Here is a 107632-nt window from a genome sequence, read left to right on the forward strand (position 1 = left end):
CGACATTCAGTGCAGACTGCCACACTTCGATCGCTCGCAGGTTGGGGAGTATATGAAAAAGCACCTGGCTTATGCAGGTGCCGATCGGGATATCTTTTCGGATGGGGCTATTGATGAAATTTACCGTTTCTCAAGCGGAGCCGCCCGTCTTGTCAACAAGGCATGTACACATTGCCTACTCTATGGTTCGCAAAACGGACGCAGGATTATTGACGACCATATGGTTAAACTGGTGATTCAGGGAGAACTAGTTTAATTGGCAGTTTCATTTGCTGCCGGGACTGTTGGTCAGCATTTCCGGCAGCATTTGGACAACTAACACAGTCTATTTCTGGACACTATGCGCCAGCAACAACAGTATTGGAAGTACTTCTGGTAGGATGGGGTAGCGGTTTTTATTGTTCCTTATGATAGTTTTTGGGTTATCAATATGACTCAGGGAGCATTAATATCACATAAAATTAGCCTCACATATTCTGATAAACTCATTTATTATTGTACCTTTCCATTTATTTTTATGCATAAGTAACTGTAGAAGCAGCTTCTCTTCATTTTCCTTATCCTTCAAATGTAGGCGCCTTATCTTTTGATTTTCATTTACTACTAGTTCAGGCAGATATGTTATTCCGAGCCCGTTCGCCACGATTTTGATAATTGCCTCTGTTGAGGCGCTCTCCATTAATATATCGGGTTCAATTCCATTTTTTTTTAAAAACGCTTCTACTTTTTGCCGATATTGACAATTTGGTTCTGTTAAAACGAATTTCTGTTTCTTTAAATCTTCTAGGCATACATCTGTAGATTTGAGTGCCGCATTTTCTGCTATGTAAAAGTTAAGTTTGACTGTCTGTTCTAGTAATAAACACAATTCAGTCAATGGTTTATTAAAATCCAATACAAATGCAATGTCAGCCCGTCCGCTTGCGAGATAATATTTTAATTTGTCAGCAACACCTGATACGATTTTAATATTTACTTTAGGATATTTTTGAATAAACTGATTTAAAATATTCGGCAGAACTGTCATACAGACAGAATCTACTGCTGCAATACTTAGTGAACCTGATATTTCCTTTTCTTCATGCATAGCATCCAAAAATTTATCTGTAATTCTAAAAATTTCATTACTATACTCTAATAATTTTTCTCCTGCAACTGTAATACGAAGCGTATTTCCATATCGTTCAAATAATTTTACGCCAAGTTCATTCTCTAATAGCTTAATTTGTGTAGTAACTGTTGACTGCGCATATCCAAGCTGCTCCGCAGCTTTTGTAATACTATTCAATTCACATACCCTTTTAAACGTATGAAGATTTCTATTTTCCATGTACACCTCATCATAATTTTTGATGTCCTATTTCAAATATATCAATTTTTAAAATACCAATTAACATGGTAACATGTAATTCATAAAACAACAATATGAGGTGATTTATCATGAAAAAAATATTAGTTCTCTGCGGAAGCGGACGTAGACATGGAAATTCTGAAAAGCTTGCTGATGCTTTTATCGAAGGAGCAGCACTACATAATGAAATTACCAAAATTACATTAGTTAATAAGAAAATTGCTCCATGCAGCAACTGCAACTACTGTCAAGATCACAATGGTGAATGCGCTATTCAGGATGATATGCAGAAAATTATTACCGCATTACAAAATCATGAGATCCTTGTGTTTTGTTCACCAGTCTATTATTTAGGCTTCAGTGCACAGCTCAAGACTGTCATTGACCGGACTTATGCCGAAAGCGCAATAGGAAGAAAGATTCAAAGTACCATTCTCTTATCTGTTGCCGGAAAAAAAGACTCATTTGTTTCAGACTGTATGATTAATGCTTATCAACAATTATGTAATTATCTTGGTTTTAAAAATATTGGAATTATCTCTGCTAAAGGTTTCGAGAACCCTAATGATATAGAAAATTCCTCAATGTTGATTGATGCATTAGAACTTGGAAAATCTATCATTTAACTAAATGAAATAAAATAGTTTTAATTTTGTAAAGATGTAATGGGTAGCCTCCTATTCGATTGATTTTTTAGTTTTGCATGCTATTTGTATGTAATGGCGCTTTTTTGCAAGCGTAGAAGGAAGCAAGTAGTGATTTCTGGTAATCTGGTCACTTTGTTTAAGCAAAAGGTATTGGAAGTACTTCTGATGGGGTGTAGGTAGTGGTTTTGAAAAAATATAATTCAATTATGGTTATTATTTAGAAGGATATATTTATATTGTATGGAACTTACCACCAAAGAATTATTACCCGAAATTAGCACTTTAATTAAAGAGGTGAACAATTTGGCAGATAAGATAAAAATGACAATTGCTGCGTATGACAAAAATTGTGGAAAATTTGCTGATAAATTTATGCAATATGATCCATATGTTACCCACGTTATGGAATTTGCCGATTTTTTAGAGCATGGTTTTTCCATACTAGATATTGGTTGTGGTCCGGGAAATATTGCGAAGCAGTTATGTGAAGTAAAAGATTTGGAAATTACGGGAATTGATCTTTCAGCGGAAATGCTGGAATTGGCTAAAAGAAACGTTCCCCAGGGCATTTTTTATCTGCAAGATTCACGTAAAGCAAATTTTCCGCCGGAATCATTTGATGCAGTCATGTTATCTTTTAGTATTGTTCATTTGGAGGATGAAGAAGCCAAGTCGGTACTGCAGAATGCCGTTAAATGGGTAAGAAGCGGCGGCTATGTGTATTTGAGCTTTATGGAAGGAAAACCGCCTGGTTTTGAGACGACCAGCTTTTCTGAGCAACCGCTATATTTTAATTATTTTCAGGAAGTCGAAATTAGAGAACTTCTGGGACTACAAGGGATGGAATGCATTCGTAGTGTACGGCAGGATTATCCAGAACCAGATGGAAGTACTATCAAGGATGTTTTTCTTTTTTTGAAGAAGCGGTAAAAGGAAGTGGTGGGGCGGTTCTTTTGCTTCCAAACTAAACCGCGTCAGCCGGTGGTTCGAGTCCTCCCGGGCGCACCACTTAAAACTAGTAATGGCAAGGCCTCAGACACTCTGAGCCTTGCCATTTTTGTGTCTTTTTTGTAGTTTTGTATGCTATTTGTATGTTATGGCGCTTCTAGATAGAGTAAGAAGAGAAAATGAGTAGTTACATTGTTTTTGAAAAGTAGGTACTGGAAGTACTTCTGATACGTTTAAATGGAAGGCTATACGTTATTCTAACCATACAGCCTCTTTACGTGCCGTAAAAACTTTCCTAGCAACCCCAACAGCATTTAGAACTCGCGGAAATCCTGTATAAGGAATGCACTGCATAAAAATCTCGATAATTTTATTTGGTGTAATTCCTACGTTTAGCGCCCCATTGATATGTACCTCAAGCTGATTTTCACAGCCGCCTTGGGTTAATAAGCTCGATAAGGTAACCATTTCCCGTTCCTGTAGATTCAATTCTTCCCGACAGTATATATCACCAAAAGCAAATTCGACAATGTACCTGCCTAAATCGGGTGCAATATCTTTAAGAGCGTTAATGACATTTTCCCCAGCTGTACCATCTACCTCTGCCAGTTTTTGTAACCCTTGTTCAAATCGATTTAATTCCATTGTTGTGACCTCCTATATTTGGTATAATTGAATTGTAAAAGTTAAAGTATACTTTAAGTCAAGAGGACTTTTTCAGCATGAATTATTCAATAGGACAATTTTCAAAGCTAACCAATCTTAGCGCTCCTACACTTCGCTACTATGAGCAGGAACAATTAATTGTCGTCAGCCGAGATTCCGGCAGACGGCGGTATTATACTACCGAAGATATTGATTGGATTTTATTTATCAAAAAGCTAAAAGATACAGGCATGCCCATAAAGGCTATCAGAGAATACGCTGTACTGCGCTATCAGGGCGACTCGACCATTAAGCGAAGATTAGCAATACTCGAAAACCACAAATTGGTGGTCATGCAGGAAAAAGCCAAATGGGATAATAATCTGCAAAATCTGGAGGAAAAAATTAAGGTATATCAACACAAATTAAAAAAATAACTGGCCATAAAAGCAACATATATGGGGCCGGTTAATGTCCACAAATTAGTTGAGATTTAAAAAGACACCGTAAATTGCGGTGTCCTTCTGGTGAGAAATTCTTCGAATTATAAGAGCGCGTATTACTGATCTAGAACTAATCAAACAAGCTGCATTTTCATGGAAGTATATTTGGGGGATTCAGTAAATCCAAGCTTTTCATATAACGGCTTTCCTTCTTTGGTGGCAGAAAGGTTGATCGAAGAAACTCCTAATTGTTTTGCTTCATCAATTATTTTAGATATCACCCTGCTGGCGATTCCTATTCTACGATATTCAGGATATGTTAATACGTTGAGTAAAGTCCCGGTTTTACCTGTGATAAATGCTGGATTTGCCGGCTTTTCCGATATTGCAAGAAACGCTGTTGACAATATATTGTTGTCGGTTTCAGCCAGTATAGCGATGAAGTCATGATTAATATGCTTCGAAAAATATGTTGTTAATTGTGAACGAATCGCATTTTTTTCATCAGTGGTTAAATTACCATTATCAGCTAGTAGATAATCAATTCGAAGCTTAATAAGAATGTCGATATCATCAATGGTTGCTTTACGAATATTCATTTTCTCGTACCTCCCCAATTTAATGACGACCCTATTGTTTTTTTGTACAACATTCGTCAATAGGAAAGCAATTCCTGCTCAGCATGTTCTTAGTAAAATAAATTCGCCTATCATTTCAAATGACAGCGATTTTCCCGCCCTCACATCTCAATAATGAGCGGATTTTAAGGCAAAGCAGGTAGGTTTGGATTAACAAAAGATAAAAAAGCCGTATAGGTCAAATCACCATCCCTATGTCTTCCTCCACCACTTGACTATTAAAATGGCAAGGCTTCAGAATTTCTGAGCTTTGCCATTTTTATGTTCAAATTTCTGGTGCTATTCCATATATATCTAAAGCCTCATTGCATGTATTACTTACGTCAATTGCCAATATAACTGAAGTATCAAATTGATAGAGTGTCTTTTGTACATATACTTTTCATTATTAGATTTCCTCCTACATACGCATGTTTTATTAACTTAGGTATTACCACTGAGGTAAATTGATTGGACCAGCCGGTTTAGTGTATCGAGCGCTGAGGCTTTAACGGAATCAGAGTGTTTAGGCGTTAATTGGTAACATACCCTTGGGGGTGGTGGATCGGATAAGTGCTGGACTACGAATTTATCTATTTGAGCAAGTGCATTTGCAATCGATCTTGGTACTATAGCCCATTGCTGGGGATCCCACATAAGAGAAAAAATCAGTGCTGCTGCATCGATCTGTAAGTTGGGTGGGCTATAGGTATCCCACCATCGGTCATGCCACATTTGGTATGATGGCCCCCAATTGAAATAGAGTTGATTCCGACAGTCTAATTCCAGCGGCGATATAACATCGGTCGGCGTTCTCTCCTCCGTCCGGAGGCGAACTAATACCATTTCATCTACATAAAACGGCTTCACTATAATGCTAGACACCACTCTCTCAAGTTTTACAAATGCCACGTCGATTTCTTTCCGCTCAATGCTTTCATAAGACTCCAGCGTATGCTGTGTACGAATCTGCAAACGCATAGCAGGATATTGTTGGCTTATCGCTCGATAAAGCGGTGGCAATACATATACATTCAGGCTGTCTGCTGCCCCGATTGTTAAGCTGATTTGTGGGCCCCTTGATTGTAAAATTTCCACCTCTCTTTTTAGCATACTCCATCGTTGAGCTAAGGCAACAAAGCTTTCTCCAATGGGAGTCAAATTAATGGTTTGAACACCTTTACGGCGTTCGATTAGAGTTGCACCCATCTCACGCTCCAGTACCTGTAACCGATAACTTACAGTTGACTGAGACAGATGAAGCAATTCAGCCGCCTTTGTCAAGCTTCGAGTTTGTACAATCGCCAGAAATGCCTCCATACCCATTAAATCCATACTTCCTCACCTTTAATATCGAAATTATAAATATTTTATAGCAATTTTATGCGTTTTACTTTCCGCTATTGGTATATTAAAATTAGCATGAAACAAACAGTCTGGCAACAATATTATGGGGCGAGGAGAAAAGATGAATAGTTTTGCACTTCTGCTGGTAGTAACAGCCGCATTCTGCCATGCAGCCTGGAACCTGCTGGCCAAAAGAGCGTGTGGTGGTACTGCGTTTATCTGGATTTTTGCCAGTCTGTCGGCATTGCTGTACTTCCCGCTGGCGTTATGGGTGCTGCTCATAGAGAAACCTAATATCAGCACCTACCAGATTGTGCTGATATTGGGCAGCGCCGTGTTGCATTCAGTATATTTTATTTTATTAGATAAGGGCTATAGATTTGGCGATCTTTCGGTTATATACCCACTGGCCAGGGGAACTGGACCATTACTCTCCATAGTGACGGCAATTCTTTTTTTAGGAGAGCAGCCTACGCCGATCGCTTTAGCTGGAGCTATTCTCATCGGGATAGGAATTCTCGTAATTACGGGAAACCCTTTTAGTCACGAAGAAACAAATGCCCGCAAGTCTATAGTTTACGCTCTGTTCTGTGGTGCCACAATTGCAGGATACACCGTCGTAGACAAAATTGCTGTCAGCACTTATTTAATTCCTCCGCTACTTATGGATTGGTCTACAAATTTAGGGCGAGTCATTTTGCTGACGCCCTATTCGCTAAAAAATTGGACTAAGGTCAAAGAACAATGGACTGCTCATAAAAAAGAAGCGATAGCGGTGGCTATACTGTCACCGTTGGCCTATATCCTTGTTCTAACGGCGATGGTATTTAGTCCTGTTAGTTATATAGCGCCAGCTAGGGAAGTCAGCATATTAATTGGCACTATTTTGGGAGCAAAGCTATTGTCGGAGAGCGATTTTAGAAGCAGACTAGTCGGTGCCGGGACGATGCTGATTGGCCTCGTTGCCTTATCGATCGGGTAGCAATAAAATGCAGGTGTGCATTCGGCATACTAGCGGGCAGGCTTCATAGATCATACATCGACCTTTCCGAGAGAGAAATTTACATTTGCCATCAGCATTTTGCAGCATAGCCCACTTCAGCCTGGTATCTTTTGCTTTTCAAGGGCTATTTAGCTGTTTAACTAATTCAGCAAAGATCCAGTACAGATAAAATAAACGGATACGTGTTATTACGCATCCGCTTATTTTGGGGGCCAACGAACAAAGCCTTAAGTCCGTACTTTTGCTACCTTTCCAATTCTGTTGCGGTAAAGGTAATTGGTCCAATAACAGTTGCGGCGCTGCCGGCATCTGGCAATTCAGCTGTAAGGAAATAGGTAGGTGATTTTGATGACCGTGAGCGATTATCAACATGAGCAAAACTGGTAACTTTCCTGTTGTCAGCGCCGCTTTCGCCGCTATCGTCGGCACTGAAAATCAAAGTGCCTGCTACTGGAGTGCCACGCCAAATTTTAAACAATACATTAACCTTTTCTAATCCGGTACCGTCAGTTACCGCCAGCCAGCCGACAGTTGCAGTTAATAATACGGTGCTATTGCAATCGGAATCAGAACGTAGGGAAAGAGAGGCCAAAGTAGTAGGGGTTGGCGACAATGTTAGCGGTATAGATACACTCCCAGTTGTATTATTTGGCAATACATAAAATCGGAATTGGTCAATTTCAACATCATGACTCATCCTAATTACCTCCATCAATATATTCTATTAACATAATATTCATTACTGCTGCAAGATGTTACAGGATAACCGTTGTTGGTGGCACTTCATTGTTGGAGTAAGCTGTAAAAACACAAAAAAACCGCTTAAAAATGAATTTTTAGGCGGTTTTCTCTATGCGGCAGTAGTTTCAAATATGCCAATGATTTAGCGAGTGCTGTCTGATTTAGACATATTTGAATAAAAGCCGGTTTTATTTCGTTGCGTTGCTATCGTGGGAGCAGTGTTGACAGCTGGGGGCACGTCTGCAGCATCTTTATCTTTTTCTTCTAGGGTATTTTTAGTAGCTCGCTCTATTAGATAGTCCATCGAATCATAGCTTTGCGCGATTGCGTAACCAATAGTCACTGTGACCTGAAAGTTCTCTTCGTTAATGGGAAAAATAGCTTCAGCAACTACCCGTTTAATTTTATCTGCCAGCATTAAGAGTAAACTTTTTTTGGAGCTGTCAGCAATGGCAATAAAGCTTGCTCCGTGCCATCGGCCAATAATCGCAGGGTAGGTAATACAAGAGGATAGCGTTTTTGCAAGCATTTTTAGTATTTTGTCGGCCCTTGAAACACCATATAACTCGTTAATGGCGCGAAAACTGACAATATTAATATATAAGATACCAAAGGACTCTCGTTTTTCGGGTATCTCATTAAGCATTGTTTGCAGTCTGCTTTCAATATATTGTTTACTGAATAACTCAGAAAGGGAATCCATGTAAGCCGCCTTTGTTAACGCTTTTACCTTATCATGGCCAATTTTTTTCTGAGAATTATCGGAAAACAGCTCGATGACTCCCAATAGGTGACCATACTTATTATAGACAGGAAAGGTTTTGACTGTGGCAAAAATCAGATGACCATCTTTGTGGGTAATAAACATGTCTTCTTTTTGTTGTCGGCCCTCTTGGAAGGCCTTTGTGATTGAGCAATGTTCTCCGCAGCGTTTTTCACCATTAATACTCATATGAGAAATGATTTGGCAGCACTTCTGCATAGTGGTTTCTTCTGCTCGATAGCCTAGGATATTCTCAGCGCCGCTATTCCAATAAATAATATTCTTGTTTATATCAGTAAAATAGACACCCTCATCTAAATAATCAAGTACATTGCTAGTAAAGGCATTAAAATAATCGATCATAATTGTGTGCCTCCATCATTTGAGATTTCAGGATAAATTCTGACAAGATGCAAACAATTCCTGCATAGTAGTCACTACTGATAATTTTTTTATTGAATACTGTACGATTGGAGAGGGAGTTTGAAAAAGCAAGGTGAAGGCTTGTAATTCGGTGCAGGTGCAATGAGCAGACGCTAGGGGTTAAAGCGATAGCCTGTCCCCCAGAGTGTTTCGATAAATTCTGGATTAGAAGGGTCTTTTTCAATCTTTTTGCGTATTTTCTGGATATGCACAGCGACTGTTGCTGTGTCACTGCAATACTCTTCTCCCCATATGGTGTCAAAGATATGCAATTTGGAAAAAACTATGTTTGGATTACTCGCCAAGAAAAACAAAAGGTCATATTCCTTTGTGTTAATGGGACATGCAAACCATTTACGGTAACCTTATGGGAAGCTGTATTGATTTCTAACCCTTTGTGTTGGATTGTCTCTGTAAGCGTATGACCTTTGAGCCGTTCATAGCGTTTGATATGAGATTTAATCCTAGCCACCAATTCAGCAGGGCTAAAAGGTTTGGTTAAATAATCATCTGCTCCGAAATCCAAGCCTCTGATTTTATCAATATCGTCGTTACGGGCGGTCACCACGATAACTGGTATCTCTAACTTTTTTCGAATTTCTTTAATGATTTCGAAGCCATCTTTATTTGGCAGCATTAAATCTACGACAATAAGATCATACATACCCGAAAGTGCTTTTTTTAGACCTGTGAGGCCATCTTGATTGATTTCTGCACGATAACCGTTTAGTTGAAGATAGTCACGTTCCAGCTCGGCGATATCGAGGTCGTCTTCAATAATTAGTATTTGCTTCATATATAATCAATCTCCGTTATTTTGTAAAATTGGGAGTATTATTGTAAAACAAGTGCCTGCACTTTCTATACTGGAAACAGTAATTTTTCCTCCATGAGCTTCGATCAGTTCCAGCGCAATAGCAAGTCCTAATCCTGTACACCCATAGTTTTTCTTTCGCTCTGTATCTATACGATAAAACCGGTTAAAGATATAGGGAAGTTTGTCTGAAGCAATTCCGGGGCCATTATCCTGAATATCAATACAGATAAAATTATCATGTTGATACATTTTAATTTTTATGGCTAAATTACTTTCCGGGCCATGCTTAACGGCATTACTGATGATATTGTTAAAAGCTTGATGGAACCTCCTGCCATCTAGTTTTACCAAATAGTCATGTTCAAGTTGAGTAATATATTGAAAGTGAGTATTTTTTTCCTCAAGGTCAAATTTATATTCTTCCATAAAATCATTCATAAAAGCACAAATCTGTATAGTCTCAAAAGAGAAATCCAACTTCTGCATGTCTAGTTTAGAGAAAAGGAACAGATCATCAATCAGCTTATTAATATAAGTGGTATTGTGATGGATGGTACGGAGGTACTTGCTTTTGTCATCTTCATCTACAATAGTCCCATCCTGTAATACCTCAATATAGCCTTGGATTGCTGTTATTGGTGTTTTTAGGTCATGGGAAATATTTGCAATCAATGCTTTTCTATCTTCTTCATACCCGGTTTGCATTTTTTCGGTCTCATACAGTTTTTGGGCCATCTCGTTAAAAGAAAAAATCAACAAGCCAAGATCATTAGGAGCAGAGTAGTCTACTTTTACATTATAGTTTCCCTTGGCAATTTCATCTACGCCTACCTTGAGTTTTTCAATGGGCGCAAGTATACGTTTTTCTAAGCGAAGCAGAAAAACAAACTGAAATATTTCTTTTATACTAATTAAAAATGCAAAAAAAATCCCAATTCCTTTAAATCCTACCCAACTAAATAATAGATATAAGGTTAAGATGTGGAATAATACAATCGCGGGGCGGAAGTAACGGAAATACTGATGATATTTATGAAATTCCTGATGATGATGCCGATGGATCATTTGAAACTTAGCGAAAATTGTATCTTTACATTGTTTATCTGTACTAGAGTAGGTATGAGGACGTCTGCACTTAAACACACCAGTTACACCACCTGTCTGCTAAACGTTAATGCGTTGTATATATGCCTTATTATAGTGCAAATAATGAAAAGGGCGCAAAATAAATTTCAATTTGCGCCCGGCAGTGGTTAGTTGAGTTGTAGTTCAGCTTTGATGTTCAGCACATGTTTTTCATTTTGTTCATTGTTTTGTGTTCCGTCAAAGGTAACCACGACTCTTTTAATTTCGTACTCTTTATTAACAGACATTGCGATTGATAAATTGCCTTTTTCTAGATAGCAGAATTCTTTCAGGAAGCAATGCTGACCTTCAGCGGGATCGGCTTTAGCATGATTCATTTTTTCCAGGATGTGTGCTTTGATATCTTCGGGTGTTTCGGTTATTTCGAGTGTAACAAGGGAAGTTTTATCGGCATGCTCTTCAATTTGGATGTTGTTTAATAGGCTTAATGCAAACCCAAGTTTCGCAAGTTTACTTTTAATCCCCCCGCATCTGCTGCCAGCATGATGAAAGTGTTTAAAAAATTTGTGGTGCATGCCTTGGCATGCGCATGGATTAGTAATCTCGGTGGTGCTTTGGTGTTTTACCTGCTTGCCTGCATAATCTACTTCGGTCGTGATATTTGCCGTAGTCTGCATGGTTAGTAGATTTTTTTCGAATGCGTTTCTCACATAAAAGATCTTTGCTTGATCTTTTTCCACTTCCGCGGTTACCATACCATTAAAAATATCTTTACCCTTCAGCGTTTTGACCACATCATACAGAAATTTAATTTTGTTCATCTTAATAATAACCTCCTTGATTTGCCTATGAGCTTATTATAAAAGATGTTGTTAAACTGGCTTTAAAGCATTTATAAAATTTCTATAAAAATACATAAAAGATGTATTAATAGAACATAGTGACTTCTTATGCTTTACTCTTTCTATGAACAGGATTTGCTATATAATAGTTAGCAGGAGGGGATAGAGGATGGCTGAGGCTTTGAAAGCTGTGTATAGTGAGGAATTTCTACGCCGCTTCAGCGAAAAGGTGCACGCAGCGTATGGCGCTTTCGATAGTAACGGATTTATTTCTGCGGTTATGGATGATACATGGGGCGAGCTTGCTCTGAAAGCCCGGATGCGGCGAATTTCCAAGACGCTTGGGCAGTATTTACCAAGTCGCTACGAAGACGCTCTGGATACACTATTTACCATTGATGACGAGTGCGTTGGCTTTCCGTACCTGTTTTTCCCGGATTTTGTGGCAGTGTATGGTCAGGCAGAGGAACATTGGGATCTTTCCATGAGAGCGCTGGAACGATTTACGGTGAAGTCGTCTGCGGAATTTGCGGTAAGGACGTTCCTGCTGCGCCAGCCAGAGCGGATGATGGATCAGATGGAGGCGTGGGCAAAACACCCGAATGAGCATGTCCGGCGACTGGCAAGCGAGGGCTGTCGCCCACGTTTACCATGGGGCGAGGCGCTTTCCCTGTTTAAGCGTGACCCCACTCCGGTTCTGCGTGTGCTGGAACTGCTAAAGGCAGATCTGTCGCCGTATGTGCGCAAGAGCGTTGCTAACAACCTTAATGACATCGCAAAGGATCATCCGGCGGTCGTGATTGAAACAACCTGCCGCTGGAAAGGCAAAGATTCGCACACAGACTGGATCGTGCGGCATGGTTGCCGCACTCTGATACGCAAGGCTGATCCAGCCGTTATGGAATTGTTCGGCTACGCAGAATCGGCAGGTGTTGGGGGACTTGTGACCTTGGCTTCATTGGCGGTAGAGCCACCTGTGCTGACGATCGGTGAGAGCTGCGAGCTGCGGTATGAGCTTTTCATTCAGGAAGGTGAGCCAGTACGTATACGTATTGAATATGGAATTGACTTCGTGAAGGCCAAGGGGCGAACATCACGCAAATTATTCTTGCTATCTGACAAAACAGTACCTGGAGGAGCACGCCTTGCTGGTACGCGGACGCACAGTTGGGCGGATCTGACGACTCGTCGTCATTATCCGGGTGAGCACCGGATTACGCTGTTGGTAAACGGGCGCGAAGTCGCTTATACAGTGCTGCAACTTGCTGTGGGCAAAAAGAAGATAACACCGTAAATAACCTAACCTTTCTTCGTGAGAGACAAAGGCGATATACCATATAGAGGTATTGTTTTCTCGGGCCGCCTCGATGCTTGCTGGGTTAGGCATAGGTCTTTTTCTTCCAGACCAGGTGGCCACTTGTAAGAAAGGTGCTAAGAAAAGATAGCTGTTAAAAACTTAAAGGTAAAATATTGACTCTATACTGTAAACTCGGTAAAATCAAATTGTAAATAAAAGACAAAGTTGATAACTTTCAATCCTAACAATGGTAGAATTTGTGGTGTGGAGGGTTAGTTTATGCAAAAAGGTAAATGTGTGAGAACCATTAGTGTAGCTATTCTTTGTTTATGGCTATTGGCGCTGCCGTTAATGGCAGGAGCCACATACGGGGCTAGCGAGGCGGGGCTGGTCATTGACAAAAAATCGTATGTGCCTGGTGAACAGATACAGGTGAAGTATCAAGCTCCTGCGAATTGGCCGAGTGATGCCTGGATTGGTATAATTCCGTCAAACATCAGGCATGGTAGTGAGGAAGTCAACGATCAACATGACATTACTTATCAGTATATTGAACAGCGTACTGGCGGAATTATGGTGTTTACAGCACCGGGGCCGGGTCAGTGGGACTTACGGATGCATGATACGGATAGCAATGGGCGTGAAGTTGCCAGTGTAAGCTTTACTGTCAGTAATATCATTCCCAACAGCACCGGCCAGAAATTATGGCTGAACAAGACAGTATTTGTGCCAGGGGAGAGAATTCAAGTAAGATTCCAAGCCATGGCGAATTGGCCGAGTGATGCCTGGATCGGCATAATTCCGTCAAATATCAGTCATGGTAGCGAGGAAGTCAACGATCAATACGACATTACGTATCAGTACATTGAGCAGCGTTCCAGCGGAATTATGGAGTTTACGGCACCGGAAGCGGGTCACTGGGACTTACGGATGCATGATACTGACAGTAATGGCAGGGAGATTTCTTACATATCATTCACCGTTAGGTAGCAGGCATTAAAAAACTGAAATTATAATAAAGAACCCAGAAAATTATTTATACATTTCGGGTTCTTTTTAGTAGAAGTAGATGGGGGTTAACCTCGTGAGAAACTATTCGACTGGAGGAAATATATGTTAAATGTCACCCCAAAGTCAGAAATTGAGACAAGAACTCATCGTTTTCAGAGAAGGTTAAGTGAACTGGGGCTTAATGGAGCCTTAATTCTGCTGAACAGTGATATGTTCTATTTTACAGGTACGGTGCAAAACTCAATTTTGTATATACCTGCTGACGGTGAACCGTTACTTATGGTGAAAAAAAGTTTAAGTCGTGCGCAGCAAGAGTCACCGCTGAAAAATATTATTGCCATTAAAAGTCCCAAAGAAATTGTAGGCATTATTGCGGAAGCCGGTTATGCTAGTCCTGCGAAAATCGGCCTGGAATTAGATGTGCTGCCAGTCAACCTGTATAATACTTACAAGAAAATGTTTCCTAATGCGGAATTTAGTGATGTTTCGCCGGCAATCAAAGAAACACGCGCAATCAAATCGCCGTACGAAGTAGAACTTATCCGCACTGCGTTAGGGGTAATTGATAAAGCATTTTTAGCAGTTCCGTCTTTTTTGCATGAGGGAATGTTAGAGATTGAATTGGCCGCATTGTTTGAGGCCGAAATGCGTAAACGTGGTTATTCAAATTGCTGCAAAATGCGGGCATTTAACCAGGATTTGTTTTTTGGCAATCTATGTACTGGCAACAGTGGCGCGTACCCCAGCTTTTTTGATGGACCGGTTGGCGGCATGGGGGTCAGCCTGTCCCAGCCTCAAGGGGCGGGATGGAAAAGGATAAACCGTAATGAAGTGATCTATATTGATTATACCTGTGTAATTCAAGGCTATACCGGTGATCAAACCAGAATCTTTTGTATCGGCGAACTTAGCCCTAAATTAGTAAAAGCATATGAAGCTGCGCTGCTGATTGAAGCGGAAATACTTAAAGCTATGAAACCAGGAATTCCGGCAGAGGAACCGCATCTATTGGCTGTTAAACTGGCAGAGGAACTGGGGTACAAAGATTATTTTATGGGTTACAAGGAAGACAGAGTCAAATTTATTGGTCATGGAATAGGCTTGGAGCTTGACGAATGGCCTATCTTGGCTAAAGGTCTCACTACTCCGATCTTACCAGGGATGACTTTTGCGCTAGAACCTAAGTTTGTCTTCCCTGAAGGGGCAATTGGGACTGAAAGCAGCTTTGTTATGACTGAAGCAGGACCTGAGTTATTAAGTGTTACACCTAATGATATTACATACATAAAGTAACAAAAGGTAAGACTTCAAGGGTATTTGGCCCTTGAAGTTTTTTTGCTTGTAGGCCGCTTAATCCCACTTAGATTTTGGCTAGGATCTGTTAGGGATAATTAGCATTAGCAGCGAAAATAAAGGATAAGTATCGAAGTTGGTAGAATATTAGCACACAACATATCACCTGTCCGAATGATCACCTTGATTCACCTCTTAGTTTCGGAATTCAGCACAAGGAGGACACTGTGGGGAATCGGATTTTGTTTGTAGATGATGAAAGAGCGATTTTGAAGGCTATCGAAAGGCTGTTTTTTGACACTGATTACGAAATCGTAACTGCTGACAGCGGTGAAGCAGGTCTGCGGATTCTAGCGGAAGAGCAGGTCGATGTTGTGGTATCCGACATTCGTATGCCAGGAATGGATGGGCACCAATTTTTACGAAAAGTTAAGACTTTATATCCTGCTACAACACGGCTGATACTGAGTGGCTACGCGGAAGAAAATGCAATTCTGAATAGCATTGTAGATGGTTCAAGTAATATGTATTTACTCAAACCGTGGGATGGACAGGAGTTAAAGAATAAAATTAAGCAGATCTTCGAGACAAGGGAGATTTTTAAAAGCTCAGCTTTTCTTGATATGGCTAATAAATTAGAAAATATAGCCGTAGCGCCTGGTATCTACAATTCAGTGGCTGGACTTATTGAACGAGGGTCAGAAATAGGGCAGATTGCTGCGATAGTCGAAACCGATCCCACCATATCAGCGGCGGTGCTGAGAGTTGCTAATAGCGCGTTTTATAACGTAAAAACAGGATCAGTTGCCAAAGCAATAACCTTTTTGGGGCTTAACGCAACTAAAGCTATTGTGCTATCCTGCAGCTTGTTTAAGTTTGCTAATATCAGAATACCGCCATTTAACGTCAAAAGGTTAGCGCTACATGCCAGTAGTTCTAATCGCTTACTTCACCTGATCTATTCACAGTTGCTTAAAAAGCAGCTACCGGAAAGTCACCAAGCTGCTGGGCTGCTTAGCAATGTGGGCTTCTTAATCTGTCTACATTATTTCCCGGATAAATATGATCAAATAGTTCGTGCCTATGTTAGTGGGAAGGACAAAAACGCAGTAAAGATAGAAAAAGAATATCTTGGAATAACGCACCAGGAAGTCGGCGGGTACTTGCTGAACTGGTGGGGTTTGCCATACCCAATTGTCGAAGCAGCCCTTTTTCATCATGAGCCTCTTAATAGCGCAATAGTTAACAAGGAAGTTGTAGCTGTTGTCAATATTACCAACCACTATGCCTGGAAGCAAATAAGCCCCGAATTGGCCCCGAATCTGGATCCAGAAGTTTTTGCTATGTTGGGCGTTAGTAAAGATGATTGCGAACGGTTGATAAAAGATGTAGGGCAGCAAATTTAGGAAAGAAGCTGTGAGGAGTGTATTGTATGAACAAAGTACTGTTCGTGGATGATGAGAGCAACGTTCTAAGTGCAATCCGGCGATGTGTTATTGATGAACCATATAAAGCCTTTTTTGCCAGTAGTGCTCAAGAGGCAATAGCGATTATGGAGAAAAATGAATTAAGCGTTCTTGTAACCGATATGCGTATGCCGGGTACGGACGGACTCACTTTGCTAAAATTTGCGAAAGAAAAATATCCAAGAACTGTACGCGTTGTCTTATCAGGATATACGCAATTATCACAAATGCTTGTTACAATTAATCAAGGAGAAATTTTTAGATTTATAACCAAGCCTTGGGATTCGGAACAAGAACTGCTGCCTGCGATAAGGCAAGCAATTGACTACTATAACCTGCAGGTTGAAAGAGATACTTTAAGGGATAATCTTGCCAAACGGAATCTCTCTTATCAGAATATCTTAAAATTAATGGAGAAAAGACTGGCTGACGAAAAACATGAATTAAACAACCTCAAGGAAGTTAGCAGCTGGATGTTTTCATTCTGGCGAAAGTACATTAAGGGAGTTAGCGATTCTATCGGAAATTCGACCAGTCTAGACCAATTTGTTGATGAAATAGAGGCCGTTTATTTAACGTTCTTAAGCCAGTTACCGGCCGTTGAGGATGTCAAAAACGTTTCTAGTCTGATTAATGATATTGTAAAAGACTGCAATAATCGTGTGAGAATTAACCATGATTCAAATGCTGACTATAATACACGGGGAAATCATAAATTTTTGATTATGGTGTTTAAAATTCTGGTCCATGATTTACCAGAGGACTATAAAGTGGTTACTTGTGACTTGACTGAGAATAAAGGCCGGGATAAGAAAATAGATCTGGTTTTTGATCTAAGCGTAAATTTAAAGAAGATTAATGCTAACGATAAAAACAGGTTGAAAATATCGTGCGCTTTGTTGAATAGAATGGGAAAAAGCTACAACGTCAGTATTTTACCAGATATTAAAGACGAAGAAGTAGGTCATATTCGTGTGCATTGGGAGACAACAGAAGACTAATTGCAGAAGATCATCCTAATTCTGGGATTCCATATACTTACTATTGCAGTCAGACTGGAGGAAAGCCGATGAAAAAGATAAGCATCATTGAGGCATTTACTGGTGATTCATCGACTTTGCGTAACATTAGCAGGATAATTGTACTTTTTGGTGTATGCCTATTTATCGCCATCTGGCTAGGCCTCTATTTTAAGATTGAGTATGAGCGGCAAAACGAAATTGACCATGCTATTCGGGATACTGCAAATTTTGCGCGGACTTTTGAGGAACATACTATCCGTACAATGAGAAGCGCAGATCAAATAGTATTATTTCTAAAATATCAATATGAAAGAGAAGGTTTGGCTATCGACATTCCCAAGTATATAAATGAAGGCAGGCTTGCAAATCAGCCGGTTGTACTGATGGGGATAATTGAAGAGAACGGGGATTTTGTGGCTAGCAGTCAGGTTCCGTTTGTACCATCCAATCTAAAAGATCGTGAACATTTCAAGGTACATAAGGAATCTGTAACCGGCCAATTGTATATCAGTAAGCCAGTATTGGGACGGTCTTCCGGCAAATGGTCAATTCAACTGACCCGCCGTATAAATAAGCCGAACGGCGAATTTGGGGGGGTAGCAGTTGTAGCTGTAGACCCATTTTACTTTACTGGATTCTATAAACAAATTGATTTGGGAAAAGATTCTGTAGTTACCCTAATTGGTCGTGATGGTATCACCCGGGCGCGTCAGTCTGATAGTAATAATGGCGTGGGGCTGGATGTGAGGGAATCTGTTCTGTGGCAAAAGCTGTCGGCTAATGATGTTGGTTATTATATTTCAACAAGCATGGTTGATGGTGTTAAACGGATTTATAGTTATCGGGCTATGCGTGAATACCCATTTGTGGTACTGGTAGGGGTTACTGAACAGGAAGTTTTTGAGAGTTTGAATCAGCGTATCAGGAGCTATTACCTGGTGGCTGGAATGGCCACTATTATGATCGTTATATTTATCGGGCTGCTGATGGGATTTATCACCAAGCAAAAGCGATATGAGGAAGAACTGGAAAAAGCTCGTGACAATCTGGAGGGCCAGGTCGAGCAACGGACGCAGGAGTTGTTTGCGATGAATGAGGAACTCACTGCCATGAACGAAGAGCATATTGCGATGAACGAGGAGCTCCACACCACCAACCAGGATCTCCAGTACGAGGTTGCCGAGCGCAAGCGAACCGAAGAACAATTACAACAAAAAAATGACGAACTTAGCAAAGCATATGTTGAGTTAAAAAATGCTCAGTCGCAAGTTCTTCAGCAGGAAAAAATGGCTTCAATCGGGCAACTAGCGGCAGGTGTTGCCCACGAAATCAATAATCCGTTAGGCTTTGTACTGAGTAACTTCGAGACTCTGCAAAATTATGTGGATAGACTGTTAGAAATGATGAATAGCTTTAGGGAACTGCACAGAAGGGCGTCTGAAGAAAAAATACCGTCTTTACAGGAAAATGTCGAGCAAATTGCTATTTTGGAAAAGAAGAAAAAACTGAATTATATTTTACAAGATCTTGAGCCTATCTTTAAGGAAACAAACGATGGATTGAGCCGCGTCGGTAATATTGTCAAGGCATTACGCTTATTTTCCCGGGTTGATCAGCAACATAACTTTGAAGAGTTTGATTTAAATGAAGGCGTTAAGAATACGCTAACCGTGGCTAGGAACGAGGTGAAATATGTTGCTGAGGTACAGGAGAACCTAAACGAAGTGCCGGCAGTCAGGGCTGTCGGTGGTCAAATTAATCAGGTGCTCCTCAATCTCATCATGAATGCCGCTCATGCAATTAAAGCCAAGGGCATAGATGGCCTCGGACTGATTACGGTGAGTACCTACACTGATGGTCAGTTTGTTTACTGTTCAATTGCCGATACTGGTACCGGTATCGCGGAAGAAATTAAGCAGGATGTTTTTAATCCGTTTTTTACGACAAAACCGGTCGGCCAGGGTACGGGATTAGGTCTGAGTATTTCCTATGATATCATTGTCAATAAACATCAGGGAGATATTTCGTTCAAAAGTGAAGCGGGGATAGGTACCACCTTCGTTATTAAACTGCCACTCATTCGAAAGACGGAAAAAACGGCTATCACATGACAGTTGCGATCATAACAGCCGCCATAACGGTGAGAATGAAACAGTAAAGATGGGGTAAACTTATGAGAATACTGGTTGTAGATGATGAAAAGTTCAATCTTGTAATCGCTAGGGATATCATTGAAGCCAACATAGCTAACAGTAAGCTAATATTATGCAATTCACCTGAAGCTGTAATGGATTTGTTGGCGCAGAATGATATAGATATTGTTCTTTTGGATATAATTATGCCCGGAATTGACGGAGTTGAGGTTCTCAAGAGAATCAGAAGCAATAATGAATATAAAGATATACAGGTCATTATGTTTACGGGGGTTACTGATAAAGAAAGTTTCAAGCTATGCTTTGAAAATGGAGCGAACGACTATATTAGTAAGCCTATCGATATCACTGAATTTATTGCAAGAATGCAGGCTGCGGCAAATACAAGAAAAAATACGCTTATGCTGAAAGAAATGTTTAACAAAATGGCTGATCAGTATAATGAGCTGCAAGAAGTAACGCAAAAACTTAAAAACACACAGTTTTACCTTATTCAAAAAGAAAAGCTGGCTTCTCTTGGTGAGATTGCAGCTGGAGTAGCGCATGAAATCAACAATCCGATCGGGTTTGTGCGCAGTAATCTTGAAACATTGGAAGCTTATCTTTCGAGAATTAAGATTTCGTTTTCGGCTTACCGGAATTTTATAGAGCTTGTCGCGGATCAGAATATCGTTCAGGATTTGTCCCATGAGAAGCTTCAGCTCGAAGAAACTGAGAAGCAGCAAAAGATAGATATTGTTCTTGAGGATCTTGAACCAATAATAAAAGAGACGCAAGACGGGGTCGATAGAGTAGCGAAGATTGTAAGGAGTTTGCGCAATTTTGCCAGAACTGGTACTGACGATGAAATGGTTATGAATGATTTAAATCAAATAGTTGAAGAAGCCCTGCTGATTACCCGGAACGAAGTAAAATATATTGCCAATATCGCTAAAAAGCTAGGGGAGATACCGACTGTAATATGCGATAAGGGGCAGATAGGACAGGTGCTGATTAACGTAGTTATTAACGCATCACAGGCGATAAAAGCCCAAAACCGAGAAGGCTTGGGCAATATAATAGTCGAAACATATCAGGACAACGATTATGTGGTGTGCAAAATAAGTGATGACGGTCCGGGAATAAAAGCAGAGTACTTAGGTCGGATATTCGACCCATTTTTTACAACAAAAGAAGTAGGAAGCGGAACAGGTCTAGGGCTTAGTATCGCTTATGGCATTTTAAAGGACCATGGTGGTGAACTTTTAGTTGAAAGCGAGTCTGGAAAAGGGACTTCTTTTATTATTAAGTTGAGGCATATATTAGTATCGGAGGAGAGATTGGAGGTCATAAGATGAATTTGGCACGTTTTCCGCGGCGGCGTTATACAGAAGGCAGGACGCCTTTGGAGCGGTTAACCCGTTTCTCTCAAGCTATTGGTGGTCCTAATATTTATATTAAGCGGGATGATCTGCTTGGTTTAACCGGGGGTGGGAATAAAACACGCAAGCTCGAGTTTTTGGTTGCCGACGCTCTGGCACAGGGGGCCGACACCGTGATTACCTGCGGCGGTGTGCAGTCCAACCACTGTCGTTTGACCTTGGCAGCAGCGGTGAAAGAAGGTTTAAAGTGTCGGCTTGTCTTGGATGAAATGGTTCCCGGAAGCTATAACCCAGAGGCAAACGGTAATGTATTTCTTTATCATCTACTAGGTGTGGAAAAGGTTAAGGTCGTTCCCCGGGGGACTGACCTAATGAGCGAGTTGCAAAGTACTGCTGCTGAAGCTGTGGCTGAGGGGCGCAAACCTTACATTATCCCAATGGGTGGATCTAATTATCTTGGTGCGCTTGGTTATATCGCCTGCGCGGAAGAGATCATGAGTCAAACCTTTGAAGCTGGTCTTGATATTCACCACATTGTGCTTCCCGGTGGTAGTGCCGGTACCCATAGCGGCTTGCTGCTTGGGTTATATGCTAATAGTTGCCATATACCAGTGACTGGGATTAGTGTGCTTAATCCGAAAGTTGTGCTGGAAAACCGAATAAGCGAGTTGATGCAGCAAACGGCAGCATACATGAAAATCAACGTAAAAGTCCCAAGTGATGCAATTGTTTGTGTTGACGAATATCTCGGGCCAGGGTATACACTGCCTACCGCAGAAATGATCGAGGCAGTAAAGCTGCTGGCTAGTACAGAGGGTATTTTGTTGGACCCAACGTATACCGGAAAAGCTATGGCTGGATTGATTGGTCTTGCTGAACAGGGGTTCTTTAAAAAGAATGATAATGTTCTTTTCTTACATACAGGGGGTACGCCTGGTTTATATGCAAACACACCATTGTTTATGTCCTGATCACTGCGTTTTTTTATGGTTTCCCGGTCACCAAGAATTCAACAATTCCTTGGTTGCCGTCGACTCGAATCAAATCTCCGTCTTTGATTAACTGTGTTGCATTATCAACTCCAACCACAGCCGGAATACCGTATTCACGGGCTACGACTGCACCGTGAGTCATTAACCCGCCTACCTCGGTAATTACCGCTTTGGCCGATTGAAATAATGGCGTCCAACCCGGATCGGTATGCGGAGCGACGAGAATCTCTCCTTCACTAAGGAAGGCATTCTCCGGTCTAAGGATGATGCGGGCCTTACCTTCAACGATTCCCGCTGAAACGGGAACTCCAACAAGCGCTCCTTCAGGAGAACGGCCTCTATTTTGAGGAACGATAACAATTTCGCCTTCGCTGGTCATTACTCTTGGAGGCTTTAGATTCTGTTGCCATTTATACCTGTCTTTTCGATCAGTAACCAATTTTGATACATCGTAGTTAAAATCACCTTGGAGTAAATGGATTAGTTCGTCCAAGGTCAGGAAATACACATCTTCTGCTTGCTGCAGTACACCCGTCGCCACAAGTTTTTCGGCTTCGGACATAATTGCTTGTTTGTATACGTCGATGATGACAATTAATAAATATTTGTGGTGCTCCCGCAGACCGCCCGAATAGCGGAATACTTTAATTAACCGCTGGGCGAGTTTGGATTTGAAATAGCTTTCTTCCAGATGATCCATAATGCACTGGGCGGCTTCTTCGGCTTCTTTTGCTCCTTCACTGAATTTTAGCCGATGTTCTCCTCGTTTTACACTCCGCATGTGACTAAATATGGCAGGGATTAATTGTGTCGGTGTCTCACGCCAACGCGGATTTGTCAGGTCGATTTCACCAGGACATCTCATACCGTATTTATCAATAAAACTTTCAAAGGCGCCTTTAAATTTGTTCCCGCCAGCCACTTGTACAAGTCCTGTATAGAAGGTATGATCTTTGGCGGTTTTAAGGTATTCTTGAACTTCGGGAAGCTCCCGCAGTATGTCTGCTAAGTCGCCAATTTGTAAGCCCATCTCACTGGTAACATTGCCGGGCAGCGATTTGTTTAACTTGGAAAGCTCAGTATCGTTGCCCAGCCAGCGAACGAGCATTCTTTGCAACAACCTGGAAGCGATTATACTGGGGGCAACGTAGGTTACGATATTTTGCATAACATCCAGCATCAAAGTATCCAACTGATGTTGGATTTCCTGTAGTAGTTTGGCACCTTGCAACCCGCATAAAGATTGCCTGGCTTTTAACAATCTTTCTTGCATATATGTTTCGACTTTGGCTTTAGCTAATTTCGGATCGCGGAGGTGGAAATTTTTCCATACTTCTTTTATAATAGGTGCTACTACTTTTCGCACAGAAGCAATAGCATCTGATTTCGGCTGTATTGCAAGAAACTCAGGACGTTTGACAACTTCGTCAAGGGCACGACTCATGGCTTCATCAGCGTTGGTTAATATTTTTGGCAAAATGATTCGGACAATTTTGGAATGCAGTAAATCCGAGAGATCGATGAAGAGCCTGCCGCCCGCTTCAACAAATACGCTAGCGGGAAATATCGTTCTTAATACGGAGATGCCTAATGGTTTCATGGCGTCGGTTGCCATCTGTACATGGCCAAAAGATAACAGCACACGTAATGGCTGGTAGGGAATGTCTGGTAAGGGATATAAGGAAGTAATGGGGCGGCTCTGGACAATAAAAAATTCTCCCTTTTCCACACAAAACTCAATATCTTGCGGAGCGCCAAAGTGTGCTTCAATTTTTTTCCCTAATGCAACTAAGCTTAAAATTTGTTTATCTGCCAGAGCGTGCTCTTGCTGTTTTTCTGCTGGTAACTCTTCGGTAACGGTACCGCCATTGGACAAAGCATAAATGGCGAGTTTCTTTTGAGCTATATTTTTTTGGATAATGGTATTGTCTTTTACTTTATATAAATCAGCAGATACCAGGCCGGATACAATGGCTTCTCCTAAGCCGAAACTGGCATCAATGGAAATGACAGTGCGATTGCCGCTTACAGGGTCAGCAGTAAACATAATACCGGCAATTTCCGGAATGACCATGCGTTGTATAACTACTGACAGATAGACTTCATGATGATTAAATCCATTCTTTGCCCGGTAGGCAATGGCGCGGTCAGTGAATAGAGAAGCCCAGCATTTTCGGACATGCCGTAACAATTCATGCTGGCCTCTGATGTTCAAATATGTATCTTGCTGACCGGCAAAGGAAGCGGTAGGCAAGTCCTCGGCAGTTGCACTTGAACGAATTGCATAAGAATAATCCTCACCAACCGAAGCCCAGGCATGAACTATTTCGTCTTTGATCTGGAGCGGTATTTTTAGTTGGGTTAAGTGTGTACGAATATGCTCTCCCAATTCCCGCAGGCGATTTAAGTCGGTGGGATCTATTACGTTAAGTGCATCTAACAGCGAGTTCATTTCCGGACTGGTCGCGATAAAGTTCTGATAAGCGTAAGTGGTAACACAAAATCCACCCGGCACAGGAAAGCCGGCTTTACTCAACTCACCCAGATTTGCACCTTTACCTCCGACAACAGGTAGACTGGAACGATCCAAATGTTCAAAAAAGAGTACAAAGGATTTTATGGTCAGCACTCCTTTTGCGTAGTTTTAGCCTAGTTTAGTCATTGGGTAAAATTATTGTTTACCTGACAATCACTTTTATACTATTAGGGGGATCGGTTTATGAGCTATACAATTAAGCAGGTAGCAGACAAGCTTGGAGTGACAACCTACCTCTTAGATACTAACAATATATAGTAATGGTAAGCACCACGGAGAATTGCCGATAGGCTATTGACTTATAGTTTGCTCTAAGGTGTAGAATAAATTACCGGGTTAGAATACAATTAATGTAAAAAAGGTTAGAGGAGGATATTATGGAGAAATCAAAGGTTTATTTTACTAATTTGCGGGCCACTCCCAAGATGAATTTGCTGCAGAAACTGGAGCGATTGGTTAAAGAAGCTGGAATTGAACAAATTGATTTTAAAAGTAAATTTACCGCAATTAAAATACATTTTGGTGAGCCTGGTAATCTGGCCTTTCTCAGACCGAATTACTCCAAAGTGATTGCCGATATAATAAAAGGCATGGGCGGAAAGGTGTTTCTTACAGATTGCAATACGTTATATGTAGGCAGACGTAAAGATGCTATTGAACATATGGATGCAGCTTATGAAAATGGCTATAATCCATTCACTACAGGCTGCCAGATCATTATTGGTGATGGGCTAAAAGGAACTGACGAGGCATATATTCCTGTGCCATGTGGTGAATATGTGAAAGAGGCTAAAATTGGACGTGCCGTAATGGATGCAGATATCGTTATCAGTCTAAACCATTTCAAAGGGCACGAGCTTACCGGTTTTGGCGGTGCATTAAAAAATATTGGTATGGGCTGTGGCTCAAGAGCTGGAAAAATGGAGATGCACAGTGACGGCAAACCTAGTGTTAGAAGTAAAGCCTGTGTTGGCTGTGGCGTATGTACCAAAATTTGTGCTCATGGTGCAATCAGTGTTACAGGTGAAAAGGCAATGATCGACCCTGCTAAATGTGTTGGCTGCGGAAGATGTATAGGTACTTGTCATTTTAATGCTATTGTTGCAGCCTGGGATGAGTCTAACGATATTCTCAATAAAAAAATCGCCGAATATTCTTGGGCTGTACTCAATAACCGGCCGCATTTTCATATAAGCTTAGTTGTTGATGTAGCACCATTCTGTGATTGTCATGCAGAAAATGATGTGCCAATTATCCCTGATATCGGTATGTTTGCATCTTTTGACCCGGTAGCTCTTGATATGGCTTGTGCTGATATGGCGAATCAAGCTCCAATCATTTCCGGCAGCTATTTGGAGGAGCAGGTGAAAAAACATGGCAGCAACTGTGATGACCATGATCATTTCCGTGCTACCCATCCGGAAACCAATTGGCTGGTCTGTCTTGATCATGCTGAAAAAATTGGTATCGGCACGAAAGAGTATGAGCTTATTGAAATCTAATCTGGCTTAAAAGGAAACCGTAGACATTTTTTGTCTGCGGTTTTGTCATTTTCGCAGAAGTAGACATTTTTTTATTAAAAAATTTAAAGTGTAAGTGTTGCTTATGCTTTTTTTGCTCATAATAAGGAGAGAATTCACCTGGTGCAGCAATAATTTAGCAGGGCATAGTTCAAAGCCCTAAATTAACTCTTCCGCATGTTGCCCATCATTGGAATTTCAAAATATTGGGAGATTGTCATTATGCCCTTTACGGAAAATGTTATTAGCATATCCGCATTCGTTATTGCTTTGCTTCTATTGATTTTTGTGGTTGACTGGAGATATTTCCGGGACTGGGTTGTCGTTTATCTATTTAAATGTAATCTTGACTTCATTTGGGGGAGTCCGGTAGTAAATTTGAAGTTGATCGAGTATCCCTATCACTGGTTGCCTTATTACTACGATACCAGCATCTTATTTGAGTTATGGGTATTCCCGATCTTGTGTGTACTCTATAATCAAGTGACCAAGAATCGAGGCATTGGGCCTATTATTTACTATGCTCTACTATTTAGTGCGGGGATAACGGCGATCGAATATCCATTAGAGCGCTATACGGGTCTTATCCACTATATTGACTGGAGCTGGTTTACTACTTTTTACACACTGACTATTACATTTTTACTGTCGAGAACTTTTATTGCCCTTTTTCGGCGCGGGTGTGATTATTTTGAGCGATGAATAACGCATCGCCAAATTTTCCTTAAATTATAATCCGTAGATGCTTGCGTCTACGGATTATTTGTGTCCTGTTAGAAAGTATAACTCTCCTCCTGGATAAGGGCAGCATCGGCTTCCGCTGTCGCCAGAGGCTCGGCGCAAGCTGTGCTTTCTTTATATTTAGAAGGAGAATGGAATATCGGTTGCATCGATATCAGAGGCTATACGACATTTATCATTTTTTTATATAAATGAAAAATGTTATTATATTTGCCATAAATTTATTAATAATACAAAATTTGTTCATTTATATAAATCTATCATTGACCAGGATAATATTACCATGTTAATATTAGGTAAACAAGGTAAATGATGGATAAAAATGGGCTTGGTAGTTAAAGAAGAGAGCTTCTTTTACTAATATTATATTAAACCGGAGGGGATTTGATGTTTAAAAAGGGTTTCTTACTACTGCTCACAATGATGTTACTCGTTGTATTTACGGGATGTGGTAAGTCAACGCCGGCCCAATCGGAAGCTCCCAAAAAGGTTAAAATTGGTATAATGACTACTACCGTCGCTCAAAATGAGGAAGAGTACCGTGCGGCAGAAAAAATGGTTAAGAAGTATGGTAAGGATGTAATCTTGTTTAAGACGACTCCTGACAACTTTATGAAAGAGCAAGAGACAACCATTTCAAATATGTTGGCTTTTGCTGCTGACCCTGATTGTAAAGCCATCATTATGTGTCCAGCCGTCCCGGGTTGTGCGGCTGCCTTTGAAAAAGTGAAAGAAGTCAGACCGGACATGCTTTTGATTGCCGGCGCTCCCAACGAAGACCCGGATATGGTTGCTAAAAAAGCAGATATCATTCTCAATGTTGATGAGCTGGCGATGGGAAGAACCATACCGGCTCAAGCTAAAAAATTAGGTGCAACGACATTAGTGCACTATTCTTTCCCTCGCCATATGTCTTATCCGTTACTTGCACAAAGACGAGATATTATGAAAGTCGAATCTGAAAAATTAGGGTTAAAGTTTATTGACGCAACGGCTCCCGACCCGTTAGGTGATGCCGGTGTGCCAGGAGCGCAACAATTTATCTTGGAAGATGTTCCGAGAAAAGTTAACGAATTTGGCAAAAACACCAACTTCTTCAATACCAACTGCGCTATGCAGGAGCCACTGATTAAGGCTACGCTGGATGCAGGTGGTATTGATGCGCAGCAATGCTGCCCCAGCCCGTTTCACGGCTATCCTGGAGCTCTCGGCATTCAGATTCCAGCTGAAAAAGCCGGTGATGTTTCCTATGTTATAGGACAAATCAAAGCAAAGATTGCCGAGAAAAATGGAACAGGCAGATTCTCCACTTGGCCGGTGCCTGTTAATATGTCATTCATTGAAGCCGGAGTGGAATACTCCAAAGACTGGGCTGAAGGTAAATTTAAAGAGAAAAACAACAAAGAAATTCTCATGAAGAAATTATCCGAAGCGACAGGTACCAAGATCGAAGCGCAAATCCTTAAGACTACTGACAAAACAGGCAAAGAGATTACTCTTGACAACTTCTACCTCATTCTTATTGATTACGTAACGTTATAAAGTAAGACTAAGCTTCAGGTGGGGTTTTAATCTCATCTGAAGCTTAGTAAAAAACCAAATGTTTTATGTATAGTAAGGTTGCTGCTTAGTAAGCAACCTTACTATACATGAGACAGAGCTGAATGTATATCCGCAGGGGGATGACAAATGGCTGCAGAGTATTTACTTGAGATGAATAATATTGTCAAAGACTACTTTGGCAATAAGGTGTTAAAAGGGGTAACAATTAAAGTAAGACCAGGAGAAATTCATGCGTTGGTAGGTGAAAATGGGGCGGGAAAATCCACGCTGATGAATATCCTGTTTGGTATGCCTGTTATCTATAGCACGGGCGGGATTAAGGGTGAGGTTGTTTTGGACGGAGAGCCTGTGGCAATAGAATCTCCCAAAACAGCTATGAATTTAGGAATTGGCATGGTGCATCAAGAATTTATGCTGCTGCCTGGATTTACGATTACTGAGAATATCAAACTCAACCGGGAGACTACCAAGCATAATCCGGTTAGTAAGGTCTTGGGAGACAGTCTCAAATCCCTTGACATGCCATCAATGCGAAAAGATGCGCAAAAGGCGCTTAAGACGTTAGGGATGAACGTGGATGACTGGCTGCCGGTTGCAGGACTGCCAGTTGGGTACATGCAATTTATTGAAATCGCCAGGGAAATAGACAAAGAGAATATCAAATTGCTGGTGTTTGACGAACCGACGGCTGTGCTTGCCGAAAGTGAAGCCGACAAGTTGCTGGATGCAATGAAAATACTTGCCGCCCAAGGCATCGCCATCTTATTTATTACGCATCGCTTGGATGAAGTCTTAGCGGTTGCCGATTCCATTACCGTCTTGCGTGATGGGGCAAATGTTGGCTTTATTACGCATGAGGAGGCAAACCTCGAAAATATAGCGGAAATGATGATTGGTAAAAACGTGGAGAGGATAGTGCAAACGGCCAAGGGGGTACAAAACCAGGAAATAGCACTTTCCATTAGAAATATGAGTGTGACTATGCCGGGGGAAATGGTAAAAAATATAAATTTGGATGTGAAAAGGGGCGAAATTCTGGGCTTGGCCGGATTGGCCGGCCAAGGCAAGATTGGAGTAGCCAACGGTGTGATGGGTCTGTATCCTGCCACCGGGGAGATTTACAAGGGCAAAAGTCTGCTGGCACTTAATAACCCCAAAAAAGCCATTCAAAGTAAACTTGCCTTTGTTTCTGAAGACAGAAGAGGCGTAGGCTTACTTTTGGATACTTCGATTGAAATGAATATTATGATGACAAATATGCAGATTCGCGGAGGATTTCTTAAACCGTTTCTGGGGATTAAAGCCATTCAGATGGCTGATGATAAAAAAATTCGCGAACATGCGCTCAGAATGATCAAAGATCTGGACATCCGCTGCACCGGGCCGACTCAAATTACCAGAAGGCTTAGTGGCGGAAATCAACAGAAAGTATGTGTGGCAAGAGCTTTGACATTAGAACCGGAAATCTTATTTGTTTCTGAGCCAACAAGGGGTATTGACATTGGGGCAAAAAAATTATTGCTGGATTTACTGGTCAAGTTGAACCGGGAATTGGGTATGACTATTGTCGTTACTTCCAGCGAACTCAGTGAGCTCAGATCAATCTGCGACCGGATTGCAGTTGTCTATGGTGGGACAATTGAAGCCATATTGAGCCCGACTGCGCCTGACGTAAACTACGGTTTAGCTATGGCTGGTAAATACAGTGACCGAGAGGCGGCTGTATAATCATGGAACTGTGGCAAAAGGTGACCAATAAATACGGCTATCCCAAGGTTTGTATTACTTTATTCTTGGTAGTTCTGATTACCCTGGCTTTTCTTCAAAAGCAGAACGTGGCAGCCATGTTTGGCGATTCGCTGGTGAGGACAGCTATGAATGGTATCCTGGTATTGGCAATGGTACCGAGTATTATGTCGGGAACTGGGCTAAATTTCGGTCTGTCTTTAGGTATTATTACCGGACTGCTGGCTGGCTGTATCAGCATTGAGATGGATATGCGCGGGATGTCGGCGTTTATGTGGGCTGTCATCATATCGATTCCGCTTTCGGCAGCTATGGGCTATGGCTATGGCTGGATACTGAATAAGGTAAAAGGCGATGAGATGACAGTAGGTACCTATATGGGCTTTGCTATGGTATCGCTCATGTCTATTGGCTGGCTGCTGATACCGTTTAAAAGTCCGGAGATGGTCTGGGCGATTGGCGGCAACGGCCTGCGGACTACCATTGCCCTCAGTGGCAGATTTGCTAAAGTATTGGACGACTTTATGGCTATTCCATTTTTTGGCTCGAAGATTCCGACAGGTGCGATACTGTTTTTTGCTATTTTCTGTTTGCTCATGTGGTTGTTTATGAGATCTAAAACCGGTATTGCCATGATGGCGGCAGGAGATAATCCCAGCTTTGCTGTGGCTTCAGGGATTGATGTTGACCGGCAGAGGATGATCGGAACAGTAATCTCAACAATACTCGGTGGTATTGGCATGCTTGTGTATGCCCAAAGTTTTGGTTTTCTGCAGCTTTACCAAGCGCCGCTCATGATGCCGTTTGCGGCAACTGCAGCCATCTTAATTGGTGGAGCGTCAGATAAAAAAGCAACAATTGCTCATGTTGTCGCTGGTACGATATTGTTTCAGACGCTATTGACCATATCCATGCCGGTTATAAACTCAGCGGTAAATGTCGGAAATCTATCCGAGGTAACCCGCATTATTGTCAGCAATGGGGTTATCCTCTACGCTTTGACAAAAGTGGGAGGGTATCACTAGTTATGAATACAGGCTTAGTAACTAATGACAAACAAGTATTTTCAATTGAGTGGCTGAAAAATTTTCTTAGAGCCAACACAGTGCCGTTGATTTTCCTGGCGCTCTGTATTGTTACAACGATTGCGTCGCAATTACCGTTGAAATTTGTATTAAACGAACTGGTAGTTCGTTTGTCCAGAAACCTGTTTTTGGTTATTTCGCTGATTATTCCAGTGCTGGCGGGTATGGGGCTTAATTTCGCGCTGGTTATCGGTGCGATGGCTGGGCAAATCGGGCTAATTGCGGTAAAGATCTGGGATGTCGGTGGATTAGCGGGTTTTGCCACATCTGTTTTGGTATCTACTCCGTTTGCCATTCTATTTGGCTATCTGACTGGTATTACTTTAAACAAGACCAAAGGCCGCGAGATGATTACCAGTATGATACTGGGTTTTTTCTCCAACGGACTTTGGCAATTGGTGTTCCTCCTGTTTATCGGTACCCTTATCCCTGTCTATAACCCGGAGATCGTTCTGAAAGGCGGTGTAGGGTTAAAGAACGCGATTGACCTCAAGTTCATCCAGTACTCGTTGGACAAACTGATCTATTTTAAAATAGGCGGTATTACCATTCCGGTAATGACTTTTATAGCGGTCATCGCCCTTGGGTGGTTTACTCGGTTTATTATTACCACGAAAATTGGTCAAGATTTTAGAGCATTGGGTCAAGACTTGCATATTGCTCAAGTGGCTGGGATTCCAACAGATAAAATACGCCTGATTGCTATCACAATATCGACGGTCTTAGCAGCATGGGGTCAGATCATATTTCTACAGAACATCGGCACATTAAACACCTATAACAGTCATGAGCAAGTGGGCATGTTCGCGATTGCTGCGCTTTTAATTGGCGGGGCCACTGTTGCTAAAGCAACAATTACTGACGCTGTCATCGGAACCTTGCTCTTTCATACGCTATTTATTGTGTCTCCCCAGGCTGGTAACAATTTGTTTGGCGATGCGCAGATCGGTGAATTTTTCCGGGTATTTATTGCGTATGGCATTATCGGTGTATCCTTGCTGCTGCATGCTTGGCATAAATATATGGAAAATAAAAGAAAGACCATGCTGGAATAGCTGAATAGGGAGGACGGTAGATGATGAAACAGGAACGAGTTAATAAAATTCTGGAAATAATGGCGGCTGAAGGCATTCCTCAATTGCTGATTTCTGATCCGGCCGCTATCTTTTATCTGACAGGTAAATGGATCCAGTCGGGAGAGCGAATGCTGGTATTATATCTTTCCAGTAAGGGGAATCACAAACTATTTATAAACGAGCTCTTTCCGGTATATGATGAACTGGGGGTTGATAAAGTCTGGTTCAATGACACTCAGGATGCAGTGGCCATACTATCCCAGTATATTGATAAGGGGAATCCTATTGGTGTTGATAAGAACTGGCCGGCTCACTTTTTGTTAAGGCTTATGGAACAGGCAGGCGATAGCCGGTTTGTAAACGGATCAGTCCTTTTGGATCAGATTAGGATGTGTAAAGATCAACAGGAGCGTGCCTTGATGCGGGAGGCCTCGCAGATCAATGATCTGGCCATGGGGCAGTTGATTCAGCTTATTCCGGGTGGATATTCAGAGCAAAAACTCGCTCAGCGTCTGGTCGCCATTTATGACGAGTTAGGAGTCAGTTGCTCGTTTGCGCCGATTATCGCCTATGGTGCCAATGCGACAGATCCCCACCATGAACCGAATGCTTCCACACTGCAGGCAGGAGAAAGTGTCATAATTGATATCGGCTGCAAAAAGAATGACTATTGTGCGGATATGACCCGGACGGTATTTTACAAATATGTACCTGATGCTGCGAGAAAAATATATGACGTAGTTTTTGAGGCCAATAAACGAGCCATTGATAAGATAAGGCCTGGCGTTAGGTTTTGTGATATTGATGCTGCCGCCAGAGAGCATATTGAAGCCGCTGGCTACGGCAAGTATTTTACCCATCGTACGGGGCACTCCATTGGCCTTGAGGTACATGAATTCGGCGATGTTTCCGCAGTGAATACCGCTCAAGTTCAACCAGGAATGACATTCTCAATTGAGCCAGGGATCTATCTGCCAGGCGAAGTCGGGGTGCGAATTGAAGACTTGGTGCTGGTGACAGAAGAAGGCTGCGAAGTGTTAAATAATTTTGAGAAGAAGATTATGATTGTAGGCTAGACGTAATTTTGCGATATGTGTTTATTAGGCCTATCAGACGAAGTGCTGATGGGCTTTTTTGATCCTGTTAGAAAGTATAACTTTCCGTCTGGATAAGGGCAACATCGACTTCCGCCGTCGCTAAAGGCTCGGCGCAAGCCATGTTTTCTTTATAACCACAACAGGTGTTCGCGTTCATTGTGGTAAAAAATATTCACTGATATGAATTTGGAGCTGGAATTTAATAGTGTTATATATTATTATTAAATTAACAATTAATTATAAGCCAAAATAACGGTTGAGACATGAGGGGTTTTTTTATGAGCAAAGATATTGGCGGTAAGGTTAAAGAACTTAGAACCAGGAAAAAGATGACACTAAAGGAGTTAGGCGAAAAGACCAGTCTGTCAACTGGTTTTCTATCGCAGCTGGAAAGAGGATTAACCTCGATTGCGACTGATTCGCTGGAGAAAATTGCTGAGGCGGTAGATGTTGATTTATCCTATTTTTTTGTCGGCTGCACTAAAAACCGTAATTCGATTATTCGTAGTTATGAAAAAGAAGTGTTTCAAATTATAAATGGACACTTTGTCCATTATCACTTGACGAATAATTCAGCAGAAAAGGCAATATTGCCAAGGTTGATTGAACTTTTACCAATCAACTGTAGTGAAGATATCTCCCCGTATGCCCACGAGGGAGAAGAGTTTGTGTATGTGTTAGAAGGTACATTGACTCTTTTTTTAAACAATGAGCAGTTTGAGCTTTTTCCCGGTGATTCGGCCCACTATAACTCTTCCATAGTTCATAATTGGGCCAATTATACCAATAAAATGGTTAGGCTGCTTGTCACAAGCGTCCCCAATCCCTTTAAAGAATAGAGTGTGATTGCTAGTGAAAACGGCTTTAATCTTCAATATACAAAAATTCTGTGTACATGATGGCCCGGGGATAAGGACTACGGTATTTTTCAAAGGATGCCCGCTAAAGTGCCAGTGGTGCCACAACCCCGAGAGTCAGAACTTTTCCAAGCAGGTGTTGTGGACACGGGAAAGATGCACCTTTTGCCAGCGATGCGAACAGGCCTGTCCACAAGGGGCTATTTCTGTTACACAAAGCTCGGTGCTTCATCATGCCAGCCGCTGCCTGGCCTGTGAGCAATGCATTGATGATTGTGTAAATAACGCTAGAGAAATAGCTGGAGTCGAGTATACAGTAAGCCAACTATTGTCTGAGATTGAAAAAGATCGGCCATTTTACGATCAATCCCAAGGCGGAGTCACCTTGTCGGGCGGTGAGGTCATGAGTCAGATTGAGTTTGCGGCAGAATTGGCTCAAGCCTGCAAGAACCGGGGGATAACGGTTGCCATTGATACCTGCGGGTATGCGCCCTTTAGCAGTTTTGAAAAAATCATGGATAGTGTGGATCTTTTTTTGTATGATATCAAGCTCATAGATTCCTCTTTGCACCAGCGGTATACAGGGGCGGATAACAAGCTTATTCTGGGGAATCTAAAAAAACTTGCCCAACATAAGGCGCGCATTAACCTGCGGCTGCCTCTGATCGAAGGGTTTAACGCTGATGACCGTAATATTAGGGACATTATTGATTTCGTTCAGGATTTCCAGTTGGTAGCGGTAAACCTTTTGCCATATCATGAGTTTGGTAAAACAAAATATAATAAAATGGACGAGAACTACCAGGGAGAGAAGCTGTTTCCTCCGTCTGAAACAAGGTTAAATGAAATTAAAACTATGTTTGAACAGGCGGAATTTAATGTGAGAATAGGGGGTTAATGTATGGAAGCCAAAGGAATGAATGAGAGAATACAAAAACTAAGAACGCAGAGTTTAACTGCCGAGCCTCATCTGTCGATCGAACGGGCCGTGTTAGTTACTGAGGCTTATCAAAAATACGCCGGCACTGTTGAAACCCCAATCTTGCGGGCACTGACTTTTAAATACATTATGGAAAACAAAACGTTATGTATCAATGAAGGCGAATTGATCATTGGCGAAAAGGGCGAAGGACCGCAATTCGCACCAAGTTTCCCAGAACTGTGCTGCCACACGATGGAGGACCTTGACGTGATGAACCGTCGGGAAAAAATCTATTTCCGGGTAAGCGATGAGGATAAAAAAGTTCAGGCGGAAAAGATCATACCTTACTGGCAAACCCGTTCTCTGCGCAAGCTCATTTTTGAGCGAATGAGCCCTGAATGGCTGGAATGCTATGAGAGTGGCATATTTACCGAGTTTATGGAGCAGAGAGGTCCTGGACACACAGTTGCCGACGGGAAATTCTATAAAAAGGGCTTTCTAGATTTCATCGTTGAAATTGAGCAAGCCATTGATTCGTTAGATTGCTACAATGACCAGCGTGCTTATGAGAAGAAGGTCCAGCTGGAAGCAATGAAAATTTGCTGTGATGCCATTATTGCCTATGGCAGGCGCTATGCTGAATATGCCAGGAGTTTAGCGGACAAAGAGACAAATGCGGCTAGAAAAAAAGAACTTTTGGAGATTGCCAATAACTGTGAGGTTGTGCCTGCTCACAAGCCCGAAACTTTTGCTCAAGCTATTCAGATGTATTGGTTTATTCATATTGGGGTGACTACTGAGCTCAATCCGTGGGATGCCTTAAGCCCGGGGCGGCTTGACCAACATCTTTGGCCTTTTTATCAGCAAGGCCTAGAGCAAGGGATACTCACCCGGGATACGGCTAAGGAGCTCTTGCAGTGCTTATGGGTTAAATTCAACAATCAGCCTGCGCCGCCGAAGGTTGGCATCACGCTGAAGGAAAGCAGCACGTACACCGATTTTGCCAATCTTAATACAGGCGGGGTCACGTCAGAGGGTGCAGATGGGGTTAATGATGTCTCCTATCTTATTCTGGAGACCATGGATGAAATGAAATTACTTCAGCCAAGTTCTAACGTCCAAGTGAGCAAAAAGACCCCCCAATACTTTCTGCGAAAAGCCTGTGAGGTGTCTCGCAAAGGGTGGGGGCAGCCGGCGTTCTACAATACCGATGCCATCATTCAGGAATTGCTCAGAGCAGGTAAAGAAATCACTGATGCCCGTGAAGGCGGGGCCAGCGGCTGTGTGGAGACAGGGGCTTTTGGTAAAGAGGCGTATATTTTGACCGGCTACTTCAATTTGCCTAAGATATTGGAAATTACCTTAAATAACGGTTTTGATAAAAATACCGGCAGACAACTGGGCTTAAAGACAGGCCATGCGGCTGATTATAATACCTATGAAGAACTCTTTGCTGCGTATAAGAAGCAACTCCATCACTTCACCAACATCAAAATACAGGGTAACAACGTCATTGAGCGGATTTATGCTACCCAGATGCCGGTACCGTTCTTGTCTATTATCATCAGCGATTGTATAAAAAAAGGAATGGACTATAACAACGGCGGTGCCAGATACAACACCAACTATATCCAGGGGGTTGGGATAGGTACGTTGACTGATTGCCTTGCGGCAATTAAATACAATGTGTATGACAAGCAGCGGTTTACCATGGCAGAATTGATGAAAGCCATTGACGAGAATTTTTCCGGACATGAACATATATATAATCTTGTACACAACAAGACGCCTAAATACGGTAATGACGATGAGTACGCTGACCAGGTTATGATGGAAGCTTTTGACGCCTTTTACAACGAAGTTACCGGCAGACAGAATATGAAAGGCGGGGTATACCGCATCGATATGCTCCCCACCACTTGCCACGTATATTTTGGTTCGGTAATGGGCGCTGGCTCTAATGGCAGACTAGCCGGCAAACCGTTGTCTGAAGGTATTTCGCCAGAGAAAGGTGCTGACCGGAAAGGGCCTACTGCAGTGATCAAATCGGCAGCGAAAATGGACCACCTGCGGACGGGGGGCACTTTGTTAAATCAAAAATTTACCCCATCAGTGGTGGCCGGTGAACAGGGATTAGAAAATATGGCCGCCTTAATACGAACCTATTTCAATCTGGATGGTCACCACATTCAATTTAACGTAATCGATCGTAAGACACTGATAGATGCCCAAAATAATCCTGAAGAATATAAAGATCTAATTGTACGGGTTGCGGGCTACAGTGACCATTTTCATAACCTGTCGAAAGAACTCCAAGATGAGATTATCGACCGGACGGAGCAAACTATATTCTAACTCTAAATAATAAAGCCGTTGTGAGTTTTTCTCGCAACGGTCTTTTGTAGTAAAAAAGTATACTAAATACATTCAATTTCAAGAAGGATAAGTGCAATCAATAAGGAATAGTTATAAATAGGAAAATATTACAAGGGGGAATTCCAATGGCAGATATCTTTTACAAATGTGAGAAATGTGGTTGGATTCTTGAGGCCCGGGAAGGAAAAAAAACAGAGACATGTGAAAAATGTGGCGGTAAAATTGTTGCAGTAGCTCAACAACCAGGACAATTTGGGTGTGTTAATAAATAAGAGTAGTATCCTCCGTAGAATGGCCCTTTGCTGATTGCAGAGGGTCATTTTACATATAATACTGTCATACTGGTTAGCTTCACTACCAAGGGGGGAAGTATGGTTACCGAAAAGTGCGTACTTGTATAGATCTGTTTTGTAAGATATATTATGTGCTAAGGAAAACATCCTGCACTAATGATGTGCAGAGAGAATTCAAGGAGGATAAGTATGAAAGTTATTGCTTTTAACGGTAGTCCACGCAAAGAGGGTAATACCTATTCGGCGCTAAGCGCAGTCGGTGAAGAACTAAAGCAGCAAGGAATTGAATTTGAAATTGTTCATATTGGCAACAAAGCCGTTCGCGGTTGCATTGCCTGTATGGGGTGCGTAAAAAATCAGAATGAACGCTGCGTAATCGATACTGACGAAGTGAATGATTGGATTCAAAAGATGAAAGAAGCCGACGGAATAGTACTGGGATCACCTGTGTATTATGCTGGCATTGCAGGAACAATGAAATCGTTCTTAGACAGAGCATTTTTTGTTACCTCTGTCAATAATTCCATGTTACGGAATAAGGTTGGTGCGACAGCAGTGGCCGTAAGACGCTCAGGCGGTGTGTCGACCTTCGATTCACTAAACCATTATATCATGTATTCTGAGATGCTTATGCCGACGTCGAATTACTGGAATGTAACTCATGGTCTCATGCCTGGAGAAGCGTTAAAAGATGAAGAAGGAAGCCAAATCATGCGTGTCTTAGGAAAGAATATGGCTTGGTTATTAAAGGTGTTGGCTGCAGGTAAATCTCAAGTAGAACCTGTTTTGCCTGAGAAGAAGAAAATGACAAACTTCATTAGATGAAGTCCCACTATGGATGATAGCGGCCATATAAAGTGACAAAGCGAATGTCGTCAGGTTTAGATCAAAGTGTCTCGGCAAAAATAGGCGAGGCACTTTGTTTTCCTGTAAGAAAGTATAACTTTCCGTCTGGATAAGGGCAGCATCGGCTTCCGCTTTCGCCAAGGCTCGGCGCAAGCCGTGTTTTCTTTATATTTTAATAACTATTGTTCTGACGCCTGGCAGCTATGTTTGCTGGTACTTGGTTCAAGCTGACTTATGTAGTTAAGTCCCCATTGACAGAGGGTGGCTAAGATCGGCAACAAACTTTTGCCTGCCTCGGTGAGAGAATACTCTACTTTGGGTGGTATCTGCGTATAGATGAAGCGTTTGACCAGGCCGCTTTCTTCCAATTCTCTGAGCTGTTGGGTCAGCATTTTTTGGGTGACCTTAGGCAATGCTTTCCTTAGTTCACTAAACCGCAGGGTATTTTCCCCTAAGTACCACAGAATAAGCGCTTTCCATTTCCCGCCGATGAGGTCTAAGGTTAACTCCATCGAACACTGGTACTCGGTATTCTTAAATTTGATCATGAAACCACTCCTCGTTTTGTGAATGAAACTTTTTCAGTCTATGGTATATAAAAGGGTACTATGATACAAATAAGTGCGTACTTGCTGATTGTTGCATTAGCAGATATTATTATAGCAGGAAACCATTTGTAAATACAGTAGAGATTTTTTTCTGTTGAAAGGAGGGTGAAATGATGATAACAAAAGAAATGGGTATTGGTGAGGTTGTTGAGCAATATCCAAAGACGATTGAGGTATTTCGTAACTATGGCATGGGTTGCTTTGGCTGTGCAGCAGCTCGCTTTGAAAATATTGATCAAGGTGCCCAAGCACATGGTATCAATATTGAGGCGTTGATTGCCGATCTAAACAAAGCGGTATAAATTTTCCGGAATATTTTTATGAAGAGGGCTGTAGTACCGGAAATCAGTGTGGTTGGAGGAATGTGTATGCAAAAGATCGTTGTTATCAATGGTAGCCCCCGTGAACAGGGGAGTACTGCTGCTTTGGTAGACGAGATTAGTAAGGGTGCTGGTAATCGCGGGGCTCAAGTCAAGGTATACAATTTAAATAGTATGAATATCAAAGGCTGTCAAAGCTGCTACGCCTGCAAAGCACAAGGTCGCTGTGTCCTGCAGGATGACATGCAAGAGTTATATGATGAGATCGCTAGTGCCAGCGGAGTTATCTTCGCAACCCCGGTGTACATGTGGCAGATGACGGCACAATTAAAACTGGCAGTCGATCGTTTGTATGCCTTTCTAAAACCCGACTATTCCAGCTATTTGACTCCAGGTAAGAAGGTGTTGCTCGCGGTTACGCAGGGGAGACCTGATACGTCTGCGTTTCACCACTATTTTGAGCACATGGGCAAGATGCTTTTGTTCCTCGGTTTCGGAGATTATAAAATACTTATCGCCGGGGGGACACGTAAGCCAGAAGATTTGCTCAGTCAAACTACAGTGGTAGAAGAAGCTAGACAGCTGGGCGGCTGGCTTGTCGAGTAACCCGGATCTATTAAAAGTATTGTTATGATGTGAGAACTATTACCGGATAGAAATGTTCCTATGTTTCACTTGTTTAATCTTGACAATGTAAGGAAATGGAGTATTCTATAAATAGACTTATTCTCAGGGCGGGGTGCGAGTCCCCACCGGCGGTATCCCAGGAATACTGGGGAGCCCGCGAGCGCTCCTAATATAGGAGGTCAGCAGATCTGGTGAGAGGCCAGAGCCGACGGTAATAGTCCGGATGAAAGAGGATAGGACAGTTACACCTATTATTTAAATACGATATTACTTATAGCTGTCTGTCCAAAAACGCCCTGATTCGGGTGAGTCGACTAAAAAATTGGAGGCGACTACTTTGAATCAGAACTTACTTACACAGTTTGGCAATTCCCAAGAGCGGGTTGAGCGGGCGCTTGACTCGCTGCGTAATGGTCGAGGAATCTTAGTTACTGATGATGAACTGCGGGAAAACGAAGGAGATATTTTCTTTGCAGCTCAATCATTGACGGAAAAACAGATGGCGATGCTAATACGCGAAGGCAGTGGCATTGTTTGCTTGTGCTTGCCAGAGGAGCGGGTAGAGGCATTAGCCTTAGCAATGATGGTTGAGGATAATACTAGCCATTTCCAGACTGCATTTACAGTTTCAATTGAGGCTGCAACCGGGGTTACTACCGGTGTTTCGGCGGCTGATCGGGTAGCAACCATAAAAGCGGCGATTGCGGATGATGCAGCTCCAGACCATCTCCGGCGTCCAGGGCACATATTTCCACTGAGGGCACGTGCTGACGGAGTCCTGGAACGCCCAGGACATACAGAAGCTAATGTTGATTTAATGCGGCTTGCTGGGCTAAAACCTTATGGTGTATTATGTGAGCTTACTAATACAGATGGTACAATGGCCCGGTTGCCTGAAATAGTAGCCTTTGCTAATAAAAATAATATGCCAGTTGTGACTGTAGAAGATATTGTTGCTTATCGTCGGCGCAAGAGTGACCATTAATATTTCTTATAAAAAGCTTCAGGAATATGTTATTCTTGAAGCTTTTTATTTTTTCTAGGAGCCACCTCGCTAGGTACTCAAGTGACACTCACTATGAATAAACAGTCTGTAGACATAAGTAATGACAGTAAATGCCGGAATTGGTATAATGGGTACTCTAAGGGCTTTAATTTATGGCGAAATATGAAAGGATAAGCAAATTGATGGCAAAGATATGGTCAATTATTGCCACGCTTCCTTTTGGAGTGTTGGTTGTTACGCTTATAGCTTATTTCCGGATAAGTATAGATAATTCTTTATCTGCGATTATATTCAATTTTTCATATGCGCTTTATGCTGTAGCTCTACTACTGAGCTGGTGGTTTAATCGCAGTCGGGTCTTTTTCATTACTATAGTGATTGCTCTTTCGCAGTATGCTCTGAGTGAGCTGGCTGCAGCCAATGTTGGCATGCCCGGTGTCCCAGCAGATATTTATCCTGTTATTTGTATCCTGCTGCCTATTAATATATTTGTTTTTTCCTTACTAAAAGAGCGTGGTATTTTCAATGCCTGGGGCTTAGGTCGTTTTTGCATTATTGGTTTTCAAGCATTTTATATTTCCCTGGCAACCATATCAAATGATGCCTCTTTGCTTAGCCTTTTTTCTACAGAGATTCTAACTGATACGTTTGCTGGCACCGCAATTCCGCAATCGGCAATTTTTGCCTATATTATGGCATTCTTGTTAATTGTAAGAAGGCAATTAAAGAATCGCTCACATCTGGATAATGCACTGTTAGCCGTATTAGTTGCTTCGATGATTGCGCTGCATTTGAAAAATCAGCCTTTAGCGATTCCTATTTTCTTTTGTGCTGCTGAAATTATGCTTATCATAGCTGTAGTACAGGATTCTTACTCAATGGCTTACCTGGATGAACTGACAGGCTTGCCTGCCCGCCGCGCCCTTAAAGAGGAACTAATGAAATTAAGAGGCGAATATACAATCGCGATGGTGGATATAGACTTTTTTAAAAAGTTTAATGATACTTACGGACATGATACCGGCGATGAAGTACTGCGCCTGGTGGCATCTGTGCTTAAAAAGGTGACGGGAGGCGGTAAAGCCTTCCGTTACGGCGGTGAAGAGTTCACAATAGTATTTCCTCACACAAAAATTGCGGATGCCTTACCCTACCTAGAGGAATTGCGCATTGCAGTAGAAAAAACTCCCTACGCGTACCGGGGTAGCAAAGAGAAAAAGACCAAGAAAAAGCCATCGCTCAAACAGCTCTTCGTAACTATCAGTGTGGGGGTAGCAGAACGCAGCGACAAGAATAAACAAACGCAGGAAGTAATCAAAGCCGCTGACAAGGCCCTCTATCGTGCCAAGAAAAAGGGACGGAACTGTGTGAGTAAGTAAAGAATGGCTGCTTGGTTCGTGTTTGGGAGAAGGCGGTGAGGGGAGTTGACTCCACACGCACAAGTGAATTCAATCGCTTGACAGAGGATATAATGTACATTAGAATAAAAGAAATGCATAATAACTAAACATAATACGTACCTTAGTCACTGCAGACTTTCTCGCAAAATTCGTGAGAAGGTCTTTTTTTTTGGTCGCTTGCCTGTAGTTCATTTCTTGGCTGGAAAAGGAATATGTGAAAATAATTGAGATGGAGTGTTGTTATGTCTGAATTACTTGAATGTTTGTTGCAAGCGCTGTTGCCAATAGCACGTATTACTGGTGGGTATGCCACTGTAACTGATAAGGACGGTGTCCGGATTAAGACTGTCGATTCACAGGGTCAAGAGGTTGAAACGTTAAAGGGCAAGATATTTAACTTAGCTAAGGAATCTGGCAGTACGGGGAATGTCAGTGTAGGCCCATCACAGCTTACTGAGGGGGCTGAAGCCTGGAGCTTACCTTTAGGAGAATATGTACTTGCTGCAAGCAATTTTGAACGGCTGAAATGTGAGCAGGAGTTAGAGGAATCATTGAAGCAGGCATTACCATTTATTGCCAGGGTTGCTGGCGGCGAGGCGGTGCTTTTTAATGAAGAGGGAAGACGGGTAGCCAGTGTCGGAGTTGATGGTCAAACCAATGTTAATTATATTGGAAAAGTGAGTGTTGCTGCCCAACAAGCCATCCAGAGCCAGCGGCCGGTGATTGGCGATTCTATGTCAGGGATGGGTGCTGTAGCGGTGCGGATCCCTATAACGAGAAAATTTGGATTCGGATTTAATAATGAACAGGGTGTACGCCGTCAGCAAAAATTAATGGAAGAGGTTAAAAAATTCCAATATGCCCGCTACAATTTTACCGATATTATCGGCTCAAGCGAAGCCATAGAGAAAATGAAAAGTAGGGCAGCTTTTGTTGCTAAGGGAATATCGTCGATCATTATTTCCGGTGAGACCGGCACAGGTAAAGAATTGTTTGCCCAGTCAATTCATAATGCCAGTGAACGTCGGAGTAAACCCTTTATCGCTATTAATTGTGGTGCTTTGCCTGAGTCACTGATCGAAAGTTGTTTTTTTGGTTATGAAGAGGGTGCATTTACCGGAGCGAAAAAAAGGGGGAGTCCTGGAGCGTTTGAGCAGGCCAATGGCGGGACAATATTCCTTGATGAAATAAGCGAAATGGACTTCAATTTACAGAGCAAGTTACTGCGTGTATTGCAAGAACGGGAGGTTACCCGCATCGGCGGTGGGAAGCCTTTCCGGGTTGATGTAAGGGTTATTTCCTCGACCAACCGGGATCTAGTTGAAATGATAAATAGCGGTACCTTCAGAAATGATTTATATTATCGTTTGAATGTTGTTGAACTTAAAGTTCCATCCTTGCGGGAGCGATCAGAAGATATTCCGGCGTTGGTCAGAATATTTATCAGTGAGTTTAATAATCTGTTAGGTAAATTTGTTACAGGAATCTCAGAACAAGCTGTATACCATTTATGCCGGTATCAGTGGCCAGGTAATATTCGTGAATTGAAAAATTGTATTGAATATATCATGAACATTGTGAGCATTAACGAAAGCACAATAGAAATAAGCCATTTACCTCATTATATACATAGCCCAATATCGCAGAAAAAGTACGAGCAACATATCGGTACTTTAGCTGAATCGGTGGCTGCTGTGGAAAGAGAATCAATCATTGGGGCTCTGAAGTATACGGGCGGGGCTAAGAGAGAAGCGGCCAAACTCCTGGGTGTTAGTACAACAACACTGTGGCGCAAGATGGTCGAATTAGGAATCATAACAAATGTAAGCATAAAGTGAAAGACCGTCGCGGTAATTGCGATTATGTAAGATGCATTGCAAAAATAAAATGCAATAAAAGCGGATAATGCCGCCTTTTGCGGTAACTATTCTGAAATGCATTTCACAATTGAAATGCATTTTTATTTATAGCCTTAATTCTATTTTAACAAGTGAGGGAAAGCGTAGGCAGATATCTAATAAGATGACGTTATTTTACCTGTTTTGCACATATATAAGTTTTTTCGACGATCTGGCATGATAATTGCAAATATAATTAGGCAAGTCCAAAATCAAGGGGGTGGAGCTATTCATGGAATTTTCTTACTATAATCCGAAAAGCATTCAAGCTCTGGTAGACACTCTAGGTGGGCTGCATAGCTATGCTTTACTTGCTGGTGGTACTGACCTATTAGTAAAAATGAAAGAAAAACTACTACGCCCAATGCCGGAAGCAGTGGTTGATATAAATGGTATTGACGCTTTGCATGAAATTACTGACGAAGACGATTATTTGTGGATTGGTGCGCTTGTCCGTCATACTGCTTTAACAGAGTCAGCACTAGTCAATAAAAAGGCGCTGATTTTGGCAGAAGCCGCCGGACAGGTTGGTTCACCACAAATTAGAAATAGAGGAACAGTCGGAGGTAATATTTGTAATGCATCGCCTGCTGCCGACACCGTGCCGGCCTTGTTAGCTCTTGATGCTAAAGTGAAAATCGCTAGTGAGGGCGGCTTTCAGGAAATGCCATTAGCTGATGTGTTTCAAGGGCCAGGGCGAACTTGCTTGTTACCAGGACAATTTATTTCACAGATTAAAGTTCAGCAGATTAAACCTGATGAAGGGGCGGCTTTCTTGAAGTTTGGTAAGCGGAAGGCGCTGGCTATTGCTATTATTAACTGTGCTGCTTGGGTGAAAATAGCTGACGGCATAATCAGTGATACTCGAATCGCCTTTGGTTCAGTAGCGCCTACCCCCATTCGTTTATATGAATTAGAAAAATGGCTAATTGGCAAACCGGCAAATGCTGAGGTCTTTGCTCAGGCTGGTGTAATCGCAGCACAGCTGATTAAGCCAATTGACGATGTGCGTAGTAAGGCGAGTTACCGCACCCGCTTGGCGCGGGTTATTGTATTCAGAAGTTTAGTGACAGCGCTGGAGCGTGTGCAAGTGGGGTGTAGCTTTGAGTAGGAAAAGCATATCGTTTACCTTAAACGGGGAAAAGACGGAAATTGAAGTAGAACCGACCCTGCTACTAGTCGATATGCTGCGCAATCGGTTGGGGTTGACAGGTACGAAGATTGGTTGTGGTGAAGGCGACTGCGGAGCCTGTACAGTACTTTTGGACGGTAAAACAGTCAATTCCTGTTTGATACTGGCTATGCAGGTAGAGGGGCATGAGGTGCTTACAGTAGAAGGGTTGGGTACTTATGATAAACTGCATCCGTTGCAGTCGGCATTTATTGCCGAAGGCGCTGTACAATGCGGTTTTTGTACTCCAGGCATGCTGCTTAGTGCAAAATCGCTGTTAGATGAGAATCCACAGCCAACGCGCCAGCAAATAGCCAAACATATTTCGGGGAATTTGTGCCGTTGCACCGGCTATGCCAAAATAATCAATGCCATTGAAAAGGTAGCAAACAGTTAATAGGTCTGGGGAGGTGAGTAAATTGAGCCAATATCGGATCGTGGGACAGTCGGTGAAAAAGTTGGATGCGGTTGATAAAGTATTAGGGAAAGCTCAATTTGCCGCTGATATTCATTTTGACGGAATGTTATATGCAAAGGTATTTCGTAGTAATGTGCCGCATGGAATATTACGCTCGCTTGATGTGTCGAAAGCTGAGGCGATGCCAGGCGTGGTGGTTATTCTGACAGGTAAGGATGTACCAGGGTCCAATAGTACAGGGATGATTGTTAAGGATGAGCCAGTACTTGTCAAAGACAATGGAAAAATCCGCAAAATAGGTGATCCGTTGGCCCTGGTTGCGGCCGAGACCGAGGTGCTGGCAGAAAAAGCACTGGAACTTATTGAAGCTGACATCGAATTGCTGCCGCCGGTCTTTGACCCTGTGGCAGCAATGACAGATAGCAGTCCAAAGCTATACGCAGATGGCAATATATTAGCAGTCCGTAAGATTCGTAAAGGTGATACTGGCGTGGTTTTTAGGCAGTGCGCGGTGGTTGTTGAACAAGAATACCGGACGCAAATGGTAGAACACGGCTATATTGAACCAGAAGCAGGGGTAGCCAAACTTGATGGTGACGTAGTGAACATATGGGTTTCTACACAAAACACACATTTTGATGCCAAAGAGGTAGCTCGGAATCTCGAAGTAGGCCTCGACAAGGTACGAGTGATTCAGGCTGCGACCGGCGGGGGTTTTGGTGGAAAATTAGATATCTCGGTGCAGGTTCATCTAGGACTGCTAGCGATGAAAACACGACGTCCTGTAAAGCTTGTCTATTCGCGGACTGAGTCGATTATTAACTCATCTAAACGCCATCCCTGTACTATAAAGATGAAGACAGGCACTGATAACAATGGCAAACTGCTGGCAATGGAGTGCACGATTATCGGTGATACTGGGGCCTATGCGTCATATGGGCCAGGAACGCTTACCCGGACTGCAGTGCACGCAACCGGCCCATATGAAATTCCGCATGTTACGATTGACGCCCACACGGTATATACTAACAACCCTACGGCAGGTGCCATGCGCGGATTTGGCGTACCGCAGGTCGCTTTTGCCCATGAAACACAAATGGATATACTGGCGGAGAAACTAGGCATTTCGCCGCTAGAGATCAGACTGCTGAACGCGTTACGTCCTGGTGCAGTGACAGCAACAGGGGCGGAGTTAAAGCAGAGTGTCGGTATTGTTCCGACATTAGAAAAGACTGAAGCAGCTGCGAAACCGATTATAAACAGTCAGTGCACGCACGTAACCAGTCAGAAAAAACGCGGTGTCGGCATGGCCTCAATGTGGTATGGCATCGGTAATACTGGGTTGCCCAATCCGTCTGGAGCCTATGTCAATTTACTGGATGATGGCACAGCACTTATCTTAACTGGTTGTGCTGACATTGGACAAGGGTCTGATACTACTTTGGCGCAGATTGTAGCCGAGGAGTTTGGCATAGATATGGCGGATATCCGCGTGGTTTCGGCTGATACTGGGATTACTCCTGACGCCGGAGCATCGTCTGCCAGCCGGCAGACATATATCTCCGGCAACGCAGTGCGGTTGGCCACGCAAGAGGCAAAAAAAGTGCTTATTGAGATGGCTGCAGTCATGTTAGGGGTTGCTCCTGGTGACGTGGTTGTAGGCCATAAGGAACTTTGTGTCAGGGCTGATTCTGATCAATCGCAATTTTTGGCAGATTGCCTAAGTGAATGCCGTCTTGATTTGGGTTTATCGCCTAAAGGCAAGGGCCAATCGGTATCGCTGGTTGATTGTATTGCTCAATGCCGGATAAAAGGTAAGCTTACGCTGGGGCACGGTTGGTTTAATCCGGACACAACCGGTTTGGATCCGGAAACCGGGCAGGGTATACCCTATGCCACATATGCATTCGCGACCCAAATTGCTGAAGTTGACGTAGATACCGAATCAGGAGAAATTGAGGTTATCCGGATTGTTGCCGCCCACGATGTGGGACAGGCCATCAACCCGATTAATATAGAAGGCCAGATTGAAGGCGGGTGTACGATGGGCTTGGGCTATGCGCTAACAGAGGAGATACAGGTTAGTGAGGGAAAGATTTTGACTAAAAATCTGGCTACATATCTTATGCCAACCGCGCTGGATATCCCGGAAATGTACCCGCTTATCGTGGAAGAGCCTGAACAAACCGGTCCGTTTGGCGCAAAAGGAGTTGGAGAACCGACACTAATCCCCACAGCTGCGGCTATTGCTAATGCTGTATACAACGCGATCGGGGTGCGGTTTACGGAATTGCCAATAACTCCGGAGAAAGTTTTGGCCAGACTGCACGAAAGGCAGAATGCTTAATTTATTTATTTTCCACCAGTAGGTGTGCCGGAAATCAAACAATGATTAAGTGGAAGCAGAATTTAACCTCAAGTCGTGGGGAGGGTTTGGATTCCGGACACCGCAGCTGTAGCCAATGACGTCTATGCTGTGACCGGTGTATAGATAGATTCATTGCGATAGCCTTGAATAAGGATTAAGCAATGACGACTAAGGAAAAGCAGCAACGGTGCAGCTAGATGGAGGGATGCAGAAAAAGGTATTGCTGGCAGGGATTTTTACACCAAAAAATAGAGGAGTTGTTTACATGTCTACGATTACTGAGCGTTTAGGAAACTTACCCCTCGGAAAGTTCCATTGGCGGTTATTGCTGATTATGTGTTTAGGTTGGGCCTTTGATGCCATGGATACTGGGATTATTTCATTTGTTTTACCTAAGCTGATTGCTACGTGGAAATTGTCTTCGGCGCAAGTTGGTTTTGTTGGTAGTGTAGGCTTAATTGGTATGGCGCTTGGTGCAATGCTTGGCGGTACAATCGCTGACTATATTGGCAGAAAAAAGGTTTTTGCCGCAACTTTGATTATCTACAGTCTGGGAACAGGCGCTTGCGGCTTGTCTTGGAATTATGAGTCACTGCTCTTTTTTCGTTTTTTAGTTGGTTTTGGCTTGGGTGGACAACTGCCTGTTGCTATTACTTTAATGAGCGAGTATTCACCTACGAATTATCGGGGCCGGATGATTGTACTGCTTGAAAGCGCTTGGGCTTTCGGCTGGTTGGCGGCATCAATCATTTCCTATTTGATTATTCCTAAGTACGGGTGGGAAGTTGCCTTCTATATAGGGGCAATACCTGCACTGTATGTCTTTTACCTGTGGCGGGCTGTGCCGGAATCGGCTATGTTCCTTATGAAAAAAGGACAGGTAGATGAAGCACATGCGTTAGTGTCAGATATTGAAAAACAGCTTGGTGTAACACAAGGTCAGAAACCGTCACTGGCGGAAATGCAAACAGCAGCATCTGCACCAGCATTTAGTGTGCTGCAATTGTTTAGTCCTCAATATATCAAGCGGACAGCATGCTTATGGATATTATGGTTTTGCATTGTATTCTCCTATTATGGTATCTTTCTCTGGCTGCCTACCTTACTGGTGAAAGCCGGACATGATATGGTTAAATCTTTTGAGTTTGTATTATGGATGACTGTAGCGCAGATTCCAGGATATTTTGCTGCGGCTGCGTTGGTTGACAAGATTGGACGTAAGGCGACTATGGCCAGCTTCTTGCTAGGCTGCGCCTTCACTGCGTACATGTTTGGCAGCGCTGTTTCGGTTAGCGATATTTATTTGTGGGGCTGCTTGATGTCCTTCTTCAATCTAGGTGCCTGGGGTATTTTATACACCTATACGCCTGAACTATATCCCACAGAGGCTCGGTCCACCGGTGTGGGTTGGGCAGCAGGTTTTGGTCGGATTGGCGGTATCGCCGCGCCAATGGTTGTCGCTGCGATGATTACTGGTCCTGATAAAATCCCATTAGTATTTATGATGTTCACGGCAGTGCTGGTTATTGCGGCACTAGACATGATTATTCTCGGGGATGAAACCAAACAGAAAGCATTGAACTAGACTGTAATAAAAAGAATCGGCAGAGAAATGGAAGTTTCTCTGCCTGTTCTTTACAAATCTCAGGAGGTGGCTGACATGGCGTATACAGCAATAACAAATATCGGAATTATGGTCTCTGGGAACATTAACAAGCCGATTTTACCGGCTGACACGATTATTATCCATGATGGAAAAATTGAAGCTGTAGGCGATAGAAAACTTCTTGAACCTCTTAAACTACATTCTGATGCATATAAACTCATTGATGCCGGTGGTATGACGGTAGTGCCAGGGTTGATTGATTCACATGTTCACCCAGTCATAGGCGACTATACCCCCAGGCAGAAAATGGCTGATTTTATAGATAGTTCTTTGCATGGCGGCGTAACCACCATGATCTCGGCCGGTGAGTGCCATACCCCGGGCCGTCCGACTGACCCGGTAGGTGTAAAGGCTTTAGCTGTGCTGGCGCAACGCTCTTTTCAGAAACAACGACCTGGCGGTGTAAAGGTACATGCCGGTGCAGTAATTCTGGAACAAGGTTTGACTGAGGCTGATTTTGCCGAATTAGCAACTAATGGTGTATGGCTTGTTGGGGAAGTTGGGCTGGGTTCAATCAAAAAGCCGGCAGAGGCTGCGCCAATGGTGCAGTGGGCAAAAGCACATGGCATGAAAGTCATGATGCATACCGGCGGCACCTCCATCCCTGGCAGTTCAACCGTTACGGCGGCAGATGTCCTGGCGGTCAAGCCCGATGTGGTTTCGCATATTAATGGCGGGCCAACTGCCATCTCCCCGGCTGAGGTTGACAAGCTGATCACAGACAGTGATTTGACTCTGGAGATTGTCCAATGTGGTAATCCCAGGATAGCTGACTATACTGTGCGTAAATTGGCCCAATTGGGTCAACTGGACCGGGTAATTTGCGGCAATGATGCACCCTCTGGCACTGGTGTTATTCCGCTTGGTATCTTACGGACAATTGTTCAAATCGCCAGTATGTCCGCTATCCCGGCAGAAGCAGCAATTGCCATGGCTACCGGTAATACGGCACAGGTATACGGGCTTAACACCGGGATTATTGCTCCCGGTAAAGAGGCCGATTTGGCTATTATCGATACCCCGCTGGGTTCAATCGGGAAAAATGCCCTGGAAGCCATTCAGGCCGGAGACATACCTGGTGTGGCGCTGGTCTTAATTGATGGGGAAATTAAGGTGAATAAAAGCCGGAATACACCGCCTGCGGCAGGCAAGGTAATGGTGGAACAGGTCTAAGGGGGAAGACACGTGATTGTAATTGAGGAAAGTCTGTGTAAAGGCTGCGGGCTTTGTATAAAAAATTGCCCCACAGGCGCTGTTACCCTAACTGATAAAATAGCGCGGCTCAGTTCTAACTGTACCAGTTGTGGCATCTGCATGCGTATCTGTCCCTGCGGCGCTGTTGGGCGGGATGATGCTGTGCCTGAAGGTGCTGCCGTATGCAAGGCTTGTCCGGTGCAGTGTGCAATTCAGCCTGGCTTTGAAGGGGCTTGCCGTCGGTATACAAATGTAAATGGCACACTTGTACGCAATCGCGTGTTAGTATCGGCTAGTGATCGCGCTGGCAAGTCGTATCCGGAAATACCGGACCGTCCTCTAATTACGGCTGTAGGCGCGGGTACCGAATACCCCTGCTGTAAGCCGGCGCCGCATATCGTTAGCGATATCGTTCGAGATATTGAGGTAGTAACCGTGGTTACCGAGGCACCACTCAGCTATAGTGGCATTAAAGTCAAGATTGACGCCAATGCCCATATTGGGGAAGAAGGCGCGCGCGTTTTCAGGGACGGTGCCGTGATCGGCATGGTGGATACCGAGGAGTACGGTGCTAAGATGTTATCAATCGGCGGTGCCAATATCTTAAGCGGTAAGCATGGGTTTACAGCAGCTCGAACTATTGTTGGTTTAGCAAATGGCGAGCGGATGGTATTACAAGTAGAAAAAGGCAGTAAGCTTGACGTTGCTGTTGGCCAGCCGCCAATCATTGACGGGGTGACGGAAAAGAAGATGCGGGTTGGCTGTGGTAGTGCAACGGTTGGTATGTTTGCTGCTCAGTTAAGTGCGGTTGTTGATGAAGCCATTGTTCTGGACCACCATGTCATTGGTTTGCTGTCTGAGCACCGAGCTGGGGAAGAAGTCGGGATGACCTACAGCGGCGTTATTCCCAACGGGCGTAAAAGTACGCGCGGGCGTTATTTCGGTGATCAAGGTCATGGCTGGGGCGGCACCAACATCGCCGGACCGTTGCAAGCTGTAAAAACGGTGGATATGAAGCTGGCTGCACCAGGGCTGCGGATATTGGTTACCGAGACGACTGGGCAGCAAGCAGGACTCGTAGAGGTACAGTCTGATGGTTCGCTAATAGAAGTACCAATGACTGCTGAAATTCAGGCCGCTGTCGACCTAATTGCCGCCAATTGCGAGGAGGCTCGTGTATCGGCAGTGTATGTAGGGGGAACAGGTGGTAGTGCTCGCGCTGGGGTGACAACTTACCCGATCAAGCTCTCACGGGCAGTGCATGAAGGTGAGGTTAAACTGACGATCGGCGGGGCACCGACTTATATTCTTCCTGGTGGCGGTATTAATTTTATGGTTGATGTAGAGAAAGTGGTACCCAAGGCGTTTACTTGGGTTGCTACTCCGGCCACCGTGGCGCCGGTTGAATATACCATGACAAGGGCAACTTTTGAAAAAATTGGCGGACATACTGCCGCTGTTAAACCTGTGGCTACAGTAAAAAAAAGGATGTTTAAACAATGATTGTAGTTACTGCTCCTGGGAAGATCAAACTGGATTATGGTCCGATGCAAATGACGATTGCGGCGCAGGGGGACAGCGGCCCCCTGACAGAGACTGCGCAAGAGGCAGCTTGCTATGCTATGAAAGTATTGGCCGAACTGGCAGATCATCAAAAACAGGCAGCTAGCCCGCAGCAGGACATAATAGCCAGCGACCGTTTGCCGGAAGTGTTACAGCGCATGCTTACGGCTGTAAGGCGTTCTGGTGATGAAACACTGACGCCAATGGCGGCGGTAGCCGGCACGATTGCCGATCTGACAGCCGACTGGTTAATGGCGCAGGGTGCTACAAAAGCTGTTATCAATAACGGTGGTGATATTGCCATCCGGCTGTCAGGCACCCAGACAACTACGGTAGGAATAGCACCGGCTATTGGCCTAAAGCCTACCCATGTATTGTCGCTTGGCAGGTGCCAAGGCATTGGCGGTATTGCCACCAGTGGCCTAGGCGGTCGCAGCTTTACCAAAGGAATCGCTACCGCTGCTGTAGTAGCGGCTAGCACGGCTGCCGTGGCTGATGCGTGCGCCACCAGCCTGGGTAATGCCACCTATGTTAAGCATCCAGCAATTAAACTGGCCAGGGCTGATGAGCTTGATCCTAATACGGATATTCGCGGGCATCAGGTAGTGCAGGAAGTGGGCTTGTTGCCACCGGCGGTGGTAGAAGCGGCACTCCTGAACGGTTGGACACAAGCTGCTGAATTATATAAACAAGGTGTCATTAAGGGGGCAGCTATTTTTGTCCAGCAACAGTTGGTCATGATTCCGGAGGGCTTTATTGTTGAAATAATGGAGGCAAGCTAAGTCTCTCTTTATAAAGTAGACTTAGCCGCTCTTAACTCCCACTTGTATACCCTAAAGGGCACAGGAAAGAGGGAGTCTTAGAGCGGGTTAGTCATCGGATAAATAGTCAATGGGAGGTATTTATGATGGATTTGACAATACGCAAGATCGTTACTGTGGTTGAAGAGGTTTGTATAGATGGGAAGAAAGCGGTTGACAAACCTTTCAAGAAATGTGCGGCAGCGGCGGTTATAAAAAACCCCTTCGCCGGCGAGTATGTAGAAGATTTAAGTCGGCTGAGCGATATTGGCGAATATCTAGGCGGCTTACTGGCGCAAAAGGCGGTGGCGGCGATGGGAATTGCTCCCGAGCAAGCTGAGAGCTATGGTAAGGGCGCAATTATTGGTATGAATGGTGAGTTGGAGCATGGTGCAGCCATTCTTCATCCTAAGTTGGGCAAACCGATGCGGGAAGCGGTCGGCGGTGGCAAAGCCATCATTCCTTCCGCGAAGAAGCTAGGGGGACCAGGAACTCCGCTAGATGTACCTGTCCACTATAAAGATGCCGCTTTTGTCAGAACTCATTATGATGCCATGGAAGTAAGACTGCATGATGCCCCTGCGGCAGATGAAATCTTGGTTGCTGTTGTGGTAACCTCTGGGGGGCGCCCGCATCCGCGCATTGGCGGATTGCAAGTACATGAAATAAAAGGTGAAGACGGCCTGCGATAGCTGGCATAAGGGTGGAGTGAAGGAATGAACGTTGGTTTTATTGGGATTGGAGCCATGGGTAAACCGATGGCGCAAAATTTATTAAAGTCTGCTCAGGTTCAACTGTATGTGTATGATGTCAATGCAGCAGCAGTGGCTGAGTTGGTGGCGCAAGGTGCAACTCCATGCCAGTCTCCCAAGGAATTAGCTGAGGCTGCGGCAGTGATCATTATGATGTTGCCTAATGCCGCTATTGTGGAGAGTACTCTAACCGGTGAGCAGGGCCTGCTTGCCGCTGGTAAGGCTGGGCAGACCATCATTGATATGAGCAGTGTAGCTGCTACCAGTACGAAAAAGATGGCCGCTCTGGCGCAGGCCAAAGGAATAGATTATATTGATGCACCGGTAAGCGGCGGAGTTGCCGGGGCTGCAGCCGGAACCTTGACCATTATGGTGGGCGGTGAAGACGCGGCAGTACAGACTGTCCTGCCGATATTGCAGCTACTGGGCAAGAAAATCTACCATGTTGGCGCGAGTGGCGCAGGCGACTCGATGAAAGTGGTGAATAACCTGTTGCTTGGCATCAATATGGCGGCCGTGGCCGAGGCGTTGGTGTTGGGGACAAAGTCAGGTCTTGATCCCAAAGTCATGCTGGAAATTATCAAGGAAAGTTCGGGTCGCAGTTATGCGTTAGAGGCTAAAACAGCAAACTTTATTCTGAAAAACAACTTTGCTGCCGGCTTCGCCATTGATCTGGAATATAAGGATATGGAATTAGCCATGGAAACAGCGAAAAGCCTGGATGTACCCTTGCCTGTTGGTGCTACGGCCCAGCAAATATTTGCCATGGCCAAAGCCAAAGGTTTAGGACGAGAGGATATTTCGGCGGTGATTAAGGTCTGGGAAGAATTGGTCGGGGTTCAAGTACGGGAGTAAAGGTCGGTGTCGATGATGGAAAAAATAAATCAAATCATTGCGGAGAATGGCTTAACAGCTGGTAATCTGACGATTGGTGACTGTATTGCAATAGCCAATCAGGCTCAGGTGCGAGTCAGTGATGTTGTTGTGGCTGAAGCCATGATAACAAGCAATATGACCCAATCTGAGGTATATTCAGCCGTGCTTGCCAGTTTTTCACATAATCTATATGCTATGGAAATTGGGACGACAACAGGATCGAGTTTTTTGATGGGAACCGCAGGTCGGGAATTGGCGCAAGAAGGCGCACCACAGCTTGTGGCTGACAAATTTCTCAACAAAATACTTGCCTATACGTTAGGGGCACAGGTGGGCAATCACTCAGTTGGCCTGCAGCCTTGTGCCGGAACTGGTGATTCGTGTACTTATGCTGGTTTTGTACGGGCAATGCTGGAAGAATTGGATGATAAGGAAACGGTAGCTCGGGTTGCTGCTGTGATGCTAAAGATTGGCACGATATTCCGGGTAGGCAAGACCTCAACCGGCTGTAATATGGAAGGCTTCGGCGCTGGAGCGGCTGCTTCGGCTGCAGCCTTTGTCGAGTTGGCGGGCGGTAAACCGGCTGATATGGCTAAGGCTATAGTACTGGCGATCTCGCCAACAATCGCTAATCCGTGTACGCCTCGCGTCATGGTAGCAGGGTTGTGTGCTACTCATATCGGTGGCGGCGTTATGATCGGCAAGCTAGCAGCTCAACTGGCCATGTTTACATCGATTCCTGTGACTGTTCCAGTTGACGTCATGATTGCAATGGCTGCAGCCGTTCACCCCATATCGGCAAAACAGGTGGTGCCTGTTGTCATTCAGTATATGGAACCGTTCTTCAAAACCAATATGGCAGTGGAAACCTATATTGGTGAAGATGTCCAAGCTGAGGAAAAGGCCCGTATTGATGAAACAATCAAGCAAGCTTTAGGTGAGGCGCGGGATATGGCAAGCAAGGCTAATCCTATTGTCAAGCCCTTTGGCGAGGCGGTTGTTGGTGGCAGCAGTCAAGCGGTCGGATCGCCGACTAACACCGCACGGATTGCTCATTATCTCTCAAGGGGGAAAATTACTAAAGTAAAAATAGAGTTGTATCCCGAATTGTTTGCCCGTCGCGGGATTAATGTTCCTGGAATCTTAATGGCCGCTGTTTATGGGGCAGGTACTGACAATAGCCAGTTGTACCGTGAAGTAATGAATAAGGTGGCTAGTGAGGGCATCGAGGTCGAGATACTGCAGGTCGATATTCCTCAAATGCAGCGGATTACGGTAATCGCAGCCGAAAATACGGGGATGGTGGAAGCGCTTAACCGTGGTGGTGGTCGTCTGGTACTAAAGAGTGCATCAGATAAAGAAGAAGCCTATCGAGTGGCTAAAAAGCTGGGCATCGAGACTGTAGAATAGGGGGACGCCATGAACTTCATAGAAAAATATCTAGCCAAGGCAGCAGGTCTGGAGGCTGTGGTAGTAGGACAGGATATCCGCTGCCAGGTTGATTTGGTAGCAGCACATGATGTCACTGGGCCGATGGCTATTCAGCAATTTGAGCAGATCGGAATTGATCATGTGTTTGATCCCCGAAAAGTCGTGATGGTGATTGATCATATTTTTCCGGCTGCTACCGTTCAGGCCAAATCCATGCACTGGATTATGAAAGATTTTGCCAAGCAGTATGGTATTACCCTGTATGACAAGGGGCAAGGTGTGATTCATCAGGTACTTGCCGAAAGTCACAGGCTGCAGCCAGGCGAAATTCTGGTAGGGGCTGATTCCCATACATGTACTGCCGGAGGTTATGGTGTTATTGCTATTCCCGTAGGGTCAACCGAGCTGGCTGCCGCCATGGCAACAGGTACAATTGACATCGAGGTGCCAGAAGTAGTTGAAGTGTACATGACCGGACAGCCTAAGGTTTATGTTAGCGGTAAAGATATTGTTTTGTCCCTAATGAAAGAGTTTGGTGTGGATGGACTGACTGATAAAGCTGTTGTATTTACCGGCCCAGGAATCGCGGCTGTCAGTATGGATGACCGGATGACAATCTGCAATATGGGAATAGAAATGGGAGCCATGATTGCATGCTTTGGTGAAGAAACAGCCGCATCAGAGGTGGCACGAACCGTGCCGCTGGCATTAGAGACCATCGATATCGTCGCAGCCTGTCCCCATTCGCCGGCCAATGTACGTCCTGTTGCCGAATTAGCAGATGTCGAAGTGACCCAAGTTGTTGTCGGTAGTTGTACGAACGGCCGGCTGTCTGACATGGAGGCTGTAGTTAATGTTCTTAAACACCACAAAGTACACCAGGCAGTAACCATGCTGGTCGTTCCGGCCTCAAAGAATGTGTTAGCAGCAATGGAGCAGGCTGGCTGGTGTAAAATCTTGCGTGACGCTGGTGCGGTTATTACCAATCCAGGGTGTGGGCCTTGTTTTGGGGCTCATCAGGGTCTTGGTACCGAACGGGATGTAATCTTGTCTACTACCAACCGGAATTTCCCTGGTCGGATGGGTCACCGCAATGCCCAGGTGTACTTAGCATCGCCGGCAACGGCCGCAGTAACAGCTGTTTGTGGCAGGATTACCCAGCCGGGGTCATTATCACTGGAAGGCGGCGCGTGCTATGAATAAGCTTAAAGGTCAAGTGTGGGTTTTTGAAGACAATGTAGATACCGACCAAATACTGCCTGGCTATGCTATGGCGGAAGAATTTTCAGGGCTGGCTAAGTATGCAATGGCGGGTAGTAAAATTGCCGATTTTGCTGCAAGGGTAAAACAAGGTGATATCATTGTTGCTGGTAAAAACTTCGGCTGCGGATCAAGCCGGGAACAGGCGCCGGTGGCGCTGCAAGCCGCGGGGGTAAGGTTGATCATTGCCCCATCCTTTGCCCGGATATTTCGCCGCAATGCCATTAATATTGGCTTGCCGGTGTTGGTGGCTGATCTCAGGCAGGATGTTCAGACTGGTGACTGGATTAATGTGGACCTTGTTCAGGGGTTGGTCACGATACCTGGCGGCGAGGTTGCCGCCCAAGCCTTATCGGCCAATGTATTGGCAACCATTAATGCGGGTGGTTTGATTAACCGAGTCCGGCGAGAGTTAGGCGTAAGCAACGACTAATCAGGTCGTGGGAGGAATATAGAGTGCAAGAAAAAACAAAACAAATTATTATTGAAGATTATGATAGTATCTGCGCCTACCAGGAGACTTTCGGGGTGCAGATGCCAACCGTAAATAAAGACGGATCGATTGAGGGTCTGCCGGCACCTTATCCTCGGGTAATTAATGGTGTGGAGCGCAGCGGTTATCGGATTTATGCCTTGGCTCAGCAAGCTGCATTAACAGGCATACCTATCCAAAATCCAATCTTGGGACGTACTACGGCAGAAGAAACCTACCAGGAATCGCTGGAAATGTATAATATGGCAGAAAAGCTGGGAATTAACCTTTTTCATTTTGTTCATTCTGAGGCTACCCGCCATATTGACCCCCTAAAAGGGCGGGATTTGATTGAGCAATCGCGCGGTAAAGGCGGTATTACACCAGAGGGTGAGCGAAAACTGGTGGAACTGGGCGGTGGTTCTATTCATCCCATGCGGATCAACGCCACCGGTGATACGCCGCATCTATCGATCATTAATGCGTTAATTGCCGGTTTTGACGGAACTGATATTGGTCCGGTGATTCATGTGCATTTTGGCGGCCGAGGCATTCATGACTACAAAACCAAGGTAGTCAACGGTATTAAGGCGCTAGAAATCTGCGCTGAAAACAACATGTTTGTGCAGATTGAGTCCCACAAACACCTCAATAACATCGGTGGTACGGATGGGATGGCGTTAGCCATGTGTTTATTAGCCGAGGGTCTGGGGGTCTTAGCTGGTTTGCCAGCTGAGCTCAGCGCAGTGCAAATGAATGTGGCTGGTCTTAATCTGCTGGCCGACCTCGCGGTAATGAGAGCCTTCAAAGAAACTATGTGGAGTAAGAGCCTGATTGTTGTGCCGGAAACCTTCCAGAACCCACCTGGTGATTTAATTGCCGAATCGGCGCACTTTGCGCGGATGGCCATCAGTGCAAAACTAGGGGGAGCCAATTTTTATCGGCCTAAGGCGGCTGAATCGGTGGGCATTCCGACCGGTGCTTCCATGGCCAAGGCCATCTGGGCAACTCAAAATGTATTTGAGAATACTGTCAAGATCGATATTCGTGATCCCTATATTGAAGAGCGTAAGTTAGAGATTTTGAGTGAAGCGATGGCGGTGCTTGAGCGTGTTTTGGGGCTGGAGCGTACATTAACACCGAGTGAGATTAATGAAACATTCTGGCGCCAATATTCGAAAGACGAGATGATTGAGAAAATTGTTCGAGCCGGCAAAGCAGGGGTTATGGATTGCCCTCGTGCAGGCGGCTGGGATCTGAAACGTCATGTAAAAACTCACCGTGACAAAGATGGGATCAAACGTTATATCCCAGGCTATACGCCGCTGGGGGTTGATGAAAAGCGCGTCGCGATAACTACTGAGCCAGTAGAGGTGCCAGCAGAGAAAAAGCCAACCCGCAAGCAAAAAATGGTATTGGCTACGGTGGGGGCTGATGCGCATGTTATGGGCATTAACCTGATACGTGAGGAATTTGAAAAAGCTGGTTATGAAGTCATTTACATGCGGGGCATGAATTTGCCGGAAACTGTAGCTGAGGTAGCAGCAGAGGCCAAAGCAGACATTGTTGGTATTGCTAATTTGCTGGGACTGGGACGGGAGCTGTTTCCACGGGTTGAGGGGCGCTTAAAACAACTGGGGCTCCGTGACAAAGTACTATTGATTGCTGGGGGCCGGATTAGCGAAAAAGAAGAAGAACATACATTTTATGAAGAAAAGATTGCTAATGAAGGTACTGACTTTTTAGGTGTTGATGGATTTTTCGGTCCAGGAACCGATCCTGCCCAGTGTGTCAAATGGACTGAAGATCAGTTAGAGAGGAGAGGTTTGTAATGAGTGAGATGCAGCGAATTCCTTGTGTAATTATGCGGGGCGGCACAAGTAAGGCCATGTTTTTGAAAGCCAATCACCTTCCCCAGGATGTGGCATTACGGGATAAGATGATTTTGGAGATATTCGGTAGCCCTGATGTGCGTCAGATCGACGGGCTGGGGGGAGCTGACCCGCTGACAAGCAAACTGGCGATTATTGCTCCATCTACTCACCCAGAAGCTGATATCGACTATACCTTTGGGCAGGTCAGTATTACAGCGCCTTATATTGATTATAGCGGTAATTGCGGCAATATCTCCTCAGCTGTGGGGCCTTTTGCCATTGATGAAGGATTTGTTGCAGCCAAAGCCCGCTCTACGACGGTGAGAATTCACAATACGAACACAGGGCGGATTTTAGTCGCCGAGGTGCCTACCGAAGATGGGCGAGCTAAAGTGACTGGAGACTGCAAGATTGACGGTGTTCCTGGTACTGGGGCAGAAATTATGATGGACTTTTCTGGGACGGCCGGTTCGGCTACAGACAAGCTGCTACCAACAGGCAACCCTATTGACACTATTTCCACAAGCCGCGGCCCCTTGGACATCTCTATTGTGGATGTTTCTAATCCTTGCGTTTTTATCAGAGCCAAAGACATCGGCATGACTGGCCGGGAAACCCCACAAGAAGTAAATGGTGATGCGGCTCTCCTGGCATTTCTGGAAGAAATTCGAGCTAAAGCGACAGTTATGATCGGTATGGCTCCAGATGTTCAGACAGCCACCCAAAAAAGCCCAGCTTTCCCCATGATTGCCTTTGTGGCGCCAGCAGCTGATTATGTTGATTTTACAACAGGCCAAACGATTGATAGTAGTCAGGTGGATTTCTTAGCTAGAATGATGTTTATGCAGGTGTTACATAAAACCTATCCTGGCACCGGTACGGCATGCACCGGGGCGGCGGCAAAAATACCGGGAACCATCGTATATGAAGCCATTCCACATATTGATACAGTTAAAGTCATTCGTATTGGCCATCCGGCTGGCGTAATTGATATAGAAGCCGCTGTGGACAAGGGTGAATTGATTCGCGCCGCGTTTTCCCGCACCGCCCGTCGGATTATGGAAGGTTATGTGTTTGTGAAGAACGCTTAGTCTGGACAGGAGGGGATCGTATGCTCGCAAATCTACTGGTGTTTGATGTGGGCAGCACCTACACTAAGCTAACGGCTTTCCGGCTGGAGCAGGGTGAGCTGCAGTTTGTTGGCCGATCCCAGGCAGCAACGACCATTGCTGATATTGAAGTAGGCATTATTAATGCCAGACAATCATTGGTGCAAAGCGGGGTCGAAGTGCCTGCTGATGCTAAAGTCTTCGCTACCAGCAGTGCTGCCGGTGGCCTGCGGATGGTAGCCCTTGGTTATATGCCGCGGGTAACCGCCAAAGCTGCCAAAGAAGTGGCTATGAGCGCAGGCGCTCGCGTTTTAGAAATCGTAAGCAATGAAGATTTGCCAGAATACCGTTTGGAAGTATTGCGGGAGATTAAACCAGACATTGTTTTATTAGCCGGCGGTACTGATGGCGGTGACCAGCAATCGCTTATTGACAATGCTCACATTATTGTTCAAGCCAAAATCAAAGCAGTTATTATCATTGCCGGCAATAAAGACGCTCAAAGTCAAGTGGCTGAGATTTTTGCGAAACATAACATACCATATATCCGTGTTCCCAATGTAATGCCGACAATTCATGAATTGAAGGTCAAACCAGCCAGAGAGGCCATTCATGAGCAGTTTATCAAACAGATCACCCTGGCTAAAGGGCTAAACAAGCTAATGGATATTGTTTCAGATAAGAAGGTAATGCCTACCCCTGGCGCCGTACTTATGGGAGCTGAACTGCTCGCCAAAGGGACTTTTCAAGAAGAAGGTGTCGGTGACATCCTTGTCATCGATATCGGGGGAGCGACTACCGACATACATTCGGTTATGCCAGACCTGGAAAAGCTGACGATCGAAGAAAAGGGACTGATCGTAAATAATGAAAAGCAGCCATCATACCGTACTGTTGAAGGAAATCTAGGTTTGCGCGTAAGTGCAACCGGCATTGTTGAAACAGTTGGTCCACTAGGCGTATTAGCCAAAATTGGTCAGAATAGCGAAGAATTTGCAGAACAATTGGTAGCCTATACCGAGTATCTGGAAAAGAACCCTGACCATATCAGCCAAACGCCGCAGGAAAAGCAATTTGACCTGGCATTGGCTATCAGCGCCATCGAAGTAGCGTTGAAGCGGCATGCAGGCTATATTGCCCAGGATTTTAATCCGGTGATGGGTACAATACCTGGCACTCCGATTGGCAGGGATTTGCGTCGGGTGAAATATGTGATCGCGGTGGGCGGGGTTTTCACCCATGGTACCCTGGCAGACAAACAGTTTATCCTAGCTGAAGCTTTTAAAAATCCGGGAATATCACTACTGCCACAAAAACCGCAATTCATTATTGATGAGCAATATTTATTGTACGCTCTCGGAGCTTTAGGTTCTAAACATGCTGACCTATGTGGGAAGTTTGCCAAAAAGTATTTTAAGATGAACTAAAGGGGAATGAACATGAGACAAACTAGTGTCTTAAGACAATTGTTAGCAAGTAAAAATATTATTGTGGCCCCTGGAGCGCATGATGCGCTGACTGCTAAGATTATTGAAAAAACAGGTTTTCCAGCAGTATATATGACAGGTTACGGACAGGCGGCCAGTCATTTAGGCAAACCAGACGTAGGTCTTTTGACAATGAGTGAGATGGTGGCCCGCGCGGCAAACATCGTTGAGGCTGTCAATATACCAGTTATTGCTGATGCTGATACTGGATTCGGTAATGCCATCAATGTAATGCGCACTGTACGTGAATATGAAAAGGCCGGTGTTGCAGCCATCCAGCTGGAAGATCAGGTAGCCCCCAAAAAATGTGGTCACATGATTGGACGACAGGTCGTGCCACAGGCCGAAATGGTCGGAAAAATCAAAGCAGCCGTTGATGCCCGTCGGGATGCAGATCTTGTTATTATTGCCCGTACCGATGCCCGTACTGTTCATGGTCTTGAAGAAGCAATGGCTAGAGCGAAAGCCTATGAAGAAGCAGGCGCAGATCTTTTGTTCATTGAATCGCCGGAAAGTATTGAAGAAATGAAAAAAATTAAGGCAGCCTTTACGGTGCCGGTACTGGCCAACATGGTTGAAGGTGGTCGGACACCTTTGGTGCCAGTGCCTGAATTAGCTGCTATCGGGTACAATATTGTCATTTACCCAACAGCGTCGACCTATACAATGACATACGCCATTACTCAGTTAATGGAAAATCTAAAAAAGACCGGAACTACGGCAGGTATGCTCGATCAAATGGTTACTTTTTCAGAGTTTAATGAACTGATCGGCTTACCCCAAATCAGAGAAACTGAAAGTACATATGTAAAATAAAATTTCCATGCGTAAACGCCAAAGTGCCTTTGTTGCCTTGCGGCGTTTTCCGCATGTTATGACGGGAACACGTAAAACACATTTTTTTAAAAGCAAAGAGAGGGGCGATGATTTTTGTCGGCAAAAGATAAGGATATTTTGGACAAGCTGGAGTCTGCTTTACCAATAATTCAGCAGGCGCTGCAAAATGATGCGGGGGTAACACTTACCGACCGGGAAAAATTTATCCTGTACAAACCAGGTAAAAAACTTGACCTTAAGGTACCACAGGATCAACCTATCAAAGTAGGCAGTGGCGTATATCGCGCCATCCATGAGAAACACCGGGTTGCCATGCGGTTTGATAACACGTTGTACGGACTGCCTTATACCTCGGTTGCAATTCCTGTCTACAATGAAGATAATGAAGTAATCGGCGCAATTGCCATTACTCAGCCAGTTGAACTACAGGAATCAATGAAACAAATGGCAGGCACCCTACTGGATAATATGAATTTACTGGCTGCTACTACTGAAGAAATTTCAGCGCAGACCCAGGAAATAGCGGCTACAGGGCGGACCTTGGCTCAAGTCGCCGGTGAGTCGCAGGTGCGTGTCAAAGAAACAGATCAAGTCTTGGGATTGATTAGAAGTGTAACAAGTGAAACGAACCTATTAGGGTTAAATGCGGCCATTGAAGCAGCACGGGTAGGGGAACAAGGCCGGGGGTTCGGGGTAGTAGCTGGCGAAATCCGCAAATTGGCAACTACAAGCGCCGATTCGGTAAAAAAGATTGAGGCAATTATTAATAACATTAAAACAGACGGGTTTACAATATACAGCCAGATTCATGATACTCAAGAAGCAATTAATCAAATTGCTGTGGCGGTAACCCAGGTGGCTGAGACCATACAGGAAGTGAGCAAAATGGTTTCCAAACTTGATCAGATTGCTGAGACATTGAACTGCCAGGATTTATAGTCAGCAGATAGGTGCTAAAGCGGCTGCAATCAAAGCCGCTGACAAGGCCCTCTATCGTGCAAAAAAAGGACGGAACTGTGTGAGTAAGTAAACCAGCATTATTACGGCGAGCGGAAAAAGTGTAAACCAGCCGGCAAATAAAAATACTATTCCAGATAGAAGAGCGCTAATCCAAGCGGCAGCTTTCCCAAGCTTATCAGGAAGAATTCGGCCTGCCGAAACCATTCCAAGCATATATACGACGAGAAAGTTTGCACTGGGAATACTGATTAATGGTTTTAAATCCCAGGAGAGCAGATAACTCAGTAAAAGAATCAACAGGTAAAGCGGCGCGAAGAAAAGTAATGATATATGAGGGGTTTGAAAACGTGGATGCAGTCGGCTGAAACGCTTCGGGAAATGTCCGTCTCGTGCCTGGGCGTATACAAGACGGGAAAAACCAGCGATAAAAGTATGAACAGGACAATAACATACAATAAATCCCAGTAATGCGATTAACGTTCCTGCTATTTCTCCCCAGCGGTAAGCGACAAGTGTCACCATTACGGTGACTGGATTCTCGGCATGATAAACTCCGCTTCCTACCGTAGTAAAAGCTACAGCAAGGTATAGTGCGTTTACCAATACTACTGCAACTCCTAGGCTCAAAGGGAGGTCGCGGTGAGGACTGCGGAACTCTTCGGCTAAATGCCCAATCATTTCCCAGCCCATAAACGCAAAAAACAAAAGCATCATGGCCTTACCTACGGGAACCCAGCCGTGCGGGAGGAACGGCGTAAATGCCTGGAACTGTATCTGGGGAACCGCTGATAAGACGGCAAATGTGAGAATGAACAGGATGGCAGAAACGACAAAGACTTGAGTGCGGCCAGAAAGTTCGATGCCTCTATAGTTAAGCCCAATGGCAGTAAGCAGTAGTCCAGCCGCTGCCAGATGGATGCCGGTTGACGACCAGGCAAATATGCTGCCAAGATAGTGAGCGCCTACTAGAGCGGTGACAGGCATGCCAAACGGCATGGCGCTCAGCATGAGGATTCCGGTAATTTGACTGGCATTTTCTCCAAATGCCTGACGGACATAGGTAGCCATGCCGCCTGAGTCGGGAAATCGGGATGACATAGTACCGATGGCAATCACCATTGGCAAGGAAAAGAGGCCCATTAGCAACCAACTAATAAGGGAGGCCGGCCCTGCCATTTCGGCTGTAATAGCCGGAAGAACTAAAATACCCGAACCAAGAACAGCACCTATTGTCAAAGCTGCTCCCTGAACCCATGTAATGCTTTTTTTAAGCTCGACTTGTTGTTGCATGAATAACTCCCCTTTGCAATCCAAAATATTCTTGACCATAACGTTAGGTATATCCTATCATAGAGACAGAATGTTTGATAAGTCGATTGTTTTGATTGAAACGATCGGAATATCCGATGGAGCGTGATGGAATGTATGTGAAACAGTTAGAGGCCTTTCTTACCGTTGCCCGCTTGTTAAACTTTGGAGAAGCTGCCCGAACACTGAATTACTCTCAGTCAACCATATCAGAACAAGTTCACGGACTCGAGGCATATCTTGGTGCAAGGTTATTTGAGCGAATCGGCAGAAAAGTATTTTTGACAGAGCAAGGTAAGAAGCTCTTGCCGTTTGCTGAGCGTATGATCAGAGATGTCGAAGAACTAAAGAGCCTGTTTAATGATGATGAGGTTGTAGCCGGTTCTCTGACCATCGGAGCTGCAGAATCTCTCTGTGCATTTTGGCTGCCACCAATGTTGAAAAAGTACCGGATTCTCTATCCTCAAGTAAAAATGGCAATCAAAGTGGGTAACTGTGTTGATTTCCCACAGTGGTTGCAGCAGAATATAATTGACGTAGCGTTCAGCCTCAATGACGAGTCTGGGCAGCAACAATTGCGCCAGATTGAGCTGTTTCGCGGCGAAACAGTATTTATTGTAGCAGCGGATCATGAATTATCAGCCAAAAAACTATTGAAACCGCAAGACCTTGCCGGGCAGACGCTTCTTTTGCCAGAAGGATATTGCGGATATCCGATGGACTTGAAGTTCTTATTAGAGATGGAGCAGGTTAAAGCCAACATGATCATGGAGTTCGGCAGTCTCGAATCAATAAAACAGTGTGTCAAAAATGGTCTGGGAGTCTCGCTTTTGCCTAAGATTGCTGTGGCTGAAGAACTAAAGCGCGGTGAGCTAGTTAGTCTGGCCTGGAGTGGTCCGGATATTCCCATTGAGGCACATATGATTTTTCACGGTGATAAGTGGGTGTCCCCACCTTTGGCCGCTTTGGAGAAGTTAATTGCTGCTGAAATGGCGAATGATCCAGATTTCCCCCGAGATAGTAAATGAGTCTTGGCAACAACATAAAAATAAGCACCCGTTGACGTTTTTTTCGTCTACGGGTGCTTATTTTTATAAATGTATTCTGACTACGTTATGCTAGGCGCTAAAGAAGTTATTAACCTCCTAGCGGTCCTGGTAGCAGAAAATATACCACAAAAATATATTAGCAATAAAGGAGGTCGGTACGAATGCTGGGTTCAAATGATCTGCAAATTTTTAGTTGGGTCATAGGCCTGATGCTAGGGCTTAATGTTTTGACAATGGCACTGTTTGTTCTGTTTGCGAAACTGCCGCATGGACAATTCCGGGAGATGATTCGCAATATTATATATCAACTTGACAAGTTCGCAGATAAGATGGAAAACAGTGAAAAGCGCGCAGCGGCAATTCAGCAAATTAATTCAATATTGGGCTGGCGAGGCATATTGATCCCTGTCGCACTCGTTGGTTGGGTGATTGACACAGAGGTAGCTGTAATTAGGCAGATGCAAAAGGCGACAGATACGCCAAATTTACACGACGATCAGGAGGGTCGGATAAGTAGTATGGAACAAGTCACTTTAACAGATATAAAACAAATGGCCATAGAGGCTAAGGCTGCTCTACAGCAATCAGCTGAAAGATACCAATGGCCGATTAAGGTTTATTTACATTGGTCTGCAGGACACTATGACCAGTTTTTTTATGATTACCATATTAATATTGGACAAGATGGCGCAATATTTACGAGCACCAAAGACTTGAGCGAGAAAAAGAGTCACACATATTACCGCAATAATGGTGCGATTGGTATTGCGGCAGCCTGTGCCTATAATGCCACATCCTGTAGCGATTTAGGACCAGAGCCGCCAACGTCTGCCCAGATTGAGGCAATGGCTCAAATAACTGCTGCGCTAAGTGAAGCCTTGGAAATTCCGATCGATACTGAGCATTTTATGACGCACGCGGAGGCTGCTGACAATATGGATGGTTGTGATCCAGGCTATGCGGCAAATGGATACCCGCAAGGGAAATATGGTCCGCAAAATAGTGTAGAGCGTTGGGATTTGTGGGTGGTTGCTGTCGGTGATCATCCTGGTACTGGTGGTGATATATTGCGAGCAAAGGGGGCTGGCTACCAATACCATTAAACTGTCGTCTTACCCCATTTGTTTATGTAACAACAGAATTCCTTTTCTGATTTCGTCTGCCTCCAAATGTCCGTAGCCTAGCAGCAGTTTATCCAAATGCATGCCCTTGTGGATCGAGTGATATTCTACTGGAGTGATATAAATGCCACATTCTTTACAGTGCTGTGCAAATGTTTGATCAAAGGTCATGCCAGGAAACTGCAGTACAATATGTAATCCGGCAGCATCTCCCAAGGCAGACCACGTTTTTCCAAATACCTCCTCGAACATCTGAAGCAGGGTTTGCCGCCTTTGGCCATATAGCTTTCGCATCTTCTGTACATGGCGGTCAAGCTTTCGGGTGCGCAAGTATTCGGCAAGGGCAGCTTGCTCAAAAGGAGGATTCTGAACATCTGTATGGGTGCGCAGGTGACGCCACCGGGTTTGTAGTTGGCGAGGCAGCACTACATAGCCGATTCGGATTGCAGGAAATAGAATTTTACTGAAAGTACCAACATAGATAACCCGGCCTGGGTCCATTGAACAGAGAGGTGCCACCGGTGTACCTTTATAGCGGAACTCGCTGTCATAATCATCTTCTATCAAATAAAGGTCATTATCCCGCGCAAATTGGATCAATTCAGCACGGCGACCTGCTGGGAGAATTCCTCCGAGTGGAAATTGATGTGACGGGGTCACATAGGCTGCGCAAGCGTTGCTGCCATCTAGGTACTGGGTCTGAATCCCGTGGTTATCCACTGGTATGGGTCGAATTTTGAAGCCCTTTCCTTGTAATACATGCAGCATGCCGATATGGCAGGGGTCTTCAACCAGAATCTCCCGTCCCTCTTCAAATAACAGCTCAGCAAGCAAGTGCAGCGCTTGTGTGGCTCCGGCCGTAATGAAAATATCCTGTGGATGAACTACAAGCCCGCGGCTCCTGAATAGCCATGCTGCAAGTTCTTCACGTAGATCTGGGAGCCCTTCAGGACCAGTGTAGCCCCATTGTTTTGCTGGGAAACTCTCTGTAGCCGTACGCAGTAACTGCAGCCATAGGTGCCTGGGGAAGCGCTGCAGATCAGGCTGACCTGTCCGGAAATCTGCTAAATATTCATAGGCAGGCTGTACCGAGCTGCTCAAATCTTCCCTGACTGGTGCTGGCTTTTCTAGACGCAGACCCTCAGCAACCCGGGTTTGCGATCCTTGGCGAGTTACAAGATAGCCCTCGGCAGACAGCATCTCATAGGCTTCGTAGACGGTATTGCGCGATACAGATAACTGTTTTGCCATCACGCGTGTGGCAGGCAAAGCTTCACCGGGTTTTAGCTGCCCGGTAGTCATTTGATCGCGCATGACTTGATAAATCTGGCGTGCCAGCGAAACTTCATTTTTCCGCTGCAATTCTATTCCCCACATAAATCCTCCAATTGGCTCTATGAAAATAATGTCAAACTGGTTCTGCTGCAGAACCAGTTTATTTGCTACCATTATATCATAGCTGTTAATTATTGTAATTACCATAAGGTGTGGGAGGGCGAAGGGTGGAACGTTTTATAGGTGTACTTTCTTTGCTGGGAGGCTTTACGTTAGCAGGAACCTCTGTGATAGCCGGACGTTTGGTTTCCGAAATACTAGGTACGTTTACCATAGCGGCAGTCAGTCTGTTTTTTGCTCTGCTGGGTTTGCTGCCGCTTTGCGCCCGAATGCTGGGCGAAACCATTCGGCAGATGTCAATGCGTGATTGGTTGAGTTTGCTGGTTCAAGCCTTGTTCGGTATCTTTCTATTCCGGATGTTTCTGCTGCAGGGGCTGATACGCACTAGTGCCGGAGAGGCCGGTGTACTCACTGGCGCAACACCAGCTGCTACCATGTTGCTGGCCTGGCTTTTTCTAAAGGAACCGTTGGATATACTGCGCTTCCTTGGTGTAGTCAGCACAGTTGCCGGCATATTAGTTCTTCAAGGGGTGTTTTCGACTGACATTGGATTCTCAAGGGAACACCTCATCGGAAATTTGCTCGTGCTCTGTGCAGCGGTGTCTGAGTCATTGTTCAATGTATTTTCACGTATCAGTAGTATAAAAGCAGCTTTAAATCAATCACAGGCACTGGATCCTATTGTACAGACTACACTGGTAGTAGGGATTGCGTTACTTCTTTGCTTCGGTCCTGCGCTGGTCGAGCGTCCGGTAGAATCACTGATGTCCCTTGGTATAGCAGGTTGGTTGGCGTTAGTCTGGTATGGTGTGTTCGTCACTGCCTTGGCCTTCATTCTCTGGTACGCTGGTATTAAGCGCTGCGACGCTTCAATGGCTGCAGCCTTTTCCGGCATGATGCCATTTACGGCTTTGATCTTGTCGGTATTGCTGTTAGGTGAGCAACCTGGATGGCAGCAATGGCTTGGGGGATTAATGGTTATGAGTGGAATGTTGCTAACTGGTCTAAAACTACGCATGAGCCGTACTCAAGCAGAAAATAATTACTGATATTCTTGATGGTCTTAGGTGGCAGAAATCATGATGTAATAATATATTAACAATAGAGGGAGGTGACTATAATGACAAGTTTTAACGGATTAGAAATCATCGGTTGGTTTGCGTGCGTACTGTTCGGGCTTAATCTTGTGGCAATGGCATTATTTGTTCTGTTCGCCAAACTGCCAAACGGAAAATTTCGCGAGATGATTCGCGGTATTATATTTCAACTCGACAAGTTTGCCGACAAGCTGGAGAACAGTCAAAAGCGGGCAGTCGCAATGGCTCAGATTAGCGGAATATTGGGTTGGCGTGGAATTTTTATTCCAACTATACTCATTGGCTGGGTAATTGACACAGAGGCAGCGGCAATTAAAGAGAGCCAGAAGGTGACAGGTACACCGGATTTACCCAATGATCAAGAATTCGATGATCGCGTTAAAAATAACATGAGACAAGTTACATTAGCGGAAATAAAACAAATGGCCTTTGCGGCTAAAACTGCACTACAGCAGTCAGCACAAAGGTACGAATGGCCTATTAAGGTCTATTTGCATTGGTCAGCTGGGCATTATGACCAATTTTTTACCGATTATCATTTTAACATAGGGGCAGATGGTTCAGTGTTTGTAAGTACTAACGACCTGAGTGAGAAAAAGTCCCACACGTATTTCCGCAACAGCGGTGCGATTGGCGTTGCCGCAGCCTGCGCTTATAATGCTGTCTCTTGTAATGATTTAGGACCAGAGCCCCCAACTGCATTACAGATCGAAGCTATGGCTCAAGTTGTTGCTGTGCTAAGCAAATCTTTAGATATTCCGATAGATATTCAGCATTTTATGACACATGCAGAGGCCGCTGATAATATGGATGGTTGTGATCCTGGTTATGAAGCAAATGGATATCCGGAGGGCAGATATGGCCCGCAAAACAGTGTAGAGCGTTGGGACTTGTGGGTAGTTAAAGCAGGAGAAAAACCTGGCTCTGGTGGTGACATGCTGCGCGGTAAAGGAGTCTGGTATCAACAAAACGGTGTCGGATGACAGGTTTCCTCTATTGGAACGAAAAAAACATCCTGGCCAGAAGGCCGGGATGTTTCCGTATTACTACCCGATCGGCATACTATTTGTCAGCGAGAGATTGCTCATGGGTATATTGATTATTTGGTCTAACAAGTCAGAGGCCTGCTGCTTGGTAATTCCTTTGACTAATACCACTTCGCTGATTAAGATCTGCAGAGCATCTTCCATCATATTTTTTTCGGTGATTCCTAGCTTCTTCTTGTTATTGCTGCGGACTAAGTCGCGAATCACTTCGGCTCCTTCGTATATATCACCGCTTTTTATTTTGGATAAGTTTCTTTGGATTCTTTGGTTATCCCTGGTTGTCAGCTCTGTCTCGCCATCAAAGAAAGTAGTGAGAACATTGTCAAGTTTATCTGGGTCTACAATGGGGCGTATCTTCAATCGGTCTGTCTTGCTAGTTGGGAACTGGACTAGCATTTTTCTGTGAAGTATATTAACGGTGTAATATAGCACGGTTTCCCCAAGGATTTCTTTTTCTTCAATTGCTTGAATCGTGCAGCCGCCCTGGGTTGGATAAAAAATCTTATCACCTACTTGAAACATGAACTCACCCCTTATCTCTTATACAGTATTTCTAATTATACAACAAAATATTATAAATATCAAAATAAATATTTTATCATACCGGATATTTGGTGTCAACAATATTTTGCAGCTTCCCGAAAAAATAAATTGATTATAGCCGGAAGGAGCTTAAATAGCGTTAGCTAGGAGAAACTATTAGCGGAGGTGATAGAATGCCCACACCAAAAACAGGGCCAGATAAGTTTGGGATAGAGCATGAAATTAGAAATGATAAAGGCAACAAACAGTTAACAGACGAGGAGGTGCGCGAGAAGGCAAAACACTTTACCAACAAGAGTGGTGCTAGACAATAGTAATCGGTAATGCAAGAAAGCTTAGTCTTTTTTCATTACAATGGCTTTGCCATCAATGACCAAAGTACCTTCCTGATTGGTGACTGTGGTCCTTAAGACCAATCGGTTTTTGGCTTCGATTTTTTCGATAACTTCTACTGTAGTTGTTACGGTATCACCGATTTTTACCGGAGCTTTGAAGGCTAGTTCCTGGGCAAGGTAAATGGTATTAGCGCCAGGCAGTGCTGTGCCAAGCAAAGCTGAGATGAAGGTGGCCGATAACATTCCGTGGGCGATACGCTCTTTGAACATTGTGGTTTTGGCAAACTCGGCATTGATATGTATTGGGTTAAAGTCGCCGCTAAGACCAGCAAAGGTATATACGTCATACTCGGACACTGTTTTGGCCGTACTGGCCTTGTCGCCAACCTTGATGTCGGCAAATTTTACATCTTGTACCATAAAAAACACCCCTTGTTATAGAATATTGACCACTTTGTTATAAAATATTTTAATGCAAGGAGTGTGCCAAAAATCGATAGTTTTTTCAAGGTAAAACAGATAGGCAGATTCGCGATCAGGCACAGGTTTTATCCCAAGGTTAAGAATGATATATAAAAACACGACAAAAGCCCGCTTGAAACGATAAGTTTTAAGCGGGCTTTTCAAATTTCAAATATAGTTGCCCAAAAACCGGCAGCGGATGCCCAAAAACTGGCAGCGGATGCCCAAAAACCGGCGGCAGCCCAAGTGTTTTTTCAACAAGTGCACTATAAAGTGCTGAATTTTTGGCGGAATAACGGCTTGAAAAACATTTAAGTGGCTAGAAGGCGTGGATTGGCACAGGTTTAGGAGTTGGAACGGAATTTGCATTACAACTATATTGAACTGGTGCAAGTATGTATGAGAGAGGAGAAATGGAAATGGACGGACCGGCTCAAGGTAAAAAATATGAAGTTGTTGAGGGACAATTTAAATTAACGAAGTATGTTATAAATTAAGCTGGAGGTAATTCATTATGGGAAAAATCGGTTGCGAATTTGGAACACACCGGGTGCTGGAACCACAGGGCGTTTTAGCCCAGCCAGCCTGGAAACTTGACAATACTATGGAGATGTATAATAACGAGTTATTAATTGAAGTCGATACCCTGAATATTGATGCTGCCAGTTTTACGCAAATTAAGAAAGAGGCTCAGGGCAATCCCGAGGCAATGGGCAAAATCATGATGGGCATTGTGGAAAAGCGAGGTAAGCACCATAACCCGGTTACTGGATCTGGCGGTATGCTTATGGGGACTGTCAGTAAAATCGGTCCGGCCTGGGCGGGAAAAACGCCGGTAAAAGTTGGCGATAGAATTGCTACACTAGTATCCTTGTCGCTTACTCCGCTGAAAATTAATAAAATCAAGAAAATCCATTTAGAAAAAGAACAAGTGGAAGTAGATGCCCAGGCAATTCTGTTCAGTAGCGGTATTTATGCCGTACTGCCGGCAGATATGTCGCCCTCGCTGGCTTTAGCTATTTTGGATGTGGCAGGAGCTCCGGCACAAACGGCTCAATTGGTACGGCCGGGGCAAAATGTACTGGTCATTGGCGGTGGCGGCAAATCCGGTATGCTTTGTCTTTATGAGGCGAAAAAAAGAGCCGGTGTTACCGGTAAAGTCATTGGTTTAGGATCAAGTAAAGGCAGTTGTGACAGAATGCGTCAAATGGGACACGCCGATATCGTCATCCAAGTAGATGCAACTGCTCCCCTGGCAGTTATGAAAGCCGTGTCAGAAGTTACGAATGGGGAATTGGTCGATGTTGTGATTAACTGCGTGAATATTCCTGGTACGGAAATGGGTTCAGTCATGGCGACGAAAGATAAAGGTACAGTCTATTTCTTTAGTATGGCTACCAGCTTTACCGGCGCCGCTCTTGGGGCTGAGGGAATAGGAAAAGATGTAACCATGCTGATTGGCAATGGCTATTGCCGGGACCATGCGGTGATTGCTTTGCAAACTGTTCGAGAGAATCCCGTTCTTTTGCAAACATTCCAGGAGCTTTACGCTTAACCATGTTTGTCTGGCATGAGATTTTCGGCGTACCCCCCGCTGTTATAACTATTGTGGGTATGGCTAAAAATGTTGGCAAGACAGTAACTCTCAACTATATACAAAAAATGTTTCATAATGAAGGCTGGGTATTGGGGCTGACTTCCATCGGGCGGGATGGCGAGACGTTTGACGCTTTGACAAATATAGCGAAGCCATTGATTTCGGTGCAGCCGGGAATCATTCTGGCTACTGCTGAAAAAGTGATTACAGAGCCTGCGGGGTGGGAGTACTTGCAGGACACCGACTTCAAGACACCCCTTGGCAAAGTAATTATTCTCCGGGCGAAATCATTGAACAAAGTGGTTCTGGCCGGACCAAGCAAGAACCGGGAGATCCAAGAATTGCTCCAGTCTTTAGCCGCATGGGGCGCCCAGTGTATTCTTATTGATGGCGCATTCGACCGCCAGAGTTCAGCTGATCCTTTGGTCAGCAACCAGGTAATACTGGCAACCGGGGCTACAGTAAGCCGTGATTTGACAGAGTTAATTCATGCGACACAAAGCAGGGTTGAGCAATTGACATTACCGGCATGTAGTCAGTTTTACCGGGAGTTGTCGAACAAATCTCAGGCTAAAGTTCTCATTGTGAATGCGGGAGTTCCTCGCGAAATGTCTCTTACTACGTCACTCTTGCGCCCGGTAGAGTGGAGCGAGTTGTTTGGCTTGGATTGTGATGCGGTGATCGTCAAAGGGGCGGTGGGGGACGGATTGGCCCAGGCTTTATTGCGGCAGCTCCGGCCACCAAAAATAATTGTTCAAGATGCCAGTAAAATTTTTGTTAATCCTAATTTATGGCGTCAGCTTAAGGATCATCACGTGCAATTTTCGGCGGTGCAGACTATCTGTTTATTAGGTGTGACGATAAACCCAACCTATCCAGGAGGAAAAGGGTTTGACGCTGAAGAAATATTACAGAAAATGGGAAAAGTATTATCGCCCATGCCAGTACTTGATATAATGCGTGAGGCAAAGTTTAAATAATGGGAGCCGCCGCGATAAGGGGAGAAGAGTTTTGCTAAACCGGTTAGATAGCAGTGATTATTGTCTTGATTTGGTATTAAATCAGGTGGATCAAGGGGTACATATTATAGATTGTAAAGGAATCACAATCTTCTATAACCAGACAGCAGCGGAGGTTGAAGGATTACAGCCTGCAGATGTTATTGGGAAACATGTTCTCCAGGCATATCCTTCATTAACACTGGAAACAAGCAGTTTGATGGAGGTTTTGGCCAGTGGCAAGCCTATATTAAATCAGCAACAGACAATTGTAAGCAGAACCGGGAGAATTATCACAATTCATTACTCAACACTCCCCCTATATCGTGATGGCAAGTTGGTTGGCGCTTGTGACCTGTCACGGGACATTACAAAAATTAAACAGCTTTCGGAAAAGGTAATGGATTTGCAGGGAGAATTGTTGGGGGCAAAAGGCGTCAATAGGGAAACGGTAAAGACAAAGGATGTCAAGTTTGCAAAATACACTTTTAATGATATTGTAGGCAGTCATGATTTGGTAGTTAAACTGAAGGTATTGGGGCAGCGGGTAGCGTCACATTCTTCCCCTATTTTTGTGATTGGCGAAACCGGTGTCGGGAAAGAACTGGTAGTACAGTCTATTCATAATGCATCTACCCGTAAGAATGGACCGTTTATAGCACAAAATTGCGCAGCTTTTCCGGCAACATTATTGGAAAGCATACTTTTTGGGACGGTAAAAGGAAGTTTTACTGGCGCGGAAAATCGGCCAGGGTTGTTTGAACTGGCCGATGGAGGAACGCTGTTTTTGGACGAAATCAATTCAATGCCGATGGAGTTGCAGAGTAAATTACTCCGGGTATTACAGGATGGAAGTTTGCGCCGCATTGGTGATAATGATTTAAAAAAAGTAGACACCCGGATTATTGCCTGTACTAATGTCAATCCCGAGGAGGCTGTACATAATAAGGAACTGCGGATTGACTTGTACTACAGGTTAAATGTTGTTTCTTTGGTGGTGCCTCCTTTGCGGGAACGCAAAAGTGATATACCCGCTCTGATCGATCACTTCATTGCGCTGTATAACTCTAAGCTAGGCTGTCAGGTTAAAGGTGTCAGCAAGGAAGTCCGGTCAATTTTTCTGGATTATACCTGGCCTGGAAATGTAAGGGAGATGCAGCATGCTATCGAGCATGCTATGAATGTCGTTTCTGGGCCGCTAATTGCGGTGGAGCATCTGCCTGAACATTTGTGTCAATATGCTGGGGCAGCCGACAATGACACCGTTGGTTTCGACTTGGAGAAGAAAAGTTTGACGGCAATAGTCAGACAGGTAGAAAAAAGTACAATTATCCAGGCTTTGGCAAGGTACGGGGGAAACATATCCGAGGCGGCGCGGCATTTAGGTATTCCCCGTCAGACTATACAATATAAACTAAAGATTCATGGACTGCTTGCCAGTACCAGAAATAGTGGTTATTAGATTTTCTACGGAAAATGAGCGGCGAGGCTAACAAATAGACTAAACTTAATGGGGGGAGACTGGAGTGGCAAAGCTTAATTTGGATGAGCACAAGATTGCCCGGGGGCGGGAGTTAGCCGGGCAGATTGCGGAACAGGTACAAACATATATTAATGCTCATTCTACCGTGACGGTTGAAAGGGCTGTTTTAAGACTGTTAGGTATTGATGGCGTTGACCAGGCCGAGGTGCCGCTCGTAAATGGAGTGGTGGAACGGCTGCACAAGGCGGGGGTTTTGGGAAAAGGCGCCATGTATTGGGTAGTCAATGCAATGCTTTATCTGCAGCAATCACCGCAACAGATTGCCGAGGCCGTTATTGGCGGACAGATTATTTTAGAGCAATTGCCAGAGAAACCAGCTGAGGAAATAGCAAAATTGGCGGATAGCCTGGCTGAAGCGGCGTTAAGCAAAATTCATAGCCGCCGTAGGGAGCGGGAGAATTTGATTTCCCGCCTGGGTAAGGGATTGGAACCTATGGTATATGTTATTGTGGCTACGGGAAATGTTTACGAAGATGCGGTTCAGGCTCAGGCTGCAGCAAGACAGGGTGCCGATATTATTGCGGTAATTCGTACTACCGGACAAAGCCTATTGGATTATGTCCCCTATGGACCCACTACTACTGGTTTTGGCGGTACTTACGCCACCCAGGAAAATTTCCGGATTATTCGGCAGGCACTGGATGAAGTTGGTCAGGAAGTAAACCGGTATATCTATTTGACTAATTATTGTTCTGGGCTATGCATGCCAGAAATTGCGGTTATGGGTGCATTAGAGCGGCTGGATGTTATGCTGAATGACTCCATGTATGGCATCATTTTTCGGGATATCAACATGAAACGTACTTTTGTTGACCAGTTTTTTTCCCGTTTGCTCAACGGCTTCGCTGGGATCATTATTAATACCGGTGAGGATAATTATTTAACAACGGCAGACGCCATTGAGGCCGCGCATACTGTATTGGCCTCTGACTTGATTAATGAACAGTTTGCCTTCCGGTGCGGCATGGTTTCTGAACAGCTTGGTCTTGGGCATGCCTTTGAGGTTGACCCCGAGACACCCAATGGTTTTCTCTATGAACTGTCTCAGGCTCAATTAATCAGGGAAGTATTTCCCGATAGTCCTATCAAGTATATGCCGCCGACTAAGTATATGACTGGTAATATTTTCAAGGGTCATGTACAGGATGCGCTATTTAATGTTTGTTCTATCATGACAGGGCAGGGGATTCAGCTGCTGGGAATGTTAACGGAGGCTATACATACGCCTCACATTCAAGATCGTTTCCTCAGTATTCAATCGGCAAAATATATTTTTAACACCATGCGCGATTTATCGGATGAAATTTATTATCGGTCCGATGGTTTTATTGAGCAGCGAGCCAGAGAAGTTTTGGACAATACCGTGGGCTTATTGGAACAGATAGCAGATATCGGCCTAATGCAGGCGCTGTCCAATGGGTATTTTGCGGACATTGCCCGTACTCCGGAAGGCGGCAAAGGGTTGGAAGGAGTATTTGACAGGGAACCCGGGTATTTGAATCCTTTTATTGGACTAATGCTCCAAGGAGGAAGAGAAAATGACTGATTTAACAAATGTCAGACCTTACGGCGATACCTTGGATGACGGTATGATCCAGATGTCCTTTACGCTGCCGGCGCCTCTAAACAGTACCACCAAAGAAGCTGCCCGGCAATTGGTTGCGAAGATGGGGCTGGCAGAGCCGGCGGTTGCCCATGCCGAGGCGATCGGTGATAACTTCAGTTTTTTTGTTGTTTATGCCAAGTGCCAGCAGGGAGTGGATATTACTCAGATTGTAGCGCCCGAAGTAGCGCTTCAGGTGATGGCTAAGAAAGAAATTGATGATTTTATCAAGAATAACGTAAAACGGAAACTGAATATACTGGGCGCCTGTATTGAAAGTGATGCTCATACCGTTGGTATTGATGCGATTATGAACATGAAGGGCTTTAACGGGCATAAAGGCTTGGAAAGCTATCATGAAATCAATGCTGTCAATATGGGGGCTCAGGTTGTTTGTGAGGAAGTTATTCGCAAGGCTCATGACATAGAGGCTGATGCTATCTTAATATCTCAGGTTGTAACCCAGAAAAACATTCATATTACCAATCTTACTAAACTGGCAGATATGCTGGAAGCCGAAGGGCTGAGGGATAAACTAACTTTGGTTGTGGGGGGACCGCGGATTACCCACGAACTGGCAAAGGAATTGGGGTATGACGCTGGGTTTGGCCCCAATACTTATGCGGAACATGTCGCCTCTTTTCTTGTACAGGAATGGAAAGGCAAGAATATCATGCCGATATGAAAAGGGAGTGACAAATGATGGAAGAAGTATTGATCCGGCTAAGGATGAGTGAACATGACGCCCATTATGCCGGAGGATTGGTTAACGGGTCGCGTATGCTGGATTTATTCGGTGATGTGGCAACTGAATTGTTAATCCGCAGCGATGGCGATGAAGGGCTGTTTGTGGCCTATGATAATGTGGTATTTAAAGCGCCTGTATATGCGGGCGATTTCATTGAAGCGCGTGGCAGAATTGTGAAAATAGGTAATACTTCACGCCGTATGGAATTTGTGGCAACCAAAGTAATTGCTTTGGAACCAAATGCCGGGCATGATTCGGCGGCAACGGTGTTGCTGGAACCGATAGTGGTTTGTATTGCCAGCGGAACTTGTATGGTTCCCAAGGAAAAGCAAAGAGGTGAAAAGATTGGATAAGCTGATTATAACAGTTGCGCCGGTTGGGGCCGAAACAACCCGGCAGGATAATCCTAATCTTCCGCTCACGCCTGAGGAAATTGCTGAAGAGGTATTTCGCTGCGAAGAAAAGGGCGCTTCTATTGTTCATCTACATGTAAGGGATGCTGAGGGAGAGGCCACTCAGTCCAAAGCTATATTTCAAGAAACAATCCAGTTGATACAGAAGCACAGCAAAATAATTATTCAGACGTCGACTTCGACCGGTGGGCCATCTTGTATGACGCCTGACAAGCGCCTCCAACCGGTGCTATTGAACCCGGAGATGGCGACATTAACTACCGGGACGGTGAATTTTGGGGAGGGAATATATGCCAACCCGCTGCCCGTAGTGGCCGAGTTTGCAAAAATGATGGTGGAGCGGGGTGTCAAGCCGGAAATAGAGGTATTTGAGGTCGGAATGATTCAAAACGCTCTATCCCTGGTTAAACAGAAGATTTTACAGTTGCCGCTTCACTTTGATTTTGTTATGGGTGTACCGGGCGGGATTGGGGGCGAACCCAGGCATTTAGTGCATATGGTAGATTCCTTGCCGCCAGGATGTACCTGGACTGTGGCGGGAATTGGCCGCAGTGAGCTGCCTTTGGCAACCATGGCGATTGTTATGGGCGGACATGTTCGTGTTGGCTTTGAAGATAACGTATATTATACAAAGGGCGTTCTGGCTAACAGCAACGCACAATTGGTGGAGCGGGTAGCGAGAATCGCGAGCGAGCTGGGGCGTCCAGTCGCGACACCTGACGAAGCACGGGCAATTCTAGGATTGAACCGGTAGACTTTTTGGTGTGATGTAATCCGGCAGTGAGTACTGCCGGATTTTTTTTGCATGCGCCCAGTATGGGCGCTTACTAGTCGTTCAATATTCCGAGAGGCTATGATCTCAATTAGAATCAGGGTATCGCCTGATTTTTGGCAGCTGGCTGAAAATTGGGCGATGCCCTGATGGTAGGTATATTAGTAGTTTATAGCATAAGACTGTATTTCTCATGCCGAAATTTAGTCAAGAACGAGGGATACTGATTTGCGGATGTAGGAAAATGGCCTGTTTATAGGGATAATCACTTGGCACGGTATTTGCAACTATTTATATATAGATATAGAGGAGTGTAAGAGAGGCGATGCATGTGGTGCCAGACTAGGTAAAATTATCTGAATTTATAAAAAACAATGAAATCCAGACTTCGGAAATTTACCGGCTAAATAGTAAAAAAAGGGGTGAATTAAGTGAGTGGCAATCTAAAAATTGAGAAAAGCCTAAGTATCAGTAGTGGGGATACCGGAATTGTGGAAACAGGGGAATTAAAACGGAGTTTAAAAGCCCGTCACATGAATATGATTGCGATTGGCGGCGCTATCGGTACCGGTTTATTTGTGGCCAGTGGTGCCTCCATCAGTACCGCCGGTCCAGGCGGAGCTTTAATTGCTTATGGGGCAATCGGGATAATGGTTTATTTTCTGATGACGAGTTTGGGGGAAATGGCGACATATTTACCGCTTTCCGGTTCTTTCGGGACTTATGCCGCAAGGTTTGTTGATCCGGCCTTAGGGTTTGCCATCGGGTGGAACTATTGGTTGAACTGGGCTACCTGCCTAGCGGCGGAGTTAGTGGCAGGTGCAATTATTATGAAGTTTTGGTTCCCTGAAATTCCCGGGTATTATTGGAGCGGGTTGTTTCTGGTACTTTTAACTGTTCTTAATTTGCTGTCAACAAGGGCTTATGGGGAAAGTGAATTTTGGTTTGCTGGAATCAAGGTTATTACCGTAGTGATATTTTTATTTACAGGAGCCATGATTGTTTTGGGCGTGGGCGGCAATGCACCCGGATTTGATAACTGGCATACCGGAGATGCGCCTTTTGTTGGTGGTTTTGGTGCAATATTGAGTATATTTATGATTGCCGGCTTTTCTTTCCAAGGTACGGAACTGGTTGGGATTGCTGCTGGTGAGAGCGAGAATCCGGAAAAGAATATTCCGAAAGCAATCAATACCGTATTTTGGCGCATTATGATATTTTACATAGGTGCGTTAGTCATTATTGGGTTTATTCTTCCTTATACCGACGAAAATTTACTCAAAAGTGATGTGGAAAATGTCGCAGTCAGTCCGTTCACTCTTATCTTTAGCCGGGCTGGCCTTAGTATAGCCGCATCACTGATGAATGCAGTCATTCTCACGTCGGTACTGTCTTGCGCCAATTCAGGGCTGTATGCCTCGGCACGTATGCTTTATGCCATGGCGAAAGATGGCAAAGCGCCGCAAGTATTTGGAAAACTCAATCAGCGCGGTGTTCCGGTCAATGCGTTGTATATAACAGTTGCTTTTGGTTTGCTGGCGTTTCTTGCATCACTGATTGGCGATGGTAAGGCTTATATTTGGTTGTTGAATATTACTGGCATGATCGGATTTATCGTTTGGCTGGGAATTGCTATCAGTCACTACCGGTTCCGGCGGGCTTTCATAAAACAAGGACGTGATCTAAATGAGCTCAAATACAGAGCAAAATGGTTCCCTTTTGGACCGCTGTTCGCTCTTGCGCTTTGTTTTATAGTAATTGTCGGGCAAAATTACAACGCGTTTTTGGGCGAGTCAATTGACTGGTATGGCGTAGCCGTGTCCTATATTGGTATTCCAATATTTGTGGCAGCTTACTTAGGGTATAAGTACTCCCGAAAAACCAAGCTGATTCCTTTGGACCAAGTGGATTTGAGCCGCCATACGGGGTGATGAGTGATGTTGCTGCAGACGTCAGTTTTGTGAATCAACCATATAATTTGATTTAGGGAGAAGGTAAAAGAAAATGAGAAACTATCGTGATATTCCCCTATGGGCCAGTGTGACAGAGGAAGATTGGCAGGACTGGCAGTGGCAGGTAGCCAACCGTATTACTTCCCCGGAGGAGCTTAAACAGGTTATTCCGCTGACGGCGGAAGAAGAAGAGGGAATCCATAATTGCTTGCAAAGCCTAAGAATGGCGATCACTCCTTATTATGCCACTCTGATTGATCCGGAAAATTTGTGTTGCCCTATTCGAAAGCAGGCTGTGCCGACGGCAGCTGAGTTGGATTTTAGCCATTTTGATATGGCGGACCCTTTACATGAGGATAAGGACTCACCTGTGCTTGGCTTAACTCATCGCTACCCCGACCGGGTGTTGCTGCTGGTTACGGACCAATGCTCCATGTATTGCCGGCATTGTACCAGACGGCGTTTGGCCGGAGCCTGTGACCAGGCTCGCACAAAACAGCAAATTGACCGCTGCATTCAATATATCAGCGAAAACCCGGTAGTTCGGGATGTAGTGTTGTCTGGCGGCGATGCTTTTTTACTCAGTGACGATCTGATTGAGTATGTGTTAAAAGAGTTGCGTCAAATTAAACATGTGGAGATTATTCGTTTTGGCACACGTACACCGGTCGTGCTGCCGCAGCGGGTCACTCCGTCGCTTTGCGAAATTTTAAAACGCTATCATCCGGTTTATGTAAATGTTCACTTCAACCATCCAGACGAGATCACGCCGGCATCTAGGGAAGCCTGCGCCCGCCTGGCTGACGCGGGCATACCCCTGGGGAATCAGGCCGTGCTGCTAAAAGGAGTTAACGATTGCCCGGAATTAATTAAGAAATTGATGCAGGAATTGTTGGTCATCAGGGTAAGACCGTATTATCTGTATCAATGCGATATGTCAAAAGGCATACAACACTTCAGGACGCCAATCAGTTCGGGAATTCAGGCGATTGAATATATGAGGGGGCACACCTCGGGTTTGGCGGTGCCCACTTATGTGGTGGATGCTCCGGGAGGTGGCGGCAAAATTCCGGTTATGCCACAATATCTGGTCTCGCAAAATTCCGGCAAAATTATCCTGAGAAACTATGAAGGCGTATTTACGACCTATACGGAACCACGGCATGTTGTTGATCCGGAAATGCCCTGTGAAGTATGCGGCAGCTATCACCGTGACATCAAAATCGGGCTGACGGCACTGTTAAGTGGTGAAACCTGCTCACTGGAACCGCCAGTACGACTGGAAACAGAGGAACGGCAGGACACCGGAAAACTGGTCTTGCAGGTGGCCAAGTAATGAGAGCCATCATGTAAAATTGGCGCAGGGGGAATGTTGCTATGGCGAAAATATGTACCGCGGCTGAGGCGGTAAAGGATATTGGCAGTGGAATGTCGGTCATGATTGGCGGTTTTCTTGGTGTGGGCACACCGGACAGTCTGGTGGGAGCATTGATGAATCAAGACACCCAAAACTTAACCGTTATTGCCAATGATACCGCTTTTGTCGGTATTGGTGTAGGTAGGTTGCAAGACAGCAAACAAATGGCTAAATTGTATGCATCTTATATTGGCGGACACCCTGAAACTGGCAGGAGTATGGAAAATGGGGAACTAGAAGTGGTTCTAACTCCCCAGGGCACTCTTGCCGAACAAATCAGGGCTGGGGGCGCCGGTCTAGGCGGATTTCTAACTCCTGCCGGTGTGGGGACCGTGGTGGCTCAAGGTAAACAAGAAATAGTAATCGGGAAAAAGACGTATCTGTTAGAAATGCCGTTGAAAGCTGATTTTGCATTAATAAAAGCATATAAAGCCGATACCAGTGGCAACTTAATCTACCGTTTATCGGCTCGGAATTTTAACCCCCTAATGGCGATGGCAGCTAAAGTCGTGATTGTTGAAGCGGAAGAAATAGTACCGGTAGGCTCGTTTGAGCCTGATCAAGTCATAACCCCTGGAATATTTATTGATTTTCTGGTTGAAGGGGGTAAGTAGTATGGTCAAGGTGGATAAACGTATTCGCATTGCGATGCGGGTCGCCCAGGAATTACGTGATGGCGATGTGGTAAACCTGGGAATTGGTATGCCAACTATGGTAGCAAATTATTTACCTAACGGAGTGGCGGTCGTATTGCAGTCGGAAAACGGCTTTTTAGGTATTGGGCCGGAACCCGATTCAGACGCTGTTGACCGGGATCTAGTAAATGCCGGTGGTAACCCGGTAACCATCGAGGCTAACGGCTGTTGCTTTGACAGCGCCATGTCTTTTGCTATTATTCGCGGAGGACATGTGGATACCACTGTGCTTGGTGCTTTGGAAGTTGACGAAAAGGGTAATTTGGCAAATTGGATGGTACCTGGTAAAAGGGTGAACGGCATGGGCGGAGCTATGGACCTGGTGGTTGGTGCCAATAAGGTAATTATTGCTATGGAGCATCTAAATAAAGACGGATCAGCCAAGATTGTCAAAGAGTGTGCATTGCCGTTTACTGCTAAAGGCGAAGTGGATTTAATCGTTACAGAAATGGCGGTTATCGCAGTAGCCCCCGATGGGTTGCAGCTGTTAGAAATTGCTGCAGACACTACCCTGCCAGCAGTACTGGCTGCTACGGCAGCAAAATTGACCCTTCCCAAGGGGACTATTCCAACGTTTTAAATCCAGTGTCAATCAGGCTATGTGACTGCTGATAGGTATTCAAGAATAGGGGGATAAAATTAATGAGAGAGGTAGTTATTGTTGCCGCAGCGCGGACGGCAATTGGCAATTTCAATGGTTCATTATCCGCTTTTTCCGCAGTCGAATTGGGGAGCGCGGTCATAAAAGCAGTTGTCGAGCGGGCGGGGATTCAGCTGGAAAATATCGAACAAGTTATTTTTGGCAACGTGTTGCAGGCTGGATTGGGTCAAAACCCAGCCCGGCAGGCAGCGATAAAAGCCGGTATTTCAGTGGAAGCGCCTTCCTTTACTGTTAATAAAGTCTGTGGCTCCGGTTTGGCGGCAGTGAATCTGGCGGCTCAGGCTATCATGTGCGGCGACGCTGACATTATTCTTGCCGGCGGTATGGAGAGTATGACCCACGCGCCATATCTGCTGGACAGTAAAGCGCGTAGCGGGTACCGGATGGGGCATGCCAAAGTAACCGATGTTATGATTCAAGACGGCTTATGGTGCGCCTTTAATGATTATCATATGGGAATTACGGCAGAGAATGTTGCAAAAAAATACGGTATAACGCGGGAAGCGCAGGATCAAATGGCTGCTGACTCACAAGAAAAAGCACTCCAGGCAATTGCCGCCGGGGCGTTCCGGCAGGAAATCGTCCCCTTAACAATTAAGGGTAAAAAAGAGGATACGGTTTATGATACTGATGAATACCCCAAGGTAGGTACGACTCCGGAGCGTTTGGCGAAATTGCGTCCGGCATTTAAAGAGGACGGCACCGTTACCGCCGGTAATGCATCGGGGCTTAATGATGGAGCAGCAGCTTTGGTAGTCATGGCTGCTGATAAAGCCCGTGCCATGGGAGTTCGACCGCTGGCTAGGATTCGTTCCTTCGCTGCAGCGGGAGTAGATCCTAGTATAATGGGTTTAGGGCCGGTGCCTGCCTGCCGTAAATCCTTGGCGAAAGCTGGTATGACGGTAAAAGACCTTGGCCTCATCGAAGCCAACGAGGCTTTTGCAGCTCAGTTTTTGGCGGTAGGTAAGGAACTTGGTTTTAGCAAGGAAAACGTAAATATAAATGGCGGCGCGATTGCCCTGGGACATCCAATCGGCGCCAGCGGCGCCCGTATTTTGGTAACGCTGCTGCATGCAATGGCAAATAATAAAATAAAAACCGGTCTTGCCACCTTGTGTGTGGGTGGTGGGCAGGGTATAGCCACTATTGTTGAACAAGTATAGTCAAATAAGAAGGAGGTGATCTTTAATTTATGAGAGGATTAAAGAATAAGGTTGTAATTATCACTGGAGCTGCCAGCGGCATAGGTAAGGCGACGGCGCTGCGTTTTGCTGAAGAGGGTGCAAATGTTGTTGTTGCGGATTTTGCTGACGGCACGGCTACTGTTAAAGAAGTGACAGAAAAAGGCGTGCAGGCTATCTACGTTCAGGTCAACGTTACTGACATGGAGAATGTTAAGACTATGGTAGCTAAGGCAATAGAGGTATTTGGTAAAGTAGACGTATTGATTAACAACGCAGGCATTACTAGAGATGCAATGATGAAAAAGATGACCAAAGAGGCGTGGGATGCCGTAATAGATGTAAACCTGACCGGTGTATTTAACTGCACTTCGGCAGTGCTGCCACATATACTTGAGCAGAAATCTGGAGTGGTACTTACGACCTCTTCTGTTGTCGGCATATACGGTAATCTTGGTCAAACTAATTATGCAGCCGCTAAGTGGGGTGTAATTGGTATGACTAAGTCTTGGGCTAAGGAAATGGCGAAAAACGGTATAAGGTTCAATTGTGTTGCGCCAGGATTTATTGCCACAGAAATGGTCAAGAAAATTCCTGAACAAGTACTAAATGAAAAAATACTTATTAAAGTGCCTGCGATGCGACTGGGTGAACCAGAAGAAGTTGCTGCAGCCTTTGCTTTCCTGGCATCCGATGATGCCAAATTCATCAATGGTGCAGTTCTTAGTGTTGACGGTGCTTGTACGCTGTAGGATTCGAAACTGCCAAAACTCTATACCAACAAAAGCGATGCTAGATGATAGTAGCGATAATGGGAAAGGCCGTAGACGTTTTCGTCTACGGCTTTTCAGTTAAGCGTCGTGATTTTTTACTGCATCGTTTAACAGCTTGCAAAGTATTTCAAGCGCTTTTGGTAAATCCTCATCTGCAAGATTGGTCCAACAAATTCGTAGATGATTGGTTTCGGGTTCTCCAGGATAGAAAATCGACCCTGGGAGAAAGTGTACACCGCGACGGTGGGCTTCGGGAATCAAGTAATCTGTATGAATCCCAAGCGGCATTGACAGCCATAAGTGGAGTCCAGCTGACTGTTTAGGCCGGGCAATGCGAGGATCAAGGAGTTGGTCAAGGGTCTGAAGGACGTTTTTTCGGCGCGCATCAAGCAAGCTGCTCATTTTGCTAATTGACCGTAAAAGCTGTGGATTCTGGAAAAAGGGCAGCAGCGATTTTTGCAGCCAGAGAGGAGAACCAAGGTCTGCAATTGATTTGGCTGCAAGCAGACGGTTATAAATGCTCCCGTCTGCGGCAAGTAACCCAAGGCGCATGCCAGGAAAGAGGAATTTGCTAAAACCTTTAAGATAGATCACTCGTCCATCTGTGTCTAGTGCTTTTAATGGCGGCGGTAAGGCAGAGGTTTTTATGCGGGTCATCTCAAGTTCACGATGCGGTTCATCTTCTAAAATGAGGACATTGTGCTCTCGGGCGAAACTGAGCAGATCCTGGCGCCTGGATAGGGACATGATTGCTCCGGTAGGATTTTGGCCGGTAGGAACTGTATAGATGGCTTTAAGACGAATATGCGGTGCTAAGTCCTCCAGTATATCAACCCGTATTCCGTTTGCATCAACGGGGATGGGCTGCAGGTTGGCATGAGATAAGCGAAAGGCATCAATAGCTGCAGAAAAACAAGGGGTTTCAAGTGCAATGGTGTCACCGGGACCAAGAAAGGTGCGGGCAAAAAGGTCGATACCTTGCTGGGTACCATTTGTAACCAGCAATTGGTGTGGCTTAAGCTTAATGGATAGCAGCTTTAAATACTCTGTTAAGGCAAGTAAAAAATCAGTATCACCTTGAAAATTAGCATATTGCCCCAGCGCATGGGGAAATTTTTTCAGTGTCTGGTAGATAGATTCCTGGATTAAATGCATCGGCAGCAAGGAGTGATGAACACAGGCTGAGGCCAGGTCTAATATATTGGGGGGTAACCGTACTGCGCTTTGGCTCCAGAAGCTAGCACGGGGAAGGTAGTCTGAAATAGAGAGCTGCCAATCAAAGGGGGCGGAAACATGATCCCCTGAGGTATTGTCCTTTCCTTTGCGTACAAAGGTTCCCTTGCCGCGAATGGTTTCTGTCAAGCCGCTGTTATCAAGCATTTTATATACATGGTGTGCAGTTACCAAACTAATGCTCAATTCCTCGGACAGATCCCGCACAGAGGGCAGTTTAAAATTGGGCTCTATCAGACCAGAGCGAATCCTTTGAGAAATTTCCAGATAGATTTGTTCACGTATGGAAACATTACTTTGACGGTTAATAGAAATTTTCATAAGTCCTCCAACTGTTATAGTAGTCACTTGACTGTTATAGCAAAATAATGGTTCTATAAGAAATAATATACAGCAGTGTTGTATAACAGCAAAGGGGGAAATATCATGTATATAGTATATAGTTTAATGTGCTTAATCTTTGGTACGACATTTTTAGCCATAAAGGTTGGTATAGATGCTGGGGCGCCGCCTTTTCTTTTTGCGGGAACGCGGTTTTTCTTCGCAGGACTTATCGTATTGGTTACCGTTAAAATCTTACACGGCAAGATTGGTCTAAAACCTGAAATGCGTAAGGATGTTGCGCTTGTTGGTATTTTTATGACCGCAATCATGTTTGGCTGCCTATATTGGGGAGAACGGTATATTTCATCAAGTGTTGCAGCACTGCTGGCGGCAACTACACCAATTATGATCGCTATTGTAGAGTGGTTCCAGGGTGTCAGGGAAAATGTCTGGATTAAAGGCAGCGGTTTATTTATATCTTTCATCGGGGTGGCGGTTGCGGTACTGCCTGCATTAGGAATAGATGTTACTAAAGAAGCCATTTTAGCGGTAGTGGTAATACTGGCTGCTGAGGTGGGGTGTGTTTTCGGGACAATGACATCGAAAAAAATCTTAGCTGCTGGTATTACTTCTTTTGTCCTGAATGGCTGGCAAATGGTCATTGGCGGCATGCTGCTGGTGCTGCTGTCAGTGGTTGCCGAGCCGGCAGTGGTGGGTATCAATGATGAAGTAGCCTTTTCCTGGGTATATCTTGTTGTACTTGGTTCGCTTGCCGGACATGGCTCTTACTACTGGTTGGTACGCCGTGCAGGACCATTACTGCCATCAACTTGGACATATATATCGCCGGTTATTGCTCAATTCGTCGGTTACTACTTCCTATCAGAATATGTATCAGTCTATTCTTTTATCGGCCTGGGTTTAGTACTCGGCGGTGTATATTTAGTGAGTAAAGCAGCGGCCCTGGAAAAGTGGCTGGAGTCCCTAGCGGGGGTACCGAGTAAAATAGAAGGCGAATAAGGAATGGTAAATATATACCAATAAACAACCCGGTTTTAGGGGATTCAAAAAATATTTGCACACTACGTGATAGACTTGTTACAATAGATACTAAAGCTAATACAGCAAACTGCCCTCAGTCAAATGACTAGGGGGCTCTTTTTTTCAGAGAGCCGGTTATCCCAGGATTAACCGCAGCGAATTCGCACTAAGAATCATTCAAAACAAGAAAAGGAAGATAAACGTGATAATAACAATAAACAAGGCGATCTTACATATACTGGACTTTAATTCTGGAGTAACTGTTTTCTCAGAGCAGGAGTTAGATACCCAAAGTAATAGTGTTGTAACATTTCTATCCAAACATATTGAGAAATCCTATAATGACCAAAACTCAAAAACGGGAACTTTTTATCCAAATAGTAAATTTAAGGTACAAATAGAAGACTATCTTGCCGGCACTCTGGATTTTACCAGCTTCTCAGTGTATGTAGCTGAATTAATGGTTGAATCGATTTCTCAGTCAGATGTATTAGACTCCACAGATTTGCTCGTATGCGATTTTAACATAGATAGTAATCGCGTAATTGCTCTGTTAAAATGCAGCAACAAAATTGGATTCATTCATCAGGTAGTGCATGATAATGAAAAAATTAAAAATGATATTATTAATCATTATGCGATATTACCCAGTCTGTCGCAAAAAATTGACGAGTATGCATTCATAGATGCTGATTCGCTAAATATTAGATTTATTGATAAAAAACGATCGATTAATGGCAATGATGCTTACATAATAGCTGACAATATCCTTGAATGCAGTTCGCTTATTTCGCCGAAAGATACCCTTCAACTAGTCAACACAATTACCCGCATGGTAGCAGAAAATCATGGAAAAAGCACTGTCGAGGCTGTCTCTAAAACTAAAAACTATATAGTGGAAAACACCGGAGTAACTGAGTATCTAAATCCGGTGGAGTTGAGTAAAGAGGTATTTAGTGCGTCCCCCATCATGCAAGAGGAATTCATGAGAGAAGTAAAAACTGCCGGGATTCCCGAGATAGTGAAAATAGATAAGGAATTTGCCATCAAAAAGGGGAAAAGCCATAAAATTAAAACTGATACAGGTATTGAGATAACATTTCCGGTAGATTATTTCCAAAATAAGGAGTATATTGAGTTTATCAATAATCCGGACGGCACTTTATCGATTGAGTTAAGAAATATAGGGAAAATAACCAACAAATAGTCAGTGTTTTGGGCGTGTTATTTAGGAGTGTGCAATGATGCAAAGAAGGGATATCCTTATCGGCCTGGTTGTCGTTACTGTATGGGGTCTTAATTTTATTGCCATAAAAATGGGGTTAAGGGATGTTCCGCCGCTTTTGTTAGGTGCCCTTAGGTTTCTTCTGGCTTGCTTTCCGATTATTTTTTTTCTACCTAGACCACCAATTCCTTGGCCCTGGCTGATCGCGCTGGGGTTGTCCATAAATGTAGGACAGTTTTCTTGTTTGTTTTTGGGAATGAAGGTAGGTATGCCGGCGGGCCTAGCCTCTCTTGTTCTTCAGTCACAGGCTTTTTTTACGTTATTGGTGGGCGTCACTTGTCTGGGAGAACGCTGGCAGTGGAATCACCTGGCAGGGCTTGCACTGTCAGGTGGTGGTATGGCCATGATTGGTTTGCAGCAGGGAGTGGAGATGACAACTGCTGGCTTTGGGCTGACTTTGGCTGCGGCTGCTTGCTGGGGTATCGGCAACGTCATTATGCGTAGAGCTACTTTAGGGATACCACCCTTTTCAATGTTGTCGTTAGTGGTTTGGGCTGGCGCTGTAGCCATTTTACCATTGACATTCTTGTCGTGGATGCTAGAAGGCTATGATGCCTGGCTGGTTGCCTTCCATAGTCCTACATGGACCAGTATAGGTTCGCTTGTTTACCTGTCTTTCTTCGCTACTTTGGTGGGGTATGGTCTATGGGGCAAGCTGCTTTCCCGTTACCCTGCCGCCGTCGTTTCCCCGCTAGCGCTGCTGGTGCCAATCGTGGGCATGAGCAGTTCGGCGTTACTGCTGGGAGAGTCGGTTTCCCTTTGGCAAGGGATTGGTGCTCTGCTGGTTATGACCGGTCTGGTAGTACATGTTCTGGGAGCAAGATGGCGGATGAGTACTGCTGAGCTCCAGAAGAGTTGAGATAAATCTTATGGTATCCGTAGGCCTTTTGGTCTACGGATTTTTTTCTTGCCCTTTTGGAATTATGTAGAAGTCACTCCAAAATGCTGTGAAAGTGAAAATTAAATTGGAAAGTATAACCTTCTTGACTAACTTACAACTCTGATGTTAATATAAAGTTGTAAGTTGAACAGGGAGGTGCTCGCATGAAGGTGGCATTAATTGGCTTAGGAACAACAGGAAGAATTGCGGCTGAGTATCTTTATAAAAAACAGGCACTTTCACTAGTATTATGCCGGGAGAATAGCAGCGAAGAAGGTAAAGATTTAGGTGAAATTTTACATAGGCCGTATATGGGTATTACAGTTGAGACCACGGCAAATCTTGAAGAAAAATTAAACAAGTTCAAACCAGATATATTAATCGATTTTTCTTCGCCTAACTTCCTAAGAGAACATTTATCTACGCTGGCCCGGTGCCATGTAAATGTAGTAACCGCAGTAACCGGTTATACTCAGATGGATATAAAAAGAGTAAAGGTTTTGGCGCGAAAAAGGCAAATTGGTGTGGTGATCGCACCTAATATCACATTTGGTGTCAATATATTGTTAGTGATGGCTCAAATAGTGGCCGAACTACAATCTGATTATGACTTCCAGGTTATTGATGAAAACCATAGGAATAAAAAAGACAGTCCGTCAGGTACCGCGGAAAAAATCGCTGCAGCTATTAAACGAGGTCTTGAACGGTCGGGAGAGAAGAATGATTCAATCCCGATTCATTCTATCCGGGCGGGTGATATCATAGGGCGTCATAAGGTTTTGGTTTGTGGCAAGCATGATCAGATTGAAATTACTCATTCGGCCTTTTCGCGAACAGCATACGCTGAGGGGGCTTATAAGGCGGCTCAGTTTATTTATGGACGAAAAGGGCTTTATGAGATGAAAGACGTTTTTGGCCTCGGGAAAAGTAGTCATTCTGATGAGCGAGCGCATGGTGTTGACGCTGTTTCATTGACAGGTGTCTATGCGTAGGTTTCCTATGTAAGATAAAATGAGTCACCCTATTTTTTTAGGGTGGCTCATTTTATAATTGGACTACCGACGAATTTGGCAGTTTTTATTAAAATTTCACTATCACCAACAACTACAATGCGATCAAGGGGCTCAATTTTGGCATCCGGTCCAGGAGAGATAATGATGTCAGTACCTCGCCGGATTGCAACAACAGTAGCGCCTGTATGTTGCCAAAGCCTGATTTCCGCAATGGTATGCCCGATGATGTGCGAGGCTTCCGGGACCTCAACTTCGACAGGGTTATACGGTGTAAGGTTGCGCAGCTTATCCGAATAATTAATAATATCAGTGAGCAGATTCTCGAGTCTCGCATCAATTTCTCGTTTTTGACGTAAAAGGATTTCGACATCCTGGTGCAGGGAATCGACAGATTCGGTACTTTTATAGTGCTCTACGAAGCTATAGGCATTTTCAGTGGAAAGTACTGTAACTTCTTTTCCTTGGGAAACACTGACAACATTTTTGACTTTTAGGAGGGCGATCGCTTTTCGGACTGTCTCTGGCGATACATTGTAGTGGCTGGCTAGAATTGATCTGCCCGAAATCTTTTCCTGTACACTAAATTCGCCGTTAACTATTCTTTGGGCTAAATCCAAAGCAATTGAACGATACATGGCAATTGATGACTTCATTTGTTCACCCCGATTGACATTCGATGCTGTTATCATTACAGTTTTTGCCGTAAAAGTCAATAAGCTAGCGTTTGTTTAGTAGGTAAATAACATAGCAAAAAAGCAAAAGAACCGCCAGATGGCGGTTCCCTTGAACTAGTTATGGTTTGATGAGCAGTTACAATAGTGTTATTCTTTAGTAGTGGTTGCTGCAGGCGCATCTTGGGGGGGATTTGTGGTCGCTAGTAGTTCGCTGCGCTCATTCATTGTTTTAGTAATCCGCTTGATGTAATTGCTCGTTCCGCTAATGATATCAACAAATGAACTTCTCTTAAATTCGAACAGGTCTGCCTTCGAACTATACCCGATGGCTTGGCTCATCATCAAATAGTCGTCGGAGATGTTGATAGGAATTCCCATGTCTACAATCGCTCTATTTAATCTACCTATTTCTTTGAGCAGCTTTTTTACATCCAAATCGTTCAGTGTATAGTCGAGTTTGCGCCAGAACTCTACAGGCTTGTAAATGGAATACTCGTAGCGCATAAGCTCATTTACAAATTTTTCTCCTAATTTGAATCCCAGTTTTTCTTTTTCGTCAAACCAGGCAGTCCCAGGGAGTACGCCTGGTGGATTTACGATCACCGCATCAGGATTCGCTTCTCGAATTAAGCTTACGTTTTGCTCGAACACCTCTTCAAGGGTTACTCCTGGGATGACCGGGCAGGGATAAATCATTGATAATACGATTTGGCAAGAAACGCCTTCTGCTGCTGCCGCCAGCTTGATGCATTGAATTGTATCAATAATGTCTTTTCTTACTACCCCTTTATTCATTATTTTGTCATTGATCTCATCATGGCCGGTTTCTCCGCCCAAAAACACGGCTCTGAGACCAGATCTGATCATCAGGCGATAGGTCTCATAGTCATGTTCTGATGGTTTGCCTGGCCGGGCAAACATGGAATAATTTATTTTTAAATGCTCAGCTAAGATCATTTGAGCAATGGCTCTGCCATGACCTAGCGGCGTTTCGGAGCTGCTGAAGCGGAAAAAAGCGATACCCCGGCTCGTCATTGCCATGATCTCGTTTTTTATCTCATCTACAGGTCGAGGAGTGTAATGCGTATTTTGCCTTGTATGCGAGCAAAAGCTGCACTTATTCCAGGTGCAACCAAGACCATCGATCAAAGTATGAAACCATAGCTTGTCTGACATGTCTGCAGGTCTGTATCTTGGAATAGTAAATGAGTGAAACATGTAGTCACCTTGCTCGTGGTAGTGCCCTGTCCTAATTAATGGTGAGGTCCCAATCTCCCGGCGCACCAGTTCTAAGAAGGCTGCTTTTGTCGGAACGGTTTTTCTCATATTTAGCAGATACTCCAACATCTCTTCTCCAGGCCCCATAATGGCCAGATCAAATTCCCCCTGCGCCAGAACGTACTCACCGTATACCTTTACATGCGGGCCGCCGGCAATTACTGTGGTTTCTGGACTTGCCTCCCTGATTTTCTGGGATAACTTGATACTCCAGGAATAGGGGGCTCCTCCCCAAACTTTTATTCCCACAAAAGGGATTTGCTCAGCTTTTACCAGGGTGACGATATTATCAATAATCGTGTCCATATGATTTTTACGGAAACCAAGAGCTAACGATTGTACAGGCCAAGCCAATAACAGGGCAAGTATTGATAACAACTTAAATCGGCTGTTATATGCTAGCTGTAGTTTGACTAATGTACGAAGCAACTGAGTGCACCAGCTAGGGACGCCCTTTTCGACAAGGGATATCCGTTGCTCGTCGGCAACATAAACACTGAACCCGCGATCCTCAAGATAGGTGCGAATCACTGCCAGCCCGTTTTCTAACGCCGCATCAGAAGCAATTCTTTGTCTAGGCGCAAAGCTATTAACCAATAACAATTCAATATTTTTATTCATGATTTTGTCCTCCTTGTTGTGTATTCAGGTAATCTTGGGAAAGCGGTTGAGCGATTTTGAGGTTATTTAGTAAGGTTTTGGACGCTTCTTGGTAAAGGTGTTGATAGCGTTCAAATGACTGTCGCGATAGCACAAATAATTCACATTCGGTTAAAGCGAATATTGAGTTTGTTTGTCGCGACTGGTCGGGAAATGTCAAACTGCCAAAATGCTCGCCAGCCTGCAGAATATGGGAGTCTTTATTCGACGACGAAACCAGGGTGCCTGATAGCAGAATATATAAATCGTTGCATAGGCTGTCTTGGTGTAGAATGCAGTCGCCTGGCGCGCAGGAGAATATGACTCCTGCCAGTAGAAGATTGATAATTTTCTCAGTGTCGAGGTTTTTAAATATCGGAAATGTGAACGGAGAAGGGCTTAGCTTGGATTCTACATATTTCCATAAGCTTTTTTGTGTGACAAGTTGGGTGTTATGATATCTTGCAACTTCTGGGAATGTCTCTGAAAAACGCTGTACCATTGACAAATCGCTAGGATGTTTACGAGCAAGGCGATAGATGGGGGACTTGATAGCCTTCATGTGCTCTATATCCTGGATCATCATGACCAATGGAACCAAAAGGCCATATCCTGGATCAGTAAAATTTTTAGTAAATCTCCTAAACCCTAATCGTTCGTATAATGGAACGACTGATGGATTACAACCCCCAAAGCAGAATGTTACTTTCTGGGCACTGAGTAGCCGATATGATTCGACAAGCATCAGATAAAATGCGGGTGAACTCCGGTAGTGAGGTTTGGCAGCTATCTTAGTAACGAGACCAAAGTACGAGTTTGAAGGATCAGCATGTACTGTCTTGAATTTATGCAGCTGAAAAGTGTCAACTAAGTCGGCAGGGTAGTCTTCCACAGAAGCAATGGTAACACGCAGTGTAGCAGCAATCTCGCTCCCAGCCTTTACGTAAATCAATATGCTCCGATCATCCATGGCATCAATAATCTGTTTTCTCTTCCTGAGGATTGATTCCAATGGTTTACCCATTTCTTCGACATATACTTGATAACGCAGTTTATAGATCTCGTTTTTTTCCCATGGGTGTGCAGCGATGCGGACTTGCATTGGGCAATCTACCATATCGCTGGAAAGATCCTGGTTTTCTTTGCTGCTCATGTTAAATCATCCTCCAATTTTGTTTTAGTTAGGGACTACAGGAGCATGTCAATACATTCAAAGGCATCACCTCCTTCACGCATAATAGTTAAAAAATTATGGCGTTGCTGGAAATCCTGTAAAAAAAAAAGAGCCCAGTATTAGGGCTCTCTTAGTTAATGTAAGGGTCTTTCGATCAGTTATTTTTTAAATATTATATAGAAGATTGTGCCTGATGGGCCTGATACTACTTGGACTTTGGCCTGGTGATCGTTAGCAATCCTATAGACCACCGCAAGGCCGAGGCCGGTTCCGTTTTCTTTGGTAGTCAGAAAGGGCTTGCCGATATTCTCGAGAATGTGCGGAGGTATTCCGGTTCCATGATCTTGAGTTTCCAGGACTACATCCCCGTCTTTAACATAGGTTCGTATTGTCACGGTTCCACCAGGTTCCATTGCCTCAAGGCCATTACGAACTAAATTCAAGATCAATTGCCGTATTTCTTTCCCGTCTAGGTGTATCTCAGGTATGGACCCAGGAATAAAGTGAATATCCATGCTTGTAGCATTTGCAGCAGCTTTTATCAACGGATATATGTCCTGAATGATAGAGTTGAGTTGGTGGAAACCCATATCTCTTGACTTATTCTGACAAAGGGCCAGATACTCTTTGATAATCAAATTAGCTCGATCTAATTCGCTAATTAATAGATTAAAATGGTCTTTGTAACTTAAAAATTCATCTTTTCTTCGAAAAAATTGCAGGTAGCCGTTTACTGTTGTTAAAGGATTTCTAATCTCGTGCGCAACATTTGCTGCCATTTGCCCCACTGTGTTTAGTCGATCCAACCGAGAGACGTCTTGTTCTAAGGCTTTTCGAGTCGAAATATCGCGAATGATTCCTTCAAAACTAATACATGAGCCGCCTTCATCAAAAATAGGAACCGTTGTTTGTTCAGCCCAAATCACAGTGTGATCGCGCCGGATAAGGCGCATAACTATCGGGCTAGTTGAAACCGTAACAGGGTTACTGACAAGATTCTCTACCCAGAAGGCATCGCTTGGATGAATTAGCGAAAAAAGCAGGTCAGGTGATTCATAGTATTCGTCGCTGCTATAACCGGTTAGCTTGCCTATAGATGGGCTTACATAATCAAAACCATGCGATGGTTTTAGCCGGTAGAGGTAGATAGTATCGGCTGCGTTTTCAGCCAGTAGGCGGTATTGATTGTCTTTGGCTACCAATTCACGGAAGTTCTTTTCAACATATAGCATCAGAGTACCGATAGCTATAATGAACCGGAGAATACCGCTAATTAAAAAACCCCATGGTGCGAACCAGCTTACCGAGACGAGGAAAGGCATATCTAGAGTGTGTAATCCTGTTCCAATAAACGCAATGCCGACAACAGTTTTACCCCAACTCTTACTGTCAAAATGGCGTATAAACATCCACCCGTGCCAAAAATAAATGTATGCTATATAGGCAAGGGTGGGGAACGCTGTTATAGAAAAGGGAGCATTAAAATAAACGGCAATGTCAGAGAATAGGGTCAAAGCGATACCCCAATAATACCAGCCCTTATGCATTTTTCGTTCAAGGAACTTACTTGTGGCAAATACAAGAAGTATATAATTGGCGATTGATACGAATTGGATTCCAATTAAAGTGGATGTAGTGATTTGGGGCAGTGGTGTGCGGTAAAATATTTGAGTTAAAAAGTGCACCAGCCAGAAAACTGCCCATAAGCCAATATAGGGTTGACGGTAAAGCCAGAATAAGAAAAAATAAACACAAGCCACAGCGAACGTAGCTGATAGAGTTGCAATAATTGAAAGATCATAAAAGGTCATGTGCAATCTTTCTCCCCCTTTTTTTTCGCGGGACTATAGATACTACAACTAAATTTTTGCATTTACGTACACTTTTGGTAATTATAACAAAGAGTTGTTGCAAAATATGGAGATTTATGCCGAATAACAGAGTATTATTGAATATGCTGGATATTAAAAAGAAACGTATAATAAGCAAAAGGGGATATTATGAAAATTTTAATTGATGCCGATGCCTGTCCGAAGGCAGCTCTTCAGATATGTGTCCGAATAGGCCAGAAATATAATATTCCTGTTTGGACGGTTGCCAGTTTTAATCACAATATTGTATCTGATCATCATGTAGTAGTAGGCAGTGCATCCCAGGAAGCAGACATAAAATTAATAAATCTGACTGATCCAAGCGATGTAATTGTTACTCAGGATTGGGGACTGGCCTCTATGGTACTAGGAAAGTCAGCGTATTGTCTTAGTCCAACTGGCAAAGTATATAGTCCAGAAACAATCGAATTTCTGCTAGAAGAACGGGAAATGAAAGCTAAGTTTCGCCGTGGCGGCGGAAGAACCAAGGGGCCTAGTAAAAGGGCACGGGAAGATGATCAACGATTTGAGGCGGCAATTGAACGGTTAATTGCCCATAGTAGTAGCAGCGACTGCTGAGTGGTTGTTCAGTATTTGCCTACTGATTTCTGATTGACGATAAACTGGCCTAACTGTTATAATTTACCTACAGATGGATATTTGGGGCGATGGAGTTCGCCATTAACCCCGTGTCGAACGGTGATGACTCCTACCAGGTGCCTGGTAGGAGTTCTGTTCTATACTATGACCAGCATAAGGGAAGGGGTTAGGAGCCGAAAAAGGGGAGGTATATATGCCTAAGATTACGGGTAAAGCCAAGCGTTTACGGATTTATATTGGTGAGCATGACCGTTACAAAGAAAAAGCTCTTTATTATGCCATTATAGAAAAGGCTAAAGAGCTTGACTTAGCAGGAGCCACTATGTTTCGCGGTTTAATGGGCTATGGTGCAAACAGCCGGATTCACACTGCAAGTATTGTTGATTTGTCAAGTGATTTGCCGATTCTGGTCGAAATTATTGACAGTGAGGAGTATATTAATAAATTGCTTCCTTTTATTGACGAAATGCTGCAAGAAGGACTAGTTACTCTCGATGACATTGAAGTAATCAAATATGGCAAAACACGGCCGCAACGATAGAATAAGTTTTTGCCGCTAGGAGGTACACATGCTGATTAACATACTAATCGTTACGCTGGGCGGGGGAATAGGGGCCGCATCAAGATATGTAGTCTCCTCTTGGGCTGCAGAGCGCTTTGGATCTAATTTTCCTTATGGAACTTTACTTGTCAATGTTGCAGGATGCTTTATTATTGGCCTATTTCTGGCTTTAGTGACTGATAAGCTTATCGTCAAGCCGGAGTGGCGGCTGTTTGTCACTACAGGGTTTCTGGGCGGATTAACAACGTTTTCATCATTTAGTTATGAGACAATAAAACTGCTGCAGGAAGCCGGTATTTCCCTTGCGCTGTATAATGTTTTAGCCAACTGCGTAATAGGTTTTTTTGCAACCTGGATGGGGATTAATTTTGCGAGGTGCTTGACTCTTTCATAAAATAAAAACAGTAATCATTTATTGATAAATAGGAGAGATAATATGATTGAAGTAACTATGCCAGACGGGAGACAATTAAGCTTTAAGCATGTTGTTTTTGATTATAACGGAACCTTGGCCGAAGATGGTGTTCTGAGTGATTCTGTCCGAGAATTACTGCGAGAATTGGCTGCCAAAGTTCATGTAGTGGTTATTACGGCAGACACCTTCGGGGCAGCGCGCGAGCAACTGAAGGGTATTGAGGGCGTGGAACTTATTATCTTGGGCAGCCAAGCAGATGGTACAGAAAAGGCACGATATGTCAGCGAGTGGGGCTCAGACAGCACAGTAGTCATTGGAAACGGTGTGAATGATCAGCCGATGTTCTTTATTGCCAGCCTAAAGATTGCCGTTCTTGGGCCTGAAGGACTTAGCAGCGGAGTATTGTCAGCGTCTAACATTGTTGTTAGGAGTCCGGAAGATGCGATCCGCCTGTTGCTTAATGCTAAACGCCTTATTGCCACTTTGAGGCGGTAATAGCTAAACGATTCTCCTTCCTGTAAGTTTTCAAACATAATCTAAACAATTATGTACGATACTGAAAACAACTTAGTAACATACAGGAGGGACAATGTTTTGGCAGCAAAGATAATTCCATTTCCCCAGAAGTCTGAAATCAACTTAACAGAAATAGAGCGGCTTTTCCGGCAGTGGCTGAGCGAAATATCGGGGAACCCTGATCTTATTGAGCATGTCACAGCGCGCATGATGGCTTTTGTCGATAAATATGCGAACAAATGGTTTGAGCCTACCTTTAATTTGGCAGTCCCCCCTCATTTTAGCCAGGAAGAAGCGAAAGCGCTATTGGTTTCAATCGAAAGGGGCGTTGACAATACGGCAAACCAGGTGCATGAGATGATTAACAGAATCATAGTCGAGCGATTTTTTCTTGAGATAGAAATATATGAAAGCCTCAATAGTGAGGAAAAACACCATTGGCCTGGTTTCAAGAATTCTTAGCCGCATTTTCTTTATTTAGGAATTGGCCTCCACAATATACCGGCGGTATGGTGTTGATTTTTTTACGGTGTCAGGATATAATATCACAGTGACATTTCAGCAAGCCTCTGTGGCGGTGAGAGAATATGGATGACAGTTACTATATGGGCCTGGCGTTGGTTGAGGCTAAAAAAGCGTATGACCTAGGCGAAGTGCCAATTGGCGCTGTAATCGTTGTGGACGGTCAGGTTGTGACCAGCGCGCATAATATGCGCGAACTATGGCATGATGCTACTGCCCATGCGGAAGTAATAGCCATTCGAGCAGCCTGCAAAGCATTAAACCGCTGGCGGTTGACGGGCGCTACACTTTATGTTACTATAGAGCCGTGTCCCATGTGTGCTGGTGCACTCATCATGAGTCGCATTGACAGACTGGTGTATGGTAGTCCCGACTACAAAGCCGGAGCGGTGGAATCACTTTTTAATGTTGTACAAAACCCTGCACTTAACCACCGGATGGAAGTAACGTCTGGCGTGCGTGCTGATGAATGCGCAACAATTATGAAAGATTTTTTTCGCCAAAGACGGAAATAATTCACGGAGAGGTGTCCGAGTGGTCGATGGTGCTTGACTCGAAATCAAGTGTCCCTTCACCGGGACCGTGGGTTCGAATCCCACCCTCTCCGCCAGAGAAAAAAAGGCTTCACGCAAAACTGCGTGAAGCCTTTTTTAGTTAAAATAGGAGAAATTGTATTTTCGACCCCAACTGAAAGTAGAGCGTGTAGAATTGCCTGGGACAAGGAACCTGTCCGAACCCACTGAAAAAACCTTCTTTTTAAGAGGCAAAACAAATTCGTTTTGCTAAATTGTTTGACAAACATTTCAATTTTAAGCGGTTTTGGGTAAAAACAGAAAAATTGAGGATACCAAGGCGGCTATCCTTTTCAAGTTAACTGCCAAAGCAGTTAACTTAGCTTGCATACTCACGTTTTTAAGACCGTACCCCTTGGCACGGTCTAATCCATGGAACTGCTTCATTTCACCGTTTTTCCATTCATGGCTTGCACGTTTTTTATACTTTTCTTTAAATTTTTGGGTTTGTGCTCGTTGACTATGTTCATAATAGTCAGCTGTATTAATTCCAACATCCAATCGTTTGACTACTGTTTCTTTCCCGGCGCACTCTATCTTATGCGGACAATCTTTACACATAGTCTTATCAAATGTATATCTCATACTATCTTGTGCCCAACCGGATTTTCCGCACTTTTTACGTTTTTTATCTACCGTATAATTTCCCATCTTACAAAACCATTGATCGCTGTCTTTATTATATTTGGTGCTACTACTCTGTAAGGTTTGTCGGCGACGGCAGAACCTTTTGTCATCGAAATAGGTGGATTTGCAAGGTTGCGGATCGCCTCTACCAGCTAAAACCGGAAAGTGAAAATGAACTTAAAAGAGATGTTTGCTATTATATGGTGAACAACTCTTTTTCGTAAGCACCAATTAAATCGACATCTAGACAAACAGACTTTTCTTGTTTTGGTGGACTACTTTTAGGGTAGAGGATTTGTCTTTACATGTCAAAAAAAATATGGTACTTTTAGACATAGGGGTAACCCTAAGTATAATTGCCACACACTGTTGTGATTGCAACTGCCCGGGAGGCGCTTCAATGCCCAGATACAAGGCAAAGACACTTTATATGCGCAAATCGATAGTAGAGGCCCTGGATAATATATGGGAATATCCGCTGACTGTTGTAGAAGCGCCGATGGGCTATGGCAAAACTACCGCAGTGAAGGAGTATTTGTCGGGCAGTGAAGCCGAGGAGCTATGGCAAACACTGACCGATGATTCGTCAACCGGATTTTGGAATGGGTTAAGCCGTTTGATTAGGAAACTAGACCCCGTGGCCGCCGATAGACTCGCGGGAATGGGGGTTCCCGGCAACAGCGTATTCTTGGATGAGGCTATCCGTATTGTGGGGAGTATAGAGTTTTCTAAAAGAACGGTCATCGTATTTGATGACTATCATTTACTGTCTTCGGGAGATATCGACAGATTTATCGAGTTATTGGTCAAGTCCGAGACTCCCAATTTGCATATCGTTATTGTATCCCGCAGTGTTTTTGGCGAGAATACAACCGAGCTCGTACTCAAAGGATATTGCTGCGTTATCGAAAAGAGCAGTTTTGAGCTTTCACGAGCCGAGATCATTGAGTATTGCCGGTTGAACGGGGTCAAACTAAGTGCTGAGGAAGCGGATTTCCTGGTCTCCTATACTGAAGGCTGGATTAGCGCCGTATATCTTTGCATACTGGGGTTTCAGCAGGATAAGCGGATTGAACGGCAGGCCAGCTTATATGAACTGATAGAAAAGGTTGTCTATCGGCGCTGTTCTATAGAGGTCCAGGAGTTTTTACTCAGCATCTGCATTTTCGACAGTTTTTCCTCGCTACAGGCTGAATATATGTGGACCAAGGGGAATGCCGAGGCGCTATTGGGGCGGCTCATGGCCGGGAATGCCTTTATCAAATATGATCATGGCAGTCAAACCTATTACATACATAACATCTTCACGAGTTACCTGAGGCGAATCTTTGACAGGCAGGGTTCGGACAGGCAACAGGCCATCTGGAAGGCAGCAGGGAAATGGCATGTAAGTATCGGAGAATATATCCATGCCATGGATTGCTTCTACAAAGCCGCTGATTTCGACAGTTTGTTAACCGCTATTGAAATTGATAAAGGCAACTGCATAACCAACGAGCATAAAGACCGGTTGATCCGGTATTTCAGCGAGTGCCCCATGGAGATAAGAAGAGACCACCCGTGGGCCTGTCTGATTTACGCCATCAATCTGTTTTCGTTTAATGAAATGGAGTTGTTTGCGCAGCAATGCGAACAAGTCGGCCGCTACATCGAATTCTTGCCGGAGGGGGAGCAGGCGAAAGCTCAGTTGGCGGGGGAGCTCGAACTTTTGGGCGGTTTTTCTAAGTATAATAGTATAACAGGGATGTCTGAACATCACCAAAGAGCCGGGGGCCTGCTGAAGGGGCCGTCGGAGTTCATCGACAGAAATGGTTCATGGACATTTGGTTCACCGTCTGTGCTATATATGTTTTATCGCGAGACTGGGCAACTGGAGCAGGAAGTCAATGAAATCATCGTGGCTATGCCGCATTATTACCAATTAACAGCCGGGCACGGTTCCGGCGCAGAATACGTGATGCAAGCCGAGTGGTATTATTACACCGGCGATTTTGAAAATGCGGAAATTGCGTCCCATAAAGCCTTATATATCGCCAAGTCCCAGGACCAAATGGCGATAGTACTATGTGCATTGTTTCTCCAAATGCGGCTGGCGACTCTGCGGGGGGATTTGGCGCAGGTGACGGATATCCTGTGGCAAACACGGGAGGAAATCAAAGAGCGCGGATTGTACCAGTATATTCATACATTGGATATGTGTGAGGGATTCATCTATTCGTGCCTCAATCAGGAGAAAAAGATCCCCGCATGGATTGTGAAAGGTGATTTGCAAGATAGTTCAATCTGTTTCCCCGGTTACGCTTTTTTTAATATTATTTGGGGCAAGGCGCTGCTAATCAGTGGTCAATACCTGAAGCTAATCGGCTTAGCCGAAGGATTCATCGGTATGGCAAGCGTTTTTCCGAATCTGTTGGGGCAAGTGTATACATATATCTATGAAGCCGCAGCCGAGTTCAAACTGGGGCGGCATGAAGACGCACGGCAAACACTCCGGCAAGCGCTCAGTGTCGCGGCTCCCGATCAGGTTATTATGCCTTTTGCGGAGAATGGCGAGTACATTGCCGATATGCTCGCTCAGCTGGAAAAGAACGGGCATTACCCAGAATTTATCGGCCGGATCAATGCGCTTTTTCCGTTAATTTCCAAAAACAGGGACGCGATGTCAGCAGAATTAAGCAGCCGTGACAATAGGTCAATGCTTACCGAGCGGGAAGCCGCTATCGCAGAGCTTGTTGCATCAGGATTGTCAAACCAGGCTATCGGGAATACGCTGCACATAGCCGAGATAACGGTAAAAAAAGCGCTGCAGAGTATTTTTGCGAAATTGGGCATCAGCAGCAGGACAGCGCTGGCTAAGATAATGATTGAGCAAAAAACAGGTTAAAAGAATATACTTTCGTATAGTATCACTCAAGGCTAACTTCCCTTATGATTAAGGTGAGTTAGCCTTTTGGCGTTTTGAGGTGTTCTTATGGGGAAAATCAAAGAAATAGTCATCGGGGCTGATTATCAGGTTACAGTCCGCTTTGACAATAACCATTCGGTGACAATCGACATGAACACCAAGCTACATACCGCCCGGTTCTCCGAACTCAGAAACAGGCAGGTGTTTAACGCGGCGAGGACTGATGGCAAAGCGATACATTGGCCGGGAGGAATATCAATTGCCGTCAGCGAGATTATGGAAATCATCACAAAATAAACGCAATCCAAACAAGGAGGTATAAGAAATGAATAAAAAAGGTATCTTCGGTAATTTGCTCGGCGTCGTACTATTGGTGATGATAGTAATGAGCGCTGTCCCCTCCCCCGTCCTGGCCTACAAGATGGATATTCGGAATCCCTACAATGATAAGATGCATTTGGCGGTGGTCGATTACGACGATGTAGCCGGCAGGTGGCGGTGCCATGGCTGGTGGGAAGTGCAGCCGCTCAGCACGCGGCGGATTAATGTCGATTCGTCCGTTTCCAAAAACACTATTTATCTTTTTGTGAAGACGTCGGAAGCGACGTGGGGCGGCGAAGGGATACCAAGTTCAGTGACTCGTACGGTAAATGGTAATAAGTTTTCCTATTATGACGGGCAACCCTGCCCGGAAGGACCTAGGATGCGAAAAGAATTTTTCGCAAAATACGAGCTGGAAGATGGATTTCTGTACTGGTCGCCGGAATAAGTCCGTAAAGAACGGGACTGTCTGAGCGGTTTTTGCAAACGGCCAAGGCCCGCTGATGAAAATGTCAGTGAGGCTTTGCCGTTTTCCGGAAAGGAAAGGGATACGGAGAAGCGAGGAAGAGGGGGAAATGGCCATGAACAAAAAAGTGATTCTGGGGTTTGCTGCCGGAATTATCGTTGCTTTTGCGGCTCTCTTTTATATCGGCGCGACTGATGAGCCTGACAAAAAGCCGGTCACCAAGCCGCCCACGAGCCAAACGTCGGCAGCTGCCCCTGCGCCCCAAGCGGCAGTTAAAGACTATCGTAAATATCTTACGGCGGAAGACCTGATAAACATAACCGGTACCAAGTTCAAAATGACCTATGCTGATATGAAGTTCAACGGCAAGCCTGACCTTACTTTTTCCACCACCGATGAAGGTCACATCGTTCTTACCGTGACCGTTTTACCTGGCAGTCATTACGAAAAAATTTACAGTGAATTCAGATCACAGGAGTATAAAACGATGGAAAACGCCTTTTGGGGGCCCAAGAACGAAAATCCGCCCCGGATGCTGGGATTTCGCAAAGGTGATACCACCATCACTGTCACCAGATATGTCGACGACGGCCGGTATCCCATAACGGTGGAAATGATGGAGCGGATTGCCAAGACGATTGCCGCCAGGTTATAAAGCCTGCAGCGAGGATTGGGAAGAACATTCATAGGAAATACCTTGGTTGCCAGGAGGATATTCCATAATGGAAATAGCTTTACCCCGGCTTTCCGGTATAGGACTGCATCTGTTTGTAATTATAATACTGGTGGCATTGGCGGCATATCTGTGCCATTATCGCAAAACACCAGGTGTCCTGCCCTTGATTGCTTCTTTGGGAGCCAGAATTCTTTGGTTAACCTGTATTGTAATGTTTTCTGTAAGCTCCAGCTTACATTGGCAGCTTGTCTGGAATAAACTGGCATTTCTGAGTGGCTATATTCTTGTTCCGAGCTGGTTTGTGTT

General features: G+C 44.4%; 99 protein-coding genes, 1 tRNA gene, 3 pseudogenes and 2 riboswitches. Of the genes and pseudogenes, 81 read left to right on the forward strand and 22 right to left on the reverse strand.

Going from position 1 to position 107632, the window contains the following annotated elements; translation table 11 throughout:
* Positions 1 to 256, forward strand: a pseudogene (locus B9A22_RS18315) (AAA family ATPase); the annotation flags it as partial.
* 195 nt (positions 257 to 451) lie between these two features.
* On the opposite strand, the gene B9A22_RS18320 reads toward B9A22_RS18315, so the two are convergent.
* Positions 452 to 1330 carry a LysR family transcriptional regulator gene (locus B9A22_RS18320; RefSeq protein ID WP_084577389.1) on the reverse strand — a complete coding sequence of 293 codons (879 nt, stop codon included), beginning with the start codon at positions 1328 to 1330 and terminating at the stop codon, positions 452 to 454.
* 110 nt (positions 1331 to 1440) lie between these two features.
* Here B9A22_RS18320 and B9A22_RS18325 point away from each other — a divergent pair, with 110 nt between their 5' ends.
* Together B9A22_RS18325 and B9A22_RS18330 are read left to right on the forward strand one after the other, a co-directional pair.
* Positions 1441 to 1977 (forward strand): flavodoxin family protein, encoded by a 537-nt coding sequence (locus B9A22_RS18325; protein WP_084577390.1) that lies wholly within the window; start codon positions 1441 to 1443, stop codon positions 1975 to 1977.
* A 324-nt stretch (positions 1978 to 2301) separates the two neighbouring features.
* Positions 2302 to 2928 (forward strand): class I SAM-dependent methyltransferase, encoded by a 627-nt coding sequence (locus B9A22_RS18330; protein WP_245824048.1) that lies wholly within the window; start codon positions 2302 to 2304, stop codon positions 2926 to 2928.
* Between the two features lie 270 nt (positions 2929 to 3198).
* Here the strand turns inward: B9A22_RS18330 and B9A22_RS18335 are convergent, their stop codons facing one another.
* Positions 3199 to 3591, reverse strand: coding sequence for a carboxymuconolactone decarboxylase family protein (locus B9A22_RS18335; protein ID WP_084577391.1), 393 nt, complete (start codon positions 3589 to 3591; stop codon positions 3199 to 3201).
* A gap of 77 nt (positions 3592 to 3668) precedes the next feature.
* Here B9A22_RS18335 and B9A22_RS18340 point away from each other — a divergent pair, with 77 nt between their 5' ends.
* A complete protein-coding gene (locus B9A22_RS18340; RefSeq protein ID WP_084577392.1) occupies positions 3669 to 4028 on the forward strand; it encodes a MerR family transcriptional regulator in 360 nt (119 codons plus the stop codon).
* A gap of 140 nt (positions 4029 to 4168) precedes the next feature.
* On the opposite strand, the gene B9A22_RS18345 is transcribed toward B9A22_RS18340, so the two are convergent.
* On the reverse strand, positions 4169 to 4633 hold the full coding sequence (locus tag B9A22_RS18345; protein WP_084577393.1) for a GNAT family N-acetyltransferase: 465 nt from the start codon (positions 4631 to 4633) through the stop codon (positions 4169 to 4171).
* 462 nt (positions 4634 to 5095) lie between these two features.
* Entirely contained in the window at positions 5096 to 5986 is an 891-nt protein-coding gene (locus tag B9A22_RS18350; protein WP_084577394.1) for a LysR family transcriptional regulator, read from the reverse strand.
* A 133-nt stretch (positions 5987 to 6119) separates the two neighbouring features.
* Here B9A22_RS18350 and B9A22_RS18355 point away from each other — a divergent pair, with 133 nt between their 5' ends.
* Positions 6120 to 6980: an EamA family transporter gene (locus B9A22_RS18355; protein WP_084577395.1), complete on the forward strand. Its 861-nt coding sequence runs from the start codon at positions 6120 to 6122 to the stop codon at positions 6978 to 6980.
* Here B9A22_RS18355 and B9A22_RS26585 read toward each other — a convergent pair.
* From B9A22_RS26585 to B9A22_RS18380, 6 genes and pseudogenes are all read right to left on the reverse strand, one after another.
* Positions 6966 to 7088: a YkgJ family cysteine cluster protein gene (locus tag B9A22_RS26585; RefSeq protein WP_139796300.1), complete on the reverse strand. Its 123-nt coding sequence runs from the start codon at positions 7086 to 7088 to the stop codon at positions 6966 to 6968. The genes B9A22_RS18355 and B9A22_RS26585 overlap by 15 nt on opposite strands.
* 157 nt (positions 7089 to 7245) lie before the next feature.
* The gene (locus B9A22_RS18360) at positions 7246 to 7698 is read right to left on the reverse strand and encodes a hypothetical protein (protein WP_084577396.1); all 453 of its coding nucleotides are present in this window, start codon (positions 7696 to 7698) and stop codon (positions 7246 to 7248) included.
* Between the two features lie 186 nt (positions 7699 to 7884).
* Positions 7885 to 8868, reverse strand: coding sequence for a sensor domain-containing diguanylate cyclase (locus B9A22_RS18365; protein WP_084577397.1), 984 nt, complete (start codon positions 8866 to 8868; stop codon positions 7885 to 7887).
* A 173-nt stretch (positions 8869 to 9041) separates the two neighbouring features.
* Positions 9042 to 9724: pseudogene (locus B9A22_RS18370) on the reverse strand (response regulator transcription factor).
* A gap of 6 nt (positions 9725 to 9730) precedes the next feature.
* Positions 9731 to 10888, reverse strand: a complete 1158-nt coding sequence (locus tag B9A22_RS18375; protein ID WP_084577398.1) for a sensor histidine kinase — start codon at positions 10886 to 10888, stop codon at positions 9731 to 9733.
* Between the two features lie 110 nt (positions 10889 to 10998).
* Positions 10999 to 11652 (reverse strand): hypothetical protein, encoded by a 654-nt coding sequence (locus tag B9A22_RS18380; RefSeq protein WP_084577399.1) that lies wholly within the window; start codon positions 11650 to 11652, stop codon positions 10999 to 11001.
* Between the two features lie 190 nt (positions 11653 to 11842).
* Here B9A22_RS18380 and B9A22_RS18385 point away from each other — a divergent pair, with 190 nt between their 5' ends.
* From B9A22_RS18385 to cuyA, 8 genes are all read left to right on the forward strand, one after another.
* Positions 11843 to 12967 carry a DNA alkylation repair protein gene (locus B9A22_RS18385; RefSeq protein ID WP_084577400.1) on the forward strand — a complete coding sequence of 375 codons (1125 nt, stop codon included), beginning with the start codon at positions 11843 to 11845 and terminating at the stop codon, positions 12965 to 12967.
* Positions 12968 to 13249: 282 nt separating this feature from the next.
* The gene (locus B9A22_RS18390; RefSeq protein ID WP_084577401.1) at positions 13250 to 13960 is read left to right on the forward strand and encodes a hypothetical protein; all 711 of its coding nucleotides are present in this window, start codon (positions 13250 to 13252) and stop codon (positions 13958 to 13960) included.
* A gap of 123 nt (positions 13961 to 14083) precedes the next feature.
* Complete coding sequence (locus B9A22_RS18395) at positions 14084 to 15274, forward strand: M24 family metallopeptidase (RefSeq protein ID WP_084577402.1); 1191 nt, start codon at positions 14084 to 14086, stop codon at positions 15272 to 15274.
* Between the two features lie 227 nt (positions 15275 to 15501).
* Entirely contained in the window at positions 15502 to 16680 is a 1179-nt protein-coding gene (locus B9A22_RS18400) for an HDOD domain-containing protein (protein WP_084577403.1), read from the forward strand.
* Between the two features lie 26 nt (positions 16681 to 16706).
* On the forward strand, positions 16707 to 17741 hold the full coding sequence (locus B9A22_RS18405) for a response regulator (RefSeq protein ID WP_084577404.1): 1035 nt from the start codon (positions 16707 to 16709) through the stop codon (positions 17739 to 17741).
* Between the two features lie 68 nt (positions 17742 to 17809).
* Positions 17810 to 19873 (forward strand): ATP-binding protein, encoded by a 2064-nt coding sequence (locus tag B9A22_RS18410; RefSeq protein ID WP_084577405.1) that lies wholly within the window; start codon positions 17810 to 17812, stop codon positions 19871 to 19873.
* 62 nt (positions 19874 to 19935) lie between these two features.
* Positions 19936 to 21252: a response regulator gene (locus tag B9A22_RS18415; protein ID WP_084577406.1), complete on the forward strand. Its 1317-nt coding sequence runs from the start codon at positions 19936 to 19938 to the stop codon at positions 21250 to 21252.
* Entirely contained in the window at positions 21249 to 22247 is a 999-nt protein-coding gene (gene cuyA, locus B9A22_RS18420) for a D-cysteate sulfo-lyase (RefSeq protein WP_084577407.1), read from the forward strand. Before B9A22_RS18415 ends, cuyA begins: the two co-directional genes overlap by 4 nt.
* Before the next feature lie 13 nt (positions 22248 to 22260).
* Here the strand turns inward: cuyA and B9A22_RS18425 are convergent, their stop codons facing one another.
* Positions 22261 to 24897, reverse strand: coding sequence for a phosphoenolpyruvate synthase (locus B9A22_RS18425; protein WP_245824049.1), 2637 nt, complete (start codon positions 24895 to 24897; stop codon positions 22261 to 22263).
* Between the two features lie 284 nt (positions 24898 to 25181).
* Between B9A22_RS18425 and B9A22_RS18430 the strand changes: the two genes are divergently transcribed.
* From B9A22_RS18430 to B9A22_RS18480, 12 genes are all read left to right on the forward strand, one after another.
* Positions 25182 to 26306: a DUF362 domain-containing protein gene (locus tag B9A22_RS18430; protein WP_084577408.1), complete on the forward strand. Its 1125-nt coding sequence runs from the start codon at positions 25182 to 25184 to the stop codon at positions 26304 to 26306.
* Between the two features lie 195 nt (positions 26307 to 26501).
* Entirely contained in the window at positions 26502 to 27026 is a 525-nt protein-coding gene (locus tag B9A22_RS18435) for a CBO0543 family protein (RefSeq protein ID WP_245824050.1), read from the forward strand.
* Positions 27027 to 27452: 426 nt separating this feature from the next.
* Positions 27453 to 28607, forward strand: a complete 1155-nt coding sequence (locus B9A22_RS18440) for a DUF3798 domain-containing protein (RefSeq protein WP_084577410.1) — start codon at positions 27453 to 27455, stop codon at positions 28605 to 28607.
* Between the two features lie 147 nt (positions 28608 to 28754).
* Positions 28755 to 30356 (forward strand): sugar ABC transporter ATP-binding protein, encoded by a 1602-nt coding sequence (locus B9A22_RS18445; protein WP_084577411.1) that lies wholly within the window; start codon positions 28755 to 28757, stop codon positions 30354 to 30356.
* 2 nt (positions 30357 to 30358) lie between these two features.
* Complete coding sequence (locus tag B9A22_RS18450) at positions 30359 to 31399, forward strand: ABC transporter permease subunit (RefSeq protein WP_084577412.1); 1041 nt, start codon at positions 30359 to 30361, stop codon at positions 31397 to 31399.
* 2 nt (positions 31400 to 31401) lie between these two features.
* Complete coding sequence (locus tag B9A22_RS18455) at positions 31402 to 32514, forward strand: ABC transporter permease subunit (protein ID WP_084577413.1); 1113 nt, start codon at positions 31402 to 31404, stop codon at positions 32512 to 32514.
* A 20-nt stretch (positions 32515 to 32534) separates the two neighbouring features.
* The gene (locus B9A22_RS18460; RefSeq protein WP_217805985.1) at positions 32535 to 33611 is read left to right on the forward strand and encodes a M24 family metallopeptidase; all 1077 of its coding nucleotides are present in this window, start codon (positions 32535 to 32537) and stop codon (positions 33609 to 33611) included.
* A gap of 299 nt (positions 33612 to 33910) precedes the next feature.
* On the forward strand, positions 33911 to 34471 hold the full coding sequence (locus B9A22_RS18465; RefSeq protein WP_084577414.1) for a helix-turn-helix domain-containing protein: 561 nt from the start codon (positions 33911 to 33913) through the stop codon (positions 34469 to 34471).
* Positions 34472 to 34484: 13 nt separating this feature from the next.
* A complete protein-coding gene (locus tag B9A22_RS18470; protein ID WP_084577415.1) occupies positions 34485 to 35387 on the forward strand; it encodes a trans-4-hydroxy-L-proline dehydratase activase in 903 nt (300 codons plus the stop codon).
* A gap of 3 nt (positions 35388 to 35390) precedes the next feature.
* The gene (gene hypD, locus B9A22_RS18475; protein ID WP_084577416.1) at positions 35391 to 37766 is read left to right on the forward strand and encodes a trans-4-hydroxy-L-proline dehydratase; all 2376 of its coding nucleotides are present in this window, start codon (positions 35391 to 35393) and stop codon (positions 37764 to 37766) included.
* Positions 37767 to 37912: 146 nt separating this feature from the next.
* Complete coding sequence (locus tag B9A22_RS25570; protein ID WP_176215591.1) at positions 37913 to 38059, forward strand: DUF1922 domain-containing protein; 147 nt, start codon at positions 37913 to 37915, stop codon at positions 38057 to 38059.
* A gap of 210 nt (positions 38060 to 38269) precedes the next feature.
* The gene (locus B9A22_RS18480; protein ID WP_084577417.1) at positions 38270 to 38905 is read left to right on the forward strand and encodes a flavodoxin family protein; all 636 of its coding nucleotides are present in this window, start codon (positions 38270 to 38272) and stop codon (positions 38903 to 38905) included.
* 200 nt (positions 38906 to 39105) lie between these two features.
* Here the strand turns inward: B9A22_RS18480 and B9A22_RS18485 are convergent, their stop codons facing one another.
* Entirely contained in the window at positions 39106 to 39474 is a 369-nt protein-coding gene (locus B9A22_RS18485) for a winged helix-turn-helix transcriptional regulator (RefSeq protein WP_084577418.1), read from the reverse strand.
* 170 nt (positions 39475 to 39644) lie between these two features.
* Here B9A22_RS18485 and B9A22_RS18490 point away from each other — a divergent pair, with 170 nt between their 5' ends.
* From B9A22_RS18490 to B9A22_RS26590, 22 genes and pseudogenes are all read left to right on the forward strand, one after another.
* On the forward strand, positions 39645 to 39836 hold the full coding sequence (locus B9A22_RS18490; protein ID WP_084577419.1) for a DUF1858 domain-containing protein: 192 nt from the start codon (positions 39645 to 39647) through the stop codon (positions 39834 to 39836).
* Positions 39837 to 39902: 66 nt separating this feature from the next.
* The gene (locus tag B9A22_RS18495) at positions 39903 to 40460 is read left to right on the forward strand and encodes a flavodoxin family protein (protein WP_084577420.1); all 558 of its coding nucleotides are present in this window, start codon (positions 39903 to 39905) and stop codon (positions 40458 to 40460) included.
* Positions 40461 to 40575: 115 nt separating this feature from the next.
* Positions 40576 to 40720: riboswitch (FMN riboswitch) on the forward strand.
* 98 nt (positions 40721 to 40818) lie between these two features.
* On the forward strand, positions 40819 to 41466 hold the full coding sequence (gene ribB, locus B9A22_RS18500) for a 3,4-dihydroxy-2-butanone-4-phosphate synthase (protein WP_084577421.1): 648 nt from the start codon (positions 40819 to 40821) through the stop codon (positions 41464 to 41466).
* 203 nt (positions 41467 to 41669) lie between these two features.
* Positions 41670 to 42866 carry a GGDEF domain-containing protein gene (locus tag B9A22_RS18505; protein ID WP_176215592.1) on the forward strand — a complete coding sequence of 399 codons (1197 nt, stop codon included), beginning with the start codon at positions 41670 to 41672 and terminating at the stop codon, positions 42864 to 42866.
* Between the two features lie 263 nt (positions 42867 to 43129).
* Entirely contained in the window at positions 43130 to 44725 is a 1596-nt protein-coding gene (locus B9A22_RS18510) for a sigma-54 interaction domain-containing protein (RefSeq protein WP_084577423.1), read from the forward strand.
* Between the two features lie 292 nt (positions 44726 to 45017).
* Positions 45018 to 45896 carry an FAD binding domain-containing protein gene (locus B9A22_RS18515; RefSeq protein ID WP_084577424.1) on the forward strand — a complete coding sequence of 293 codons (879 nt, stop codon included), beginning with the start codon at positions 45018 to 45020 and terminating at the stop codon, positions 45894 to 45896.
* Positions 45889 to 46353: a (2Fe-2S)-binding protein gene (locus B9A22_RS18520; RefSeq protein WP_084577425.1), complete on the forward strand. Its 465-nt coding sequence runs from the start codon at positions 45889 to 45891 to the stop codon at positions 46351 to 46353. Before B9A22_RS18515 ends, B9A22_RS18520 begins: the two co-directional genes overlap by 8 nt.
* 22 nt (positions 46354 to 46375) lie before the next feature.
* Positions 46376 to 48721, forward strand: coding sequence for a xanthine dehydrogenase family protein molybdopterin-binding subunit (locus B9A22_RS18525; RefSeq protein ID WP_084577426.1), 2346 nt, complete (start codon positions 46376 to 46378; stop codon positions 48719 to 48721).
* 286 nt (positions 48722 to 49007) lie between these two features.
* On the forward strand, positions 49008 to 50327 hold the full coding sequence (locus B9A22_RS18530; protein WP_084577480.1) for an MFS transporter: 1320 nt from the start codon (positions 49008 to 49010) through the stop codon (positions 50325 to 50327).
* 75 nt (positions 50328 to 50402) lie between these two features.
* The gene (locus B9A22_RS18535; protein WP_084577427.1) at positions 50403 to 51581 is read left to right on the forward strand and encodes an amidohydrolase family protein; all 1179 of its coding nucleotides are present in this window, start codon (positions 50403 to 50405) and stop codon (positions 51579 to 51581) included.
* A 12-nt stretch (positions 51582 to 51593) separates the two neighbouring features.
* Positions 51594 to 53105 (forward strand): DUF362 domain-containing protein, encoded by a 1512-nt coding sequence (locus B9A22_RS18540; RefSeq protein ID WP_084577428.1) that lies wholly within the window; start codon positions 51594 to 51596, stop codon positions 53103 to 53105.
* A complete protein-coding gene (locus B9A22_RS18545) occupies positions 53102 to 53947 on the forward strand; it encodes an FAD:protein FMN transferase (protein ID WP_084577429.1) in 846 nt (281 codons plus the stop codon). The genes B9A22_RS18540 and B9A22_RS18545 overlap by 4 nt, the downstream gene beginning before the upstream one ends.
* A gap of 122 nt (positions 53948 to 54069) precedes the next feature.
* On the forward strand, positions 54070 to 54657 hold the full coding sequence (locus B9A22_RS18550; RefSeq protein ID WP_217805986.1) for an amino acid synthesis family protein: 588 nt from the start codon (positions 54070 to 54072) through the stop codon (positions 54655 to 54657).
* A gap of 24 nt (positions 54658 to 54681) precedes the next feature.
* Positions 54682 to 55572, forward strand: coding sequence for an NAD(P)-dependent oxidoreductase (locus tag B9A22_RS18555; protein WP_084577431.1), 891 nt, complete (start codon positions 54682 to 54684; stop codon positions 55570 to 55572).
* Positions 55573 to 55578: 6 nt separating this feature from the next.
* Complete coding sequence (locus B9A22_RS18560; RefSeq protein ID WP_217805987.1) at positions 55579 to 57003, forward strand: hypothetical protein; 1425 nt, start codon at positions 55579 to 55581, stop codon at positions 57001 to 57003.
* Positions 57004 to 57012: 9 nt separating this feature from the next.
* Positions 57013 to 58227: a 3-isopropylmalate dehydratase large subunit gene (locus tag B9A22_RS18565; RefSeq protein ID WP_084577432.1), complete on the forward strand. Its 1215-nt coding sequence runs from the start codon at positions 57013 to 57015 to the stop codon at positions 58225 to 58227.
* A complete protein-coding gene (locus B9A22_RS18570) occupies positions 58220 to 58717 on the forward strand; it encodes a LeuD/DmdB family oxidoreductase small subunit (RefSeq protein WP_084577433.1) in 498 nt (165 codons plus the stop codon). Before B9A22_RS18565 ends, B9A22_RS18570 begins: the two co-directional genes overlap by 8 nt.
* 23 nt (positions 58718 to 58740) lie before the next feature.
* Positions 58741 to 60588, forward strand: a complete 1848-nt coding sequence (locus B9A22_RS18575) for a cobalamin-dependent protein (protein ID WP_217805988.1) — start codon at positions 58741 to 58743, stop codon at positions 60586 to 60588.
* Positions 60588 to 61721, forward strand: coding sequence for a 2-methylaconitate cis-trans isomerase PrpF family protein (locus tag B9A22_RS18580; protein WP_084577434.1), 1134 nt, complete (start codon positions 60588 to 60590; stop codon positions 61719 to 61721). Before B9A22_RS18575 ends, B9A22_RS18580 begins: the two co-directional genes overlap by 1 nt.
* Positions 61722 to 61741: 20 nt before the next feature.
* Positions 61742 to 63166: a glutamate mutase L gene (locus tag B9A22_RS18585; RefSeq protein WP_084577435.1), complete on the forward strand. Its 1425-nt coding sequence runs from the start codon at positions 61742 to 61744 to the stop codon at positions 63164 to 63166.
* A gap of 12 nt (positions 63167 to 63178) precedes the next feature.
* Positions 63179 to 64042, forward strand: coding sequence for an isocitrate lyase/PEP mutase family protein (locus tag B9A22_RS18590; RefSeq protein WP_084577436.1), 864 nt, complete (start codon positions 63179 to 63181; stop codon positions 64040 to 64042).
* Between the two features lie 642 nt (positions 64043 to 64684).
* Positions 64685 to 65002: pseudogene (locus B9A22_RS26590) on the forward strand (methyl-accepting chemotaxis protein); the annotation flags it as partial.
* Positions 65003 to 65053: 51 nt separating this feature from the next.
* Here the strand turns inward: B9A22_RS26590 and B9A22_RS18600 are convergent.
* On the reverse strand, positions 65054 to 66313 hold the full coding sequence (locus B9A22_RS18600; RefSeq protein WP_084577438.1) for an APC family permease: 1260 nt from the start codon (positions 66311 to 66313) through the stop codon (positions 65054 to 65056).
* A gap of 116 nt (positions 66314 to 66429) precedes the next feature.
* Between B9A22_RS18600 and B9A22_RS18605 the strand changes: the two genes are divergently transcribed.
* Both B9A22_RS18605 and B9A22_RS18610 read left to right on the forward strand, forming a co-directional pair.
* Complete coding sequence (locus tag B9A22_RS18605) at positions 66430 to 67359, forward strand: LysR family transcriptional regulator (protein WP_245824051.1); 930 nt, start codon at positions 66430 to 66432, stop codon at positions 67357 to 67359.
* Between the two features lie 182 nt (positions 67360 to 67541).
* Positions 67542 to 68483, forward strand: a complete 942-nt coding sequence (locus B9A22_RS18610) for an N-acetylmuramoyl-L-alanine amidase (RefSeq protein ID WP_084577440.1) — start codon at positions 67542 to 67544, stop codon at positions 68481 to 68483.
* Positions 68484 to 68492: 9 nt separating this feature from the next.
* Here B9A22_RS18610 and pdxR read toward each other — a convergent pair whose 3' ends face one another.
* Positions 68493 to 69983, reverse strand: a complete 1491-nt coding sequence (gene pdxR / locus B9A22_RS18615; RefSeq protein WP_245824052.1) for a MocR-like pyridoxine biosynthesis transcription factor PdxR — start codon at positions 69981 to 69983, stop codon at positions 68493 to 68495.
* A 20-nt stretch (positions 69984 to 70003) separates the two neighbouring features.
* Here pdxR and B9A22_RS18620 point away from each other — a divergent pair, with 20 nt between their 5' ends.
* Positions 70004 to 70945, forward strand: coding sequence for a DMT family transporter (locus tag B9A22_RS18620; RefSeq protein ID WP_084577441.1), 942 nt, complete (start codon positions 70004 to 70006; stop codon positions 70943 to 70945).
* Between the two features lie 71 nt (positions 70946 to 71016).
* Positions 71017 to 71976: a peptidoglycan recognition protein family protein gene (locus B9A22_RS18625; RefSeq protein ID WP_084577442.1), complete on the forward strand. Its 960-nt coding sequence runs from the start codon at positions 71017 to 71019 to the stop codon at positions 71974 to 71976.
* Between the two features lie 63 nt (positions 71977 to 72039).
* On the opposite strand, the gene B9A22_RS18630 is transcribed toward B9A22_RS18625, so the two are convergent.
* Complete coding sequence (locus B9A22_RS18630; RefSeq protein WP_084577443.1) at positions 72040 to 72561, reverse strand: CarD family transcriptional regulator; 522 nt, start codon at positions 72559 to 72561, stop codon at positions 72040 to 72042.
* Positions 72562 to 72755: 194 nt separating this feature from the next.
* On the opposite strand from B9A22_RS18630, the gene B9A22_RS25575 reads away from it, so the two are divergent.
* A complete protein-coding gene (locus B9A22_RS25575; RefSeq protein WP_176215593.1) occupies positions 72756 to 72896 on the forward strand; it encodes a hypothetical protein in 141 nt (46 codons plus the stop codon).
* 21 nt (positions 72897 to 72917) lie between these two features.
* On the opposite strand, the gene B9A22_RS18635 is transcribed toward B9A22_RS25575, so the two are convergent.
* Positions 72918 to 73337: a MaoC family dehydratase gene (locus B9A22_RS18635; protein ID WP_084577444.1), complete on the reverse strand. Its 420-nt coding sequence runs from the start codon at positions 73335 to 73337 to the stop codon at positions 72918 to 72920.
* A 556-nt stretch (positions 73338 to 73893) separates the two neighbouring features.
* Between B9A22_RS18635 and kdd the strand changes: the two genes are divergently transcribed.
* The 13 genes from kdd to B9A22_RS18700 all read left to right on the forward strand — a co-directional run bounded on the left by kdd (position 73894) and on the right by B9A22_RS18700 (position 87711).
* Entirely contained in the window at positions 73894 to 74934 is a 1041-nt protein-coding gene (kdd, locus tag B9A22_RS18640; RefSeq protein WP_084577445.1) for an L-erythro-3,5-diaminohexanoate dehydrogenase, read from the forward strand.
* 2 nt (positions 74935 to 74936) lie between these two features.
* On the forward strand, positions 74937 to 75956 hold the full coding sequence (kamB, locus tag B9A22_RS18645) for a lysine 5,6-aminomutase reactivase subunit KamB (RefSeq protein WP_084577446.1): 1020 nt from the start codon (positions 74937 to 74939) through the stop codon (positions 75954 to 75956).
* A 31-nt stretch (positions 75957 to 75987) separates the two neighbouring features.
* Complete coding sequence (locus tag B9A22_RS18650; protein ID WP_084577447.1) at positions 75988 to 77436, forward strand: sigma-54 interaction domain-containing protein; 1449 nt, start codon at positions 75988 to 75990, stop codon at positions 77434 to 77436.
* A 64-nt stretch (positions 77437 to 77500) separates the two neighbouring features.
* Complete coding sequence (gene kamD / locus B9A22_RS18655; RefSeq protein ID WP_084577448.1) at positions 77501 to 79063, forward strand: lysine 5,6-aminomutase subunit alpha; 1563 nt, start codon at positions 77501 to 77503, stop codon at positions 79061 to 79063.
* On the forward strand, positions 79056 to 79805 hold the full coding sequence (gene kamE, locus B9A22_RS18660; RefSeq protein ID WP_084577449.1) for a lysine 5,6-aminomutase subunit beta: 750 nt from the start codon (positions 79056 to 79058) through the stop codon (positions 79803 to 79805). The genes kamD and kamE overlap by 8 nt, the downstream gene beginning before the upstream one ends.
* A 14-nt stretch (positions 79806 to 79819) precedes the next feature.
* Complete coding sequence (gene kal / locus B9A22_RS18665) at positions 79820 to 80221, forward strand: 3-aminobutyryl-CoA ammonia lyase (protein WP_245824053.1); 402 nt, start codon at positions 79820 to 79822, stop codon at positions 80219 to 80221.
* Positions 80214 to 81035, forward strand: coding sequence for a 3-keto-5-aminohexanoate cleavage enzyme (gene kce, locus B9A22_RS18670; RefSeq protein WP_084577451.1), 822 nt, complete (start codon positions 80214 to 80216; stop codon positions 81033 to 81035). Before kal ends, kce begins: the two co-directional genes overlap by 8 nt.
* Positions 81036 to 81484: 449 nt before the next feature.
* The gene (locus tag B9A22_RS18675) at positions 81485 to 82984 is read left to right on the forward strand and encodes an amino acid permease (RefSeq protein ID WP_084577452.1); all 1500 of its coding nucleotides are present in this window, start codon (positions 81485 to 81487) and stop codon (positions 82982 to 82984) included.
* A 73-nt stretch (positions 82985 to 83057) separates the two neighbouring features.
* On the forward strand, positions 83058 to 84341 hold the full coding sequence (kamA, locus tag B9A22_RS18680) for a lysine 2,3-aminomutase (RefSeq protein WP_084577453.1): 1284 nt from the start codon (positions 83058 to 83060) through the stop codon (positions 84339 to 84341).
* Between the two features lie 41 nt (positions 84342 to 84382).
* A complete protein-coding gene (locus B9A22_RS18685; RefSeq protein WP_084577454.1) occupies positions 84383 to 85036 on the forward strand; it encodes a CoA transferase subunit A in 654 nt (217 codons plus the stop codon).
* 1 nt (position 85037) lies between these two features.
* Positions 85038 to 85697, forward strand: a complete 660-nt coding sequence (locus B9A22_RS18690) for a 3-oxoacid CoA-transferase subunit B (RefSeq protein WP_084577455.1) — start codon at positions 85038 to 85040, stop codon at positions 85695 to 85697.
* 62 nt (positions 85698 to 85759) lie between these two features.
* Positions 85760 to 86941, forward strand: coding sequence for an acetyl-CoA C-acetyltransferase (locus B9A22_RS18695; protein ID WP_084577456.1), 1182 nt, complete (start codon positions 85760 to 85762; stop codon positions 86939 to 86941).
* 29 nt (positions 86942 to 86970) lie between these two features.
* A complete protein-coding gene (locus B9A22_RS18700) occupies positions 86971 to 87711 on the forward strand; it encodes a beta-ketoacyl-ACP reductase (protein ID WP_084577457.1) in 741 nt (246 codons plus the stop codon).
* 99 nt (positions 87712 to 87810) lie between these two features.
* Here the strand turns inward: B9A22_RS18700 and B9A22_RS18705 are convergent, their stop codons facing one another.
* Entirely contained in the window at positions 87811 to 89286 is a 1476-nt protein-coding gene (locus tag B9A22_RS18705; protein WP_084577458.1) for an aminotransferase-like domain-containing protein, read from the reverse strand.
* A gap of 105 nt (positions 89287 to 89391) precedes the next feature.
* On the opposite strand from B9A22_RS18705, the gene B9A22_RS18710 reads away from it, so the two are divergent.
* From B9A22_RS18710 to dapB, 4 genes are all read left to right on the forward strand, one after another.
* Positions 89392 to 90309, forward strand: a complete 918-nt coding sequence (locus B9A22_RS18710) for a DMT family transporter (protein WP_084577459.1) — start codon at positions 89392 to 89394, stop codon at positions 90307 to 90309.
* Between the two features lie 223 nt (positions 90310 to 90532).
* On the forward strand, positions 90533 to 91537 hold the full coding sequence (locus B9A22_RS18715) for a nucleoid-associated protein (protein WP_084577460.1): 1005 nt from the start codon (positions 90533 to 90535) through the stop codon (positions 91535 to 91537).
* A 34-nt stretch (positions 91538 to 91571) separates the two neighbouring features.
* Positions 91572 to 92474 (forward strand): EamA family transporter, encoded by a 903-nt coding sequence (locus B9A22_RS18720; RefSeq protein WP_245824055.1) that lies wholly within the window; start codon positions 91572 to 91574, stop codon positions 92472 to 92474.
* A gap of 185 nt (positions 92475 to 92659) precedes the next feature.
* Complete coding sequence (dapB, locus tag B9A22_RS18725; protein WP_084577462.1) at positions 92660 to 93487, forward strand: 4-hydroxy-tetrahydrodipicolinate reductase; 828 nt, start codon at positions 92660 to 92662, stop codon at positions 93485 to 93487.
* 47 nt (positions 93488 to 93534) lie between these two features.
* On the opposite strand, the gene B9A22_RS18730 is transcribed toward dapB, so the two are convergent.
* The 4 genes from B9A22_RS18730 to B9A22_RS18745 form a co-directional block, all read right to left on the reverse strand.
* Positions 93535 to 94197 carry a GntR family transcriptional regulator gene (locus B9A22_RS18730; protein ID WP_245824056.1) on the reverse strand — a complete coding sequence of 221 codons (663 nt, stop codon included), beginning with the start codon at positions 94195 to 94197 and terminating at the stop codon, positions 93535 to 93537.
* A 132-nt stretch (positions 94198 to 94329) separates the two neighbouring features.
* The gene (locus B9A22_RS18735; protein ID WP_084577464.1) at positions 94330 to 96081 is read right to left on the reverse strand and encodes a B12-binding domain-containing radical SAM protein; all 1752 of its coding nucleotides are present in this window, start codon (positions 96079 to 96081) and stop codon (positions 94330 to 94332) included.
* Positions 96074 to 97252, reverse strand: a complete 1179-nt coding sequence (locus B9A22_RS18740; RefSeq protein ID WP_084577465.1) for a cyclic nucleotide-binding domain-containing protein — start codon at positions 97250 to 97252, stop codon at positions 96074 to 96076. Before B9A22_RS18740 ends, B9A22_RS18735 begins: the two co-directional genes overlap by 8 nt.
* Positions 97253 to 97431: 179 nt before the next feature.
* On the reverse strand, positions 97432 to 98682 hold the full coding sequence (locus B9A22_RS18745; RefSeq protein ID WP_176215594.1) for an ATP-binding protein: 1251 nt from the start codon (positions 98680 to 98682) through the stop codon (positions 97432 to 97434).
* A 591-nt stretch (positions 98683 to 99273) separates the two neighbouring features.
* On the opposite strand from B9A22_RS18745, the gene B9A22_RS18750 reads away from it, so the two are divergent.
* The 7 genes from B9A22_RS18750 (at position 99274) to B9A22_RS18780 (ending at position 102369) form a co-directional block, all read left to right on the forward strand.
* Complete coding sequence (locus tag B9A22_RS18750) at positions 99274 to 99723, forward strand: YaiI/YqxD family protein (RefSeq protein ID WP_084577467.1); 450 nt, start codon at positions 99274 to 99276, stop codon at positions 99721 to 99723.
* Positions 99724 to 99799: 76 nt separating this feature from the next.
* Positions 99800 to 99863, forward strand: a riboswitch (Fluoride riboswitch).
* A gap of 74 nt (positions 99864 to 99937) precedes the next feature.
* A complete protein-coding gene (locus B9A22_RS18755) occupies positions 99938 to 100285 on the forward strand; it encodes a DUF190 domain-containing protein (protein WP_084577468.1) in 348 nt (115 codons plus the stop codon).
* A 28-nt stretch (positions 100286 to 100313) separates the two neighbouring features.
* Positions 100314 to 100700, forward strand: a complete 387-nt coding sequence (gene crcB / locus B9A22_RS18760; RefSeq protein WP_371360920.1) for a fluoride efflux transporter CrcB — start codon at positions 100314 to 100316, stop codon at positions 100698 to 100700.
* Positions 100701 to 100742: 42 nt separating this feature from the next.
* Positions 100743 to 101216, forward strand: coding sequence for an HAD family hydrolase (locus tag B9A22_RS18765; RefSeq protein WP_084577469.1), 474 nt, complete (start codon positions 100743 to 100745; stop codon positions 101214 to 101216).
* Positions 101217 to 101315: 99 nt separating this feature from the next.
* Entirely contained in the window at positions 101316 to 101699 is a 384-nt protein-coding gene (locus tag B9A22_RS18770) for a hypothetical protein (protein WP_084577470.1), read from the forward strand.
* A gap of 125 nt (positions 101700 to 101824) precedes the next feature.
* The gene (gene tadA, locus B9A22_RS18775) at positions 101825 to 102274 is read left to right on the forward strand and encodes a tRNA adenosine(34) deaminase TadA (RefSeq protein ID WP_084577471.1); all 450 of its coding nucleotides are present in this window, start codon (positions 101825 to 101827) and stop codon (positions 102272 to 102274) included.
* 5 nt (positions 102275 to 102279) lie between these two features.
* A tRNA-Ser gene (locus B9A22_RS18780) sits at positions 102280 to 102369 on the forward strand.
* Positions 102370 to 102568: 199 nt separating this feature from the next.
* On the opposite strand, the gene B9A22_RS18785 is transcribed toward B9A22_RS18780, so the two are convergent.
* Positions 102569 to 102982, reverse strand: coding sequence for a transposase (locus B9A22_RS18785; RefSeq protein ID WP_084577472.1), 414 nt, complete (start codon positions 102980 to 102982; stop codon positions 102569 to 102571).
* A gap of 376 nt (positions 102983 to 103358) precedes the next feature.
* Here B9A22_RS18785 and B9A22_RS18790 point away from each other — a divergent pair, with 376 nt between their 5' ends.
* The 5 genes from B9A22_RS18790 to B9A22_RS18810 all read left to right on the forward strand — a co-directional run.
* Entirely contained in the window at positions 103359 to 105842 is a 2484-nt protein-coding gene (locus B9A22_RS18790) for a winged helix-turn-helix domain-containing protein (protein ID WP_176215596.1), read from the forward strand.
* Between the two features lie 87 nt (positions 105843 to 105929).
* Entirely contained in the window at positions 105930 to 106160 is a 231-nt protein-coding gene (locus tag B9A22_RS18795) for a DUF2442 domain-containing protein (RefSeq protein ID WP_084577474.1), read from the forward strand.
* 28 nt (positions 106161 to 106188) lie between these two features.
* Positions 106189 to 106632, forward strand: a complete 444-nt coding sequence (locus tag B9A22_RS18800; RefSeq protein ID WP_084577475.1) for a DUF1036 domain-containing protein — start codon at positions 106189 to 106191, stop codon at positions 106630 to 106632.
* Between the two features lie 133 nt (positions 106633 to 106765).
* A complete protein-coding gene (locus tag B9A22_RS18805; protein WP_084577476.1) occupies positions 106766 to 107305 on the forward strand; it encodes a hypothetical protein in 540 nt (179 codons plus the stop codon).
* 67 nt (positions 107306 to 107372) lie between these two features.
* A partial coding sequence (locus tag B9A22_RS18810; protein ID WP_217805989.1) for a hypothetical protein occupies positions 107373 to 107632 on the forward strand: 260 nt, incomplete at its 3' end.

It is taken from the genome of Sporomusa malonica, from assembly GCF_900176355.1.
GTDB lineage: Bacteria > Bacillota > Negativicutes > Sporomusales > Sporomusaceae > Sporomusa > Sporomusa malonica.

Coding starts and splice junctions, on each gene's coding strand:
- B9A22_RS18490 (WP_084577419.1), top strand. CDS start 39,645: ATGATGATAACAAAAGAAATGGGTATTGGTGAGGTTGTTGAGCAATAT.
- B9A22_RS18700 (WP_084577457.1), top strand. CDS start 86,971: ATGAGAGGATTAAAGAATAAGGTTGTAATTATCACTGGAGCTGCCAGC.
- kamE (WP_084577449.1), top strand. CDS start 79,056: ATGACTGATTTAACAAATGTCAGACCTTACGGCGATACCTTGGATGAC.
- B9A22_RS18340 (WP_084577392.1), top strand. CDS start 3,669: ATGAATTATTCAATAGGACAATTTTCAAAGCTAACCAATCTTAGCGCT.
- kamA (WP_084577453.1), top strand. CDS start 83,058: ATGAGAAACTATCGTGATATTCCCCTATGGGCCAGTGTGACAGAGGAA.
- B9A22_RS18790 (WP_176215596.1), top strand. CDS start 103,359: ATGCCCAGATACAAGGCAAAGACACTTTATATGCGCAAATCGATAGTA.
- dapB (WP_084577462.1), top strand. CDS start 92,660: ATGAAGGTGGCATTAATTGGCTTAGGAACAACAGGAAGAATTGCGGCT.
- B9A22_RS18410 (WP_084577405.1), top strand. CDS start 17,810: ATGAAAAAGATAAGCATCATTGAGGCATTTACTGGTGATTCATCGACT.
- B9A22_RS18440 (WP_084577410.1), top strand. CDS start 27,453: ATGTTTAAAAAGGGTTTCTTACTACTGCTCACAATGATGTTACTCGTT.
- B9A22_RS18430 (WP_084577408.1), top strand. CDS start 25,182: ATGGAGAAATCAAAGGTTTATTTTACTAATTTGCGGGCCACTCCCAAG.
- B9A22_RS18580 (WP_084577434.1), top strand. CDS start 60,588: ATGAGTGAGATGCAGCGAATTCCTTGTGTAATTATGCGGGGCGGCACA.
- B9A22_RS18630 (WP_084577443.1), bottom strand. CDS start 72,561: ATGTTTCAAGTAGGTGATAAGATTTTTTATCCAACCCAGGGCGGCTGC.
- B9A22_RS18605 (WP_245824051.1), top strand. CDS start 66,430: ATGGAGCGTGATGGAATGTATGTGAAACAGTTAGAGGCCTTTCTTACC.
- B9A22_RS18385 (WP_084577400.1), top strand. CDS start 11,843: ATGGCTGAGGCTTTGAAAGCTGTGTATAGTGAGGAATTTCTACGCCGC.
- B9A22_RS18720 (WP_245824055.1), top strand. CDS start 91,572: ATGATGCAAAGAAGGGATATCCTTATCGGCCTGGTTGTCGTTACTGTA.
- B9A22_RS18550 (WP_217805986.1), top strand. CDS start 54,070: ATGATGGATTTGACAATACGCAAGATCGTTACTGTGGTTGAAGAGGTT.
- B9A22_RS18395 (WP_084577402.1), top strand. CDS start 14,084: ATGTTAAATGTCACCCCAAAGTCAGAAATTGAGACAAGAACTCATCGT.
- B9A22_RS18565 (WP_084577432.1), top strand. CDS start 57,013: ATGAACTTCATAGAAAAATATCTAGCCAAGGCAGCAGGTCTGGAGGCT.
- B9A22_RS18320 (WP_084577389.1), bottom strand. CDS start 1,330: ATGGAAAATAGAAATCTTCATACGTTTAAAAGGGTATGTGAATTGAAT.
- B9A22_RS18460 (WP_217805985.1), top strand. CDS start 32,535: ATGATGAAACAGGAACGAGTTAATAAAATTCTGGAAATAATGGCGGCT.
- B9A22_RS18345 (WP_084577393.1), bottom strand. CDS start 4,633: ATGAATATTCGTAAAGCAACCATTGATGATATCGACATTCTTATTAAG.
- B9A22_RS25570 (WP_176215591.1), top strand. CDS start 37,913: ATGGCAGATATCTTTTACAAATGTGAGAAATGTGGTTGGATTCTTGAG.
- B9A22_RS18530 (WP_084577480.1), top strand. CDS start 49,008: ATGTCTACGATTACTGAGCGTTTAGGAAACTTACCCCTCGGAAAGTTC.
- B9A22_RS18710 (WP_084577459.1), top strand. CDS start 89,392: ATGTATATAGTATATAGTTTAATGTGCTTAATCTTTGGTACGACATTT.
- B9A22_RS18705 (WP_084577458.1), bottom strand. CDS start 89,286: ATGAAAATTTCTATTAACCGTCAAAGTAATGTTTCCATACGTGAACAA.
- B9A22_RS18505 (WP_176215592.1), top strand. CDS start 41,670: ATGGCAAAGATATGGTCAATTATTGCCACGCTTCCTTTTGGAGTGTTG.
- B9A22_RS18805 (WP_084577476.1), top strand. CDS start 106,766: ATGAACAAAAAAGTGATTCTGGGGTTTGCTGCCGGAATTATCGTTGCT.
- B9A22_RS18625 (WP_084577442.1), top strand. CDS start 71,017: ATGACAAGTTTTAACGGATTAGAAATCATCGGTTGGTTTGCGTGCGTA.
- B9A22_RS18485 (WP_084577418.1), bottom strand. CDS start 39,474: ATGATCAAATTTAAGAATACCGAGTACCAGTGTTCGATGGAGTTAACC.
- pdxR (WP_245824052.1), bottom strand. CDS start 69,983: ATGGTAATTACAATAATTAACAGCTATGATATAATGGTAGCAAATAAA.
- B9A22_RS18465 (WP_084577414.1), top strand. CDS start 33,911: ATGAGCAAAGATATTGGCGGTAAGGTTAAAGAACTTAGAACCAGGAAA.
- crcB (WP_371360920.1), top strand. CDS start 100,314: ATGCTGATTAACATACTAATCGTTACGCTGGGCGGGGGAATAGGGGCC.
- B9A22_RS18555 (WP_084577431.1), top strand. CDS start 54,682: ATGAACGTTGGTTTTATTGGGATTGGAGCCATGGGTAAACCGATGGCG.
- B9A22_RS18730 (WP_245824056.1), bottom strand. CDS start 94,197: ATGATAACAGCATCGAATGTCAATCGGGGTGAACAAATGAAGTCATCA.
- B9A22_RS18515 (WP_084577424.1), top strand. CDS start 45,018: ATGGAATTTTCTTACTATAATCCGAAAAGCATTCAAGCTCTGGTAGAC.
- kal (WP_245824053.1), top strand. CDS start 79,820: ATGATGGAAGAAGTATTGATCCGGCTAAGGATGAGTGAACATGACGCC.
- B9A22_RS18535 (WP_084577427.1), top strand. CDS start 50,403: ATGGCGTATACAGCAATAACAAATATCGGAATTATGGTCTCTGGGAAC.
- B9A22_RS18600 (WP_084577438.1), bottom strand. CDS start 66,313: ATGCAACAACAAGTCGAGCTTAAAAAAAGCATTACATGGGTTCAGGGA.
- B9A22_RS26585 (WP_139796300.1), bottom strand. CDS start 7,088: ATGCTGCAAAATGCTGATGGCAAATGTAAATTTCTCTCTCGGAAAGGT.
- B9A22_RS18390 (WP_084577401.1), top strand. CDS start 13,250: ATGCAAAAAGGTAAATGTGTGAGAACCATTAGTGTAGCTATTCTTTGT.
- B9A22_RS18795 (WP_084577474.1), top strand. CDS start 105,930: ATGGGGAAAATCAAAGAAATAGTCATCGGGGCTGATTATCAGGTTACA.
- B9A22_RS18365 (WP_084577397.1), bottom strand. CDS start 8,868: ATGATCGATTATTTTAATGCCTTTACTAGCAATGTACTTGATTATTTA.
- B9A22_RS18405 (WP_084577404.1), top strand. CDS start 16,707: ATGAACAAAGTACTGTTCGTGGATGATGAGAGCAACGTTCTAAGTGCA.
- B9A22_RS18735 (WP_084577464.1), bottom strand. CDS start 96,081: ATGAATAAAAATATTGAATTGTTATTGGTTAATAGCTTTGCGCCTAGA.
- B9A22_RS18585 (WP_084577435.1), top strand. CDS start 61,742: ATGCTCGCAAATCTACTGGTGTTTGATGTGGGCAGCACCTACACTAAG.
- B9A22_RS18635 (WP_084577444.1), bottom strand. CDS start 73,337: ATGGTACAAGATGTAAAATTTGCCGACATCAAGGTTGGCGACAAGGCC.
- B9A22_RS18355 (WP_084577395.1), top strand. CDS start 6,120: ATGAATAGTTTTGCACTTCTGCTGGTAGTAACAGCCGCATTCTGCCAT.
- B9A22_RS18745 (WP_176215594.1), bottom strand. CDS start 98,682: ATGTTTATACGCCATTTTGACAGTAAGAGTTGGGGTAAAACTGTTGTC.
- B9A22_RS18350 (WP_084577394.1), bottom strand. CDS start 5,986: ATGGATTTAATGGGTATGGAGGCATTTCTGGCGATTGTACAAACTCGA.
- B9A22_RS18325 (WP_084577390.1), top strand. CDS start 1,441: ATGAAAAAAATATTAGTTCTCTGCGGAAGCGGACGTAGACATGGAAAT.
- tadA (WP_084577471.1), top strand. CDS start 101,825: ATGGATGACAGTTACTATATGGGCCTGGCGTTGGTTGAGGCTAAAAAA.
- B9A22_RS18610 (WP_084577440.1), top strand. CDS start 67,542: ATGCTGGGTTCAAATGATCTGCAAATTTTTAGTTGGGTCATAGGCCTG.
- B9A22_RS18445 (WP_084577411.1), top strand. CDS start 28,755: ATGGCTGCAGAGTATTTACTTGAGATGAATAATATTGTCAAAGACTAC.
- kdd (WP_084577445.1), top strand. CDS start 73,894: ATGGGAAAAATCGGTTGCGAATTTGGAACACACCGGGTGCTGGAACCA.
- B9A22_RS18570 (WP_084577433.1), top strand. CDS start 58,220: ATGAATAAGCTTAAAGGTCAAGTGTGGGTTTTTGAAGACAATGTAGAT.
- B9A22_RS18695 (WP_084577456.1), top strand. CDS start 85,760: ATGAGAGAGGTAGTTATTGTTGCCGCAGCGCGGACGGCAATTGGCAAT.
- B9A22_RS18480 (WP_084577417.1), top strand. CDS start 38,270: ATGAAAGTTATTGCTTTTAACGGTAGTCCACGCAAAGAGGGTAATACC.
- B9A22_RS18495 (WP_084577420.1), top strand. CDS start 39,903: ATGCAAAAGATCGTTGTTATCAATGGTAGCCCCCGTGAACAGGGGAGT.
- B9A22_RS18335 (WP_084577391.1), bottom strand. CDS start 3,591: ATGGAATTAAATCGATTTGAACAAGGGTTACAAAAACTGGCAGAGGTA.
- B9A22_RS18435 (WP_245824050.1), top strand. CDS start 26,502: ATGTTGCCCATCATTGGAATTTCAAAATATTGGGAGATTGTCATTATG.
- B9A22_RS18380 (WP_084577399.1), bottom strand. CDS start 11,652: ATGAACAAAATTAAATTTCTGTATGATGTGGTCAAAACGCTGAAGGGT.
- B9A22_RS18360 (WP_084577396.1), bottom strand. CDS start 7,698: ATGAGTCATGATGTTGAAATTGACCAATTCCGATTTTATGTATTGCCA.
- B9A22_RS18785 (WP_084577472.1), bottom strand. CDS start 102,982: ATGGGAAATTATACGGTAGATAAAAAACGTAAAAAGTGCGGAAAATCC.
- B9A22_RS18510 (WP_084577423.1), top strand. CDS start 43,130: ATGTCTGAATTACTTGAATGTTTGTTGCAAGCGCTGTTGCCAATAGCA.
- B9A22_RS18545 (WP_084577429.1), top strand. CDS start 53,102: ATGATTGTAGTTACTGCTCCTGGGAAGATCAAACTGGATTATGGTCCG.
- B9A22_RS18415 (WP_084577406.1), top strand. CDS start 19,936: ATGAGAATACTGGTTGTAGATGATGAAAAGTTCAATCTTGTAATCGCT.
- kamB (WP_084577446.1), top strand. CDS start 74,937: ATGTTTGTCTGGCATGAGATTTTCGGCGTACCCCCCGCTGTTATAACT.
- B9A22_RS18750 (WP_084577467.1), top strand. CDS start 99,274: ATGAAAATTTTAATTGATGCCGATGCCTGTCCGAAGGCAGCTCTTCAG.
- B9A22_RS18765 (WP_084577469.1), top strand. CDS start 100,743: ATGATTGAAGTAACTATGCCAGACGGGAGACAATTAAGCTTTAAGCAT.
- B9A22_RS18590 (WP_084577436.1), top strand. CDS start 63,179: ATGAGACAAACTAGTGTCTTAAGACAATTGTTAGCAAGTAAAAATATT.
- hypD (WP_084577416.1), top strand. CDS start 35,391: ATGGAAGCCAAAGGAATGAATGAGAGAATACAAAAACTAAGAACGCAG.
- B9A22_RS18690 (WP_084577455.1), top strand. CDS start 85,038: ATGGTCAAGGTGGATAAACGTATTCGCATTGCGATGCGGGTCGCCCAG.
- B9A22_RS18800 (WP_084577475.1), top strand. CDS start 106,189: ATGAATAAAAAAGGTATCTTCGGTAATTTGCTCGGCGTCGTACTATTG.
- B9A22_RS18755 (WP_084577468.1), top strand. CDS start 99,938: ATGCCTAAGATTACGGGTAAAGCCAAGCGTTTACGGATTTATATTGGT.
- B9A22_RS18740 (WP_084577465.1), bottom strand. CDS start 97,252: ATGAGCAGCAAAGAAAACCAGGATCTTTCCAGCGATATGGTAGATTGC.
- B9A22_RS25575 (WP_176215593.1), top strand. CDS start 72,756: ATGCCCACACCAAAAACAGGGCCAGATAAGTTTGGGATAGAGCATGAA.
- B9A22_RS18455 (WP_084577413.1), top strand. CDS start 31,402: ATGAATACAGGCTTAGTAACTAATGACAAACAAGTATTTTCAATTGAG.
- B9A22_RS18685 (WP_084577454.1), top strand. CDS start 84,383: ATGGCGAAAATATGTACCGCGGCTGAGGCGGTAAAGGATATTGGCAGT.
- cuyA (WP_084577407.1), top strand. CDS start 21,249: ATGAATTTGGCACGTTTTCCGCGGCGGCGTTATACAGAAGGCAGGACG.
- B9A22_RS18450 (WP_084577412.1), top strand. CDS start 30,359: ATGGAACTGTGGCAAAAGGTGACCAATAAATACGGCTATCCCAAGGTT.